Annotated in this window: 107 protein-coding genes and 1 pseudogene (1 of these 108 running past the window's edge); 54 read left to right on the top strand and 54 right to left on the bottom strand. The window is 62.4% G+C overall.

The window, feature by feature from the left end; genetic code table 11:
- Positions 1-176 precede the first annotated feature (176 nt).
- The 5 genes from PQR42_RS08175 (at position 177) to PQR42_RS08155 (ending at position 4,760) form a co-directional block, all read left to right on the top strand.
- On the top strand, positions 177-1,136 hold the full coding sequence (locus PQR42_RS08175) for an MBL fold metallo-hydrolase (protein ID WP_408383064.1): 960 nt from the start codon (positions 177-179) through the stop codon (positions 1,134-1,136).
- Positions 1,137-1,190: 54 nt separating this feature from the next.
- Positions 1,191-2,900, top strand: a complete 1,710-nt coding sequence (locus PQR42_RS08170) for an FAD-dependent oxidoreductase (protein ID WP_408383066.1) — start codon at positions 1,191-1,193, stop codon at positions 2,898-2,900.
- Between the two features lie 37 nt (positions 2,901-2,937).
- Positions 2,938-3,174, top strand: coding sequence for a DUF2783 domain-containing protein (locus PQR42_RS08165; RefSeq protein ID WP_408204360.1), 237 nt, complete (start codon positions 2,938-2,940; stop codon positions 3,172-3,174).
- Positions 3,175-3,495: 321 nt separating this feature from the next.
- Positions 3,496-3,972, top strand: a complete 477-nt coding sequence (locus PQR42_RS08160) for a hypothetical protein (protein ID WP_408493609.1) — start codon at positions 3,496-3,498, stop codon at positions 3,970-3,972.
- 92 nt (positions 3,973-4,064) lie between these two features.
- Positions 4,065-4,760: a 4'-phosphopantetheinyl transferase family protein gene (locus tag PQR42_RS08155; RefSeq protein WP_408383070.1), complete on the top strand. Its 696-nt coding sequence runs from the start codon at positions 4,065-4,067 to the stop codon at positions 4,758-4,760.
- Positions 4,761-4,780: 20 nt separating this feature from the next.
- On the opposite strand, the gene PQR42_RS08150 is transcribed toward PQR42_RS08155, so the two are convergent.
- The 3 genes from PQR42_RS08150 to PQR42_RS08140 all read right to left on the bottom strand — a co-directional run bounded on the left by PQR42_RS08150 (position 4,781) and on the right by PQR42_RS08140 (position 6,945).
- Positions 4,781-5,632 carry a 4'-phosphopantetheinyl transferase family protein gene (locus tag PQR42_RS08150; protein WP_408383071.1) on the bottom strand — a complete coding sequence of 284 codons (852 nt, stop codon included), beginning with the start codon at positions 5,630-5,632 and terminating at the stop codon, positions 4,781-4,783.
- Between the two features lie 12 nt (positions 5,633-5,644).
- Positions 5,645-6,124, bottom strand: a complete 480-nt coding sequence (locus tag PQR42_RS08145) for a hypothetical protein (protein ID WP_408204364.1) — start codon at positions 6,122-6,124, stop codon at positions 5,645-5,647.
- A gap of 155 nt (positions 6,125-6,279) precedes the next feature.
- Positions 6,280-6,945 carry a nitroreductase family protein gene (locus PQR42_RS08140; protein WP_408383073.1) on the bottom strand — a complete coding sequence of 222 codons (666 nt, stop codon included), beginning with the start codon at positions 6,943-6,945 and terminating at the stop codon, positions 6,280-6,282.
- Positions 6,946-7,220: 275 nt separating this feature from the next.
- Here PQR42_RS08140 and PQR42_RS08135 point away from each other — a divergent pair, with 275 nt between their 5' ends.
- Entirely contained in the window at positions 7,221-8,450 is a 1,230-nt protein-coding gene (locus PQR42_RS08135; RefSeq protein ID WP_408383075.1) for a YbfB/YjiJ family MFS transporter, read from the top strand.
- A 40-nt stretch (positions 8,451-8,490) separates the two neighbouring features.
- Here the strand turns inward: PQR42_RS08135 and PQR42_RS08130 are convergent, their stop codons facing one another.
- Complete coding sequence (locus PQR42_RS08130; protein WP_408177297.1) at positions 8,491-8,964, bottom strand: Lrp/AsnC family transcriptional regulator; 474 nt, start codon at positions 8,962-8,964, stop codon at positions 8,491-8,493.
- Positions 8,965-9,357: 393 nt separating this feature from the next.
- On the opposite strand from PQR42_RS08130, the gene PQR42_RS08125 reads away from it, so the two are divergent.
- Positions 9,358-9,978, top strand: coding sequence for a LysE family translocator (locus PQR42_RS08125; protein ID WP_408383077.1), 621 nt, complete (start codon positions 9,358-9,360; stop codon positions 9,976-9,978).
- 75 nt (positions 9,979-10,053) lie between these two features.
- On the opposite strand, the gene PQR42_RS08120 is transcribed toward PQR42_RS08125, so the two are convergent.
- Complete coding sequence (locus PQR42_RS08120) at positions 10,054-10,422, bottom strand: hypothetical protein (RefSeq protein ID WP_408204368.1); 369 nt, start codon at positions 10,420-10,422, stop codon at positions 10,054-10,056.
- A gap of 502 nt (positions 10,423-10,924) precedes the next feature.
- Positions 10,925-11,980, bottom strand: coding sequence for a LacI family DNA-binding transcriptional regulator (locus tag PQR42_RS08115; RefSeq protein WP_408383078.1), 1,056 nt, complete (start codon positions 11,978-11,980; stop codon positions 10,925-10,927).
- A 198-nt stretch (positions 11,981-12,178) separates the two neighbouring features.
- On the opposite strand from PQR42_RS08115, the gene PQR42_RS08110 reads away from it, so the two are divergent.
- The 5 genes from PQR42_RS08110 (at position 12,179) to PQR42_RS08090 (ending at position 18,464) form a co-directional block, all read left to right on the top strand.
- On the top strand, positions 12,179-13,204 hold the full coding sequence (locus PQR42_RS08110; protein WP_408204370.1) for a TRAP transporter substrate-binding protein: 1,026 nt from the start codon (positions 12,179-12,181) through the stop codon (positions 13,202-13,204).
- A gap of 62 nt (positions 13,205-13,266) precedes the next feature.
- The gene (locus PQR42_RS08105) at positions 13,267-15,153 is read left to right on the top strand and encodes a TRAP transporter large permease (protein ID WP_408204371.1); all 1,887 of its coding nucleotides are present in this window, start codon (positions 13,267-13,269) and stop codon (positions 15,151-15,153) included.
- A gap of 103 nt (positions 15,154-15,256) precedes the next feature.
- Positions 15,257-15,796, top strand: coding sequence for a VOC family protein (locus tag PQR42_RS08100; RefSeq protein WP_408204372.1), 540 nt, complete (start codon positions 15,257-15,259; stop codon positions 15,794-15,796).
- Positions 15,793-17,091 (top strand): ribulose-bisphosphate carboxylase large subunit family protein, encoded by a 1,299-nt coding sequence (locus PQR42_RS08095; protein WP_408204373.1) that lies wholly within the window; start codon positions 15,793-15,795, stop codon positions 17,089-17,091. The genes PQR42_RS08100 and PQR42_RS08095 overlap by 4 nt, the downstream gene beginning before the upstream one ends.
- Before the next feature lie 26 nt (positions 17,092-17,117).
- Positions 17,118-18,464 carry a four-carbon acid sugar kinase family protein gene (locus tag PQR42_RS08090; protein ID WP_408383080.1) on the top strand — a complete coding sequence of 449 codons (1,347 nt, stop codon included), beginning with the start codon at positions 17,118-17,120 and terminating at the stop codon, positions 18,462-18,464.
- Between the two features lie 135 nt (positions 18,465-18,599).
- Here PQR42_RS08090 and PQR42_RS08085 read toward each other — a convergent pair whose 3' ends face one another.
- The 12 genes from PQR42_RS08085 to PQR42_RS08030 form a co-directional block, all read right to left on the bottom strand.
- Positions 18,600-18,755, bottom strand: a complete 156-nt coding sequence (locus tag PQR42_RS08085) for a DUF3309 family protein (RefSeq protein ID WP_408204375.1) — start codon at positions 18,753-18,755, stop codon at positions 18,600-18,602.
- A 127-nt stretch (positions 18,756-18,882) separates the two neighbouring features.
- Positions 18,883-20,109 (bottom strand): YbfB/YjiJ family MFS transporter, encoded by a 1,227-nt coding sequence (locus PQR42_RS08080; protein ID WP_408204376.1) that lies wholly within the window; start codon positions 20,107-20,109, stop codon positions 18,883-18,885.
- A gap of 96 nt (positions 20,110-20,205) precedes the next feature.
- The gene (locus PQR42_RS08075) at positions 20,206-20,820 is read right to left on the bottom strand and encodes a TetR/AcrR family transcriptional regulator (RefSeq protein WP_408493608.1); all 615 of its coding nucleotides are present in this window, start codon (positions 20,818-20,820) and stop codon (positions 20,206-20,208) included.
- A gap of 117 nt (positions 20,821-20,937) precedes the next feature.
- Entirely contained in the window at positions 20,938-22,575 is a 1,638-nt protein-coding gene (locus PQR42_RS08070) for an MFS transporter (RefSeq protein ID WP_408383084.1), read from the bottom strand.
- Positions 22,576-22,582: 7 nt separating this feature from the next.
- Complete coding sequence (locus PQR42_RS08065) at positions 22,583-22,870, bottom strand: DUF3303 domain-containing protein (RefSeq protein ID WP_408204379.1); 288 nt, start codon at positions 22,868-22,870, stop codon at positions 22,583-22,585.
- Between the two features lie 399 nt (positions 22,871-23,269).
- The gene (locus PQR42_RS08060; protein ID WP_408204380.1) at positions 23,270-23,479 is read right to left on the bottom strand and encodes a hypothetical protein; all 210 of its coding nucleotides are present in this window, start codon (positions 23,477-23,479) and stop codon (positions 23,270-23,272) included.
- A gap of 183 nt (positions 23,480-23,662) precedes the next feature.
- Positions 23,663-23,947 (bottom strand): hypothetical protein, encoded by a 285-nt coding sequence (locus tag PQR42_RS08055; protein WP_132378884.1) that lies wholly within the window; start codon positions 23,945-23,947, stop codon positions 23,663-23,665.
- A gap of 88 nt (positions 23,948-24,035) precedes the next feature.
- Complete coding sequence (locus tag PQR42_RS08050; protein ID WP_408383085.1) at positions 24,036-24,314, bottom strand: hypothetical protein; 279 nt, start codon at positions 24,312-24,314, stop codon at positions 24,036-24,038.
- 675 nt (positions 24,315-24,989) lie between these two features.
- Positions 24,990-25,196, bottom strand: coding sequence for a hypothetical protein (locus tag PQR42_RS08045; protein ID WP_408383087.1), 207 nt, complete (start codon positions 25,194-25,196; stop codon positions 24,990-24,992).
- Positions 25,197-25,510: 314 nt separating this feature from the next.
- Positions 25,511-25,720 carry a hypothetical protein gene (locus PQR42_RS08040; protein WP_408204380.1) on the bottom strand — a complete coding sequence of 70 codons (210 nt, stop codon included), beginning with the start codon at positions 25,718-25,720 and terminating at the stop codon, positions 25,511-25,513.
- A 183-nt stretch (positions 25,721-25,903) separates the two neighbouring features.
- A complete protein-coding gene (locus tag PQR42_RS08035; protein ID WP_132378884.1) occupies positions 25,904-26,188 on the bottom strand; it encodes a hypothetical protein in 285 nt (94 codons plus the stop codon).
- 88 nt (positions 26,189-26,276) lie between these two features.
- Positions 26,277-26,555 (bottom strand): hypothetical protein, encoded by a 279-nt coding sequence (locus PQR42_RS08030; protein ID WP_408383085.1) that lies wholly within the window; start codon positions 26,553-26,555, stop codon positions 26,277-26,279.
- Positions 26,556-26,970: 415 nt separating this feature from the next.
- Here PQR42_RS08030 and PQR42_RS08025 point away from each other — a divergent pair, with 415 nt between their 5' ends.
- Entirely contained in the window at positions 26,971-29,115 is a 2,145-nt protein-coding gene (locus PQR42_RS08025) for a serine/threonine protein kinase (protein ID WP_408383089.1), read from the top strand.
- Between the two features lie 58 nt (positions 29,116-29,173).
- Here PQR42_RS08025 and PQR42_RS08020 read toward each other — a convergent pair whose 3' ends face one another.
- Entirely contained in the window at positions 29,174-31,150 is a 1,977-nt protein-coding gene (locus PQR42_RS08020; RefSeq protein ID WP_408493607.1) for an SUMF1/EgtB/PvdO family nonheme iron enzyme, read from the bottom strand.
- Positions 31,151-31,517: 367 nt separating this feature from the next.
- On the opposite strand from PQR42_RS08020, the gene PQR42_RS08015 reads away from it, so the two are divergent.
- The 9 genes from PQR42_RS08015 (at position 31,518) to PQR42_RS07975 (ending at position 44,189) form a co-directional block, all read left to right on the top strand.
- On the top strand, positions 31,518-32,021 hold the full coding sequence (locus PQR42_RS08015; protein WP_408204383.1) for a DUF4399 domain-containing protein: 504 nt from the start codon (positions 31,518-31,520) through the stop codon (positions 32,019-32,021).
- Positions 32,022-32,068: 47 nt separating this feature from the next.
- A complete protein-coding gene (locus tag PQR42_RS08010) occupies positions 32,069-32,503 on the top strand; it encodes a DUF4399 domain-containing protein (protein WP_408222963.1) in 435 nt (144 codons plus the stop codon).
- Positions 32,504-32,795: 292 nt separating this feature from the next.
- A complete protein-coding gene (locus tag PQR42_RS08005; RefSeq protein WP_408204385.1) occupies positions 32,796-33,077 on the top strand; it encodes a hypothetical protein in 282 nt (93 codons plus the stop codon).
- Between the two features lie 225 nt (positions 33,078-33,302).
- Complete coding sequence (locus tag PQR42_RS08000) at positions 33,303-34,757, top strand: efflux transporter outer membrane subunit (protein WP_408383091.1); 1,455 nt, start codon at positions 33,303-33,305, stop codon at positions 34,755-34,757.
- Positions 34,758-34,986: 229 nt separating this feature from the next.
- A complete protein-coding gene (locus PQR42_RS07995; RefSeq protein WP_408383094.1) occupies positions 34,987-37,569 on the top strand; it encodes an FHA domain-containing protein in 2,583 nt (860 codons plus the stop codon).
- Positions 37,547-38,920, top strand: coding sequence for a beta-barrel domain-containing protein (locus tag PQR42_RS07990; protein WP_408383095.1), 1,374 nt, complete (start codon positions 37,547-37,549; stop codon positions 38,918-38,920). Before PQR42_RS07995 ends, PQR42_RS07990 begins: the two co-directional genes overlap by 23 nt.
- A gap of 37 nt (positions 38,921-38,957) precedes the next feature.
- Entirely contained in the window at positions 38,958-39,710 is a 753-nt protein-coding gene (locus tag PQR42_RS07985) for a peptidylprolyl isomerase (protein WP_408204389.1), read from the top strand.
- Positions 39,711-39,777: 67 nt separating this feature from the next.
- The gene (locus PQR42_RS07980) at positions 39,778-42,834 is read left to right on the top strand and encodes a peptidase domain-containing ABC transporter (RefSeq protein ID WP_408204390.1); all 3,057 of its coding nucleotides are present in this window, start codon (positions 39,778-39,780) and stop codon (positions 42,832-42,834) included.
- Positions 42,834-44,189, top strand: a complete 1,356-nt coding sequence (locus PQR42_RS07975; RefSeq protein WP_408204391.1) for a sigma-54 interaction domain-containing protein — start codon at positions 42,834-42,836, stop codon at positions 44,187-44,189. Before PQR42_RS07980 ends, PQR42_RS07975 begins: the two co-directional genes overlap by 1 nt.
- 24 nt (positions 44,190-44,213) lie before the next feature.
- On the opposite strand, the gene PQR42_RS07970 is transcribed toward PQR42_RS07975, so the two are convergent.
- Positions 44,214-44,984, bottom strand: coding sequence for a PP2C family protein-serine/threonine phosphatase (locus PQR42_RS07970; RefSeq protein ID WP_408204392.1), 771 nt, complete (start codon positions 44,982-44,984; stop codon positions 44,214-44,216).
- A 5-nt stretch (positions 44,985-44,989) separates the two neighbouring features.
- Positions 44,990-45,277: a hypothetical protein gene (locus PQR42_RS07965; RefSeq protein ID WP_408204393.1), complete on the bottom strand. Its 288-nt coding sequence runs from the start codon at positions 45,275-45,277 to the stop codon at positions 44,990-44,992.
- A 472-nt stretch (positions 45,278-45,749) separates the two neighbouring features.
- Here PQR42_RS07965 and PQR42_RS07960 point away from each other — a divergent pair, with 472 nt between their 5' ends.
- Entirely contained in the window at positions 45,750-46,247 is a 498-nt protein-coding gene (locus PQR42_RS07960) for a lecithin retinol acyltransferase family protein (protein ID WP_408204394.1), read from the top strand.
- Positions 46,248-46,314: 67 nt separating this feature from the next.
- Positions 46,315-46,572, top strand: a complete 258-nt coding sequence (locus PQR42_RS07955) for a hypothetical protein (protein ID WP_310817356.1) — start codon at positions 46,315-46,317, stop codon at positions 46,570-46,572.
- On the opposite strand, the gene PQR42_RS07950 is transcribed toward PQR42_RS07955, so the two are convergent.
- Positions 46,569-47,447, bottom strand: coding sequence for a LysR family transcriptional regulator (locus PQR42_RS07950; RefSeq protein ID WP_408204396.1), 879 nt, complete (start codon positions 47,445-47,447; stop codon positions 46,569-46,571). The genes PQR42_RS07955 and PQR42_RS07950 overlap by 4 nt on opposite strands.
- Positions 47,448-47,547: 100 nt before the next feature.
- On the opposite strand from PQR42_RS07950, the gene bla reads away from it, so the two are divergent.
- Together bla and PQR42_RS07940 are read left to right on the top strand one after the other, a co-directional pair.
- Positions 47,548-48,483: a class A beta-lactamase gene (gene bla / locus PQR42_RS07945; protein WP_408383096.1), complete on the top strand. Its 936-nt coding sequence runs from the start codon at positions 47,548-47,550 to the stop codon at positions 48,481-48,483.
- Positions 48,484-48,710: 227 nt separating this feature from the next.
- Complete coding sequence (locus PQR42_RS07940) at positions 48,711-49,175, top strand: DUF4126 domain-containing protein (protein ID WP_408204398.1); 465 nt, start codon at positions 48,711-48,713, stop codon at positions 49,173-49,175.
- Positions 49,176-49,223: 48 nt separating this feature from the next.
- On the opposite strand, the gene tehA is transcribed toward PQR42_RS07940, so the two are convergent.
- The gene (tehA, locus tag PQR42_RS07935) at positions 49,224-50,240 is read right to left on the bottom strand and encodes a dicarboxylate transporter/tellurite-resistance protein TehA (RefSeq protein ID WP_408383098.1); all 1,017 of its coding nucleotides are present in this window, start codon (positions 50,238-50,240) and stop codon (positions 49,224-49,226) included.
- A gap of 280 nt (positions 50,241-50,520) precedes the next feature.
- Between tehA and PQR42_RS07930 the strand changes: the two genes are divergently transcribed.
- Positions 50,521-51,285 carry an IclR family transcriptional regulator gene (locus tag PQR42_RS07930; RefSeq protein WP_408383100.1) on the top strand — a complete coding sequence of 255 codons (765 nt, stop codon included), beginning with the start codon at positions 50,521-50,523 and terminating at the stop codon, positions 51,283-51,285.
- 15 nt (positions 51,286-51,300) lie between these two features.
- On the opposite strand, the gene PQR42_RS07925 is transcribed toward PQR42_RS07930, so the two are convergent.
- The 9 genes from PQR42_RS07925 to PQR42_RS07885 form a co-directional block, all read right to left on the bottom strand.
- On the bottom strand, positions 51,301-52,125 hold the full coding sequence (locus PQR42_RS07925; RefSeq protein ID WP_408383102.1) for a citryl-CoA lyase: 825 nt from the start codon (positions 52,123-52,125) through the stop codon (positions 51,301-51,303).
- A gap of 2 nt (positions 52,126-52,127) precedes the next feature.
- Positions 52,128-53,327, bottom strand: a complete 1,200-nt coding sequence (locus tag PQR42_RS07920) for a CaiB/BaiF CoA transferase family protein (protein ID WP_408383104.1) — start codon at positions 53,325-53,327, stop codon at positions 52,128-52,130.
- 38 nt (positions 53,328-53,365) lie between these two features.
- Entirely contained in the window at positions 53,366-54,799 is a 1,434-nt protein-coding gene (locus tag PQR42_RS07915; RefSeq protein ID WP_408383106.1) for an MFS transporter, read from the bottom strand.
- 182 nt (positions 54,800-54,981) lie between these two features.
- Entirely contained in the window at positions 54,982-55,332 is a 351-nt protein-coding gene (locus tag PQR42_RS07910; protein WP_408383108.1) for a response regulator, read from the bottom strand.
- A gap of 6 nt (positions 55,333-55,338) precedes the next feature.
- Entirely contained in the window at positions 55,339-56,814 is a 1,476-nt protein-coding gene (locus PQR42_RS07905; protein ID WP_408383110.1) for an ATPase domain-containing protein, read from the bottom strand.
- Between the two features lie 350 nt (positions 56,815-57,164).
- Positions 57,165-58,898 carry a tannase/feruloyl esterase family alpha/beta hydrolase gene (locus PQR42_RS07900; protein WP_408204405.1) on the bottom strand — a complete coding sequence of 578 codons (1,734 nt, stop codon included), beginning with the start codon at positions 58,896-58,898 and terminating at the stop codon, positions 57,165-57,167.
- Positions 58,899-58,908: 10 nt separating this feature from the next.
- A complete protein-coding gene (locus PQR42_RS07895; protein WP_408383112.1) occupies positions 58,909-60,048 on the bottom strand; it encodes a porin in 1,140 nt (379 codons plus the stop codon).
- Between the two features lie 67 nt (positions 60,049-60,115).
- On the bottom strand, positions 60,116-61,345 hold the full coding sequence (gene mhpT / locus PQR42_RS07890; RefSeq protein WP_408204768.1) for a 3-(3-hydroxy-phenyl)propionate transporter MhpT: 1,230 nt from the start codon (positions 61,343-61,345) through the stop codon (positions 60,116-60,118).
- A 348-nt stretch (positions 61,346-61,693) separates the two neighbouring features.
- Complete coding sequence (locus tag PQR42_RS07885) at positions 61,694-62,194, bottom strand: MarR family winged helix-turn-helix transcriptional regulator (RefSeq protein ID WP_408204407.1); 501 nt, start codon at positions 62,192-62,194, stop codon at positions 61,694-61,696.
- Positions 62,195-62,331: 137 nt separating this feature from the next.
- Here PQR42_RS07885 and PQR42_RS07880 point away from each other — a divergent pair, with 137 nt between their 5' ends.
- The 6 genes from PQR42_RS07880 to PQR42_RS07855 all read left to right on the top strand — a co-directional run bounded on the left by PQR42_RS07880 (position 62,332) and on the right by PQR42_RS07855 (position 69,189).
- Positions 62,332-63,159, top strand: coding sequence for a p-hydroxycinnamoyl CoA hydratase/lyase (locus PQR42_RS07880; RefSeq protein ID WP_408204408.1), 828 nt, complete (start codon positions 62,332-62,334; stop codon positions 63,157-63,159).
- An 81-nt stretch (positions 63,160-63,240) separates the two neighbouring features.
- Positions 63,241-64,692, top strand: coding sequence for an aldehyde dehydrogenase (locus PQR42_RS07875; protein WP_408493606.1), 1,452 nt, complete (start codon positions 63,241-63,243; stop codon positions 64,690-64,692).
- Positions 64,693-64,728: 36 nt separating this feature from the next.
- On the top strand, positions 64,729-66,630 hold the full coding sequence (locus PQR42_RS07870) for a feruloyl-CoA synthase (RefSeq protein WP_408383116.1): 1,902 nt from the start codon (positions 64,729-64,731) through the stop codon (positions 66,628-66,630).
- 34 nt (positions 66,631-66,664) lie between these two features.
- Complete coding sequence (locus PQR42_RS07865; protein ID WP_408383118.1) at positions 66,665-67,549, top strand: amidohydrolase family protein; 885 nt, start codon at positions 66,665-66,667, stop codon at positions 67,547-67,549.
- A gap of 146 nt (positions 67,550-67,695) precedes the next feature.
- Positions 67,696-68,742 carry a phytoene/squalene synthase family protein gene (locus tag PQR42_RS07860; RefSeq protein ID WP_408383120.1) on the top strand — a complete coding sequence of 349 codons (1,047 nt, stop codon included), beginning with the start codon at positions 67,696-67,698 and terminating at the stop codon, positions 68,740-68,742.
- A gap of 198 nt (positions 68,743-68,940) precedes the next feature.
- Complete coding sequence (locus PQR42_RS07855) at positions 68,941-69,189, top strand: hypothetical protein (RefSeq protein WP_132378817.1); 249 nt, start codon at positions 68,941-68,943, stop codon at positions 69,187-69,189.
- A 344-nt stretch (positions 69,190-69,533) separates the two neighbouring features.
- Here PQR42_RS07855 and PQR42_RS07850 read toward each other — a convergent pair whose 3' ends face one another.
- From PQR42_RS07850 to PQR42_RS07815, 8 genes are all read right to left on the bottom strand, one after another.
- The gene (locus tag PQR42_RS07850) at positions 69,534-69,851 is read right to left on the bottom strand and encodes a DUF4148 domain-containing protein (RefSeq protein WP_408204414.1); all 318 of its coding nucleotides are present in this window, start codon (positions 69,849-69,851) and stop codon (positions 69,534-69,536) included.
- Between the two features lie 228 nt (positions 69,852-70,079).
- Positions 70,080-70,772: a hypothetical protein gene (locus PQR42_RS07845; RefSeq protein WP_408204769.1), complete on the bottom strand. Its 693-nt coding sequence runs from the start codon at positions 70,770-70,772 to the stop codon at positions 70,080-70,082.
- Positions 70,772-71,254: a glycoside hydrolase family 108 protein gene (locus PQR42_RS07840; RefSeq protein WP_408204415.1), complete on the bottom strand. Its 483-nt coding sequence runs from the start codon at positions 71,252-71,254 to the stop codon at positions 70,772-70,774. Before PQR42_RS07840 ends, PQR42_RS07845 begins: the two co-directional genes overlap by 1 nt.
- Before the next feature lie 98 nt (positions 71,255-71,352).
- Complete coding sequence (locus tag PQR42_RS07835; RefSeq protein ID WP_408383122.1) at positions 71,353-72,786, bottom strand: tetratricopeptide repeat protein; 1,434 nt, start codon at positions 72,784-72,786, stop codon at positions 71,353-71,355.
- A 330-nt stretch (positions 72,787-73,116) separates the two neighbouring features.
- Positions 73,117-73,383: a hypothetical protein gene (locus tag PQR42_RS07830; RefSeq protein ID WP_408204417.1), complete on the bottom strand. Its 267-nt coding sequence runs from the start codon at positions 73,381-73,383 to the stop codon at positions 73,117-73,119.
- A 453-nt stretch (positions 73,384-73,836) separates the two neighbouring features.
- Positions 73,837-74,703, bottom strand: a complete 867-nt coding sequence (locus PQR42_RS07825) for an ABC transporter permease (RefSeq protein WP_408204418.1) — start codon at positions 74,701-74,703, stop codon at positions 73,837-73,839.
- A gap of 16 nt (positions 74,704-74,719) precedes the next feature.
- On the bottom strand, positions 74,720-75,514 hold the full coding sequence (locus tag PQR42_RS07820) for an ABC transporter ATP-binding protein (protein ID WP_168789403.1): 795 nt from the start codon (positions 75,512-75,514) through the stop codon (positions 74,720-74,722).
- 39 nt (positions 75,515-75,553) lie between these two features.
- Positions 75,554-76,573, bottom strand: coding sequence for an ABC transporter substrate-binding protein (locus PQR42_RS07815; protein ID WP_408204420.1), 1,020 nt, complete (start codon positions 76,571-76,573; stop codon positions 75,554-75,556).
- Positions 76,574-76,811: 238 nt separating this feature from the next.
- On the opposite strand from PQR42_RS07815, the gene PQR42_RS07810 reads away from it, so the two are divergent.
- The 8 genes from PQR42_RS07810 (at position 76,812) to PQR42_RS07775 (ending at position 85,011) form a co-directional block, all read left to right on the top strand.
- The gene (locus PQR42_RS07810; RefSeq protein WP_011492737.1) at positions 76,812-77,489 is read left to right on the top strand and encodes a response regulator; all 678 of its coding nucleotides are present in this window, start codon (positions 76,812-76,814) and stop codon (positions 77,487-77,489) included.
- The gene (locus PQR42_RS07805; RefSeq protein ID WP_408204421.1) at positions 77,479-78,879 is read left to right on the top strand and encodes a sensor histidine kinase; all 1,401 of its coding nucleotides are present in this window, start codon (positions 77,479-77,481) and stop codon (positions 78,877-78,879) included. Before PQR42_RS07810 ends, PQR42_RS07805 begins: the two co-directional genes overlap by 11 nt.
- Before the next feature lie 164 nt (positions 78,880-79,043).
- On the top strand, positions 79,044-80,084 hold the full coding sequence (locus PQR42_RS07800) for an ABC transporter substrate-binding protein (RefSeq protein ID WP_408204422.1): 1,041 nt from the start codon (positions 79,044-79,046) through the stop codon (positions 80,082-80,084).
- A 62-nt stretch (positions 80,085-80,146) separates the two neighbouring features.
- Positions 80,147-81,529, top strand: coding sequence for a sensor histidine kinase (locus tag PQR42_RS07795; RefSeq protein WP_408383127.1), 1,383 nt, complete (start codon positions 80,147-80,149; stop codon positions 81,527-81,529).
- A 25-nt stretch (positions 81,530-81,554) separates the two neighbouring features.
- Positions 81,555-82,253 carry a response regulator gene (locus tag PQR42_RS07790; RefSeq protein ID WP_408383129.1) on the top strand — a complete coding sequence of 233 codons (699 nt, stop codon included), beginning with the start codon at positions 81,555-81,557 and terminating at the stop codon, positions 82,251-82,253.
- Positions 82,254-82,435: 182 nt separating this feature from the next.
- Complete coding sequence (locus PQR42_RS07785) at positions 82,436-83,560, top strand: porin (protein WP_408204425.1); 1,125 nt, start codon at positions 82,436-82,438, stop codon at positions 83,558-83,560.
- A gap of 172 nt (positions 83,561-83,732) precedes the next feature.
- Positions 83,733-84,518, top strand: coding sequence for a COG4705 family protein (locus PQR42_RS07780; protein WP_408383131.1), 786 nt, complete (start codon positions 83,733-83,735; stop codon positions 84,516-84,518).
- Between the two features lie 73 nt (positions 84,519-84,591).
- Positions 84,592-85,011, top strand: coding sequence for a histidine kinase (locus PQR42_RS07775; protein ID WP_408383133.1), 420 nt, complete (start codon positions 84,592-84,594; stop codon positions 85,009-85,011).
- Positions 85,012-85,117: 106 nt separating this feature from the next.
- Here the strand turns inward: PQR42_RS07775 and PQR42_RS07770 are convergent, their stop codons facing one another.
- From PQR42_RS07770 to PQR42_RS07730, 9 genes are all read right to left on the bottom strand, one after another.
- Entirely contained in the window at positions 85,118-85,369 is a 252-nt protein-coding gene (locus PQR42_RS07770) for a hypothetical protein (RefSeq protein WP_408204428.1), read from the bottom strand.
- Between the two features lie 448 nt (positions 85,370-85,817).
- Positions 85,818-85,940, bottom strand: coding sequence for a collagen-like triple helix repeat-containing protein (locus PQR42_RS07765; RefSeq protein ID WP_408204429.1), 123 nt, complete (start codon positions 85,938-85,940; stop codon positions 85,818-85,820).
- A gap of 128 nt (positions 85,941-86,068) precedes the next feature.
- Positions 86,069-87,232 carry an iron-containing alcohol dehydrogenase gene (locus PQR42_RS07760; protein ID WP_408204430.1) on the bottom strand — a complete coding sequence of 388 codons (1,164 nt, stop codon included), beginning with the start codon at positions 87,230-87,232 and terminating at the stop codon, positions 86,069-86,071.
- Positions 87,229-87,537, bottom strand: a complete 309-nt coding sequence (locus tag PQR42_RS07755) for a putative quinol monooxygenase (RefSeq protein ID WP_408204431.1) — start codon at positions 87,535-87,537, stop codon at positions 87,229-87,231. The genes PQR42_RS07760 and PQR42_RS07755 overlap by 4 nt, the downstream gene beginning before the upstream one ends.
- 41 nt (positions 87,538-87,578) lie before the next feature.
- The gene (locus PQR42_RS07750) at positions 87,579-88,154 is read right to left on the bottom strand and encodes a glycerol-3-phosphate responsive antiterminator (protein WP_408383135.1); all 576 of its coding nucleotides are present in this window, start codon (positions 88,152-88,154) and stop codon (positions 87,579-87,581) included.
- 4 nt (positions 88,155-88,158) lie between these two features.
- Positions 88,159-89,712 (bottom strand): FAD-binding oxidoreductase, encoded by a 1,554-nt coding sequence (locus PQR42_RS07745; RefSeq protein ID WP_408383136.1) that lies wholly within the window; start codon positions 89,710-89,712, stop codon positions 88,159-88,161.
- Entirely contained in the window at positions 89,709-91,388 is a 1,680-nt protein-coding gene (locus tag PQR42_RS07740; RefSeq protein WP_408383138.1) for a glycerol-3-phosphate dehydrogenase/oxidase, read from the bottom strand. Before PQR42_RS07740 ends, PQR42_RS07745 begins: the two co-directional genes overlap by 4 nt.
- 3 nt (positions 91,389-91,391) lie before the next feature.
- On the bottom strand, positions 91,392-92,927 hold the full coding sequence (locus PQR42_RS07735) for an FGGY family carbohydrate kinase (protein ID WP_408493605.1): 1,536 nt from the start codon (positions 92,925-92,927) through the stop codon (positions 91,392-91,394).
- On the bottom strand, positions 92,924-94,387 hold the full coding sequence (locus PQR42_RS07730; protein WP_408383143.1) for an MFS transporter: 1,464 nt from the start codon (positions 94,385-94,387) through the stop codon (positions 92,924-92,926). The genes PQR42_RS07735 and PQR42_RS07730 overlap by 4 nt, the downstream gene beginning before the upstream one ends.
- A 425-nt stretch (positions 94,388-94,812) precedes the next feature.
- Here PQR42_RS07730 and PQR42_RS07725 point away from each other — a divergent pair, with 425 nt between their 5' ends.
- The 8 genes from PQR42_RS07725 to PQR42_RS07690 all read left to right on the top strand — a co-directional run bounded on the left by PQR42_RS07725 (position 94,813) and on the right by PQR42_RS07690 (position 102,798).
- Complete coding sequence (locus PQR42_RS07725; protein WP_408383145.1) at positions 94,813-95,484, top strand: RNA polymerase factor sigma-70; 672 nt, start codon at positions 94,813-94,815, stop codon at positions 95,482-95,484.
- Positions 95,485-95,618: 134 nt separating this feature from the next.
- Complete coding sequence (locus tag PQR42_RS07720) at positions 95,619-95,858, top strand: MbtH family protein (RefSeq protein ID WP_408383147.1); 240 nt, start codon at positions 95,619-95,621, stop codon at positions 95,856-95,858.
- 89 nt (positions 95,859-95,947) lie between these two features.
- On the top strand, positions 95,948-96,970 hold the full coding sequence (locus PQR42_RS07715) for a TauD/TfdA family dioxygenase (RefSeq protein WP_408383149.1): 1,023 nt from the start codon (positions 95,948-95,950) through the stop codon (positions 96,968-96,970).
- Positions 96,967-97,812 carry an ABC transporter ATP-binding protein gene (locus tag PQR42_RS07710; protein ID WP_408383151.1) on the top strand — a complete coding sequence of 282 codons (846 nt, stop codon included), beginning with the start codon at positions 96,967-96,969 and terminating at the stop codon, positions 97,810-97,812. Before PQR42_RS07715 ends, PQR42_RS07710 begins: the two co-directional genes overlap by 4 nt.
- The gene (gene fhuB / locus PQR42_RS07705) at positions 97,809-99,917 is read left to right on the top strand and encodes a Fe(3+)-hydroxamate ABC transporter permease FhuB (protein ID WP_408383153.1); all 2,109 of its coding nucleotides are present in this window, start codon (positions 97,809-97,811) and stop codon (positions 99,915-99,917) included. The genes PQR42_RS07710 and fhuB overlap by 4 nt, the downstream gene beginning before the upstream one ends.
- Positions 99,917-100,732: a siderophore-iron reductase FhuF gene (fhuF, locus tag PQR42_RS07700; RefSeq protein WP_408383155.1), complete on the top strand. Its 816-nt coding sequence runs from the start codon at positions 99,917-99,919 to the stop codon at positions 100,730-100,732. The genes fhuB and fhuF overlap by 1 nt, the downstream gene beginning before the upstream one ends.
- Before the next feature lie 5 nt (positions 100,733-100,737).
- Complete coding sequence (locus PQR42_RS07695) at positions 100,738-101,856, top strand: ABC transporter substrate-binding protein (RefSeq protein WP_408383157.1); 1,119 nt, start codon at positions 100,738-100,740, stop codon at positions 101,854-101,856.
- An 81-nt stretch (positions 101,857-101,937) separates the two neighbouring features.
- Entirely contained in the window at positions 101,938-102,798 is an 861-nt protein-coding gene (locus PQR42_RS07690; RefSeq protein ID WP_408493604.1) for a PhzF family phenazine biosynthesis protein, read from the top strand.
- A 75-nt stretch (positions 102,799-102,873) separates the two neighbouring features.
- Here the strand turns inward: PQR42_RS07690 and tssE are convergent, their stop codons facing one another.
- The 5 genes from tssE to tssK form a co-directional block, all read right to left on the bottom strand.
- Positions 102,874-103,296, bottom strand: a complete 423-nt coding sequence (tssE, locus tag PQR42_RS07685; protein WP_408383162.1) for a type VI secretion system baseplate subunit TssE — start codon at positions 103,294-103,296, stop codon at positions 102,874-102,876.
- Positions 103,297-103,618: 322 nt separating this feature from the next.
- Complete coding sequence (locus tag PQR42_RS07680) at positions 103,619-104,104, bottom strand: Hcp family type VI secretion system effector (RefSeq protein WP_408204441.1); 486 nt, start codon at positions 104,102-104,104, stop codon at positions 103,619-103,621.
- A gap of 119 nt (positions 104,105-104,223) precedes the next feature.
- A complete protein-coding gene (locus tag PQR42_RS07675; protein ID WP_408383164.1) occupies positions 104,224-105,921 on the bottom strand; it encodes an OmpA family protein in 1,698 nt (565 codons plus the stop codon).
- Complete coding sequence (locus PQR42_RS07670) at positions 105,921-106,655, bottom strand: DotU family type IV/VI secretion system protein (RefSeq protein WP_408383166.1); 735 nt, start codon at positions 106,653-106,655, stop codon at positions 105,921-105,923. The genes PQR42_RS07675 and PQR42_RS07670 overlap by 1 nt, the downstream gene beginning before the upstream one ends.
- Positions 106,652-108,001: a type VI secretion system baseplate subunit TssK gene (tssK, locus tag PQR42_RS07665; RefSeq protein ID WP_408493603.1), complete on the bottom strand. Its 1,350-nt coding sequence runs from the start codon at positions 107,999-108,001 to the stop codon at positions 106,652-106,654. Before tssK ends, PQR42_RS07670 begins: the two co-directional genes overlap by 4 nt.
- Before the next feature lie 557 nt (positions 108,002-108,558).
- On the opposite strand from tssK, the pseudogene PQR42_RS07660 reads away from it, so the two are divergent.
- The 5 genes and pseudogenes from PQR42_RS07660 to PQR42_RS07640 all read left to right on the top strand — a co-directional run.
- Positions 108,559-108,834: pseudogene (locus tag PQR42_RS07660) on the top strand (type VI secretion system contractile sheath small subunit); the annotation flags it as partial.
- A 363-nt stretch (positions 108,835-109,197) separates the two neighbouring features.
- Positions 109,198-109,992, top strand: coding sequence for a hypothetical protein (locus PQR42_RS07655; protein ID WP_408383175.1), 795 nt, complete (start codon positions 109,198-109,200; stop codon positions 109,990-109,992).
- 13 nt (positions 109,993-110,005) lie between these two features.
- Positions 110,006-110,263 carry a PAAR domain-containing protein gene (locus PQR42_RS07650; RefSeq protein ID WP_408383177.1) on the top strand — a complete coding sequence of 86 codons (258 nt, stop codon included), beginning with the start codon at positions 110,006-110,008 and terminating at the stop codon, positions 110,261-110,263.
- Between the two features lie 102 nt (positions 110,264-110,365).
- Positions 110,366-111,502 (top strand): KPHS_23130 family T6SS system protein, encoded by a 1,137-nt coding sequence (locus tag PQR42_RS07645; RefSeq protein WP_408383178.1) that lies wholly within the window; start codon positions 110,366-110,368, stop codon positions 111,500-111,502.
- A 2-nt stretch (positions 111,503-111,504) separates the two neighbouring features.
- Positions 111,505-113,161, top strand: the 5' end (the start) of a protein-coding gene (locus PQR42_RS07640; RefSeq protein WP_408383180.1) for an ImcF-related family protein. 2,225 nt of this gene lie beyond the right edge of the window; only the first 1,657 of its 3,882 coding nucleotides appear in the window; its start codon is at positions 111,505-111,507; the stop codon falls past the right edge of the window.

Genomic DNA, 113,161 nt, shown 5'->3' with positions numbered 1-113,161 from the left:
ATACATTTCGCTATTGACAAATAAACTGGCCCCGTCCTAAGATGCATTCACCCCGATACACCGGCGCAGCCACAGAGTCAAAAACGGGGCGAGACAATCCTCCAATACCGTCAGCCCGCGCGGCATTCGCGCAGCCGGCCGTCTCGCCTCACGTCCAACTTTTGAGGGAGACAAGCATGGCAAAGGCATTCGCATCCCAGGCCGATCTGGAAGTCAAGAAAGTCACGTGGACCAAGCTATCCGAGAACGCCTACGCGTACACCGCTGAGGGCGATCCGAACTCGGGTGTGATCATCGGTGACGACGGCGTGCTGATCGTCGACACCACCGCCACGCCGGCCATGGCGCAAGACCTCATCGCGAAGATTCGCAGCGTCACGGACAAACCGATCAAATACGTCGTGCTGTCGCATTACCACGCGGTGCGCGTGCTCGGCGCATCGGCGTATTTCGAGGAGGGCGCGCAGGAAGTGATCGCGAGCCGCGGCACGTACGAGATGATCGTCGAGCGTGGCGAAGCGGACATGAAGTCGGAAATCGAACGCTTCCCGCGCCTGTTCGCCGGCGTCGAAACGGTGCCGGGTTTGACGTGGCCCACGCTCGTGTTCGAAAAGGAAATGACGCTGTTCCTCGGCAAGCTCGAAGTGCGCATCGCCCATCTCGGCGCGGGTCACACGAAGGGCGATACGGTGGTGTGGCTGCCGTCGCAGAAAGTGTTGTTCTCCGGCGATCTGGTCGAGTACGACGCGGCCTGCTATTGCGGCGACGCGCAGCTCGAACAGTGGCCGACCACGCTCGAGGCATTGCGCGCGCTGAAGGCAGACAAGCTCGTGCCGGGCCGCGGCCCCGCGCTGACCACGCCGGAAGATGTCAACAAGGGCCTGGATTACACGAAAGACTTCGTCATCACGCTGCTGCAACAAGGCCGTGAAGCCGTCGAACAGAAACTCGATCTGAAGGCCGCGATGGCGCACACGCGCAAGGCCATGGACCCGAAGTTCGGCCACGTCTTCATCTATGAGCACTGTCTGCCGTTCGACGTGTCGCGTGCTTTCGACGAAGCGAGCGGCATTACGCATCCGCGTATCTGGACCGCGCAGCGCGACAAGGAAATGTGGGACGCGCTGCAAGCCTGATAAAAACAGACGCACAGCAAGACACAGCAGGGCGGAGAAGGACGGAGACACAAGATGAGCATCAACTACCAGGCGCTGTCGTTCGAATACCAGCCGTGTCGCGAACAGAGCGCGGAGGGCGGCGCGGACCATGCGGTCTACCCGGTGATCGTGGTCGGCGCGGGGCCGGTGGGCCTCGCTACCGCCATCGATCTCGCGCAGCAGGGGGTGCCGGTCGTGCTGGTCGACGACGATTGTTCGTTGTCCACGGGATCACGCGCGATCTGCTTTTCGAAGCGCTCGCTCGATATTTTCGACCGTTTGGGGTGTGGCCAGCGAATGGTGGACAAGGGCATTAGCTGGAATGTCGGCAAGGTGTTCCTGAAAGACGAGTTGGTGTACACGTTCAATCTGCAACCGGAAGCGGGCCACAACCGGCCCGCGTTCATCAACCTGCAGCAGTACTACGTCGAAGGCTTTCTGCTCGAACGCGCGCAGGAGATGCCGAATCTTGAGATCCGCTGGAAAAGCAAAGTGGTCGGCGTGCAGCAACGCAGTGCGCCCGCCACTCACGACGCCAGCGTGACACTAACAGTGGACACACCAGATGGTCAGTACGCGTTGCGCGGTCGCTATGTGGTCGCCGCCGACGGCTCGCGCAGTCCGATCCGCAATCTGATGGGACTCGACAGTAAAGGTGTGACGTTCAAGGATCGTTTTCTAATCGCCGACGTCAAGATGGAAGCGGAGTTTCCCACTGAACGCTGGTTCTGGTTCGATCCGCCGTTTCATCCGAATCAATCGGTACTGCTGCATCGTCAGCCGGATAACGTGTGGCGAATCGATTTCCAGTTAGGGTGGGACGCCGACCCGGTGTTGGAGAAGACACCTGAGCGCGTGATCCCGCGCGTGCGTGCGCTGCTCGGGCCGGACGCGAAATTCGAGCTGGAATGGGTCAGCGTCTACACGTTCTCGTGTTTGCGTATGGACCGCTTCCGGCACGGCAACGTGTTGTTCGCCGGCGACTCCGCGCATGGCGTGTCGCCGTTCGGCGCGCGCGGTGCGAATAGCGGTGTGCAGGACGCGGAAAACCTCGCATGGAAACTGACGATGGTGCTCGAAGGCAAGGCCTCCGATGCCTTGCTCGACACCTATGCAAGCGAACGCGAATTCGCTGCGGACGAAAACATCCGCAACTCCACGCGCTCCACCGATTTCATTACGCCGAAGAGCCCCGTGAGCCGTGTGTTTCGCGATGCCGTGCTGAAGCTCTCGCGTCATCATCCGTTTGCACGGCAATTGGCCAATAGCGGCCGGCTGTCGGTGCCGGCGGTGTTGCGTGATTCTCCGTTGAATACAGCGGACTGTGACCCGTTTGAAGGAGCGATGGTGCCGGGCGCGTCGTGTGTCGATGCGCCGGTTCAGGTCGCGGCACAACCGGCATGGCTGCTGCAGCAACTCGGCCAGCAATTCACCGGCGTGCTGTTCTGCGGCGAACAGGGTGTCGATCAGGCGATTCAGGCCGCGTTGAACACCTTGCGCGCGGGGCCGATTCCGTTGAAGCTCGTCGTGGTGACGCGTGGCGATCCGCAGGCGGTTGTGTCTGCGGGGGCGCAAGTTGCGCACGATATCGAGGGGTTGGCCCACGCACGCTACGACGCGAAGCCGGGAACGTTCTATCTGATTCGGCCGGATCAGCATGTTTGCGCGCGCTGGCGGCAACTCGATGCGAGTGATGTCGAGCATGCGTTGAAACGCGCGTTGTGCGTCGAGGGGACGGCTTGAACGTGCGGCATCAGCAAAAAAATAGCAGGAGACAGACATGGCACTGAACACTCAACCGAATCTCGCCCGCCCCGATGATTTCTACGAGGCGTTGATCGATATGCATCGCGATCTGGACGATGCGCAGAGCCAGTCGGCCAATGCGCAACTGATCCTGCTGCTCGCCAACCATATCGGCGATCACGCCACGCTGCTCGAAGCGCTGCGACATGCCCGTGAAGGCGTGGCCGACGTGTCGGTGCGAAACGGTAAAGCGCATTCGCTAGCTGCTTAAGCGCATAGCGCGACCACGGAGTGACTTTGCGCAAGGCCGATGTCGGAAGGCGTCAATAGTAATGATTTGTTGCGCGTGCTTCCTCGCAAACTCGCAATGGACAACCCGCGATCTCTCTCAATTTGTTCTTTCTGACTATCAGATTCTTCTTAGCAAGGCGGCACATGCGCTGCCTCATACTAGCCGGCTTGTTGAGCGAAGGATGATCCGATCGCATAGGGTGTGATGTTCCGGTGGGCCAGGTTGCTTCGTGCCGGCGCACCATGTCCTCGTGCGTTGCCGGTGGGAAATTTCCCACGTTCGGCTAGAAAGAGACACGAGATGAAACTGTTTTTGATAAGCGACCTTGTCGTTCAAGAGTTGGCGTCGATGAAAGTCGACGGAAAGTGGCTTTCTCCCGCGCAGTTTGCCGAATCGGCGTTGCTCTGGATTAACCATTACGCGCCTGGCCTGGCAGTGCCTGAATCGTTTTTTTTCGAACTCGAGTGCGAAGTGTTGCAAATCGCCACGCAACTCGCGGTCGAAGAATTGGCGTCGGTCGAAGATTCGCCATTAGCGCAGTTGTTTGGCGACTATCCAACGGTGAATTACGCGCATCCGTTGAGCGCGAAAGCGTTGGCCGCGACGCTGACAGCGTGCCGTGAAAAAATCTCCCGTGGCGCTCAGGCAGCAGCGTCGCCCGATGCGAGCTGGTCGCGACAGTTCGCCGCCTATGCGAAGAACGTGCCGCAGTCTCCGGGATGTCATCCCACCCTCTGTCAGTTGATGTGCCACATCGGTGACACGCTGAAGGCCTGATGCGTCGCTAAAGAGGGAAGGCTTCAGACGTTAGATCGGGTAGAGTCGCGGTTATGCGTCCGCGATTGCGCCCATCACGTCCGAACCTTGGCATGTATTCGATCGACTCTGTTCCGCTGCCGCACGATGGCCCGTCCGACCTTGCGTTGTGGCGGATCGACATCGACTTCACTGCGTCGCTCGACGCGCCGGCCTTCGCATCCCTCAGCGACGACGAACGCACGCGAGCCCGCAACTTTCGCCGCCATGAAGACGCGCTGCGTTTCGCCACCGTGCGCGCCGCGCTGCGTGAAGAACTCGCGCGGCGGCTCGACATCGCGGCACAGGCCGTGCGTTTTGCGCTCGACGCCAATCACCGCCCCCATCTCGCGGATTCGGATCGTTTCGATTTCAACGTATCGCATGCGGGCGCGCACGGATTGATCGCGATGTCGCCGGTTCGGCGCGTCGGTGTCGATATCGAGCAGTGCAGCGACAAATTCGATTGGCATTCGATCGCGGCCTTGACGCTCGATCCGGAAGAAGCCGCGTGGATCGAACGCCTCGACGCAGGCCGGCAGAGCGCTGCGTTTTACGATGCGTGGGTCGCCAAGGAAGCGCTCGTCAAAACGACTGGCGCGGGCATCACGCGCGGCTTGCAGCATTTGACGGTGCTGCCGCGTGAGAGCACGCGCGTGACGCTGCGCAAGCAGATTCCCGCCGATATGCGCGAGGTCGCCGCACACTGGCTTGCGGCACCGGACAGCTACGCTGCGTGCGTAGCGTGGTCGGTGACCGCGTTCCGGTAATCGCACACAAACACTGCGCGCTAAGCGTTGGCGTGCCCAAACGTCAAAGCCTTCGGCCAGCCGAACGCATGCACTTGTGTGAGTGGCTGCATGGCCGGCTGCGCAAGCGCGACCGCAGCGTGAATCTTGCCGGCCATCGGTACATCGAGCACATGCCAGCGGCCGTGTTCCGCGAGATCGAACGCGCCGGTTGCGGTGTGGCTGAACAGCAGTTCGACATCGATATCGACGGGCGCGTAACGCAGCGCATTGCAAAGACTGCCATAGCGAGCGCGGCGGCGCGAGGCTTCCGGCGCCTCGTCGGGCGACGCGCCTGGCGAAGGCACGACGACGCTCAATCCTAGCGTCGCCGACGCCACGCCGATCACGATCCAGATGCCACCGTACGCAATATCGATCGTGATGCCGCGGCCGTCGCGAGGATGACGCGCCCGCAGTTTCTCGTTGCCGTCGTCTTGCAGTTCGACGGCTTGCGGCTCGCAGTCGAACAGATTCCCAACGATCCAGCGCGCCACCACGCGTGCACTGATAAAGCGTTTGCGCAACGCGGCGTTCGGATGCAGCCGCGCGCGCTCGCGTTCGCTCTTCGACAGCCAGCTATCGCCTTCCTGCACCGGTACCGGCAGCCATTCGCAGCGGAACCGCCAAAGATGCAACTCGCCTGCGCGCGGCGCGGCGACGTTGTGCGGATAGCTGCGTGTCAGCGGATGGGCTAGGAATGCGGGTGCGGCCGCGACGGCAATAGTGGGTGCGATGCGGACGGGCTGCACGGCATGTTCGCCAGCACTGCGTTCAGCGGCGACTTCGCGCGGCTCGCCGCCGTCGCGCACACGCGAAGTCGCCGGGCAAGCCTGGTCCAGTTCCAAGGGCATAGGCCTGCTTCCTCAATGCATGTACGTGACGCGCCGGGCTTGCACGTCGAGTTCCACACCGGCGTCGAGCAGATCGATGGCGAACCAGCGAATCAGCTTCAGGACGCCACTTACCGCGGGCGCGGGCAGCCATTCGTTCAACATGCGTAACGCGGCACCGCTATGCGTTTTTTGCAGCAGCGCGATGGTCTGCAGGATCACGGCTTCGTCCTTGCCGAGATCGCTGGCGCAGCGGCAGCGCATATCGAGCGGTCGATACGACACGTGCATCAGCGAACGCATCAGCAGATCGAAGTGCTCGATGCCGTCCTGTCGCAGACCGACACCGCTGAGAATGTCGCGCCAGTGCACGCCGCCGCGCGCCGTTTCGCAAGCGGGCCGCAGCCACGTGCGAACGGCGCTCAGGACGGTGCGGTCGGGCGCGTCGGCGGTATCGGTCGGATGATCGTCGATCAGTTCCGGGCGGCTGCTGTGTTGAGAGCGAAAGTTCATCGATGCTCCTGGATGGACACGGTCCAATGAATCGCGCCGGCCGGATGGGACGGGTGCCGCGTCGCAGGCCAGCGCTTGTCGCGTGCGACGGATGGGCGATGACGCAGAGCCTGCGTCGGGTGCTTATGTGTCTGGTGCCGTTACTGGCGCTTGCCTCAGCGTTGAGCCGGCTGCGGCGGCTGCCACTCGCGCACGTGCGCGCCGCGCGCCGGACGCGCCGGTGCTTGCCCCGGCGTTTTCGGCGTGCCGACAAAGAGGAAGCCGAGCAGGCGCTCGTTCGGCGCGAAGCCCAATGCGTCGTGCAGACGCGCTTCATAACTGTCCGGTCCGGTGGACCAGAAGCCGCCATAACCGAGCGCGTGGATCGCGTTGAGCATGTTCATCGCCGCCGCGCCGGCAGCCAGCAATTGCTCGATTTCGGGCACCTTCGGATGCGCCGAAATCGCCGCGCCGAGCGCGATCACCAGCGGCGCGGCGAATGCCTTCTGCCGGCGATGCGCATGTGCCGAACGCGGTTCGTCCGGCGAGCGGGCGCAGGCGAGGTCAACCAGCACGTCGCCGAGTGGGCCGCGCGCGTCGCCGCGAATCGTCACGAAGCGCCAGGGACGCAGATTGCCGTGATCGGGTGCGCGCAAGGCGGCGTCGAAGATCAGGTCGAGTTCGGCATCGGCCGGACCGGGCTCGGTCAGGGGCCATTGCGATTGACGCGACAGCAGGACTTCGAGCGCCGCCGAAGCATTCGGCCCGGCGCCGGTGGCAGGCTTTGCCGCCGCCGGGCGCTGGTTTTCGATTTCGGGGCGGCTGAGGTCTAGCGTCGTCATGATTTCGGGTTCGGCTGATGGTATGAGCTGAATAATGAGCTAATTTGCTAGTAAATGCAAATCATTCGCATTTAGAAAAGATGTTCGTCGATTGGTTAGGCGCCTGCCCGGCGCTCGGCGCGAAGCGCGGGCAGCTTGAGCAGGCGAGGGGTAAGTCATTAACGCAACTAACGGTCAGCCGCGCCCGGCGCCCACGGATATGATGGCGAAGTGCCGAATGTCAGTCTTTCTGGCAAAAGCGTCTTGCAGCCTCCTTGCCCACTTTCGCTTGCCCCATGCCGATAAAAACACTCGACGCCGCATCGACTTCCAAGGCCACCGAAGCGGCGCAACGCCTCCCGACGCTGATGCTCGCCGCGGCCCTGTCGCTGGGTAGCGCGATCGCGCTCGGGCTTGCCCGCTTCGCGTACGCGCTGCTGTTGCCGTCGATGAAACTCGACCTCGGCTGGAGTTTCGCGCAAGCCGGCGCGATGAATACGGCCAACGCGCTGGGCTATCTGCTCGGCGCGCTGGCTTTTCCGCGCCTCGCGCGCCGCTGGCCGGCCGGCGCATTGTTCAGCGGCGGTTGCGTGGCGACCGCGCTACTGATGGCCGTCAGCGGTCTGCTTGCCGACACGGACTCGTTGCTCGTGTTGCGCGTGATCACCGGCGTGAGCAGCGCGGCGGTTTTTATCAGCGGCGGCGTGTTGGCGGCGCGGCTTGCCTCGGCGAGGCCGCACGACGCGGGACTTGTCCTCGGCTTGTATTACGGCGGCACGGGATGGGGCATCGTGGCGTCGTCGGTGCTGGTGCCGCTGACTATCTTCAACGTCCCACACGGCTGGCAGTTTGCGTGGTTCGCCCTCGCGCTCGCTTGCGCGGTACTCGCCGCAGTGGCCATCGGCGCCGCGCGAAAAATCGAGAGCGTGCACGCGACAACGTCGTCGGCCACGCAATCACAAGCCGCCGTCGATGCACCCCGTTGGCCGCGATTCAGTCTCGCGCTGGCCGGCTACGGTTTGTTCGGCGTCGGCTATATCGGCTACATGACGTTCATCGTGGCGTTGCTGCGTAATGCGGGCATGAGCGCGGCTGTCGTCACGTGCTTTTATCTGCTGCTCGGCGTGGCGACCGTGGTCTCGGCGCGTGTGTGGTCGGGGTTGCTCGATCGCATGCGCGGCGGCCAGGCGCTCGCGGTGCTCAACGCTTTGCTCGCGGTCGCGACGCTGCTGCCCGCATTGTTTACGCAACCGTGGGTGGCGTTCGTGTCCGGCGTGCTGTTCGGCGCGACGTTTCTCTCCGCCGTGGCGTCGACCACGGCTTTCGTGCGCCACAATCTGCCCGCGAGTCATTGGGCCAAAGGCATCAGTGCGTTCACGATCGTGTTTGCGTTCGGGCAAATAGTCGGACCGATGGTGATCGGCTGGGTCTCGGACGGCGCGGGTCTCGCGCGCGGGCTCGTGTATTCCGCGCTGCTGCTCGCGGCGGGCGCGGTGCTGGCGGCGTGTCAGAAGGCGTTGCGCTGAATGTGAGTCCGCGCATTCAGGCAAGTGCGCTTCACGCTTCTCACACCTGCACGGACGGGATGCTCTTCATGCAACGCAAGGCGAACATCGAGCGGCTATGCCGGATGCCGGCGATCTTGTAGAGCTTCTCGCGCAGAAACCGCTCGTAGCCCGCCGTGCCGTCGACCGCCACCTTCACCAGATAGTCGTAGTCGCCCGACACGAGATACGCCTCCAGCACTTCGGTCAGCGTCGCCAACTCGGCGCCGAAGCGGGCGAGGGCGTCGTCGTCGTGACGGTCCAGCGTCACTTCGAGCAGGACGATGTCCGCGAAGCCGAGCTTCTGCTGATCGAGCAGCGCGACGTAGCCGCGGATATACCCTTCCGTTTCCAACTGACGCGTGCGATTCCAGCACGCGGTGGTCGACATGCCGACCAGTTCCGCCAGTTCGGCATTGCTCAGCCGCGCGTTCTTTTGCAACTCGCGCATGATCTTGCGATCCTGGTTGTCGAGCGGGCGATTTCGGGTGGTCATGGGCGTCACGGGAAGCTTGTTCTGGAAAATTACATTCTAAAGGAAGATTGTCCTGACATCGCGTGGGAAGCTCATTGCTTTAAGAAGCCTATCCAGCCTGCGTCCCGGTATATTTTCAGGGTGCATTCATGCCCGGGACAACCGTCCGGGCTGCGGGCCTCGCGCCCGCTGCCTAGCGCGGCCACAAGCTGCCATCCGGTGTCTCGCTGTCTTCACAGGAAGGCAGCACGCGGGCGAATTGCGGCGCCACCAGCGCCGTAAGACGCGCTCGCCGGGCATGGACGCATGTTCCTAACCGAATGCTTGCCAGCATGATCGTCCGCCCGACCGGGCTCCTCGACCCGCGCGGATAGCGGCGGCGCGTACAGGCATGCCGCAACCACACGCCCGCCGATGTCGATCCAGTTGTACGTTTCTTTTCTTCTTGCTTCTCTAGTCCTGGTCTATTCTCCCGGTCCCGTCAATGTGCTGACGATGAGTCACTCGCTCAGCGCAGGTTGGCGCGCCGCGCTGCCCTGCGTGTGGGGCGGCACCTGTGCGGTGCTTCTGCAACTGCTCTTTACCGCGTTGTGCCTGAACTCGCTGTTGCTGATCGACGAGCGCGCATTGACCGCGCTGCGCTGGGCAGGCGCGATCTACCTGGTGTATCTCGGTTGCAAGCAATGGCGCAGCGGAAGTCTCCCGACGCCGGCCACCGACGCTCAGCAACGAAGTCTGTTCTGGCGCGGCTTCGCCACCTCGGGACTGAACCCGAAGACGCTGCTGTTTTTTCCATCGTTCTTTCCGCAGTTCATTAGCGCTCCTTCGGATGAGGCGCATTGGTCCGCGAATCAGCAATATGTTTTGTTGGCCGCGACATTTGCATTCGTGTTTGGGTTGGGCGTGGCGTCGACGGCAATTTTCTCGCACCGCTTGCGCACCGTTTTACAACGGCCGAAGCGGCTGCGCGCCGTGAATCGTTTGATGGGTAGTGTGCTGGTCGGCATGGGCGCGCTGATGGCGGCGGTGCGCTGAGCGCGTCAACTGCATCGCGCGGCGAACACCACACCACGCGTCGCCTCGAATTGAAAGCGACGCGTGGCTCCTCGATCAACTTGGTTTGGTAGGCGCTTTGACCGCGCTCTGTACCGCGACATTGCGATAGACGTCGCGGCAAAATTGCATGCCGCTTTGATGCGCACCGTTGACAGCCGCCGCGATGTGTACCGTTCCCTCGACATGCTGAGCCGGCGGATTGACGAGTGCCGCGTCGATCGCGAACGGATCGGCAGGCGACGCGCGCATGATGCCGATGCCCTTGATCGTCACGGCGAGGCAGGGGTCGGGCAGTTGCGGACCGTGGCTGGCGGCGACGTCGAAATTAATGTTCAGCGTCCAGAAACCCTCGTGAATATCCTGATGAATAATGACGGCTTTCACCACGTCCTGGTGTGACAGCGTGTACTCGTTGCTGGCCATCGGTCCCTCCTTGCCTCGCACGCATTCTGAGCGTACGTGTGCAGATATGGCATTTTGCGCGGACTAGGGAAGGTTAGTTTTACGCGCCATTCCTCGCAGCGCAAGCGGAAAGAGAGGTGCGTCGATGCGTCGGCACGCGAGCCTCGAATGGACGCGCGAAAGGCGACGCCCGGACGCTGGCGTCGCCTTTCGCGCTGTAGCCGCGTGGGGCTGCGGCGCAGTACAGCGAACCTCGGATCAACTGTGCAAACCAGCAGGTGTCAACGGATTAATGGAAGATGAGGTACAGGATGACCAGTACGATCAACGGGACGCCAAGCAACCAGCCGAGAAGGTAAGGCATGATGTGATCTCCTTTCGTATAGAGGTTTGAATACGAAAGTGATTCAGCATCCGGCGTGCCTGACGTGTCTTTTCGGGCCAGCGGTGCCTGCGCGATGCTTCCGGGCACCGCACCGACCATCACCCCATGCAAGCCTGGATCGACGCCACGACGGCAATTTCAAGGCAAATTCTCCCGCAGAACGATGCTGAATTGCACTGGCTTCACGTCCCTCATCGCGTCACGCTTCTCGCGCACGTTGCGGAAAATTCGCAGACAATTTCCCACCATGGCTTGCGGCGTTTGCGTGATCAACGCATCCATGGTGCCGTCGATCAGCAACGCTCGCGTATCAGGCGTCAAGCCATGCCCGACGAACAGAATCTTCTGCTCTGAACGCGCCTCGACAATCGCGCGCGCCACGCCATCCGATCCGCCGCCGCTGTTGTAAATGCCGGCAAGATCGGGATGCTGCTCCAACAGCTTGCGCGTCTGCATATAGTTGCGTTCGCTATCGTCGTGTCCCTCGCGCAAGCCGATCACGCGCACTTGTGGAAACGTCGATTCGATCAAATGCAGAAAACCGATCTCGCGTTCCTCATGCCCGCGATAGTTGAGGCTGCCCGCGAGCATGGCGATCTTCCCGCTCGGCCGGGGGCCCATGAAGCGCCCGAGCAGCAACGCCGCCGTGCGTCCCGCCGAACGATTGTCGATACCCACATAAGCCAGCCGCCGCGCATTCGATAAATCCGAAATCAGCGTGATGGCCGGCACGCCCTGGTCCGCCAACGCATTCACGGCGTCGCGCACCACAGGATGTTCGAGCGCCATGAACACCACACCATCCGCGCGCTGGCCGTAATGCAACAGACGGTCGGCCAGTTCCTTGGGGTTGAAACTCTCGACGTAGTGCACGCGGCACTTCATGTCCAACGCGTTCCACTGATCGTGTGCGAAGTCGATGTAGTCGCCGAGCATATGCAAGTAGCGATTGGTGCCGGCGGGCAGCAGGAACGCGATGCGCATCGGCTTCGAGGCGGGCACGACGGGCGCCTCTGGCGTGAGCAGATAGCCGAGTTGGGCGGCCGCTTGCAGCACGCGTTGCGCCGTCACGGCGCGCACGCCCTCGCGGCCATTGAGGACACGATCCACCGTGGCGGTCGAAACACCGGCGGCGCGCGCAATGTCGGGAATGCGAGCGCGCGCGGCGGCGGAGAGGTGAACCGTTTCGGACATGGCAGTCCTTCACAGAAGGGAAGTCCATCAAAAAACATCAAGTTCGCGGTTTGACAGCGCTTACCGCGCACGCCTAGTCTTGCAGCTATCACGCGACGACTCAACACCGGCGACTGGAAATCAAGGCGTAGCGAGCGGGCGATGATGGTTTTTGATGGATTCGATAGTCACATCAATTATAAGCAAGGAGACGCTCAAATGACCAACCTCGCGAGACGCACCGTACTGCGTGCGGCGGCCGCTGTGCCGGTAGCCGGCGCACTGGGCTTTCCGGCGATCGTGCGCGCGGCGTCCGGCCCGGAGTTCGTGTTCAAGTACGGCAACAACCTGCCGCTCACGCATCCGCTGAACGTGCGCTCGCAGGAAGCGGCCAATCAGATCAAAGAGGCGTCGAAAGGGCGCATGGAGATCCGGATATTCCCTAACAACCAGTTGGGCGGCGATACCGACATGCTCGCCCAGGTGCGCAGCGGCGGCATCGAGATGTTCACGCCGTCGGCGCTGGTGGTGTCGACGCTCGCGCCATCGGTCGCGATCAACGCGGTGGGCTTTGCGTTCAGCGACTACAACCAGGTGTGGAGCGCGATGGACGGCAAGCTCGGTGCCTACGTGCGGGCCGCAATGCAGAAGGCCGGCCTCGAATCGTTCGAAAAGATGTGGGACAACGGTTTTCGTCAGACGACGACCAGCACCGGCGCGATCACGAGCGCACAGAACATGCGCGGTCTGAAGATTCGCGTGCCGGTGAGTCCGCTCAGCATCGATATGTTCAAGGGACTCGGCGCTTCGCCGACCAGCCTGCAATTCAGCGAGGTCTATTCGTCGCTGCAAACGCATATCGTCGATGCGCAGGAAAACCCGCTGCCGATCGTGCAGGTCGCGAAGCTCTACGAAGTGCAGAAGTATTGTTCGCTCACCAATCACATGTGGGACGGCTACTGGTTCGTGCTGAACCCGCGCGCGTGGCAGCGCTTGCCGAAGGATCTGCAGGGCATTGCCAGCGATGCATTCAACCAGTCGGCGCTCAAGCAACGTGAAGACGTGCGCAAGCTGAACGACGCGGCGGTCGCGGATCTGCAAAGCAAGGGTCTCTCGATCAACCGTCCCGCGCCGGACACGTTTCGCGCGGCGCTGCGCCAGGCGGGTTTCTACGCCGAATGGAAGAGCAAGTTCGGCAATCAGGCGTGGGACCTGCTCGAACAATCGGTCGGCAAGCTGGCCTGACCGTGCTGCATACGGGTGAGCCTGAGACGAAGCGCGGCGAGCCGCCGCGAGGAGACAGCAGGATGTCGAATCACGCATTGAATCCGGCGGACGCGGGCGTGCCGTTGCATGCAGCGAGCATGCCGCGCCGCTGGCTGAGGAGTTTCGATCGCGGTCTGATCGCGCTCGTCGAAGTGTGCGCGGCGGCGCTGCTCGCCATGGAAATCGTCGTGATGCTCGCGGGCGTGGTGTGCCGCTACGCGCTGCATCAGCCGCTTGTTTGGTCGGATGAACTGGCCGGCATTCTGTTCCTGTGGCTCGCCATGCTCGGCGCGGTGCTCGCGTTGCGGCGCGGTGAACATATGCGGATGACGGCGCTGGTCAGCCGCCTGTCGCCGCAGCGGCGCGCATTCGTCGATACGCTGGCGATCGCTGCGTCGATCGCGTTGCTCGCGCTGCTGATCGCCCCCGCGTACGACTATGCCTCCGGCGAGGCCGCGATCGTGACGCCCGCCCTGCAGATCAGCAACGCGTGGCGCGCGCTCGCCTTGCCGATCGGCGCGGCGCTCATGCTGCTGGTCGGGCTGATCCGTCTTGCCCAGGTGAGCCGCGTGCGCGACGTCGTGATCGTGCTCGCGATTACCGCTGTGCTGGCCGCGATAGCTGTGTACGCCGGACCGTGGTTTCAAACGCTCGGCAAAACCAATCTCGTGATTTTTTTCGTCGGCGTGGTGGCGATCGGGATTTTTTCGGGCGTGCCCATCGGATTTTCATTTGCCCTCGCCACGTTCGGTTATCTGGGCCTCTCGACCTTTACGCCACTCGAAGTCGTGGTCGGTCGTATGGACGAAGGCATGTCGCATCTCGTGCTGCTCGCCGTGCCGCTCTTCGTGTTCCTCGGCTTGCTGATCGAAATGACCGGCATGGCCCGCGCCATGATCGAGTTTCTCGCGAGCCTCGTCGGTCATGTGCATGGCGGGCTGTCGTTCGTATTGATCGGCGCCATGTATCTGGTATCGGGCATCTCCGGTTCGAAAGTGGCGGACATGGCGGCCATCGCGCCAGTGCTTTTTCCGGAGATGAAAAAACGCGGCGCGTCCGAAGGCGATCTGGTGGCGCTGCTCGCCACGACCGGTGCGCAAAGCGAAACCATTCCGCCGAGCATCGTGCTGATCACGATCGGTTCGGTGACGGGTCTGTCGATATCCGCGCTCTTCACCGCAGGCATGCTGCCGGGCGCGGTGCTCGCGCTGATCCTGTGCGTGGTGGTGTGGTGGCGCTATCGCAAGGAAGACCTGAGCGGCGCGCAGCGTTTCAGCAAGCGGCAGATCGGCCGTCTGTTCATTGTGTCGCTGCCGGCGCTGGCGTTGCCGTTCGTGATTCGCATGGCGGTGGTCGAAGGCGTGGCGACAGCGACGGAGGTGTCGACCATCGGCATCGCTTATTCGATGCTGATCGGCCTGCTGGTGTATCGCCGCTTCGAGTGGCGGCGGCTCGGCCGCATGCTGGTGGATGCGGCGACGTTGTCCGGTGCGATTCTTTTCATCATCGGCTGCGCCACGGCGATGGCTTGGGCGCTCACGCAATCCGGCTTTTCGCAGGACCTCGCGCAACTCATGGGCGCGATGCCCGGCGGCGCTTACGGTTTTCTCGCGGTGTCGATCGTCGTGTTCGTGATGCTCGGCAGCGTGCTCGAGGGGATTCCCGCGATTGTTCTGTTCGGGCCGCTGTTGTTTCCCATCGCGCGGCTTGCGGGCGTGCATGAAGTGCATTACGCGATCGTCGTGATTCTTTCGATGGGCGTGGGCCTCTTCTCGCCGCCGTTCGGTGTCGGCTACTACTCGGCGTGCGCGATCAGCAAGGTCAATCCCGACGCGGGCATTCGTCCGATTGTCGGCTACATGGGCGCATTGATCGTCGGTCTGATCGTGGTCGCGGCGATTCCCTGGATTTCGATCGGGTTTCTCTAAGCAGGTCTCTCAAGTTTATTAACAGGTTCGACCTTCGGGCGCTGCGTCTTCGCCGCGCCGGGGCGTCGCTCGTCTTTCAACCCCGCAGCATCGGGAGAGTTTCATGAGTCGTTTCTTTGGCGAAATCCGGCAGGCAGGCTACGTGGTCCAGGACATCGAGGCCGCGATGGACTACTGGAGCCGCGTGCTCGGCGTGGGTCCGTGGTTCTACAACGAACGCGTGCCGATCGAGAACTACACATATCGTGGGCAATCGTATGAGGTACATAACTCGGTGGCGCTGGCGAACTCGGGACCGTTGCAGGTCGAACTGATCCAGACACGCAACGACGCGCCCTCGATGTATCGCGACTTTCTCGCGGCGGGCCATACCGGCTTGCAGCACAACGCGTACTGGACCACTTCGTTCGACGCGGATCTCGCGCGTCTGCAGGAGCAGGGTTTCAAAGTCGCGATGAGCGGCGAAGTGGGGCGCAACGGGCGCTTCGTCTACTTCGATACGGAAAATCATCCCGGTACGGTGATCGAGTTGTCCGAGATTGCCGGGCCGAAAGGCAAACTCTTCGACATGATCTACGCGGCGTCGCGCGATTGGGACGGCCGCGAGCCGGTGCGCCGCTTTCCCGATCTGGGCACGCTATGAGCGAGACGCTGCAACCGCGCGCCGTCGACGACGATACGCTCGAGGCCGACTATCTGATCGAGACGCCGCTCGATCCCGCGCGCGTCGCCGACGTCATGGCCGGCGAGCAGTCGAGCGGGACTTTCGTGCGCGTCGCTAACGAATCCGATGCGCTGCGCGCGCGCAGTCGCGCGAGCGTGCTGCGCGTCGAGGAACTGGAGGCCGCGGCACGGCCCAGCCTGCCGAACGCATGGCTCGAGCGTCAAGGCACACCCGGGCCGTGGCGGCGTGCGCGCATCACGCTGTCGTTTCCGCTCGCCAATATCGACGCGAATCTGCCCACACTGGCTGCGACCGTCGCCGGCAATCTGTACGATCTCGGCGAAGTGACCGGCATGCGGCTGCTGTCGTTACGCTTGCCGGCTTCGTACCGTGCGCGGTTCGAATTACCGCGTCATGGCGTGGCCGGCACGCGCGCGCTGATGGACGTGAAGGATCGGCCGATGATCGGCACCATCATCAAGCCGAACGTCGGCCTGAGCGCGGCGGAAACGGCGGCGCTGGTGCGCGATCTGTGCGAAGCAGGCGTCGATTTCATCAAGGACGACGAGGTGTGCGCGAATCCCGCACATGCGCCGCTGGCGGAGCGTGTGCGGGCGGTGATGGCCGAAGTGCGCCGCTACCGTGAACGCAGTGGTCGTCCTGTGATGGTCGCGTTCAATATCACCGATGATCTCGACGCCATGCGTCGTCACGCGGAACTGGTCGAACGCGAGGGCGGCAGTTGCGTGATGGCGAGTATCAACTGGTGCGGCTTTTCCGCGATCCAGACGCTGCGCCGCGCGACGCCGCTCGTGCTCCACGCGCACCGCAACGGCTACGGCATGATGTCGCGCGATCCGGCGTTGGGCATGTCGTTTCAGGCGTATCAGACGCTCTGGCGTTTGAGCGGGGTCGATCATATGCACGTGCATGGCCTCGCCGGCAAATTCGCGCAGAGCGACGCCGAAGTGATCGAGTCGGCCCGCGATTGCGCGACGCCGCTCGCCGCCGGTTGCGACGATGCCGTACTGCCGGCGTTTTCATCAGGGCAATGGGCCGGCACCGTGCAAGCGACATTCGACGCCGTGCGCTCCACCGACCTGCTGTTCATGTCCGGCGGCGGCATTCTCGCGCATCCGGACGGTCCTGCGGCGGGCGTCACGAGTGTGCGCCAGGCTTGGGCGGCGGTGCAGGCGGGTACGCCGCTGCCGGTGTACGCCAAGCACATGCCGGAACTGCGGCGCGCCTTGGCCTTTTTCGGCAGCCGCACGTGAACGCTTCAGGCGACACGGAACAAAACATGAGCGACGAAACCAACGGCAACGGTCCAGCCTACGCTTTCTACGGCGACGACTTTACCGGCGCAACCGACACGCTGGCCCATCTCGCCCGCGCCAATTTGCGCACCATGCTGTTCTTCGCACCGCCGGATGCCGCGCGTCTTTCGATGCTCGGTCGGCTCGACGCAATCGGCGTGGCAGGCGCCGCGCGAACCATGGCGCCCGCTGCGCAGCGGCAGGAACTCGAGCGTGTTGGCGCCGCGTTCGCCGCGCTCGACGTGCGCGTGATGCACTACAAAGTGTGCTCGACGTTCGATAGCGCACCGGAAACCGGCAGCATCGGCGTGGCGATCCGAACTTTGCGCGCGTACTGCGCGAGCGAACTCGTCGCGGTGGTCGGCGGGCAGCCGAATCTGCGGCGCTATTGCGTGTTCGGTGAACTGTTCGCAGCAGCCGGCGCGGACGATAGCGCGCAGTCGATCTATCGCATCGACCGTCATCCGACGATGAGCCGCCATCCCGTCACGCCGATGAACGAAGCGGACTTGCGTGTCCATTTTCAGTGCCAAGGTGTGAAGAATGTGCAATCGATTGACTGGCGCTGCTACGCGCACGGCGACGCCGAACTTCAAGCGCAAGTGCAGCAACGGCTCGATTCGAAACCCGACGCCGTGTTGTTCGACGTGCTCGACGAATCGCATCTGCAAGCGATTGGCCGCGTGATCGCGCGTCATGCCGCGGCGTCGGCGCCATTGCTCGCGGTCGGTGCGAGCAGCGTCGCGCAGGCTTATGCGTTGGCGCATGACAACCGCGTTAAAGATGCCGCCGGGGAACCGCGAACCACGCCACCGCTGGCTCCGGCGCGTGGCCCGGTATTCGTGCTGGCGGGCAGTCTCTCGCCATTGACCGAGGTGCAGATCGGCGCCGCGCAGTCCTATCTGCGTGTGGAACTGGACCCGCTGAAAATGACTGGCGACGCAGGCTCCGACTACTTGGCGGAACGCGTGGCCGCAATAGCCGGACCCTTGCGCGACGGGCGCAACGTGCTCGCCTTCACGACGCGCCGCGCGTCGAGTGAAGGCGGCGCGCTGCCGCAACTCGCGCACGCCTGTGCGTCACTGTTGCAACAGGTGCTCGGCGCTGTGCGCTTGCATCGTATCGGTATTGCAGGTGGCGACACGTCGAGTTTTGCCGTGCGCGCGCTCGGCGCGTGGGGACTGTCGTATCTCGCGCCATTGTCGGCAGGCGTTACCGTATGTCGTCTCCATGCCGATCCCGCGGAACTCGACGGCATGGAGATCATGCTGAAAGGCGGGCAAATGGGCGATGCGGATTTGTTCGAGCAATTGCTCGAAGGCAACGCTTAACCGTTGTCGGCGAAACCTGGATACAGCCGACCATCGACATAGCAAGGCCGCCGGATATCCATGCAGCGAACTGCACCGATATCCGGCGGCCGACCTGATTTCAACGATCGAACGGGTGCTGCGAGAACGCGGCGTCTATATGACGCCGACGACCAGCAGCACGATCACCACGATCACCACGAGGCCGAGACCGCCGGTAGGACCGTAGCCCCACGAACGGCTGTGCGGCCACGACGGGAGCGCGCCGATTAGCAGAAGAATCAACACAACTAGAAGAATAGTTCCCAACATATGAATGACCTCCGCCTGGTTGATAGGACTTGCCCTCACGACAGCTGCGAAAGGCAGTACCGGTGTTATGGATGAGCAAGCCGCGTGCCCGAGGCGAAAAGCCGAATCTGAAAATGTTTTAGACCAACTAGACAGCGCTGTGGCGTGCGGCGCCGATGCGCGACGCAAGCAGATCAGCGACGAAGGCGATACTCAGCGCCACCGCTCCACAAGTGAAAATCAACGCGTAGTCGTTATGCGTATGCGAGAAAAGGTACGAGTACCCGTAGCCGCCGAGCGCCTGGAAGAGCGCGAAGGCCGTCGTCGCGCGACTCCATGCGGCTCGCTGTTCGGTGTGATCGTGCGGCACGAGTTCATGAATGCGGCCGAGCACGAGCGGCACGATGCCTGGCGTGAAGATGCCGAGAATCACTGTCGAGGCGGCCAGCACGAGCGAGTTGCCCGAAAACGCGAGCATGGCGACGGCGGCCGCTTGCAGAAGCAGTCCGACGCGATACGCCTTGCCGAAGCCGATGCGATCGGCCACGTTGCCGCAGATCACCGGTCCGGCGATCGCAGCGAGGCCGTACAGCACCCAGTAATCCGCGCCGATTGCGGCGCCGCGTCCCAGACCGCGAGCGACATAGTCGACGAGCAGCACCATCGCCGGTACGAGGCCGAGGGCGTTCGCCGCGTATTGCGCGTACAGCACGCGCAGCGTCAAGCCTTGAGGACGCACCGCGTGATGCGCGCCGGACGGCACGACCGGTGCGGGCGGATTCGCCGAAGGCCAGCCGAACCAGCTCACCGCGGTCAGCACCAGCGCCACGACGCCAAGACCGATCCACGTGGTTTGCAAACCATGGTGAAGCAGCTTCGGAATCAACGTGCCGGATGCCGCGATACCCAAGCCGAGTCCAAGAAAGATCATGCCGCTCACGAAGCCACGGCGCGGCGCCGGAATGTGCGGAAGAATCGACGTCGCCACCAGTACCATGATCGCGCCGCCGGAAATGCCCGACAACAAACGCCACGTGAAAAACCAGCTCACCGAAAGCGGATACGCGCAGGCGAAGAAGGCGGCCGTCACCACCGCCATCAGCATGCGCAACGCGCTGCGGTTCGACAGCGCCGCTGCGAGCGGACGGCCGATCAACGCGCCGACCAGATAGCCGGCGAAGTTCGCCGCGCCGAGCGTCACCGCTTGCGACGACGTGAACCAGTGCGCCTGGATCAGCGAGGGAATCAACGGCGTGTACGCGAAGCGGGCGAGGCCGATGGCGACGAGACTGCCGGACAATCCCGCGAGCGTTGCAAAGAGCGCGCGGGCATCGAGTGAGACTGAATTGTCGGACGTTATCGGTGCAGCGGACATGACGGTTCCTTTACCGGTGCGCGCGTTGGTAGCGGCGCTGCCGGATGTCGGTGGGAAAAAGGGAAGCGAAGGAGTGCGCCCTGTCAGGCGCGTGGCTCAAACGTCGCTATCTGCCGCCGGTAGGGCAGGCAAACCGAGCAGCAGCAAAACCGGCGCAATCGCGCCAATGAGCAGCGCCTGTTGCGGATTGACCCGCGCGAGAACGCGAACGCCGATCAACGTGGCCAGCAGATGAGTGGCGGCGTCATCGGCGGAAACGACGGTGGTGATTTCGCCGCTCTCGCTGGCCGCAACCATGCGGCGGTAAAAAAACGCGCGGATTTCGGCGAATTCCGTGGCGACGATTGCACGGAATGCTTCGTCCTCCGATGTGGTTTCCAGCGCCGAGTTCACCAACATGCAGCCGCGCTGCGCGGGATCGGCGAGCGTTCGCTCGAGGATCTCGTGGAAGAACATCGTGATGCCTAGAGTCGGCGATACGGTCCGTTCCAATCGCCTGATCCGTTCGCGCAACGTGTGCTCGAGATAATGCTCGAGCGCGCGCACATACAGCGTGCGCTTGTCGCCGAACGCGTTGTAGAGGCTCGGCTGCGTCAGGCCGGTCGATTTGACCAGATCGCGCGTGGAGGTCGCCTCATAGCCCTTCGTCCAGAAGGCCGCGCTGGCGGCTTCCAGCACCTCGTGTTCATCGAATCCGCGGGGTCTTGCCATGGTGAATGTCCTTCCAGCGTCGCTGACGACGATTGTGTATCAGTCGATATAGAACGCGATTATATATCGACCGATACAGAACGCAAGAAGAAGATTCGAGGACAGACGGCGGCGCGCTTAAAGCGCGCTGCGGTGCGGTGGAAGGGGCTCGGCGGGCGGTTGCCCATCCGGTGCGAGTTCGGCTTCCGGATAGCTGATCCGCACGGGTGGCACGAACCAGGCGAGGCACAGGCCAATCAGCGCGGCGGCGCCGGCCACCAGAATGCCGATGTGAATCGACTGCACCAGCGCCTCGCGCGCGGACCTCATCATGGCGTCGCCTGACTGGCCGGCACTCACCAGACGATTGATCAGCGCGGCCTGTTCCGCGCGATCCACCAGCAGCTCGGGACTGGCGAAGGATTTGAACCACTGCGTCGCCTGATAGGAATCGAGCGAGCGATGCACCCCGCGCGAATAGAGATGGCCGAGCAACGCGCCGGTCATCACCGTGCCGAGCATGCCGCCGAATGTCCGCAGCGATTGCAGCAGCGCGGTGGCCGCGCCGACATGGTCCCGCCCGACGATCTGCTGCGAGCAGACGGTCAGGCTGGTCGCCACCAGGCCGAGGCCGAGTCCGCTGATGCCCATGCACGACGCCCACACCAGATGCGGTTCCGTGCCCCGCAATACGACCACGCTGAGACATGCGAGCGCGGACAGCGCAAAGCCAGCGTACATGATGCCGTTCGCGCGGCGGACCCGTGTGACGATACGATTGTTGAGCACGCTGCCCACGGTCGTGCCGAGCAGCAGCGGCGTGATCAGCATGCCCGAGTCATGCGCGGACATCGCGTAGCCGCCCTGGAACAGCAGCGGCACATAAAACACCAGCGAAAAGAGCGCGAAGCCGCCGAGCACCGACATCGCGAACAGCGCGGAGAGCTTGCGGTCCATGAGCATGTCCACCGGCACGATCGGATAGCCGATGCGCCGCTCCCATAGCCAGAGAATCAGCCCGCAAGTCGCCGCTACGATCGTCAGCACGATGGTCGTCGTGTCGATGCCGCGCCTCGGAAACAGTTCGATCAGGACTTGCAGTGAGCCGAACGTGACCGCGAGCACGAACGCGCCGAGCCAGTCGAGTCGCACGGGACCCTTGCGCCGTAGATGAAGCAGCGGCGGCAGAAAGCGCTGCACGAACAGCAGCGATACGAGTCCGATTGGCACGTTGACGAAAAACACCAGCCGCCAGCCGCCGTACTGCGTCAACATTCCGCCGAGCGTCGGTCCGATCATGTTGGACACGCCGAAGGCGGACGTGACGAACACCAGCCAACGCAGCCGCAGCTTCGGATTGGGAAACAGATCGGCGACGGTGGCGAACACCGTGCCGATCAGAATGCCACCGCCGATCCCTTGCAGGCCGCGCGAAATCACCAGTAACAACATGCTGCTGGCAAAGCCGCACAACACAGAAGCGCCGGTGAACAACAGGATCGCGGCGATCAGAAACCGCTTGCGGCCGAACAGATCGCCCAGCCGCCCGAAGATGGGAATCGTGATGACGGAGGCGAGCATGTACGACGTCGCGACCCACGCGTACAGGTCGAAGCCCTTCAGTTCGGCGACGATGCGCGGCAGCGCGGTGCCGACGATGGTTTGATCCAGCGCCACCAGCATCGCGACGAAAGCGATGCCGAGCATCGCAAGCAGCGATTCGCGAAACGGCAGCAGTTGCCCGCTCGGAAGCGGCGCGGCGAGCCCGGCGCTCATGGCGTGCTTACTTGTTACCCGCCGCGGCATATTTGCCGAGGGCGCCACCGAGTTCTTCGTCGGTCAAGGCCGGGGAGATGTTCATCGTGAGCAGGTCGCCCCATTCGAGCGCCAGCGCCGCCATCGCGCCCGTGTCGTCAGACTCGACGATCGCAACGCCGTGCAAGCCGCCGATAGCGTGCCAGCGTCCCAGCAATTTGACTCCGTCCGGCACCCGGCCGCCGGTCTTCATGAAACGTTCGATGACGGAACTCTCTGCGGTCGGCAGACCGTTCCATAGGACGATAAATTTCATTGCGCGTCTCCAATCGAAATGGCGATGCCGGCTCGTGGCGCGCTGCCATCGTCGCTTATGGGTACGGCGCGTCGCGGATGCGATGCGTCGTGTTCAGTCCTGCGCCAGCAAGCTGTCCGGATAGTGCGTGCTATTGGCGGACAGCGATAAAAAAACCACGTGGCGTCCTAAGCATCATAGGTGAGCGCAGGGCGGGCGGCGTCGCCGCGTGCGGACATTCACCAGGCCAATTGAACAAGCGCTCTTTCATGGCGAAAAAGCGAAGAGCGCTGTTGCCAGTTGGGAATATCTCGTGGGTTGTTCACGTTAACTATTGCGGGGCGCCAGCAACAAAAGCAAACGGCACGCGTATGTGGCGCGTGCCGTTGTGGTGACTGTGCGACGCCGGGGCCAGGCGCGCTACGGTTTGCGCTGCATGGCGGCCCGGGCAATCGTCTGATGCGCCGCGGGGAACCCCGGCGGATATTCGACGACGCGTGCCGAAGCCGGCACCAGTGGCACGGCCGCGTTCAGCCGCGCGCCGATGCGTGCGCCGCCGACGATGGCCGCCATCGCCTGACGATCGAGTTCGACGCTATCGGTGAGGTCCCTGATGATCAGCTTGGTCATGGTGGCTCCAGGAAAGAAATCGAGCGGCGCGCCGGTGCAATGCGCCGGCCGCCGCTCGGGTGTGTCGTGAAATGTGCTGAGGTCTCCTCGCACTATCAGTATAGGAAATCTGTCTGCAGCCCGCTGGCCGGTGACAACCTGCCGGCCGTAATGAGGCCCCCCGGCCCTCGCTACGCCAAGCGGTCACACGTTGGCGTAGTTGGCGCCCCACAGCGACGGGCTGACGTTCAGGTGCAGCGGCACGAAACCCGCGCCGATCACGCCGACGTTGTTGAGCGCGGCGACGTTGACGTACTGCAGCTGGTTGAGGTTCTGGTTGATCGAGACGTTGACGTTGGCAATGCCGCCAAGGCCGGCGACCGAGGGCAGGCCGGGCACGCTGCTGCCGGTGCCGCCGGCCACCGCCGACATGGCGCGGCGGTCGAGCTCGCGGGTGCCGGACAGATCGCGAATCATGAGGGATGACATGGTGCTTCTCCAAAGGTGCGCGGAAGACGGGGGTAATCGTGGGCAGGCGAAGCGGACCGGCGAACCGGGCGCCTCGCCTGGCCGCGTATTACACGTGGATGTTGTTGCTCGTGGAGATGTACGGGTTGACCGTCGAGCTGATGCCGGTGGCGAACGCGACGTTGTTGCCGTTGGCGTTCTGCAGGTTCAGTTCGGTGTTGATCAGCTGGGTGGCGTCGACCTTCTTGCTGTTGTTCGGGGCAAAGACGGGGCTGAAGTTGTAGAACGACGAGGACGGATAGTAGCCGGTGCCGCCGCGCACGGCGCTCATGGCCTTGCTGTCGAGTTGTTCGGTGATGGACAGGTCTTTGATCATCAGCGTGTTCATGGTGAGTCTCCAGAAGGTAAAGGTCAGGGTCTTGCGGTTGGGTGCGAGCAACTTGTCTGCTCGGGTATCACTAATGCACGGGCTGTGCCAGTTATATTCAAGGTTCCTAAGAAAGTTGGCGGAGGCCTGCTGCACAAGGGTTCCGCGTTGCGGTGCCGGGCTCGCACCCGCGCACTGCCGCTCGGAAGTGATGAACGTCTGACGGCATACGCCCGACAGGCCACCGCATGCTGTTGGATCTCACACGACACGGGCAGTGGCGAACGACTTGCTCTGTCCGGGGCGTTCAGACTTCGAGAGGATGCGCAGGGTGTCGATCTGGAATCGAAGACTGCGCGTGCGAGAGATTCGCGGCACAGCGCGCTCGGCTTTTACGCTGTCGCCGGCGCGAGTCGCTTCAACGGTTGACCGATGCTGTCGCAGACTGGATGACTTCGTGCGAGGAATACGATGGATTGGCTGGCCTGGGCGAAGCGGTGGCCGAATAGATGTCGTTCAACGTCGGGGCGTCGAAGTGTGAGCGTCAAGCCGACGATGCTTGAGACGGGTTGCCTGGCGGGAGGTAAGCATCGATGAGAACACGAGACGCGAGACATTCACTCATCAATGAACAGGCCCCCTCCAAGGCGAAGACGTGAAGGAGGCCTGTTTCTAATTACGGACATCTCGCGCGTCCTACAAGTAGGGTCCTTTAATACGCCCTTCGAAGATGGCGGTGTTGATGCCGAAGTCGTCGACCTGGCCGAGAGGGCCATGGTCGACGGTGACAATGACGGAACGGCCGCCGCATAGCGCCTTCATCTGCTCGGCGGTGAGCGTCATTTCGTCGTGTGCGTGATCCGCGGAACGCGGCAGGTCCTTGATGATGAGGGTAGATTTCATGGCTTTACTCCTGAAGGTGGATGGCGAGCACAGTGCGGTGCTCAACCATGGTTCTGCAAGGGTTATGCCAATCTGCGCGCAATGAGTGAGGAAAACGAATGCGAGGCGGCAACGCAAGCCAGCAGGTGACAGACGTCATGCGTTCGCCGAGCGTGACGCTCAGTGAACGCGAGATTCGACGGGACTGTTCGGCGAGGCCCGACCAATTGCGTGCGGAATGTCTGCTTACGGCGCTCCACCAGCAACAAAAGCAAACGGCACGCGTGAGTGACGCGTGCCGTTGCTGTGACTGTGCGACGCCGGGGCGAGGCGCGCTACGGTTTGCGTTGCATGGCGGCCCGGGCAATGGTCTGATGCGCCGCGGGGAACCCCGGCGGATATTCGACCACGCGTGCCGAAGCCGGCACCAGTGGCACGGCCGCGTTCAGCCGCGCGCCGATGCGTGCGCCGCCGACGATGGCCGCCATCGCCTGACGATCGAGTTCGACGCTATCGGTGAGGTCCCTGATGATCAGCTTGGTCATGGTGGCTCCAGGAAAGAAATCGAGCGGCGCGCCGGTGCAATGCGCCGGCCGCCGCTCGGGTGTGTCGTGAAATGTGCTGAGGTCTCCTCGCACTATCAGTATAGGAAATCTGTCTGCAGCCCGCTGGCCGGTGACAACCTGCCGGCCGTAATGAGGCCCCCCGGCCCTCGCTACGCCAAGCGGTCACACGTTGGCGTAGTTGGCGCCCCACAGCGACGGGCTGACGTTCAGGTGCAGCGGCACGAAACCCGCGCCGATCACGCCGACGTTGTTGAGCGCGGCGACGTTGACGTACTGCAGCTGGTTGAGGTTCTGGTTGATCGAGACGTTGACGTTGGCAATGCCGCCAAGGCCGGCGACCGAGGGCAGGCCGGGCACGCTGCTGCCGGTGCCGCCGGCCACCGCCGACATGGCGCGGCGGTCGAGCTCGCGGGTGCCGGACAGATCGCGAATCATGAGGGATGACATGGTGCTTCTCCAAAGGTGCGCGGAAGACGGGGGTAATCGTGGGCAGGCGAAGCGGACCGGCGAACCGGGCGCCTCGCCTGGCCGCGTATTACACGTGGATGTTGTTGCTCGTGGAGATGTACGGGTTGACCGTCGAGCTGATGCCGGTGGCGAACGCGACGTTGTTGCCGTTGGCGTTCTGCAGGTTCAGTTCGGTGTTGATCAGCTGGGTGGCGTCGACCTTCTTGCTGTTGTTCGGGGCAAAGACGGGGCTGAAGTTGTAGAACGACGAGGACGGATAGTAGCCGGTGCCGCCGCGCACGGCGCTCATGGCCTTGCTGTCGAGTTGTTCGGTGATGGACAGGTCTTTGATCATCAGCGTGTTCATGGTGAGTCTCCAGAAGGTAAAGGTCAGGGTCTTGCGGTTGGGTGCGAGCAACTTGTCTGCTCGGGTATCACTAATGCACGGGCTGTGCCAGTTATATTCAAGGTTCCTAAGAAAGTTGGTGGAGGCCTGCTGCACAAGGGTTCCGCGTTGCGGCGCCGGGCTCGCACCCGCGCATTGCCGCACGGAAGCGAAGAACGTCTGACGGCATACGCCCGACAGACCACGGCATGCTGTTGGATATCGCACGACATCGGCTCGCCGCGCAGGCAGCGGGCCAATCCTGGTTTGCGAAAGCACGGAGCGGGAGCTAGTATCGAAGCGGCACATGTAACTGGTTACGAAAGGTTCTCTATCAGCCCGAGAGGCCTGGATCGCATGCGACCCGGCCCAACGGCAGCGGCGGCGCTTCGCACAAATGGCTAGCCTTGCGCGTGTGATTCACGACTTTCAGAACGGCGAGCTGTCCCGTGACGAGTTCGTGGCTCAACTCGACAGCACGCTGACGACCGAGGGACTCGGCCCCACGCAACTGCTGGACATGCTTGGCGCGGCACATCGCAAGGCGCCGCTCCCCGACGATCTCTATGTGGAAGTGCGGCGGCGCATCGAGCAGCTGCGCGTGTCGAACGTAGCGGCGGGCGGCGATGAAACCGGCATCCAGACCACCGTCGAGATTCCGTCGATACGGTCAGCCAGCGCGGGTAGCGCGGGAAGCGCGGCCAATGCAGCGGGCGCCGGCAGTGCCGGGGGACACGACCAGATCAAAGGCACCGGCGATACGCTCAACAACCGTTTCGTGCTCGAGGAATGCCTCGGCGTCGGCGGCATGGGCACGGTGTACAAGGCGCTCGATTTGCGCAAGCTCGAGGCCTCGGATCGCAAGCCGTATCTCGCGATCAAGGTGCTCAACGTCCAGTTCCGCGGCAACCCGAACTCGCTCGTCGCGCTGCAGCGCGAGGCGCGCAAGGCGCAAGTGCTCGCGCATCGCAACATCATTACGGTGTACGACTTCGACCGCGACGGGCCGATCGTCTATCTGACGATGGAGTACCTGTCCGGCAAGCCGCTCAGCCAGTTGCTGCGCACGCCGGGCTACCAGGGCATGCCGGTGCGCGCGGCGCTGCCGATCGTGCGCGGTATGTGCAGCGCACTCGCCTATGCGCACGAACGCGGCTTCGTGCATTGCGACTTCAAGCCTGCCAACGTGTTTCTCACGACGAATGCCGAAGTGAAGGTGATCGACTTCGGCATTGCCCGCGTGTTCCAGCGTCCGGAAGAGGAGAGCGATGCGACCGTCTTCGATCCGGGCAGCCTTGGTGCGTTGACGCCCGCGTATGCCAGCCCGGAAATGATCGAGCATCGCGAGCCCGATCCGCGCGACGATATCTACGCACTCGGCTGCATCACGTATGAGCTGCTGACCGGCCACCATCCGTTCGACCGTTTGTCGGCGACGCAAGCCCGCAATGCCGATTTCAAACCGCAGCGGCCGCCCAATCTCGATTCAAAACAATGGCGCGCGTTGCGTGCCACGCTGTCGTTCGATCGCAATACGCGCATGCCGAGCGTGGTGCGCTTCATCGCCGAGTTCGATAACGAAGCGCGTGCGGAAAAGTCGGGCACGCTGGCGAAGGTGGGTCTCGCGAGTTTCGCGGTAGTGTGCGCGGCGGCGGTCGGCGTGTTCGCGTTCCGCTCGGCGCCGAACCGGCAGAGCGGATCACAGACGCAGGCGGGCGCCTCGCAGGCTTTGGCGGAGCAAACGGCTGCGTCGTCATCGGAAGGGACCGTGTCGGCGCCGGTTGTCGCGCCGCCCGCGGCACCGCCGGCAAGTCCGGTCGCGGCAGCGCCCGCCACGCCACCGGCGGCGCCGGCGCCGAAGGCGGCGCTGACCCTCGCCGCCGTCACGCCGGCTTTGACGCAAGTGCCCTGTTCGGCGCTGTCCGCCTCAGTACAGGACCACTCGCTGACGGTGCGTGGCTATGTCTCGCAACGCTATGGCGCGGCGCATCTGAAGGACACGCTGGCGGCGTTGCCGGGCGTCGATACGCTGACGCTGCAAGTCGAGCCGCTCGCCGACGACAAATGCGACACCATCAAGGCGTTCGCGCCCTACTGGATTCACAACATGCAGGCCGGACACGTCGCGGCCTTGCATGTGCGGCCGCCAGGCGGCCAGTTGAGCGATGGCGACCCACTGGTCGTCGACGTCACCACGCCGGGCTACGACTCGTATGTGAACCTCGACTACTACCAGCTCGACGGCAGCGTCGTGCACATGGTGCCGAGCCCGCGCGCGAAGGACAATCAGGCGCCGCCGCACTACGCCGCCACGGTCGGCAGCGCTGGTGACTGGATCATTTCAAAGCCGTTCGGATCGGAGATGGTCGTGCTGTTGATCACGCCGGCGCCGCTCTTCGACAAGCCGCGCCCGGAGAGCGAATCGCGCGCCGATTATCTGCGCGCACTCGACACACGGCTCGCGCAGATCGGCGGCAAATACGGCCGCGATCACATCGTCGCCGATTTCGCGCCGATCACGACGAAGCCCCGTTCGCCCTGAGCCGGAGTGCGAGCGCGGCTCGTGAGCCGCGCTATGAACCGGCCGCGAGTGCGGCAAGTCACTTGAGATCTTTGACGACCCGGAAGCCATCCTGCGATTGACGCACGCCCGAGCTGTATTTGAAGCGTGTCGCGCTCAGCATGTAGCTGCCGCCTTCGCGCCACGATCCGCCGCGAATCACACGCATGTCGCAGCCGGGGCTGTCCCATGCGTGGCCATCGGCGGGCGCGCCCTGGTAGGAGTTGTGCCAGCAGTCGGCGGTCCATTCCCAGACGCTGCCGTTCATGTCGTACAGGCCGAGCGGATTCGGTGCGAACGAGCCCGCGGCCTCAGGCCCTTCCTTGTGCCACGGGTCGCCGCAGTCCTTGCAATTGGCGTTGCCCTTGCGCATCTGATCGCCCCACCAATAGGCGGTCGTGGTGCCGCCCCGATCCGCGTATTCCCATTCCGCTTCGGTGGGCAGGCGGTACGGTTTGCCGGTGGTCTTGCTCAACCATTTCACGTACTGCTGCGCGTCGTCCCAACTGAGGTCGCGCGCCGGCGCGGCTTTGTTGGTGTTGCTTTCGGGCGTGAGCTTCTGGCAGGCATTGGCGGCGACGCACGCGTTCCACTGGTCGACCGTCACCTCGTACTTGCCGATCGCGAACGGCGCGCCAATGGTCACGTGATGAACGGGCTTTTCGGATGGGTCGTCGGTACTGCTGCCCATCGAGAACGAACCGGCGGGCACGGTGACCATGATCGGACAGGTCGCGCAATCGCGGCTTTCGCCGGCAACCGGCGCATGCGTGACGGGCTTTTGCGCGACCGCCGCCGCAGGTGGCGCAGCAGGCGGGGCGGCGCTTGCAGTGGGCGTGGGTGCTGGGGTGCTAGCCGGCGGCGTCGGCCGCACGGCTTGCGGCGCGGGTGCAACTGAAGGCGCAGCAGGCGTAGCCGCGGACGGCGCATTCGACGTCGCCGCAGCGCGTAAGCGGTCGATGCGCGCATGAGCGAGCGTGGCGAAGCGGCCATTCGGATAGGCCTTCAGATACGCCTCGTAGTCGCCCGGATAGTTGCTGTCCTTGATCGAATTCCAGAACGTGATTTCGTATTGTTCGCTGCTGTCTTTCGGCAGGATGCCTCGACTATGCAGCGTGACCACGGGATTATCCCGCGCTGCGGACGCAGCATCGGCCATCGTCAGCGAGGGCTGAGAAAGTGACGAGGCAAGCCACGGCGTTTGCTCGCCGCCAGTCGCGTCGCGAACCTGCGCTGCAACGCGTTGCAACAGATCCGCCAGCGCTAGCGACGGAGCGCTGTCGAGCGCGTGCAGCCATGCATTCGTATAGACGCCGTGGCGTGCGCCGTCCGCCGCAAAACCGCCAGGCGCGGTTGCGTAGGCAACCACCGTATTGCCGGGAAGCGCTGACGTATCGTCCGTCACGTCCGCCGAGAACGGATTGTTCAGGCACGTATCGAGTATCACGAGATTGAGCCGGCCGTCACGCGGTCCACGCATGGCCTGCAATACGGCGTGCAGATCGACGCCGTTGCTCACGACCGCAGCAGGCGAGCGAGCATCGAGTCCCGCTGGGATGAGCAGTGTTTGCGGGCCGATCCGCATTCCGTGCCCCGCGAAATAAAAGAGGCCGACACCGCCTGCCCGCAAGCGCTGATGGAATTCGCCGATAGCCTCGCGCATTTGCTGCGGCGTCGCATTCGTGCGCATGATGACGTCGAAGCCGAGCGTTTGAAGCCTGTCGCGCATGGCTTCGGCGTCGCGCGGCGCGTTCTCCCGCAGCGCGTCCACTTGCGCGTCATTGCGATCCGCACGATCCGCACCGTCCGCGCCATACGCGCCGTTACCAATCACAAGCGCGATACGTTGAGAAAACCCATTGCCCGGTTGTGGCGAGAACGGAGTGACCAGCGTGAGCGGCAAACTCGCCGCACCCGCAACCCGCTCGGCGCCGTCACGTTGCGGCGCCGCAAAAGCATCGCCCCAATGCGCCTGCATCGCCCCGGCCATGCACACCAGCATGAGTATTCGCCACATCTTCACATCCTGTTTGTTCCGGACAGAACATAGGCAATCGAGGACCGCGCTACTCGCAGCAACTGCTGGAGTGAAGCGCGCGAAACATCGACGCCGCTATCGACCATCCATCTGCAACCTCTTAATAACGATAGCACGCGCTTTGCGCGCCACAACTGTCCGCGTGCCCCGAATGCGTTATACGGTTAACGAGTGTGGCGTATCTTTTTGGCAAGTTACGACCTAAGCTAATTCACAAAGTAGGGCGGCAAGCTCGTTTTAACCAGGTGGCCGTCCAATCGCGCGTGCGCCCGCGACATCCAGCCGGAACGCCCGGCCTGCCTTGTGCAGCCGACCTGGCCATGACCACTCTTCGGGAGAGTGCGCTATGCGAAGAACCGTTACCCCCGTTGTTCTCGACGTGCGTCATGGATCGAACGCGCGTCGCGAGGCGCTGCGCAAAACGTTGCGCGCGACGCTCGTCCTCATGTTCGGCAACATGGTGCCGAGCGTCTTTGCGGCGGCCGAGCATACGGCGTCGCCGCCGGGCGCCGAGGAATACATCATCTGGCCATCGGACGGCACGGTGATTCACGGCGGCAAGTTGTGGGTGCGCATGGGACTGCGGAACATGGGCGTATGCCCGAAGGGCGTCGTGTTCCCGAACACCGGCCATCACCATTTGCTGATCGACACCGACCTGCCGCCGCTCGATCAGGAAATCCCATCGGATCGCAATCACCTGCACTTCGGCGCCGGTGAGACGGACGCGCGTATCGAGTTGCCACCGGGCAAGCACACGCTGCAACTCATTCTCGGCGACCACAACCACGTGCCACATGTGCCGCCTGTGTATTCGAAAAAGATCACCATCACCGTGCTAAAAGACTAGCGCGATCCGTTCGTTCCAAGCGGGTCCGTCAGGACGGAGAGACCTTCATGTACAAGATCATCGCGGTCGCGGCGCTCGTCATGTCGGCGGCATTGGCTTCGCCGAATGTCGCCATTGCAGGTAGCACGCCGGCGCCGGCCGGCGCCTATGCGTATATCGGCTATCCCAACGATGGCCAGGTTGTCCCTGCCAACAAGCCGTTCAAGGTGTGGTTCGGCCTGCGGTACATGGGCGTGGCGCCGAAAGGCGTCAAGTATCCGAATACCGGCCACCATCATCTGCTGATCGACACGGACTTGCCGCCAATGGACCAGGAAATTCCGTCGGATCGCAATCACCTGCATTTTGGCGCGGGTGAAACGGAGACCATGATTCAACTCCCGCCAGGCAAGCACACGCTCCAGCTGCTGATGGGCGACGATATGCATGTGCCGCACAATCCACCGGTGTATTCGAAGAAGATCACCGTCATTGCGCGGTGACGCAGCGCGCGGCGTGGCGCGGCGCGTCGGTTAGCGCCTCGGTGTCACGCCGCAACCAACAATTTCGCACGGGTTGTTGGCCGCGATCCACCATCCTCCGTGCGCCGCTTCACCGCTCTGTGTTACGTCCGCCTCCCGGCCATCCCCGCAACCCTTTATCTACCGCGTTCCGGCACATTTCTTAGGATAGGAAAGCAATCCTGGCACAGCCCATGCATTAGTGACACTCGAGCAGACAAGTTGCTCGAACCCAACCGCAAACTGTGCTGTATTCCCTTCCAGGAGATTTACCATGAACACGCTGATGATCAAAGACCTGTCCATCACCGAACAACTCGACAGCAAGGCCATGAGCGCCGTGCGCGGCGGCACCGGCTACTATCCGTCTTCGTCGTACTTCAACTTCATGCCGGTGTATGCGCCGAACAACAGCAAGACCGTCGACGCCACCCAACTGATCAACACGACGATGAACATCCAGAACGCCAACGGCAACAACGCAGCGTTCGTCTCGGGCATCTCGTCCACGATCGATCCGCATGTGTACGCCAGCAACAACATCAACGTGCACTAAACGGCGCAGGCCGCCGCGGAGGCGCGACAGCCTCCGCGGACTCTTATCGGCCGCTCCTCAAAAAGATTTCGCAGCCAATCGTTCTTTTCACGCCACTCCCATTTCACCGCCCGATTCCCGCGCCGATCTTCTCGCATCGCTTCGATGGTGAAGCCGCGCTGGAGATGCTTTACTTAAAGGGCGCGCTCTACTCGTGCAACGACGTGGGCGTCATCGGAGACCATCGTGTCAGCGTTGCTTTCATCAGCTCGTCAGCGCTTTTTCCGCAGAACGTCTGCGCTGCGCTGCGTTTGCGCGGCAACGGTCTGCGCGCTCTCGCTGTCGGCCTGTGTCGATGTCAGCATGCCCGACTACAAGCGTCCCGACACGCCCGCCAAAGCGTCGTGGTCGGATCAGAAAGGCTCGCCCGTATCGGCCGCCGCGACGATCGAACCCGACTGGTGGAAAGGCTTCCACGATCCCTATCTCGACACGCTGATCGCGAAGGCGATTGCCGGCAACTTCGATATCAAGGTACTGGCCGCGCGTATCGACGTGGCCGGCACGCAGATCGGCGAAGCCAAGGCGGGCGCCTTGCCGACCATGGATCTCGGCGCCGGTGCCGATTTCGAAAAGACCACGCACCAAACCTTCTCCAAGCAGTACAACCTCGCGACGCAGGTGAACTGGGACATCGACATCTGGGGCAAAGTCGAAAAAGGCGTGCAGGCGCAGAAAGCTGAATTCCACGCCAGCGAGGCGGACTGGCGCGCCGGTTATCTGGAACTGGTATCGAACGTGTCCAGCACGTATTTCCAGATTCTGCAATTCGACGACCAGATCGAACAGCAACAGAAAACGCTTGAAACGAATCGGCAGATCCTCGCGATTTACGACGGCCAGCGCCGCAACGGTCTCATCCCGCAAACGCAGGTGTTGCGCCAGCAGGCCGAGATCAACCGCCTGACCAATCAGCTGCTCGAACTGCGCCGTTCTCGCGCGCTGGCTAACAACGCGCTCTGCACGCTGACCGGCGTGCCGGCGGGCGAGTTTCAGATGCCCAAGGGGCATTTGCAGCAGCGCGTGCAGCTGCCGCCGGTGCCGGACGGCTTGCCCGCACAACTGCTGGCGCGCCGTCCCGACGTGGTGGCCGCCGAGTTCAGAGTGCTCGAAGCATACGACCTCGTCGGCCAGGCCAAGCTCGCGCAACTACCGACCATCAGCCTGACCGGGCACGGCGGCACCGCGAGTTTTGCGCTGACCGATCTGCTGAAATCGTTCACGTACGGCTTCATGCCCAGCATCAACATTCCGCTGCTCGACCCGGGCGTGCGGGCACATGTGAAAGTCACGCAAGCGCAATCGACGGTGGCCGAACAGCAGTATCGCGTGGCGGTGATGGGCGCATTCGAGGAGGTGGAAAACGCGCTGGTCAATGTGAATTCGCACAAGGAGCAGCGCGTGGAGTTGCAGCAGGAGGTGTCGCGGCTGCAAATCGTCGCGGACCAGATCCAGTCGCAATTGCGCCTCGGCGTGGTGTCGCAACTGGAGGTTTTCGAAACCGAACGGACCTTGCTGGAGGCGCAGCAGGAACTGCTCGCCAACCATCAACAGATTCTGTCCGACACGGTGCTGCTTTATAAAGCGCTGGGCGGGGGCTGGCCGAGCGTCGACGTGCAGGCTGAAGTAAAGGAACACTGAGCTAATCCGCAATGTGGCGCGCAGCGTGGGTATTTCGGCTGTATCTGACGCACTCGTTGCCTTCATAATTCGACGATCGGAAAATTGACACTCGCCATGTGTGACTTACAATCTTTAAGGAGCCGGCTTTTGCACGGCTCACTCGAACAATACCTTTCCGCCGTAGTCCTTCGTCCCGTTTCCGTTGCGCTCTCGCCGCAACGGGTAAACGCTTAGTGATCCAGATAAAATGGCCGCCGGCGAAGCTCCGATTGCTGAGATGCGCGCGACAGAAGACGCCGCGTTCGACGTGGTGTTGTCGCCGGCTGCGTCCGCGCAACGTCCCGCGCTCGACGCGATCCGGATCGTCGACAACCTGTTTGCAATCGGGCGCAGCGAGGCACCTTTTACCGACTATCCCGCCGAGCGGATTGCGCGCCTGTCGCGCCGTCACGCGCGGGTTTTCACGGAACACGGCGCGGTCTACGTCGCCGACCTCGGCAGCAAGAACGGCACGACGGTGAACGGCGTGGCGGTGCGGCAAACACCGGCCCGTGTGCGTGCCGGCGACGAACTGTGCTTCGGCGGCGAGCTTTGCTACCGGGTGAGCATCGAGCCGCGCGCGCGTATCGTGGCGGCCGCCAGTTCGCCAGCTGCGCCCGGATTGCTGCTGGTGCCGCAGCGCGACGACCTCGGCCTGCAACCCATCGAGGTGCAGGCATTCCCGTTTCTCGTCAGCAAGGCGGATGAAGTCTTCTCGCGCTACAAGGACCGCTATCCGCATCAGGTCAATTACATCTCGCGCCGTCACGCGCACATCTTTCTGAAGGGTGGCGAGCTCTATGTCGAAGATCTCGGCAGCACCAATGGCACATTCGTCGGCGGAAAGCGGCTGGACGAATCCGCGCTGCCACTGGTAGAGGGAGACCTCGTTGCATTTGGCGGAGACCACTTCGTCTACAGGGTGACGCTGCAGAAACCCCCTGAAGTCGAGCCCACCGTGACACAACTATTCCTCAATCCGGCCGCCGACGAAGCAGTCGATCCCGACAAGACCACCTTCGTCGGCGCCGCGCATTCATTCCTCGATATCTTTTGCGTCGACCCCGGCCTTCAGCGTGAAGACGAAGTCAATGAGGCGGCACAGTCCGCGTCCGCGCATGCGAAGCGCGACGCGCCGACGGGCACGGCAAGAGGGGTGACTGGCACGAACGGAACCAACGGTGCGAATGGCGCTGCCAACGCGGCCGCCGCGAAGGGCCGGCCGCGCCGTTGGCGCCTGCTCGCGGGCGAACTCGGCAAGGCGTTTGCAATCGACGATCGCGCGAGCGTGCGGCGCATGGCGACATGGGGCGGCGTAGGCGTCGTGGTGATAGCGGCGATTGGAACGACGCTTTACATGCGCGGTTCGTCGGAACGCGAGTTGAAGAACCTGCTGGCGAACGGCGATTACACGAGCGCGGTCACGGCGGCATCGGGCTATCTGGCGAACCATCCCACGGACACCAAAGTCAGCGCGCTCGCGAGCGAAGCGTTGTTGAAGGCGAAGCTCCCCAGCTGGCTGAATGCGCTGCAAAAGGCCCAGTTCGATCAGGCCGACGCGTTGCTCAAGGAGATGCGTTCGTTGAGCGCAAACAATGCGGACGCCGCGTCGCTGATCGGCGAATTGCAATGGGTGGGCGATCTGGAGCGTTTCGTCGCGGCGCGCGGTGGCATGGACGCACCGATTCGCATGTACACGGACGAGGGCACGATCAACAACCTGCTGCAACGCTGGGAAGACGACGCGAAGAGCCATCAGCGCGCGCTCGATCGCATCGCTTCCTACGTGCCCGTGTTCGCCGATCCCTACGCACAGGCGCTGAGCCATCTGCGCAAACTGGAAAGCGACGACTCGGTGTACCTCGCCGCCATCGACCGTCTGAATGGGACGATCCGCACCGAACTGGCGCGCGACAAACCCGACGCGCTGCCTCCCGTGCTCGACGACTACGCGCAGCGCTACCCGCGTCTCGCCGGCATAGATCGGGTGCGCCAGGATTTGCGCCAATACACTGATTTGCTGAATGCCGCGCTGAGCCGCCAATTGGCACCGTTGCTCGCGATGCTGAAAACGACGCACTTCAGCACGCCGCCTTTTCAGGCGCAGTTTCAACAATTGGCGGCAAGCCGTTTGCCTTCGTCAGACGTGATTGCGCGCCACGACGCGGTAACGGCAGCATGGCGGCGCGGCGACTCGCAACAGGCGCTTGCCGGTTTGCAGGCCATGCCCGCAGGGCCGTGGTCCGACGTGCTCGCGGCGGAACTGGCGCACAAGAAGGCGTTGCTCGATCAGTACGCGCAATTGCAGAAGACGCGCGGCGACAAGGATTACGACCAGCGCCTGCTGTCGTTTTACGCAAGCCTCGATCCGGCAACGGACGTGTGGTTCCTGCAGTCGATCCAGAAAGACGTCGCCGCCTTGCACGACAAGGCGCTGGCCCGCGCGCAAGATCTGCTGTTGCGTGCCCAGAGCCTGTGGAAACAGTATCGCGGGGGTGGCTCGATCGGCGGTACGCAGCGTCTCGAAGCCGGCATTTCGCCGGGATTTCGCAGCGAGGCGCGTCTGCTTTCCGATGCGCAGACGTCGGCGCAACAGGGAATGCGCATTTACACGCAACTGAAGGCCGATCATCCCGCCGACTTCGACCGTCTGCTGGCGGATATCGAAGCCGAAGCCAATTTGCAGCGCCGCTCACTGACGGAGTTGCGCATGGTGCTGGATCCGGGACTTCTGAAAGCGAAGCTGGCGTTGATTGGAGGCGAGCAGAGTGAAACGCGACAGTCACCCTAAGCCGTTGTCGGAGGCGCTGGAGGATCACAGCGTCGAGGGCATCGCGATTCTGATGGCGGAGCCGGTGCGGCTCGCGCGCGCGCTGATCTGGGCGATGGTCGCGCTGGTCGTGGTCGGGCTGTTGTGGTCGTTCGTGGGACGTGCGGACGTGATCGTCAGCGCGCAAGGCACTTTGTCGCCGGAATCGGAGGTGCGCCGGATTTACGCGCCGATCGACGGCGAACTCGCCGATCTGTATATCGCCGAGGGGCAACCGGTGTCGAAAGGCGACGTGCTGGCGCGCCTGAATGCGCGCGGCGCGATCGAGGCCGCCAGCAACGCATTGCAAGCGCAACTCAAACTGGAAGACGCCGAGCGCGACTGGAAGCAGTTCCCCGAGAAGAAGGCGCTGATGGAGCGTAAAGCCGCCGCGCTCAAGACACAGATGGAAGTGGAGGCGCGCCAGCACGAGAATCGCGTCTCCGAAGGCACCACCAAACTCGCGGAAGGGCAGAAGGCCGAACTCGACGAAGCACGCAGCATTCTCGACAATGCGCGGCGCACACGTGAAGCGGCGCGTCAGGAACTGGACCGCTACTCGCGGCTCTTCGCGCAGCCTGGCGGCGGCGGCATTGCCGAATTGCAAGTGGAGCAGAAACGTACCGCGGCGATGGAAGCGGATAACGCGTACCGTGTCGCGCAATCGAAGCTCGCGGAGCTGGATTTCCGTTTGAGCCACGAATATACGCAGGCGCATGCGCAACTGGAAACCAGCGGCCAGCAGACCACCGACTTGCAGCTTCAATACGATTCGGCCGTGCGCGACATTACCGACGCGGAAGACAAATTGCGCCTGCAACTGCAAAGCGCGCGGCTGGTATCCGACGCGGCAGCGCGGATTCGCTTCGAGAACATCGACAAAGATAATTTCCTGCTGATTCTCGCGCCGGTTTCGGGCGTCATCACCGACGTGACGTCGACGCAGCGCGGCGACAAGATTCAGGCGAACGCGCCGCTCGGTGGCATTGCGCCCAAAGACGCACGGCCCGTGCTGAAGATCGAAATTGCTGAACACGATCGCGCGTTTCTGCACGAGGGCCTGCCCGTCAAGCTGAAATTCAACGCCTTTCCGTATCAACGCTATGGGCTGATCAGCGGCACGCTGGCCTATATTTCGCCGGCCACCAAGCCGTCTCTGGCGGACAAGCAGCCGGTCTACGAAGGCCGCGTCACACTCGACAAAAATTACTACCAGATTGCCGACACGCGCTATCCGTTGCGCTACGGCATGACGGCAAGCGCTGAGATCGTGGTGCGCGAGCGGCGCCTGATCGATCTGGGTCTCGATCCGTTCAGGCAGGTCGCGGGTTGACCGCGCGGATCACACGTCAATTAAAGGAGCGGAAGAAATGACCGCGATAGTGCGCATCGATGACGAAGTCGTGGACGTGGCCGAGTTCATTCGTCTTCTGAAATTGACCGGCCAGTTCGAGAGCCTGATCGAGCAGATCGTGCGCGACAAGCTCACGGTCCACGCGGCGAAGAAGCAAGGCATCACTGTCACCGCCGATGAAATCCAGCAACGCGCCGATCAGTTCCGCCGTGTGCGCGGCCTGCATCGCGCGACGGATATGAATCAGTACCTCGACGCGCTCAATGTCAGTCTCGACGAATTCGAGGCCTTCATTACCGACGGCCTGTATCAGGAGAAGATGCTCGACGAGATCGGCAACGAGACCGCGATCAAGGATTACTTCGCGCTGAATTCGCCGAAGTTCGACGCGATCGAAGTGAGCCACATCGTGCTCGACAGCGAAGGCAAGGCGAAGGAAATGATTTCGTATCTGCACGACGATCCCGAGAGTTTCGCCGACATGGCGCGTGAGCACTCGATCGCGGATACGCGCGAGGCGGGTGGCGTGATCGGCAAGGTGCTGCGCGGGTCGTTGAAGCCGGAAATCGAAGCGAAGATTTTCAACGCGGCGGTGGGCGATCTGCTTGGGCCGTTTCCGTCGGCGGACCGCTCGTGCTTCGAGATTTTCGCCGTGACGGCCAAATATCCGGCGACGCTCGACGCTGACGTGGCCTCCGAAGTCCGGCGGCTGCTGCGCGAAGGCTGGCTGATCGCACGCGCTCAGGAGCACGTGATCGAAGCGCGCTAGCCCGTTCGAGGCCCGCACGCCGTATTGAAACAACGCAACGACACGCCGATTCGAGGTCCGCAAGCACATGGATGCACCCCAGACCGCGCCCTCCGCAGCCGAGTTTCTTACCTCGGTGGAAATTCTTTCGCCGTTTTCGCGCGACGAGATCGAGCGTCTTGCCGAATATGCGCAAGCGCGCTTCTATTCGTTTGGCGAAACGGTTTGTTCCGCGGGCGAGACGGCTGACGGGCTGTACGTGATTCGCTCGGGTTCCGTGCGGATCTTCACGGAGGAGCACGGCAAGGAAACCAGCATGGGGGTGCGCAAGTCGGGCGAGATCTTTGCCGATATTGCGATGTTGCGCACCTATGTCCACGAAGCGTCGGTGCGGGCGTCGGCGAAAACCGAACTGCTGTTCATTCCACGTGCCGCGATCGAGCCTGTGATGGCGGGCAATCAGGCCGCGTTGGCGTTCGTTGCCAGCTATGTGGCGATCAATTCGGCGGGCGGTTTCGTCGCGCAGTTATTCGATCTGCGCGGCAAGCTGAACAAAGCGGAACTCGAAGAGTATGTGCGCAGCGTTGGCGTGAAACGGGTGGCCGCGGGCAAGGAAATCCTCAAGCAGGACGGACGCGAGGACCGGCGCCTGTACGTGGTACGCCAGGGCGCAGTGCATATCGTGCGGCACGAGGAGGGGCACGACTACACGCTTGCCACGCTCGGCGAAGGCGAGATATTCGGCGAGAAAGCGTGCTTGATGCGTCAGGAGCAGATGGCGTCGGTGGTCGCGACGACCGATACGCGGCTGCTGGTGATTCCGGAGCGCACGGTCCATTTCATTCTCGAACGCAATCCGAAGCTGCGCGAAGTGCTCGACGAGCGGATTCGTTACGGCGACCGCGAATTGCAGCGGCAAAAGCGGGTCGAACAGCGGCGCAAGTTGCCGCTGATGCTCGATTTGCAGAGCAAGCCCGAGTTCGGCGAGAAAGTCATCAAACGCTTCGCGCTGGTCGAGCAGGCCGAAGAAATGGATTGCGGCGCGGCGTGCCTTGCGATGGTGTGCCGCCACTACAGCATTCCGATGACGCTCGGCAAATTGCGCGAGCTCGCCAACGTCACAACCCAGGGCGCGACGCTCGACAGTCTCGCCCGCGCGGGCGAATCGCTGGGCTTCACGGCGCGCGGCGTGCAATGCACGTTCGATTCGTTGCGTGGCTTCGATCTGCCGTTCATCGTGCACTGGGAGGGCTATCACTACGTCGTGGTGTACGGGCTCTCCAAGGACTATGTGTGGGTGGCGGACCCGGCGGTCGGCTTCAAAAAAATGACCGTGGAGGATTTCGAGCGCGGCTGGAGCGGCACGTGTCTGCTGTTTACCGGTGGACCGCATCTGCTGCAAATGTCCGCCGCGCGTTCGCCGTGGATACGCTTTGTCGGCTACCTCAAGCCGTACAAGAAGATTCTCGGCCACCTGTTTCTCGCCACTTTCGTGATTCAGGTATTGGGCGTGATTCCGCCGCTGATTATCCAGAACATTCTCGACGGCGTGATCGTGCATCAGAATGTCAGCCTGCTGCATCTGCTGATCGGCGGCCTGATCATCGCCAATGTCTTTTCGCAGTTGATGTCGTCGATTCGCGCGTATCTCGCGAATTTCATGGTGCGCAACATGGACTTCGCGATGATGTCGCAGTTTTTCAAGCACACCATGTCGCTGCCGTTTTCGTTTTTCGCCAAGCGCAAGACCGGCGACATTTTCGCGCGCTTCCAGGAGAACCAGACGATCCGCGCGTTCCTCACCGAATCCACCGTTACCACGGCGCTGAATCTGCTGATGGTGTTCATCTACTTCACGATCATGTTCGTCTACAACGTGAAGATGACGCTGGTGCTGATCGCGTTCGTCATTCCGATCATGGCGCTGACCGCGCTCGCCACGCCGAAGATCAAAGGCTATGCGCGCGAAGTGTTCACCGCGTCGACCGAATCGAAGTCGTTTCTGATGGAAGCGCTCGCCGGCGTGGAGACCATCAAGGGCATGGGTATCGAGCGGCCGGTGCGCTTGCGCTGGGAGAAGAAGTACGCGAAGGCACTCGAAGTGCAGTATCGCGCGCACGCGTTCAACATTCTCGTGGGACTCGGCAGTCAGTTGCTGAACGCCGCGACGACGATTGCGATTCTCTGGGTCGGCGCGAATCTCGTGCTCGCGCGTGAAATGACGATTGGTCAGTTGATCGCGTTCAATGCGTTCATGGGTAGCGTGCTCGGGCCGCTCATGGGCCTGGTCGGCTTGTGGAGCATGTTGAACGACGCGGGCGTGGCGATGGAACGGCTCGGCGATGTGCTCGATATCGAGCCCGAGCAAAAGCCGCAGGATTTGCCCTCGCGTGTGATGCTGCCGGAACTGCAAGGCGAAATTAGCCTCAGCGGCGTCTATTTCCGTTACGGCGAAAACGACTCGGCGTACGTGCTCGAAAACATCAGCTTCGATATCAAGCCCGGTGAACTGGTGGCGATTGTCGGGCGCAGCGGGTCGGGCAAGACGACGCTCGCGAAATTGCTGGTCGGTTTCTACGCGCCGAGCGAGGGCAAGATGACGATCGACGGCTACGATCTCGGCGTGGTCGATAAAGCCTATTACCGTGCGCAGATCGGCTATGTGATGCAGAGCAATCTGCTGTTCTCCGGCACGATTTCGGAGAACATCGCGAGCGGCGACGACGCGCCCGATCGGCGCCGCATCGAGGAAGTCGCGAAGATGGCCGACGCGCACGGTTTCATCAGCAAGATGCCGCTCGGGTATGAGCAGATTGTCGGCGAACGCGGAATTGGGTTGTCCGGCGGGCAGATCCAGCGGCTGTGCATTGCACGGGCGCTATATCACGATCCGCGTCTGCTCGTATTCGACGAAGCGACTTCGGCACTGGACTCGCAATCGGAGAGCAATATCCTGGGCAATATGCATGACATTCTGAAGGGCCGCACGGCGGTGATCATCGCGCACCGGCTCAGCACGATCATGCGTGCGGACAAGATTCTCGTGCTGTATGAAGGGGCAATTGTCGAACAGGGCCGCCACGATGAGCTGATCCAGCGTGGCGGCATGTATTACCAGCTGGTCCAGAAACAGTTGAGTGCGTGATGATGAAGATACTCGACCAGGTTGAAGAGGCCAGCCCCGCGATTTCGTACGCGGGGCTGATCGAGCGGATCGAGATTCTGCGCTCGACCTTGCGCTGGTCGTCGCGGCTGGAGCGCGCGGACATCGACAAGCTGCTCCGGCAAGCCACCTCGTTGCGCGACGAGGTGATGCAGCTCTCGCACAAGGAGCGCTTCGTGCAGGCGGCGGTGGCCGCGGAGCCGCAGGAGCGCGGCGATCTATCGCGTGGTGCGCGCCGCAAAGCGTTGCTCGAACGCAGTTTCATTTTCGAAGGGACATTCGGCGACAATCCGCGCCTGCTCGAATCGCTCGAAATCGCCGAGAAAGCGGCGCCGACCGATTTGCCTGTGCTGATCGACGGCGAAAGCGGCACCGGCAAGGAGTTGATGGCGAAAGTTATCCACGCCAACGGCTCACGTCCCGACAAACCATTTATTTCCGTGAACTGCGGCGCGATTCCCGACAATCTGTTGGAGTCGGAACTGTTCGGGCATCGCAAGGGCGCATTCACGGGGGCTTCGAATGATCGCAAGGGGAAATTCGAAAGCGCGCATACAGGTACGATCTTTCTCGACGAAATCGGCGAGTTGCCGCTAGCCGGCCAGGTTAAGCTGCTGCGCGTGCTGGAAGCGCATGAGATCCAGCGCGTCGGGTCCGATGAAACGATTGCGGTGGACACGCGCATCGTCGCGGCGACCAATCGCAATCTGCGGCAGCTCAGCGAAGAGGGCAAGTTCCGCGAGGATCTGTTCTATCGGCTTAGCGTGATTCATGTGACGCTGCCGCCGCTGCGGGAACGTCGCGATGAAATTCCGCTGCTGATCGCGTGGTTCGGCGACGAAGCCGCCGGCACGTTAAAGCGCAGGCCCGTGCGAATGACGCCGCGTCTGCGGGACTTTCTGCTGAACTATGCGTATCCGGGCAATATTCGCGAGTTGCGCAACGTGATGTATCGGGTGTCGTGTCTGGCCGGCGATATGGCCGATGTCGATCATTTGCCAGTGGACATGCGGCCGGCGGCGCCCGGCTCGGCGGTGTCGTCCAACGCCGCGACCGCAACGGGGCAGGAGCCGATCAGCGTGGCGAACCTGATGTCGCTGAGCGACGCAAAGCGCGCCGCCAGCGACGACGCCGAAAAGGCCTTTCTCGAGCGCGGCCTGCGCGAAGTGAGCGGCACGGTCGCGGAACTCGCGCGTCGTATCGACATGAACCGCTCGCATCTGCAGATGCTTCTGAAGAAACACGGCCTGCATTCGAAGGATTTCCGCAACCGCAATCAGCCGGCCGGGAACAAGAACGGCGCTGAAGACCGCGACGATGAGGACAACGAGACCTAAGACCGCGGCGTCACGCCAACAGGTTCATGGCGCCGGGTTAAGCAGCGTTTTGTCTGATGCATTGGGGTCTTCAGCGCGCACCACCACGGCGGTGATATTGTCACGGCCGCCGCGCGCGAGCGCCAGGTCGACGAGTTCTTCAGACGCGTTCGCGCTTGCCGCCTTGCTCAGCACAGCAAGCATGTCTTCTTCGCTGACTTCGTTGCTCAGGCCGTCGCTGCAGAGAAGGAAGACGTCGCCGTCCGCGACCTCGATGGCATCGTCGTCGAGTTCGAGCACATCGGTTGCGCCAACGGCGCGCGTGATCATGTGCTGCGCGGGGTGATGCCGCGCCTCTTCCTCGGTAAGGACGCCAAGCGACTTGAGCGCTTCCACCTGACTGTGATCGCGCGTGAGTTGCCGCAGGCTGCCTTCGCGCAGCAGGTACAGGCGGCTGTCGCCAGCCCATATGTAGCCGCAGAAACGGTCGCAGGCGAGCAGCACGACGACCGTGCTGCCGATACGCTGCACCTGGCGGCGCGCGGCTTCTTCCCGCAGTTGACGATTGGCGGTTTGCAGGCGCGCGCGCGCGTCGGCGACGAAGGACTTCATGCTGAGCGGCGACGTGAGGCGGCCGAGCGCGTCGATCACCAGACGGCTCGCCAGATCGCCGACCGCGTGTCCACCCATGCCGTCGGCGACGGCCCAGCGTCCGAGTGCGGACTGGTCGAGGCAGGCATCTTCGTTGATCTCGCGGACGCGTCCGGCGTCGGAACGCGCGGACGACGTCCAGCGAAATTGGCTCGCACAGGTCACAACGTTCACACCGTATCGTTTCTGCTGCGTGCTTCGGGAGAGACACTGATGTTTGAGTTCGCGCCGGTGTTGCGTACATCGACCGACTGGAACGTGTTGATCATCTGGTTAGCATAGAAGTTGTTGGTCACATCGTACAGGTTCACGACGGGTCCAAAGCTCGGCGTATTGCGTACATAAGGCTGAATCCAGCCATACACCCACGGGGCGCCGCCGCCACCGCGAATCGCCGTCATCGCTTTACGATCTAGCGCGAGGTTCAGCGAGAGGTCGCTTACTGTAATAGAAGCCATGTCGTTTCTCCGGTTGGCCGCGTGTGTAACGCGCGCGGTGACGCGCGGTTAATGAAGTATCTGGCCGTTATAGTGCAAGTGCCATGCCAATTCGCGGGTGATTCGCGCGGTTTGTCGTCATGCCTTGATTGCCGGGCGATTCCGCGCGCTTGCGTCTGCTGCGCACGGAACTCATGAATTCATCGGTCGGCTGGCAGCCAACACGCCCGCATTCGAACCGGTGCGCGACCCAACACATTCTTCGCGCTCGCCGCACCTCTTCAATCGGCGCACTTCCCCTTCCCACGGCAGCGACAGATGAGCGCCGCTCGCCAACACTTCGGCCGAATTTCTGTCGGCCCGCAACACACACTCGTCGCCCGCGGCGCGCCTCGTTTTCCCGCGAAGCCCCATAAACAAAGGCTTTCGCGCGTATGGCCCGGATGATGCAAAAGATCTCGCAACAGTGTTGGAAATCGAAGCGAGGCCAGCCATGAACACGAACCAAACCAGCAGCGAAAACAGCGAAGACCGCTGCGACGCCGCGTCCACCATCGAGCTGCCGATCGGCGCGCATCTCGTCACGCAACGCCGCGGTTACGAACACCACGGCATTTATGTGGGCAATGGCCGCGTGGTTCATTACTCGGGCTTTGCGAGCTCAGCGCATCGCGGCCCGGTTGAGGAAGTGGAACTGGAACGCTTCGCCGCCGGCCATCCGCTGACGATCCGCCCGACCCCGTCCGCCCGCTACGTCGGCGACGAAGCCGTGCGCCGCGCACGCTCCCGTCTCGGCGAAAACCATTATCGCCTGCTGACCAACAACTGCGAGCACTTCTGCGCATGGTGCCTGCTCGGCGAAAGCCGTAGCGAACAAGTGCATTGCTGCCTGCGCCATCCGCGCACCGGCATGCATGCGCTGGTGTGCCTCGTGAAGGCTTTTGTGGAAAGCACCGCGAAGGGCGCTCACGGTTCCGCGCAATGGGCGTGAACCGGCGACACCGAATTTCAGTGACTCATTCAGTGATTCAACCGTTCAAGGATTCAAGGAGAACATCATGGCTGCCGCAGAAAAGACCTTGCATTGGGCCGTAGACAAATGGCTTGCCCCGACCCCGTCGATGCCCGCACGCGTCGTGCAGTTCTGCCACCGTGCGTCGCAACATCAGCGCTATGTGTGCGTGGAAGCCTTGCGGCCGACCGGTCTACTGTCGATCTTCTTCTTCCGTCATGACGACGGCTCGTGGAATGTGTTTCCGCCGCAAGCCGAACGGCCCGCAATGAACGGCCATCGCCGCGCTTTGCTGGCTGCCTAGTTCCGCGCCTGTGCAGACGCTTCCTTGATGATCCACTGATTGAACAGCAGCATCGCCGGCGTCATGGGTTTGCCCTTCAACCATGTCAGCCAATAGCTGCCGGCGTGAACCTCCACTTCGAACGGGCGCACCAGCCGGCCTGTGTTGATCTCGTGATCGAACATCAGCGCGGGCGCGAGCGCGATGCCCGCACCCTGCATCGCCGCTTCCACCATCAGCCGCGATGAATCGAACACCGGCCCGCGAATCGGCCGCGGCGGAATGCCTGCGGCGGTGAACCAGCTCATCCAGTCGTCAGCGCGATAGGAGCGCAGCAAGGTCTCGCCGGCGAGATCCTCCGGGTTCGACAGACGCGCGGCGATCTCCGGCGTGCAAAGCAGCGCAAGCGGCGCGTCGAGGAGGCGGGTCGCGAGCGAACCAGGCCACGTGCCGTCGCCGAACCGGATCGCGAAGTCGAGACCTTCGGTGGCGAGATCGACCAGGTTGTTGTTCGTCAGCAGCCGCAGTTCGACGAACGGATGCGCGTCGCGAAACGACTTGAGGCGCGGCATCAGCCAGCCCACCGCGAATGTGCCCACCACGCCGACCGTCAGCACCTCGTGAAAGTGCCCACCTTCGAACTGTTTGAGCACGGCTTCGATGCGATCGAATGCGTCGGTCAGCACCGGACGCAGCGCAAGGCCTTCGTCGGTCATGGCGAGGCCGCGCGGCAGTCGCTTGAAGAGCGCGGTGCCGAGCCGCTCCTCCAGCGTCCTGACCTGCTGGCTGACAGCGGCCTGAGTGACGTTCAATTCGAGTGCCGCGCGCGTGAAGCTCAGATGCCGGGCGGACGATTCGAAGGCGCGCAGCGCGTTCAATGGAAGGTACGGTCTCATGGCGAAGGCATAAGATTTTCTTGTGAGTTGGCTAACTTATCATCGTTTGTCAGCGGCCGGCGGAAAACCGATAGTTGCGGCTTCACACAAAGGAGCGGCGATGATCACAAGACGGAAGTTCGCGGGCGCGATGCTGGGTGTTTCGATAGCTGGGGTTGCGGTTGGCGGTGCCGGCGCGTTCGGCAAGGTGGCTAAAACGGGCGCGGTGGCGCAAGGGCGCGATCTGGCCAAGGCGGATGCGATCCGTCGGCGGCTCGCTGAAATCGAAGCGGCGAGCGGCGGGCGGCTGGGTGTGTCGATCGTCGATACGATGTCCGGCTTGCACGCCGGCTTGCGGACCGACGAGCGCTTTCCGATGTGCAGTACCTTCAAAGTGCTGGCGGCGGGCGCCGTATTGGCGCGCACGGATCGCGGCGAGGAAGACTTGCAGCGGCGCGTGCTGTTCTCGCAAAGCGACGTGGTGTCGAACTCGCCGGCCACGAGCAAGCACACACGCGAGCTGACCGGTAACGCGGGCATGAGCGTCGCCGAGCTGTGCAAGGCGGCGATCACGCTCAGCGACAACACGGCGGCGAATCTGTTGCTGGCGACCTTCGGCGGGCCGGCCGGGTTGACCGCGTTCGCCCGCGGCCTCGGTGACGGCATCACGCGTCTGGACCGCAACGAGCCGACGCTGAACGAAGCCATTCCCGGCGATCCGCGCGACACCACCACACCCAACGCCATGCTCGGCAATCTGCGCGAGCTGCTGCTCGGCGAGCATTTGTCCTCGTCGTCGCGAGCGCAACTGCTGGCCTGGCTCGCGGCCAACGAGACCGGCGGCGCACGGATTCGCGCGAAGCTGCCGAAGGAGTGGGGCGTGGGCGACAAGACCGGCACCGGCGATCACGGCACCGCCAACGACGTAGCGATTCTGTGGCCGCCCGGACGCGGTCCGGTGCTGGTGACCGTCTACCTGACCGAAACGGCTGGCGACGCGGCGCGCAGCAATGCGGCGATCGCGAATGTGGGCGCGCTGGTGGTGGCGTCTATCTGATCTCGGCGCGGATAGGGCCGCACGCGATGCGATGCGATGGCGCGATGCGCCGATCGAAGTATGCGACACTAGGGCCACACCGAAAGGAGGCACTGCGAATCGGCCTCGATGGATGCGGTGAGAAGTTGACTGTCCATGGAAATGCTCGACACCTTCTGCCGACGTTCGTCCAGGTAAGCCGTCGGCTTGTTCAACCACGCATCGTTGACCTAGATTCGGAGTCCCCTATGTCTGTCTATGTCCTCGCATTGCTGATCGGCGTCGTGGCCGGCCTTCGCGCGATGACCGCGCCCGCCGCGGTCAGTTGGGCGGCGCATCTGGGCTGGTTGCCGCTGCAAGATACCCCGCTGGCATTTCTCGGCTTCACCGCCACGCCGTATATCTTCACGGTGCTGGCCATCGTCGAACTGATCACCGATCAACTGCCGAAAACCCCTAGCCGTACCGTGCCGATGCAATTCGGCGCGCGTCTCGTGCTCGGCGGATTGAGCGGTGCGGCGATCGGTGCGGCGCATGGTGGAGTGGGGAACGGGTTGATCGCGGGATTGATTGGCGCCGTGATCGGCACCGTGGGCGGCGCGAGAGTCCGCGGCGCGATGGCGCGTGCGTTCGGACGGGACCAGCCGGCGGCGTTGATCGAAGACGCGGTGGCGATCGTCGGCGCGGCGTTGATCGTGATGGCGTTGCGTTGATGCGATTCAGCGAGACGCGGGGCGCTTCGCTGAATCGGTTCGGGCAGTCTAGCCGGCGCGTGCGATACGCGAATCGGCGGATGCCTGCGGTGCGGGCAGGGCACCGATAGCGGCGGTGGCGGGAATCAGCTTGCCGCTCACCAGCAAGCCCAAAGTTTTTACCGCCAGAATCGCGATGATCACATTCGCCGCGATGAACAGAACTGGCGCGGCCCATTCAACCGGACCCGTCGCACCTCGTTCGACCATCCGAAGCGCCATCGTCGGCAGGGCGGCGACGCCGAAGCTGAAGGCCCAATAAGCCGGCACGAACGCCTGTTGGCGAATCCACGGCAGCAAACGCAGGAGCAGCAGAGCCTGGTACAAGCCATAACCGAGCAGCACCAGGGCGAACAGGTCAGGCGTGCCGCTGCTCAGGCTCAGATAGGCCACGCCACCCACCACCGGAGGCGCAAGCTGGATGCCGATCACCGGACGCAATGCGTCGGGCAGCGGTTCATGGACGGCGGCGCGGTGCAGGATCAGCGATTCGATCGCGAGCCACGACAGCAACCCCGCTCCGAAAAACAGCCCGCCCAGCTGATGGAAACCGAAGGCGGCCGAAGCCGTGCCGGCTACGAAGCTCGGCGCCACCGTCGGCAGATAAATGGCGGGCGTTACCAGTTCAGGCTTGCGCCCGCCCTGCCAGAGCCGTCCATGCAAATACACGCCGAGCGCCAGTTGCGCGACCACGGCCACGCCGAACAACGAAATTGCCAACGTGTGCGCGTACGGTTGCAGAAGCTGCGCGGCCAGCAGGCTCGAAACGGGGCCGAGCGCCGCAAACGACGATTGCACCGGATGCTGCATTTCCGCGCGTGCTTCGGCGGCATGCGTCAGCCACTTTTGCCCGTATGCCAACAGAATCACAAGCCACACGACGAGCGCGGCCACGGTCATCAAGTCGCCCACGGCGGCAGGAAGGTGCCAGAGTCTGATCGCCACGCGCCACAGATTGGCGAACGCCAGCGCGCCCACTGCGATCCCGAAGAAGGCAACTGGAATCGTCCCACGATTGCTGTTCATCACCGATCCTCCGAAAGTTGCGTCGCGCTCCGCTGTTGCGGCTTCGCGCGATCGATGACGTACTGTAAAAGGCGGCGGCCAAACGCTGAATGCTGGGCGCGCTCAACAAATCGCGCGATCGTCTCAAGATGCAACGTGCCGCATCCGGCGAGCGTTTGCGCCGTGGTTTGCGCTCATACCTCGGATTCCGCGCAGAATCGGCGCCGAAGCGCCCGTGGCGGGTATGACAGCCCGGCGTCATGGCGTAAAATTTCCGCTTCCCTATGAAGTAACGCCATCCATGCCAACGCCTGCGGACAAATCGAACACGAAGGAAAGCGAGGGTGTTGCCGTCATCGATCGTGCTTGCGCCATCCTGTTCGCCTTCCGGCCGGACGATGCCGCGCTCACGCTCGCCGAACTGGCGGCGCGCACGGGGCTTTACAAGAGCACGTTGTTGCGGCTCGCGGGCTCGCTGATCCAGCATCGCCTGCTGCTGCGTCTCGACGACGGCCGCTATCAGCTCGGTTCCGCCACCTTCATGCTGGGCGCGCTGTATCAGCGCAGCCTGAACCTCGGCGACATTCTGGTGCCGCTCATGCGCGAACTCGCGGAAATCAGTGGCGAAAGCGTGTCGTTCTATGTGCGTGACGAAGCGGTGCGGGTGTGTTTGCATCGGGTGGATTCGAAGCATGCGGTGCGCTTTCACGTGCGTGAAGGCGACGTGCTGCCGCTGGAAAGCGGCTCGGGCGGCCATGCGTTGCTCGCCTTCGACGGCATGCCGGGCGCGCCGTACGACAAGATTCGCGAGGACTTCTACTGTGTGTCGATCGGCGAGCGCGACCGGGAGACGGCGGGTGTTTCCATGCCGGTATTCGGCGTGCGCCAAAGCCTGCGTGGCGTGCTGACGCTGGCCGGTCCGAGCTCGCGTATCGATCACGCGTTTCTCGAACGCAATCTCGGCGCGCTGTTCGATTGCGCCACGCGCGCCACCGACGCCTTGGGCGGCGATTCGCGCGCCATGCGCAACGCGCAGCGGCGCGCGGCCGAAGTTCAGGACAAGTAGTTCAGGGCAAACGGCTCAAGGCAAATGCCGTTCGGGCTTGCCGGTGTATGTGTAGGCCATCTGGCGCGGCATCGGACCTTTGTTGCGCTCCTTGCGCCCGCGCTGTTCCCATGCATGCGACAGAATGCCGACCGCGCGTGACAGGCAGAACACGCCGCGCGCCAACTCGGGCGCAAAGCCGAGTTCGGCGTAGATCACGGCGGTGGCGCCGTCGATATTCATCGGCACGGGCTTGCTCTTGCGGCCCATGAGCAGCGCTTCGATGCCGCGTGCGATCGCGGCATAGCGTCCGCTGATGCGCTCCGCGCGGACACTCTCGTCCACCAGCGCGAGAAGCCGTGGCGCCCGCGGATCGACCGGATGAAAGCGATGCCCGAAGCCCGGCAGATATTTGCCGTGCGCCGCAATGAAGGCATCCACACCTTGGTCGACGGCGTCTTCCAACGTGGCGCCCGCCTGCATGCGCGCATCGATCGAGTCGTACAGTTCGACCGCCTGCTGACCCGCACCGCCGTGCACGTCGTCCAGCGCGTTGATCGCCGAGGCCATCGCGCCGTTCAGCGGCAAGCCGCAACTGGTCGCCATCCGCGAGATGGCGATCGACGGCGCATGCGGCCCATGATCCACCGACGACACCAATGCCGCTTCGAACAGACGTGCCTGCTCGGCGTCAGGCAGTTCGCCGCGCAGCATCAGCCAGATCATCTGCGGGAAACTGATATTGCCGATCAACTCCTGAATCGGGAAACCGCGCACGTTGATCGAGCCCGGATGAATGTCGATGATCGACGTGCTCCAATAGTCGGCAGCGAGCTTCGCTGCGTCGAATGCCTGCGTCATGTTCAGATCACTCCTTCGGCGCGTAGTTGGTCGATGTGTGCGTCGTCGTAGCCGAGCGCGGCGAGTTGCTCATGTGTGTGAGCCGATAGCACCGGCGCGGGTGTGCTCGGCGCCGTGTCCGCATCGTGCAGACGAAAACCCGCGCGAGTCACGCGCTGGCGATCCGTGTTGGCATCCGCGGCAAATTCGCGGATGAAGCCGCGCGACTCCAGATGAGGATGCGCAAGAATCTCCGGCACCGACATCACGCGGCCGGCCGGCACGCCTGCTTCGAAGAAACGCGCTTCCCAGTTCGCGGCGCTATCGTGCGCGAGTGCCGTTTCGATCTCCGCTTTCAATGCCGCGCGATTCAGCTTGCGGGCGTTGCGCTCGGAAAAACGCGGATCGTCGAGCAGGTCGGCCCGGCCGATCAACTGACACAAGCTCGCGAACTGTTTGCTCTCGTTGGCGGCGATATTGAGCGGGCCGTCGCCGGTTTTGAAGGTGCCCGAGGGCGCGGCGGTGAAGTTCTCGTTGCCCATCGGCGTGGGCGTGACGCCGGCATTCAGGAAGTTCGAGACGACCCAGCCCATGGTCGCGAGCGTGGCTTCGAGCATCGACACATCGAGCATGCGGCCGTGTCCCGTGGCGCGCGCGTCGAGCAACGCGGCGCAAATGCCGAACGCCGCGGTGAGACCGCCCACCGTGTCCGACACCGGATAGCCGACGCGCAACGGGGCGCTGTCGGCGTCGCCGGTCACGCTCATCACGCCGGAGATGCCCTGAATGATCTGATCGTAAGCAGGCCGCTTTGAAAACTCACCGTCCATGCCGAAGCCGGAGATCGCGCAATACACCAGCTTCGGATTGACCTCGCGCAGCGCCTCGAAATCGAGGCCGAGCCGTGTCATCACGCCGGGCCGGAAATTTTCGACCAGCACGTCCGCGGTTTTGACGAGCTCGCGCAGAATCGCCTTGCCGCGCGGGTCTTTCAGATTGAGCGTAAGCGACTGCTTGCCCGCGTTCACGGCGACGAACGAGGCGCCCATGTTGCGCGCCGACGCGTCCTTATCGGCGCCCAGGCGCCGCGCCAGATCGCCGCCGTCTGGATGCTCGACCTTGATCACTTCGGCGCCGAGCAACGCGAGTTGATACGCGCAAAACGGCCCGGCCAATACATTCGATAAGTCCAGTACGCGGACTCCAGCCAACGGCAGCGTCATGTTTAAAGCCTCTTGTTCAAAATACGATGCAACGCAATTCAATGCGAGATTTCGTCGAGATTGCGATGGTTGGTCCGCGGTCCGAAGATGCCGATCGCGCCCATCACCATCACCATCGACGCGCTGATCAACGCGAACACGCCGCTCACGCCGAAGTGACGCAGCGCGAACGCGATCATGAAGCCGGAGAACATGGCCGACAGACGCGACATCGAATAAACGAAGCCGACGGCGCGCGCCCGCAAACGCGTCGGGAAGAGTTCGGTCTGATACGCGTGATAGCCGACCGAGAGCAGCGTGCCGCTCAGTGTGATCAGCACGCCGAGCGACATCAGCATGACAGGCGAGGTTTGCGTCGCGAACAGGCTGCCGAACACCGCAATGCCGAGCGCCGACAGCACGATCAACGTCTTCCGTTCGATGCGGTCCGCGATCGCCATGCCGATCAGCGGCCCGAACGGATTCGAAACCGCGATCACGAACGAGTACAGCAAACTGTGCGTGATCGTGACGCCTTTGGAGACGAGCAGCGTCGGCACCCACGAGGCGAAGCCGTAGAAGCCGATCGCCTGGAACAGATTGAAGACGAGCATCGTGATCGCGCGTTTGCGATACGGCGGCTGCCAGATTTCGCGGAAGGCGGCCTTGGTGGTCGCCGGTTCGACGGTCGGCACGGCCGGCGGCAGAGGTTTGCCGTATTGCGCGGCGACTTTCGCTTCCAGCGCATGCAGCACCTTCTCCGCCTCGGCGGCGCGGCCTTGTTGCGCGAGCCAGCGCGGACTTTCCGGCACGCGCTGGCGAATCGCCCACACCACCACCGCCCCCAACGCACCGATGATCACGACCCAGCGCCAGCCGTCGAGTCCGAACGGCGTGAGCGGCACCAGCCACCACGCGAGAAACGCGACCGACGGCACCGCGGTGTACTGCACCAGATGAACGAACGCAAAGGCACGGCCGCGCAAATGTTTGGGCACGAGTTCGCTGACGTAAGTATCGATCGTCACCAGCTCGACGCCCACGCCGATGCCGGCGATCAGGCGCCACAGATTGATGGCGGGCGCCGTGCTTTGCAGCGCCATGATCAGCGTCGCGGCGGAGTACCACAGCAGCGAAATGGTAAACACCGTCTTGCGGCCGTAGCGGTCGGCCATGCCCGCCAGAAAGAACGTGCCGATGAAGAGCCCGGCAAACGACGCCGCCACGAACGCGCCAAGACCGGACACGCCGAAGAAGGACGCGGTCGTCGTCGAGTAGACCCCGCTCTTCACGAGGCCGGGGCCGACGTACGCGGTGAAGAACAGGTCGTAGAACTCGAACCAGCCGCCGATGGACAGCAGGAACACCAGCATCCACACCGCGCGCGTCGCGGGCAGGCGGTCGATGCGCGCGTTGACGCCGGGCGTGAGCCCCTGCGCGCCAGCGTCTGAATGGGGCGACGCGCCGGACGTGTCGATTGGCAGGCTTGCCATGAAATCCTCCTTCGGATGTCTCTCGTCAGTGCGTTCTGTTAGATAGAACGACGTTCTGTTTAATGGGTGTGCCGAGAGTAGTCCGTGCGGCCGACGCCAGGAATCCGGGTTTTTACCTAGGGACGAGGAAGGCGCTTGCGCGCAGCGAGCGCGCCGGTCCGCCGCGTGGGCGGTCCGGCCGTTTACGCGCCCATGCGCTCAAGCATGGCCAGCAGTGTGTCGAATGAAAGCGGCTTGCGCGCGTATTCGATGCGGGGATTCGGCTGCACGGGGATATCCGCGACCGCGCTGCACAGAATGATCGGAATGGCGCGCAGATCAGGATCGGCGTTCAGCACCGCGCACAGTTGCATCCCCGACATGACTGGCATCATGCAGTCCGACACGATGATGTCGGGCCGGGTCTTGCGTATCTGTTCGAGCGCGGCGGCCCCGTTCGACGCCGTCAGCACGGTATAGCCGTGCCGCTCCAGCAGCAGCCGCCAGACTGTCAGGATGTCGAACTCGTCGTCCACGACCAGAATGGTTTTCATGGGCGGCTAGGTATTTCGTCGCGCCGGCAACGTGGCCGACAGGCCGCCCGGCGAATGCAGGCTGGCGGGGCTCCCCGAGTTTTCGATCACGTCCAGGCCCTGAGACGAAATCACGAGCTCGCGCAGGGAAGTGTCGTGGGCGCTTTCACGCTGCTTGACCACGGAAATCATGCGTCGCAAACCCGTTTCCGTTTCGGCGTAACGCAGCAGCACAAGGTTCTCAGTCAGTGCCGAAACCCGCACCCTCTTCGCGTGGCCGGGGTCGGCGTAAAGCGGCAGTTCTTCGGTCAGCAGGGTGGTGACGCAGGCTTCGCGAAGCTGGTGCAGCAGCGCATTCAGGAACAGGCCAAAGCGCTCGGTGCGCAACGCGGAATCGCGGAAACCTTCCACACCGTCGATGACGATGCGCGACGCGCCGATCCTCTTGACCGTGGCGAGCGCGGTGGCCGCAAGTTCGTCGACGGCCAGTTCGATGGCCGGTTGCCACTGGATCACGAGCCGGCCGTCCTCATACGCCTCGGTGAGTCCAATCGATACGGCCTCGGCTTTGCCGACCAGCCGTTGCGGTCCTTCGTAAAAGCCGAGGTACACGCAGCGTTCGCCGCGCGCGACGCCGGCCGCGAGAAATTGCAGACAGAGGAGAGTCTTGCCGACGCCCGACGGCCCGATCAGCGTGGTCGTGGAGCCTTGCGCAAAGCCGCCGCCGAGCAGGCCGTCAAGATGCGGCAGGCCGAAGCCGAGACGCGATTTCAGATCCACCGGACCCGGCGGCAGGGCGCCCTGCGCTTCCAGGCGCGGGAACATCAGGAGCCCGCTTTCGGCGATGCGGAAGAAATGCTTGCCCATCAGATGATTGCGCGCGCGCATCTTGTGGACTTCGATTTCGCGCGCGCGACGCATGCCGTCGCTGTATCGGTTCAGCTCGATCAGGCCATCGACCAGCGTGTGTTCCGGATGCGGTTCGTTGCCGGAGAGCGGGGCGAGCAGCAAGGTCGTGCAATCCATCGCCGCGACCAGCGCATTCAACTCGTGGATGAACTTGGACAGCGACAATTCGGTCTCGCTGAATTCACGCGCGCTGCGAAAGCCGTCGATGATCATCAGGCTCGGGCGGTAATCGTAAATGCTCGAGGCGATCAGTTTGAGGAAGCCGTCGAGACCGTCCTGCATCAGCTCGTGATAGCCGGACACGAACAGCATCTGCTGGGCGACCGCCTTCTCATCGAAGAAGCTCAGACCCTTAAGATGCCCCAGCAGCTTGTCGTGCGATTCGGCGATCAAGGTCATGTACAGCACCTTCTCGCCCTGGCTTACACGATGAAAACCAATCTGGCTCGACAGAATCGTCTTGCCGGCGCCGGCCATGCCTTCCAGCAGATACACGCCGCCGCGGACCAGACCTCCGCCCAGGATCTCGTCGAGCCCGGGGACTCCCGTTTCCACATTGGATCGGGAAGATGTCTGAGATTCGTGGTTAGTCATTGTCGAAGTGTCGTTCAAAGTGCGGAGAAGCGACGGTTCGCAACTGAACCGCCTATTGCGCAAACTTACTGATATCAGCAATCCGCGTTCCCGCTCCGGGGCGGCGACGCTACGCGTCGGCATACGATGCGGAGGATTCTACCTGGCGGCGCCGCGCTTGGCGAACGGTACAGAGGCGTGCGAACCGAGGCGATCGGGCGGGCGTTGCCGATCGCCGGCATGACGGCGAACTTTTCAACGCGATGTAAGCAGAGAGAGATTCAGACGACGCCTCGCGCATGCGATCGTGCAAAGGTACACGTCGTGCGCGAGGCGGATACAGCGAGACGGGCCGATGACCCGCTCTTGACTCAGCTACAGGCGAAACTGCTCGCGGCGTTGACGTCGCCGCCCTGATAGCGCGCCACTTTCGGATACGGGCAAAGCGGCCGCGTGCGTCCCGCCCCCCAGGCTGCGGGCACGTCCGTGTTCGGCACGACATTGCCCGCGTCGCGCGCAGTGGCGACCACGCTGTCTGGCGCCTTGCCCTGCTCGACCCATGCGACGAGCGGCGTGAGCATGTCGAACTGATCGGTGCTTGGGCCGCCGCTGCAGTGGTTCATGCCGGCAATCGTGTAAAGACGCGCGAAGTTCGACGCGTCGCCGCCATTGGCCGTCGTGAGCCGCTGATACCAGTCGGTCGTGTCGTTCGATGAAAACACCGGATCGCTCGTGCCGTGATAGACCATCAGCTTCGCCCCGCGCTGCTTCAGTGCGCTCAGATTGGTCTCGTCGGGCGGCGTCATGAATGACCAGGCCGACTCGCTATACGCGCCGCTGGTGGCGAAGATCTTTGGCGCGTCGTTGTCCATGCTGAAGTTCAGCGCGTACGCCGACAAGTGGCTCAACACCGAAGCGTTTTGCGGCGGCGTGGTGAACGTGAAGGCGGCCGCGGCCGGATCGAGCGTGATCGAGTTGGCCTGCTTCCATGCGGACCAGCCGGGGCCAAGACCGGCGTCGTATGGAAAGCTCGCATACAGGGCCGTGCCGGCGCTGTTGCGCGCGCCCGAGAAGACGTTGCCGACAGCGTCCTTCTGCGCGCTCGTCAAACACGTGCCGTCGCGCACGTTGTTCGTGCAGGTCGGGACATCGGTGGCGAGGCTGAAATTTGCCTGGCATGCCTTGATATCCTGAATGAGGCCGTCGCTGGCGCCGTCGAGCGCGTCGCACTTGGCCAGTATTTTCGACGCCACCATTTGACGTTCCGTAGCAGTAAAGCCGGTCGTGATATCGGGCAAACCGTTCGAGGTCGTCGCGGTCGCCACTTTCGCCAGTTGCTGCGCGCTCCACATTTCGCCGACGGCCGCCTTCGGTAGATGAAAACCCGGATCGCCCGCAATGATGCCGTCATATTCCGCCGACGAGCGTGCCGCCGCGACCAGCGCATGACGTCCGCCGTTGGAGCAGCCATCGAAGTAGCTGCGATCCGGCGCCTTGCCGTACGCGAGCTTGATGACCTGCTTGGCCATCGGCGTGAGCGTGGCGACGGCGTTGTAGCCGTAGTCGACGCGCGCTTGCGGGTCGAGACCGAACAGCGGATTTTGCGCCGAGCTATGCCCCGCATCCGAGCTGATGACCGCGAAGCCCATGTTGAGCGCGTCGCTCGTGGGACCGCCGCCGCCGATCTCGCCGGTGGCCGTGACCACATTGCCGTCGAGGCCGCCGTTGGCTTGATAGAAGAAACGCCCGTTCCATGCAAGCGGCAGACGCATTTCGAAGCCGATCGCATAGGTCTTGCCGTCGACGCTACTGACCCGCTGATTCATGCTGCCTTGAATCAGGCAATGTTCGGCGATGGATTTTCCGGCTACTTTCAGCGTGCCTGCCGCGACGTCCGTTACCGTAGTGAAGACCGTGTTGGCGAATGTGAGCTTCGCGGCGAGCGCGGCGCAATTGCCCGCGAGCGTGCCGGGCGTGGCGGCGCTCAGTTGCGGCAACGCGGATGTGTTGGCGCTGGTGCTGGCGGCGCTGCCGAGATCGTTGCCGCCGCACGCAGCCAGTGTGAGCGCGGCGCTCGCCGCAAGCGCGATAGAGGTGCACTTCATGCTGTGTCTCCTAGAACGAATGACGAACGCCGACCATCACGCCGGTCTGGCCGGTGCCTGCCGCGGGCGTCGTGCCGCCACCGCCGGCGCTCACCGAGTAGTGCGCCTTCGCGCTGTTGGCGAGATACGAACCTTGCGCATAGACGGCGGTGCGTTTCGAGAGCAGATAGGTGGTGCGCAGCGTGCCCATCGTGGCGCGCGTGTCGTGCTCGCTATTGGTGATGTGATAGACCTCGCCATCGACGATGAAAGCGGGCGTCACGTTGTACGACGCGGCCACAAAGAACAGATTCGAGCGCACGCTCGCAATCGTGTCCGCGCCCGGTTCGACGCGGCGGTTGAGCCAGCCGACGCCGAGCTTGGCCTTGCCGAGGTTCGCGTAGCCGCTTACATGCGTGCGGATATCCTTGTCAGCGGCACTGGTGAGCGGAGTCGGCGCGATGCCGTCGAAGAAGTTCGCCGCCGCGGTGCTGCCGCCACGCTGCTCTTCATACGATGCCGCGACGCCGAAGAGCGGTGCGTCGTACTTCAGCATCACGGACCATTCGCGGCATTGGGTTGCCTGTCCGGCGACCGAGCCGGTGCACGTGCCCTGGCCCGGCGAGTTGCCGGTGCCGGCGGAATCGCGGCCGAACGAGTAGTTCGCGCCGAGGGTCACGCCCGCATAGCTGCCGAGGTAGACCACCGAGTTGTCGGCGCGGGCGTTGGGCACATAGGCGTCGAGCGAGCCCAGTCCGTAGATGTCCGGGCCGATCAGGTCCGCGCCCATCAGCGCGAGGTACGTCATCGTGTACTGGCGACCGAACGAGACCGTGCCATACGGGCTCTTGATGCCGACGAACGCTTGACGGCCGAACAACCGTCCGCCCTGGCCGAGATCGCCGGCTCGCACGTTGAAGCCGCTTTCCAGCGTGAAGACCGCGCTATAGCCGCCGCCGAGGTCTTCATTGCCGCGCAGACCCCAGCGCGAAGGCAGTTCGCCCGTGACCGACGGCATGCGGAACACGCTCTTGCCTGCGGAGTTCGCGTGCGAAACGTATTCGATGCCGGTATCGACAATGCCGTAGAGCGTCACGCTCGATTGGGCCGCTGCGGCGCCGCTGACAGCGCACAGTGCGCCGCAGAGTAAAAGACGTGCGGATGCTTGCATGAAGGGTGTCTCCGAACCGTTGAATGAATGTGTGTGTTGTTGTTGTTGAGTGTTCTTGTGCGGACGGTCAGTCGTCGGCGCGCGGGCGGCGCAGCAGGAGCAGCGCGGCTGCTGCGGCGATCAACGTGACGGGGATGCTCGCGCCGATCACGGTCGACGAACTGCGGCCCATCGCCAGCAATTGACCGGCGGCCAGCGGCCCAACCACCGAGCCGACGCGGCCCACCGCCACCGCCGCGCCGACGCCGGTGCCGCGCATGGCCGTCGGATAGAACGCTGCGGAAAGCGCATACAGCACCGATTGGCCGCCGATCACGAACATCCCCGCGAAGAAAGCCGAGGCCGCGAGCGCGCCGAAGCCGTGCGCCATCGAAAGCGTTGCGAGCGACGCGATGATCCCGACATACATGCCCGCCACCACCACGCCCGAGCGCATGCGATCCATCAGCATGCCAATGCACAACGCGCCGATACCGCCGCCGATGTTGAAAAAGATCTGCACGTAGCCGACCTGCGCGCGCGTCAGACCGCTTGCGGCCATCAACGAGGGCAGCCAATTGAGCAGGAAGTAGAGGACGATCAGCGTGCAGAAGTAGCTGACCCAGATCTGCACGGTGGAGAGCCCACGCGTGCCGCCGAACAGGATTTCGCCGACCGGCGCGGGTTTGGCCTGGCCATCGCGCGATGCTTTGGTGAACGCCTTCGAATCCGCGAGGAACACGAGCAGCAACGGCACCAGCACCAACGGTCCCGCTCCGCCGACGTAGAAGATGTGACGCCACTCGGTGTCGCCCGCACTCAGCACGCCGATCACTGAAGCGATCACACCACCGAACGGAATGCCGCAATACATCACACTCACGGCCGTGCTGCGCGAACGCGGTTCAACCGCTTCCGATGACAAGGCGATCAGGTTCGGCAATGCGCCGCCGAGTCCAATACCCGTGAGCACTCGCACGATCACGAGCGTGTGAAAGTCGCTCACCAGCGCGGTCATGATCGACAGCAGGCCGAACAGGCAAGCGGATATCACGAGCACGCGCTTGCGGCCGATCCGATCGGCGAGCCGTCCGCCGAACATCGCGCCGGGCAGCAAGCCGAAGGTGCCGGCGCTGAACGCCAGTCCCATCTGCGCGACCGAGAGGCCGAACTCGCGAGCCATGCGCGGCGCCGCGACGCCGACCGACTGCAGGTCGAGCCCTTCGAGCAGGGCGATGGCAAAACACAATCCGAGGGTGACGAAGGCGCCTGTCCGGCTGGACGTCGCCGGTAGCGCGGTGCCTTCGGTCGAATTCAATGTTCCGGCTCTTTTCACGTTAGTGATCCTTATTAAATGGCGTGGTTTTCCGGTTTCGCTGAAGGACAGCAGATGCCGAGTTGCCGCCTTGCATGACAGACGGGTTCGACAAGCGGGCGTCAGATCATCGTCGAGGCCGCGATGAAATGCCCTGCAGCAGCGCAGCGATCACCGCCGCGCGCGGCGCATCGTTTCGATGCGCCAGACGACGGTGCATTTGCTTCGAGGCGATGCGGCGCGTCTCCACACGCTGCATCGTGGACTGGATTTAATATCAGGTAGGCTGATAACACAAGTGCAAATTGTTCGGTGAAAACACCTAGCAATTCTGCGGCGCGGCGGGCGGATCTAGCCGCGCAGATTGCGGACGAAAGTTTCGAGGTGGGTTTGAACTGCACCGGCAGCGTCGAGTTCGATGCCTGCCATCATCTGCTTCTCGATGACCTTGACGGCCTGCTCGCATTCGCGCAACACGGCGCGCCCTTCGTCCGTCAGTTGCAGCAGCACGATGCGGCCGTGCGTCGGGTCTGGTTCGCGGCTCACCCAGTTGCGGCTCGCCATCGCATTCATCACCTCATTGGCCGATTGCGGCGTGATGAAGGAACGCTCGGCGACCTGCGCATTGGACGCTTGTCCTTTGGCTTCGAGCACGGAAAGCGCGGTGAATTGCGCGAGCGTCAGACCCAGCGGCGCGAGCGCTTCGGTCATGCGGCGCCGCAGGATGCGGTCGAGACTGCCGATCACATAGGTCAGACGCAGGCTGGAACGGCGAGTGCGCGTGGCGGCGGGCTCGGCAGGCGTATTTTGATTTTTGCTCATCATGGGCAGGAGGTTCGGTCTATCCCGCATCTTAGCGCGCCTTACCGGGAATTCTGCCGCTAGGGGTTTGCACCGAGCGGGTGATTTTCCACTTTACATATCAGGCAGCCTGATATTAAATGTGCTCATCAGGCCGCTGTCGCGGCCAACGTTCACGGAGAAAGCAGATGAGTTATGAAGGCCGTTGGAAAACCGTCAAGGTCGATGTCGTGGAAGGAATCGCATGGGTGTCGTTCAATCGCCCTGAGAAGCGCAACGCCATGAGTCCGACGCTGAACAAGGAAATGATCGAAGTGCTCGAAGCCGTGGAACTCGACGCGGAAGCGCAGGTTCTAGTGCTGACGGGCGAAGGCGACGCGTGGACTGCCGGCATGGACCTGAAGGAATATTTCCGCGAAGTCGACGCCGGCCCCGAAATCCTGCAGGAAAAGATTCGCCGCGACGCGTGCCGCTGGCAATGGCAACTGCTGCGCATGTACGCGAAGCCGACCATCGCGATGGTCAACGGCTGGTGCTTCGGTGGCGGCTTCTCGCCGCTGGTGGCATGCGACCTCGCGATTGCCGCCGACGAAGCCGTGTTCGGCCTCTCCGAAATCAACTGGGGCATTCCGCCGGGCAACCTGGTGAGCAAAGCGATGGCCGATACTGTGGGGCATCGTCAGGCGCTGTATTACATCATGACGGGCGAGACGTTCACCGGGCAGGAGGCGGCGCAGATGGGCCTCGTCAACAAGAGCGTGCCGCGCGCCGAACTGCGCGAAGTGACGCGTGCGCTCGCCGGCAAACTGCTCGAGAAGAATCCGGTGGTGTTGCGCGCCGCCAAGCATGGTTTCAAGCGTTGCCGCGAACTGACGTGGGATCAGAACGAAGACTATCTGTACGCCAAGCTCGATCAGGCGCAACTGCGCGATCCCGAAGGCGGCCGCGAACAGGGCCTCAAGCAGTTCCTCGACGACAAGGCGATCAAGCCCGGTCTGCAAACGTACAAGCGCTGATCGGTCGCATCGACGTGGACTTCGGTTCACGCAGACTACTGTGAATGATGCAGCGAGAGAGACAGCGAGGAGACGACGGACATGCATGAAGTGACTTTGTTGATTGGCGGCGAAAGCCGTGGCGCAGCGGATGGCAAGACGTTCGAGCGGATCAATCCCGCGAGCGGCCAGGCTGCTTCGCGGGCGGCGGCGGCCACGCTGGCCGACGCCGATGCCGCGGTCGAAGCGGCGGCGCGAGCCTTTCCGGCCTGGTCGGCGCTGGCGCCGACTGAGCGTCGCAAGCGTTTGCTGGCGGCAGCGGATCTGATGGACGCCCGCACCGCGCAGTTCATCGAAACCGGCGTCGCCGAAACCGGCGCGATGCCGAACTGGTACGGCTTCAACGTCATGCTGGCCGCCAACATGCTGCGCGAAGCCGCCGCCATGACCACGCAGATCGACGGCGATGTGATTCCGTCCGACGTGCCGGGCAGTCTCGCGATGGCGGTGCGCCAGCCATGCGGCGTGGTGCTCGGCATGGCGCCGTGGAACGCGCCGGTGATTCTCGGCACGCGGGCCATTGCCATGCCGCTCGCGTGCGGCAACACGGTCGTGCTCAAGGCATCCGAAGGTTGTCCGGGCGTGCATCGGTTGATTGGCAGTGTGCTGCAGGAGGCCGGGCTCGGCGATGGCGTCGTCAATGTGATCACACATTCCGCGGAAGATGCGCCGGCGATTGTCGAACGGCTGATTGCGCATCCGGCGGTACGTCGTGTGAATTTCACTGGGTCGACGCGGGTGGGGCGCATCGTCGCGCAGCATGCGGCGCTGCATCTGAAGCCGGCGTTGCTCGAACTCGGCGGCAGGGCACCCGTGGTGGTGCTCTACGACGCCGATCTGGATGCAGCCGTGGCCGGCATCGCGTTCGGCGCGTTTTTCAACCAGGGGCAGATTTGTATGTCGACGGAGCGCGTGATCGTCGACCGGAAGATTGCGGACGCGCTGGTTGAGAAACTCGCGGCGAAAGCGCGAAGCCTGAAAGCCGGCGACCCGTCCGCTGCGGATTCCGCACTCGGCGTGCTCGAAAGCGCGGCCGCCGCGCAGCGTATCAAGGCGTTGATCGAAGATGCGCACGAGAAGGGCGCGAGTTTGCCGGTCGGCTGCGCAGTTGAAGGCGCCGTGATGCAACCGGTGATCGTCGACGGCATTACGCCTGCTATGAAGCTGTATGCGGAAGAATCGTTCGGGCCGGTGGTGACAGTGCAGCGCGTGGATGGCGATGAAGAAGCGATTCGAATCGCCAACGACAGCGAGTACGGACTCTCGGCAGCGGTATTCAGCCGCGATGTGTCGCGCGCGTTGAACGTGGCGAAGCGTATTGAATCGGGCATCTGCCATATCAACGGGCCAACCGTGCACGACGAAGCGCAGATGCCGTTCGGCGGTGTGAAGAAAAGCGGCTATGGACGATTCGGTAGTAAGGCGTCGATTGCGGAGTTCACGGATCTGCGTTGGATCACGATTCAGACCGGACCTCGGCACTATCCGATCTGATCGTAGCGATCGCGATTTTCACACAGGAGACAGGCTTTGCATTCCGAGCCGATACAACCGAACACCCCCGGCGCGCCGATGCGCTACCGGGCGACGACGATCGGCGCTTCATCGTTGCACACGCAACGGCAGGGCGACACGTGGTATCTGCGCGCGGCAGAACCGCTCGGCGAACATCCGCAGCGGATGACAGAGCGGCTCGCGAGCGGTGCGCAAGCGCATCCCGCCCGATGGCTGGCGGCGCGTCGCGGCAGCGATGGTCAATGGATCGGTCTCAGCTACGCGAAAGCATTACAAAGCGCTCGCGCAATCGGCCAGGCGCTGCTCGCGCGCGATCTTTCCGCTGAACGGCCTGTCGTGATTCTGTCGGGCAACGATCTCGAACATCTGCAACTTGCGCTCGGCGCGATGTGGGCCGGCATTCCCTATGCCGCAATTTCGCCCGCCTATGCGCTTGCTTCCGGCGACTTTGGCAAGCTGCGTCATACGATCGATTTGCTGACACCAGGTCTCGTGTTTGCATGCGGCTACGATACTTTCGCCAAGGCAATCGAGGCGGTCGTGCCCGCCGATATTGAAGTTGTCACCGCTAAGCTGCCACGAGAACAGCCGGCCGCGCGCAACGTGACTTCGTTCGACGTTCTGCTGAACACAACGCCCACTACGGTCGACTCCGTGCACGCCACGGTGAGCCCGGACGCCATCGCCAAATTTCTTTTCACCTCGGGTTCGACCAAGCTGCCGAAGGCGGTGCCGACCACTCACCGCATGCTATGCAGCAACCAGCAGATGCTGCTCGAAACGTTCCCCGAGTTCGCGAACGAGCCGCCGGTGCTGGTCGACTGGCTGCCCTGGAACCACACGTTCGGCGGTAGCCATAACGTGGGTATCGCGCTCTACAACGGCGGCACGCTCTATATCGACGACGGCAAACCGGTCAACGGCAAGTTCGAAGAAACGCTGCGCAATCTGCGCGAGATCGCCCCGACCATCTACTTCAATGTGCCGAAGGGTTGGGAAGAACTGGCGATCGCGCTGGAGCGCGACGCGCAATTGCGTGAGAGCTTCTTCTCGCGCGTGAAGGTGTATTTCTTTTCCGGTGCCGGCCTGTCGCAAGCGGCGTGGGACAAGCTCGAACGCGTCACTGAAACGTATTGCGGCGAGCGGATACGCATCATGGCCGGGCTCGGCATGACGGAGACGTCGCCTTCGTGTCTGTTCACCACGGGACCGATCATGCGTGCGGGCTATGTCGGCCTGCCCGCGCACGGCTGCGAAGTCAAACTCGCGCCGGTCGGCGACAAGCTCGAAGCGCGTTATCGCGGGCCGCATGTCATGGCCGGGTACTGGCGCGCCGACGCGGCCGAGTTGGAGAACGCTTTCGACGAAGAAGGCTACTTCCGCAGTGGCGACGCGCTGCGCTTTGTCGACATGGCGCATCCAGAACTTGGATTGCTGTTCGACGGGCGAATTGCGGAGGACTTCAAGCTGAGTTCTGGCACGTTCGTGAGCGTCGGCCCGATGCGGGCGCGCGTGATTTCTGAAGGCGCACCGTATGTGCAGGACGTGGTGGTCGCCGGCATGAATCGCGACGATGTGGGGCTGCTGGTCTTTCCGCGGCTCGACGATTGCAAACGGCTGGCTCGTTTGCCCGCTTCGGCGAGCGTGCAAGAGGTGGTCGAAGCACCCGCCGTGCGCGCGCATTTCGCCGCGCTGCTCGACACGCTCAATCGCAGTGCCACGGGCGGCGCGACCACCATTGCGCGTTTGCGGCTCATGGACGTCGCGCCGTCGCTCGATCTCGGCGAAATCACCGACAAGGGCTCGATCAATCAACGCGCGGTGTTGACGCATCGCGCAGCGCTCGTCGATGCAATGTATGACGTGACGCAGCGCGACACAGCGGTGATCGTCGCGAGCGCGTGCGGCGCGACGTGACGCGCGCACCGCAGGATCAGACAGGAAAGGGTAGATGAATCTCGACCAACTCGTCGCAATCGACACACACGTGCACGCGGAAGTCTCGTGCTGCCAGCCGCCGGATCTGTTCGGCAAGGAGTTCGACGATGCCGCCGACAAGTACTTCGGCACCGTGCTGAAACTCGGCCGGCGGCCGACGATTCCCGAGACCATCGAACACTACCGCGAGCGCAAGATCGGCTTCGTGATGTTCACCGTGGACTGCGAAGCGAACCTCGGACGACGGCGCATCCCGAACGAGGAGATCGCCGAATTCGCGCAGAAAAACAGCGACATCATGATCGCCTTCGCGAGCATCGATCCGCACAAGGGCAAGATGGGTGTACGCGAAGCGCGCAAGCTGGTCGAGGAATACGGTGTGCGCGGTTTCAAGTTTCATCCCACGATGCAGGCTTTTTTTGCCAACGACCGGCTTGCCTATCCACTCTATGAGCTGATTGCCGAATACAGGTTGACCGCGGTTTTTCATAGCGGTCACTCCGGCATGGGGTCGGGCATGCGAGGCGGCGGCGGGCTGCGCCTGAAATATTCGGAGCCGATTCATCTCGACGACGTCGCGGCGGATTTCCCCGATATGAACATCGTGATCGCGCATCCGTCGTGGCCGTGGCAGGAGCAGGCGTTGTCGATCGCATTGCATAAGCCCAATGTCTATATCGACCTCTCCGGCTGGTCGCCGAAGTATTTCTCGCCCGAGTTGATCCGCCACGCCAATACGGTGTTGAAGCGCAAGATGCTGTTCGGTTCGGATTTTCCGCTGATCCAACCGGACCGTTGGCTGGAGGATTTCAGGCAGGTCGGTTTCAGGGAAGAGGTGCAGCCGTTGATCCTCAAGCAGAACGCGATCGGCTTGCTGGGGCTTCAGAAAGACGCCTGAACGCGAGCGGTGGCGAGAGGGTTATCGGGTAGCAGGGTCGATTCGCGCAGCACGGCAGAGGCGCTTCGCCGTATACAATTCGGCAGCGCCTGATTTTTGCCTGCTTTTTTGCCCGCTTCTTGCACAACTCCGACCTGATCCCGTCCATGCCGAATCCGACCCGGGCCTTCCTTCTTGGCCCGCTCCTGAAAGGCGTTTCACGCTCCTTCTATCTCACCCTGCGTGTGCTGCCCGTCGGCATGCGCGATCCGATCGGACTCGCCTACCTGCTGGCCCGCGCGGCCGATACGATTGCGGACACCTCGCTGATCTCGCCGGAACAACGCCTCGCCTTGCTGTTGTCGCTGCGCGCGCAGGTGAACGGCGCAACCGACGACGGCGCGCTGTTCCAGCGTATGGCCGCCGAAGTGGCGGGGCAGCAGATCCAGTCGGACGAGAAAGTGCTGCTCGAATCGCTCGGCCCCGCGCTCGATGTGTTGTTGCAACTGAGCGAATCGGATCGCAAGGCGGTGCGCGAGATCGTCTCGACGCTCACCGAAGGGATGGAGTTCGATCTTCGCACCTTCCCCGACGAACGTTCCGGCCAGATCGCGGCGCTGCGCGAATACGATGAACTCGACCGTTATACGTATCTGGTGGCGGGCTGCGTCGGCGAATTCTGGACCACGATGACTTACGCGCACATGCCCGGCACGCTGAAGGAGCGGCCTGAGACGATGGCGCGGCGTGGCGTGCGGTTCGGCAAGGCACTGCAGATGACCAACGTGTTGCGCGATTGCGGCAAGGATTTGCGGATCGGCCGCTGTTACCTGCCGCAGACCCTGCTCGACCAATATGGTCTGAGCGCGCAGGACCTGTTGTTGCCGGCGAATTCGGTGCGTGCCCGGCCGTTGATGGTCGAGCTTTTGCGCAAGACACTCGATCATTTCCGCGAAGCCCTCGATTACACGCTGGCGATTCCAGCATTTTCCGTGCGTTTGCGTCTCGCATGTTTGTGGCCGATTCTGATCGGTCTCGAGACGCTGATCCTGCTCGTGGACAACGACGCCTGGCTCGATCCGCAGAAGGTGTCCAAGGTGCGGCGTAATAAGGTGTATCAGATCATCGCGTCGTCGCTGTTGCTGGTGCCTTCGAATGCGCTGGTGCGCAACGCCATCGAACAACGAATCAGGCAGATCGAAGCGCGGCTGTGAAGGGTAACGAAGGCGTTCTATTTCCTCAGCAACTACGGCCACACTGCGGTGATCGTGTTCTTCCAGGCACGTCGCATAAAGGACCGCGCGGCAGCGTGACCTGATTTAATCTGCATCATGGAATAGCCATCGATCGGGAAACCCCTAGGACCGTGTATCCATGGTTCGCGTTAGTCTCTTCCAAAGAGGAGGCGAACCATGAGACAAGCGTTCAATATTGCCGTAGTGCTGTTGCTCGGCTATCTGATGGCAGATAGGGCGCTGATGCGTGCGCAAGCGGGAGAGATGGGGACAATAACGTGTCATCAGGGCGCCGAACTGGTCAAATCGAACGCGCTGAAAAAAGGCTTTGGAGACATCGGGGCCAGCAGCCAGGGCGAGAATTTCCTCTCTAGCTGTCTCGTCACCGGGCGCGGTCAAGTGGGCGATCTCGTTGCACGCGACTGACGCGGGTCGCCGGCCCACTATCTGAAACCGGCGCGTAGTCCGTCATTGCGGGCGCCGTTTCAATACCGACAAAGGCGCCGCCGAACAAGGCGCCAATAAAAAGCGCCCGGACCGTGAAGGGTCCAGGCGAAGCCATCGGGAGCCCGATGACGGAGGTAACCAATACACGACTGGCCCGCGATCGGGGATACTCGGTCGCGGGCCAGTTCGTTTTGAATCATCGCGCACCGGTTACTGGTGCGCCAGGCGGTCAATCGCCGCACAGGACTTGGCGCTTGTGCAGTTCGACTCGCTGAATGGCTGGTTACGGTCGGGTTACTGCCTGATTACCACGCGACTGCCGCTTAATTGCCGAAGTAAATCGACTTCGGGCCGTTCGCTTGAACCTGGCTGCCCGATTGCGACGCGCCACTCACCACACCACCGTAACCACTTTGCGCTGCCTGTGCGGTGCCGTTTTCACGAGCGACGCGAGCTTGTGCGGCCTGAATGTCGGCCGGGTAGTACGGGTCGGCGAGGCCCGGCTGATAGCCTGCCTTTTCGAGTTGAATCAGTTCGGCACGCACTTGAGCGCGGGTCACGGGCTGGTTGGACTGCGCAAACGAAGCAACAGGAGCGGCCAACACAGCGGCAATAACAACAGCTTGAATGAGCGATTTCATGATAACTACCTCCAGATCAGTTTTATCTTGCTACGAACGTTCTTGTTCGTATTCAGTGATTGCATTGTAGTTTTGCGACCTGGAGAGAGTAATCACCGTTTGAGGTAATGTTTGTTGCTAAATTTGAGACAAACAACCGGAATTCAGGGGGCGAGAAACGCGCGACGCTGCACGCGGCGAGCCATTCACTCGTCGCGTGCATCGTCTGGTCCTTGAGCGAATCGCCAATCAACTGCCCGAGAAAATCGGACCCTGTCCACCCGGCGCGAATTGCTGGAATACGTCGCTGTGCGACGGAGCCGGCGCCGCTTGTGGACGTGCTGCCGAAGCCGTTGCGGGCTCGCGAAGCGTGAGGGCACTGTCCGCCGTGATGGGAACGCTGGGTTTGGCGAGCAACTCGGTCTTTCGCATCGATCCCACCGACGTGCCGAAGTAGTAGCCAATGATGCTGATCCACGCCGTACCCAAAGCACCGACGATCACATTGACGAGATCCTTGTTCGCGCCCGGCAACGGCTGGAAGGCCATGAGCAGCAGAATGCCGAAGAAGCCGGCGGTGACCGCCATCGCAAGGACTTTGGGCACCCAGTCCTTATTGCTGATTCCCATCGCGCGTGCGTCGGCCCGATCGGCGGCCTGGATGCGCGCCATATCGCTTTCGTGTGCGAGGCTCGCCTGGGCGGCGCTGACCATCAGTTGTTGCAATTGCAACGAGTTCGCACTTTCGGCTTGCCGGACCTTCTCGAGTGCGCTGGGATCGTTCAACGCGAGTTCCACGACGCCGGGATCGCTCGGCGTGCCGAGCGCATGCGAAATGATCGCGGCGGCGGCCGTCACGCCGACGCCAATGGGACCACCTACGAGACCGGCGAGAAGCGGTGCGCTGCTGCCGATGTTCGACGCTACTTTAGACCAGTCCATCATGCTGCTCCCAGGAGAAGATTAGCGGCCATTCTTTCGGTCCATCCGCGGCTGAAATTGGGCCATGCGTGCAGGTTGCGCAGGTAACGCAAGCGATAAGCGGCGAAGCGCATGACAAACTTCAGCGGGTCCGCGCTTTTGACTGCATCGAGTGTGTCCGGGCCGAACTTGCCGTCTTCTTTCGCGCCGGAAGCTTTTTGCATCCACAAGACCACTAGTCCGCCGTTGTAATTGGCGTCGAAGATCTGGAAGGCCACGCGCGCGTCGAGTTCGTCGAGATGCAGCGGGTCCCAGTACTTCTGTTTGGCGATCTGTCTGGCGGTATCCAGCGGCAGGTCTTTCATGGCGCCGGTATAACCCGCGCTGCGTGCCACGCGCGCCGTGACGCCCCACATCGTTTCACCGCCAGGGTCATGCGGATTGAAGGAGTAACCGCCTTCATTGCCGATCAAAGCCCTGAACGCATCTTCGAAATTGTCCATCGACCATCTCCTCTTCAACTAGGTGTATTACTGCAAGCGTTAGATGCGTCAGGACTGAGCCGTTTGCATCGAGATTCATCCGGTATGACCGGTGTTCGTTATGCGGTTTGCAACGGAAGTGAAGCGGGCGGATTCGAAACAGGTCTGACTCCGCCATTGGGTTTCGACGCATCCGGGCGATTGCCTGCCTGAGCCGCTCTGGCAAGCCGCGCCAGATGGCTTTCGCGCGCCGACAAAGTCCCCGCGTCGAGTTGCAACGCTTGGGCATATTTGCGCGAGGCGCCGGGCAGATCGCCTTTGCGATCCAGTGCCCGGCCCCATTCCGCGTATGAGGGCGCCAGATCGGGGCGCAGTGCGACGGCGCGGGAGAGCTTTTCGATCGCTTCGTCATAGCGGCCGACAGTGACGAGCGCTTCGCCCCAATCGTGCAGGTTGTCGACAGAGTCCGGCTTCATGCTGTCAGCTTGCTTGAATGCATCGAGTGCTTCGGAATAGCGATTCGCATGCAGCAGCACGTCGCCGAGAAGACGCAGATTTTCCGCCGTCTTCGATTTCTCGCTCGCGCCGGCTCGCAAGGCTTCAAGTGCGTCGTCGATGCGATGCTGCTGTTCGAGTGCGATGCCAAGGCTTGCGTGCAGCACCGCCGAATGTTTGTACACGGTCAGCGCTTCGCGAGTCTGCTGTTCGGCCTCTTTGGATAGCCCCTGATTGGCAAGCAGCCACGCTTTGCCGGCGAGCGCCCATTCGCCTTGCTCGGAGGCAGGCAGTGCGAGCACTTCGTCGTAGATCGAAACAATCTCGCCGTAGTCGCATTGCGCGAGCGAACACTTGGTTCTCTGAACTTGCGAATAAAGATGACTGGCGAGAATATTCGGTTCCGCAAGACGCATGGCTTTGACCGCGATGTCGTGCACGAACTTCTCCAGATCGCGTCCTTCGAAAGAGACGATGCTTTCGCGGGAGTCGAAGGGGCCGCCTTCAATCTGCACATGCGCCACGTAGGAGTCCGCGCTGTCGTTGACCTTCGTGATGCCGACATGAACTACGACATCCGTGCGTTTGATGACGCCTTTGATGAAGCGCACGGTGGTCGCATACGACATCTCCTGACCGGGGATCTGAATGTCCGGTTGTGCGTCGTTGTCCGTCATCGTGTCGTGCGGAATCGACTCGGCGTCCTGGCCGATCGCTCGCATCGAAGACATGATGCGTTCCGCGAGGAAGTTCGATGTATAGCCGCGTTCCACCAGCGACTGCGGCGTCTCGACCGGCGGCACCAGCAATTGCCGCGTGAGTACGCCGCGCACGACGAGGCAGAAAAAACCGATGGTGAGCACCGCGAAAACCCACGGCAAAACATACGGCCACAGTTGTTTCGGGCCTCGTCCGATGAAACCTGCGGTCCGCAACCCGAACGGCACAAGTCCGGCTGAAAAGTGGTGATTCCCCGCGCGATGCGTCGAACCGCTTGCCGCGGAAAACGACCGGCTTCGCGAATTCATTGGTCGACGTTGACTCTGCACACTCGACATGACGCACCTCGATTCAACCGATGTTGGTAAGTGCACGACTGGGTGGTGGTTATTACGCATCGACCGTGCCATTGCGCACAGTGCCTTATGCAGCGGGCCTGTACGCTATTGCGGCGACTTGGAGAGCGGAATTGTGTTGCGCGTGGACCGACGAATGCCGATCGCAAGTTTGGTGGCGGGAGACAGGTGGCGGGGGGAAAGGGACGTTTCGATTAGACGCCATATTCGCTTCGTCCCGTCGGGCGACGGGGCGGATACGGCGTCATTGATGCAGCGAAGCCGGGGGAGAGCTATTCATCCGTGCGGCCGGCTCCAATGCCACAGCGCCGTTCAGTTGCCTCCCTTGAACAGCTCTTGAAGACGCGCCGCTTCGCCATTTCTCTGCGATTGAATGAGTTGCTGATAGACATCCGCACGCGTCAGTCCCTGTGCTTTTGCAGGGCCACCGGACATCGAAGTGGTGGCGGGTTGCCCGCCCACCGCGTCGGCTGCTGTCGGTTGAGCTTGCGCTGTATTCTCCGTGCTGGCGTCCTGAGCGTGCGCTTGCCATGCGAACGCGCAAAGCAGTCCGCCTGCGATGATCAGAGCCTTCTTCATGTCCCTCTCCTTCAAAACCCTTGGCGTCGCCCTCGCGACACCTCATTGCGGAAGTTCCGCCGGGATTGCCCGCGACACATGCCGGACAACCTGACGGGACACAGGGCGGAGACGGCCACCGGCTTCCTTGTCGAATTCCGCGCAGCGCACCAGAGAGGTGCGTCAAGTGTTTCGTGCAGCAAGGAAAGGTGCGCGCTGAGGCTTTGTTGTTCGGCGACGGTTCAGAGAGCCGATCTTGCCTCCACCATGTGAAGGAGACGGGTGGGTCGTATGCAAATTCAAGCATTAATCAGCCATCCTGAATGCATATATGGCTCTTTGCTTCAAAAAATCCGACTAGGTTAATTTAGCCTTACTTTCATCTTTCATTTTGCACAAAAGAAAATGCCGTTCAGCCTGCGACCGAACGGCATTTTTTTTAAAGCAGTCTTCTACACGGTTAATATGGTTTGCTTAAACCGCAGCCGGCCTCCACTTCAACAACCGCTGTTCGACCGCAGTCAACAGATAATCCGCTGCCAGTGCGACCACGGCCAACACAATCATCGCGGCGAACACACCGCTTGCGTTGAACGCGCCTTGCGCGGTGGAGATCAACAGTCCGATACCTTGCTTCGAGCCGAGGAACTCGCCGACCACCGCACCAACCAGAGCGAAGCCGAAGCTCACATGCAAGCTCGCAAGAATCCAGCTCAGCGCCGACGGAATCACTACCGAGGTCGTCACTTGACGGCGCGACGCGCCGAGAATCTGCGCATTCGCGATCATGTAGCGATCGGCTTCACGCACGCCCTGGAACGCGTTGGCGAACACGACGAAGAACACCATCACCACGGCCAGCGCCACCTTCGACGCCATACCCAGCCCCAGCGCAATCACGAACACCGAACCGAGCACCACGCGCGGAATCGAGTTGGCAATCTTGATGTAGAGACTGAATACGTCCGAGAGCAGCTTGTTGCGGCCGAGCAGGATGCCGCAGAACACACCGGCCACCGAACCGATAATGAAGCCGAGTCCGGTTTCTTCGAGCGTGACCCACACCTGGGTGAGCAGCGGACCTTGCGAGGTGCCGTTCACGAACCAGTCGATGATCTGTTCGAAAATCGCGCTGGGCATCGAGAAGAAGAACGGGTCGATCCACTTCAGACGCGCGGACAATTCCCATCCGCCGAGTACGACCACCAGCACGACGACACGCAGCGTGATGACCAGCGCGTGACGCTGCCGGATGCGTTTTTGCGCCACCCGTTCGACTTGCGCGAGCGATGCGGCGTCGATGCCCGAACGGGGCATCATCTGTTGAGGGGTAGTAGACATGTTTGCCGTTCCTTGATTAACCGATCTGCACTTCTTCGCGCAGGTCGTGCCAGATGTCGCGCGAGATTTCGATGAAACGCGGGTCGTAGCGCACCTCCGACGTGACGCGCGGACGCGGCAGATCGATTTCGTACACTTTCTTCAGCGTCGCCGGGCGTGCGGTCAGCACGAACACGCGGTCGGCGAGCGCAATCGCTTCTTCCAGATCGTGCGTGACGAACACCACCGAGCCGGCGCCGCCCCACAGTTGCAGCAGTTCGTCCTGCATCAGCGTGCGGGTTTGCATGTCGAGCGCCGAGAACGGCTCGTCCATTAGCAGAATCTCCGGCTTGTTGATAAAGGTCTGCGCAAGCGCCACGCGCTTCCTCATACCGCCGGACAGCTGATGCGGATAATGTTTGCCGAACTTGTCGAGGCCTACGCGGCGCAGCCATTCGTTGGCTTCGTCGTAGGCGGCGGATTTCGAGCGGCCGCGATACAGCGGACCTGCCGCTACGTTGTCGAGCACCGAGCGCCACGGGAATACGGCGTCGGCCTGAAACACGAAACCGATACGCGGATCAATGCCGTCCACCGGCGCGCCCATCACGCGCACTTCGCCCGTGGTGGGCTTCAGCAAGCCGGTAATCATGCTGAGCGTGGTGGACTTGCCGCAACCCGTGGGGCCGACCACCGCGACGAATTCGCCGCGCGCCACCGACATGCTGAAGTCGCGCAACGCGATCGTCGCCTTGCCGTCAGGAGAAATGAAACGGCACGATACGTTGCGCATCTCGATCGCTGGCGTATCGCGTGACAGGGGTTGATTCATCGGCTGGAGCCTCGCTGTTCTCGTGATGTTGAAAGGGCGTTACTTCGCCGCGGTTTTGACCGCTGCCGACACGTAGTCGTTGGTGTAGGTCTTGGCGAGGTCGATATGCTTACCCTTCACCGAAGGATTGAACGCCGACAGGACCTTCAGCACGGTGTCCGGGCCGTCGGCGGGCATCTTGCCGTCCTTCGTGAACATCGGCAGCGACGCCTTGAGCGCGCCGACGTACAGGTCTTTGTTGTTGCCGTAGTAGTCCTTCGGCATCTTCGCGGCGATCTCTTCGGCGCTATGCGTCGCGATGAAGTTCAGCGTCTTCGCGAAAGCGTGCGAGAGTTTTGCGGCGTCGTCCTTGTGCGACTCCGCCCACGCGCGCTGCACGTAAAAGCTCGAAGCCGGATAGGTGCCGCCGAGCGCGGCGCGCGTGCCTTCCAGCGTGCGCATGTCGACCAGCACCTTGGCGTCGCCGGTCTTCAGCAACTGCGAGACGGTCGGCTCCGTCGTCATGCCCGCGTCGATACGGTTTTGCTTGATGGCCGCGATAAAGCTGTTGTCCGCGCCCACCGGCAGCAGCGTGTATTGCGTGGACGGCACGCCCGCACGTTGCGCGAGGTATTGCGTGAGGAAGCTGGTCGACGAGCCGAGCCCGGTGACGCCGAGCGTCTTGCCCTTCGAATCGGCCATGCTCTTGAAGCTGTCCGCGGCCTTGGTGGAGACCATTTCCACTTCACCCGGCACCTGGCCGAAGATCACCAGCGCCTGGATTTCCTTGCCCTTGCTCTGCAGGTCGATGGTGTGGTCGTAGAAGCCCACCACGCCTTGCACCGCGCCCGCCAGCAGTTCGTTTTCCGCGTCGACGCCGGCCGGTTGCGAGAGGATTTCGACGTCGAGGCCTTCGTCCTTGAAGTAGCCGAGTTGCTCCGTGAGCTTGGCGGGCAGATAGATGATCTTGGTGGCGCCGCCGACCATGATCGTGAGCTTTTCCGCGTGAGCGGCGGTCGAAGCGGCGGCAAGGGTGAACGCAACACCTGACACAGCGGCAATCTGGCGCAAGGTACGCATGAAGCAGTCTCCTTAGGTTTGGTCGCCGCTGGGCGTTGCGCGCGGCGCTTTCTGGGTGAATGACGGCGATTATAGAAATTGGAAACCTTCTGGCAGCTTTCGGGCGTGTGAGCAAATCATGGGTGTTAACCCGAAACTGCGCCGCAAACGCCACAACGTATGCCGCAAACCAAATAGGACGCGCGCAAACCCCTTGTTTTACGGCACAATCGACGGCCTGACTTTTGCCGTTCCCGCCATGAAGCTGCTGCTCATCGAAGACAACCCCACACTGGCGCACTGGCTCGCGAAGATGCTGGAGCAGGAGGCGTTCGCGCTCGACGCCGTGCAGGACGGCGACGCGGCCGACCAACTGCTGCGCACCAATCACTACGACGTGATCCTGCTCGACCTGAATCTGCCTAAGCTGTCGGGCAAGAACGTGCTGCGGCGGCTGCGCCAGCGCGGCGACGCGACGCCGGTGCTGATTCTGACGGCGAGCGGTTCGATCGACGAAAAGGTGGAACTGCTCGGCGCCGGCGCGGACGATTACCTGGTCAAGCCGTTCGAAGTGCGCGAGTTGATCGCGCGGATCAAGGTGGCGATCCGTAGGCAGTCGCCCTCGAAGGCGAGCGAAGTGGTGTGCGGCGATCTCGCATTCGACATCGACACGCGCCAGTTCACGCTGAAGGGCGCGCCGCTGAACGTCACGCCACGCGAGCGTTCGGTGCTCGAAACGCTGATCCTGCGACTGGGCAAAACCGTGACGAAGCCAGCGCTGGTCGACGCGATCTTCACGCTCGCCGACGAGCCGAGCGAAGACGCCGTCGAAATCTACATCTCGCGTCTACGCAAGAAACTCGACGGCAGTTCGGCGGCGATCGTTACACTGCGTGGGCTCGGCTATCTGCTGCGCAAGAAAGAAGATGACCAATAGTCTGCGTATGCGTCTGTTGTGGTGGCTGCTGGTGCCACTCGCGCTGTACGTATTCGTGACCGGCAAGGCCGAATACGACAACGCGCGGCGCACGGCGGATCTGGTGCAGGATAATCAGCTGATCTCGTCGGCGCGCATGATCGCGGGCGAAGTGGAATGGGTGGATGGCTTCCTGCGCGTGGATGTGCCGCCCGCCGCGCTCGAAGTATTCGTGTCGCCCTATCGCGATCAGGTGTTCTACAGCGTGAGCGTTGACGACGGACGCCTGCTCGCCGGCACACCCGATTTCCCGACGCGTCCGCCGCAAGCATCGGATACACCGGATCACTACGACACCCATCTGCAAGGCCACACTGTGCGCGCGGTCGGCCTTGTGCGTCTCATGTACGACAACGGCGCGACGCGCCGCGTGCGCGTGACAGTCGGCAAAACCGTGCGTTCACGCGACGCCATGGCTCAGCAGTTGTGGCAACCGCAACTCGTGCGGCAGATCGAGATGATCGTATTGGCAGTCGCGCTGGTATGTATCGGCCTCACTTTCGAGTTGCGTCCGCTGATGAAAGTGAAAGAGGATGTGGCGGACCGTGATCCGATGCAACTCGAGCCGATTCGTGTCGAGCGTCTGCATACCGAGTTGCGGCCGATCGTGGAAGCGATCAATCAGTGCATCGCGCGGCTCGGCGTGCAGGTGGCTGCGCAACGCCGCTTTATCGCCGACGCCGCGCATCAATTGCGCACGCCGCTAACGCTGCTCGGCACGCAGTTGCAGTTCGCGCGTCAACAGGACGGCTTGAATCCCGCGCTCGACGAGGCGCTCGCCGCCATGCATCGTAGCAATCGTTCGATGGTGGGCCTCACGAACAAGCTGCTTCTGCTCGCGCAAGCCGAGGCCGCCGATAACACGCAGTTGGCGGTGGAAACGGTGGACCTGGTGCCGCTCGCAATGGAAGTCGTGGAAGACCTCGCGTTGCTTGCACAGGCCAGAGGCATAGATTTAGGAGCCGAACTGCACGGCGTCGCTCCGGTTGCAGGGCATCGCGGACTGCTTCAGGCGTTGATCGCCAACCTTGTAGAGAATGCGATCCGCTATACGGGCAGCGGCGGTCATGCCACCGTGAGCGTGGGCGCCGACACCGACACCGATACCGTCACCGTGAGCGTGCTGGACGATGGTCCCGGCATTCCGGCTGAGTCGCGCAGCCGGGTGTTCGAGCCGTTCTTCCGGGCGTCGGCGGATACGGAAGGCACGGGATTGGGCCTCGCCATCGTGCGTGAAATCGCGGACGCCCACCACGGCGAGATCACGCTGAAGCCGGGCGATGGCGGCAAGGGCGTGCACATCAGCGTGTCGTTTCCGCGGGCCGCGGCAGAGCGATATAGAGCGAGTTAGAGCGGCATGAAGCCGCCATTTCAGAGCGACTCAGGACAAACCCGCATTCAGGACCGCAATAGCATCGGCGAAAGCTTTGAGAAGGATTCGCGCACCTAGAATTTTTGCAGGCGATCCATCAGGCGCCCGCCGCGGATGCGGAAAAATAACGGAGACACCCCACCATGCCTCATGCCTTGACGCGCCTTGCGCGCGCCGCTCATGCCGCCATCGCGGCCTCGCTCACGATCTTTCTGCTCGCCCAACCGGCGGCGCCCGCGCAGGCGGACGCGCCCGAAAAAATCGTCATCATGGTGGGCGGCATCACCAAGCTTATCTATCTGCCCGCGCGCCTGACTGAACAGCTTGGCTACTTCAAGGCGGAAGGGCTGGACGTCGAACTGCAGTCGCAACCGGCGGGCGTCGACGCGGAAAACGAATTGCTCGCGGGCGGTGTGCAGGCGGTGGTCGGCTTCTACGATCACTCGATCGATCTGCAGGCAAAGGGTAAGGAAGTCAAGGCGATCGTCGTGTTCGGTCAGGTGCCCGGCGAAGTGGAAATGGTCGCGACCAAAGCGGCGGGGTCGATCAAAAGCATGGCCGACGTGAGGGGCAAAACGCTCGGTGTGACGGGGCTCGGTTCTTCGACGAACTTTCTCACGCAGTACCTGGCCAGCCTCAAGGGTGTGCCGAGCTCACAATACACGGTGCTGCCGGTGGGCGCGGACAACAGCTTTATCGCCGCGATCAAACAAGGGCGTATCGACGCGGGCATGACCACCGAGCCCACCGTGTCGCAACTGCTCAAATCCGGCGACGCCAAGGTGCTGGTGGACATGCGCAATGTCGAAGGCACGCGTGCCGCGCTCGGCGGCACGTATCCGGCTTCGAGCCTTTATGTGCAGAGCGCGTGGCTCGACAAGCACCCGCAGGAGGCCGCCAAACTCGCGCGAGCGTTCGTGAAGACGCTGCAATACCTGCATACGCACAGCGCCGAAGACATCGCCGCGCAAATGCCGAAAGACTACATCGGCAACGACAAGGCGCTCTATGTGAGCGCGTTGAAGGCCTCGCTGCCGATGTATACCGTCGATGGCAAGATGCCCGCCGACGGCCCGGAAACTGTGCTCAAGGTCCTGGCGGCTTTCAATCCGTCGGTGAAGGATCGCCATATCGATCTGTCGAGGACCTTCACCAATCAGTTCGTCAATGACTTGAAGCCGTAAAACGGAAACCGGCCGCGCCTCTCGACGAGGCGCGCCGGCATCCTGGAGAGGGGCGACGCATCGTGTTTTCAGGCAGCTTGCGCGGACGCTTGCTGTGGTGGCTCCTGCTACCATTGGCGGCGTTCGTTTCCATTTCCGGCATGATTTCGTACCGCAATGCGCAGACCACTGCGGACCTCGTGCAGGACAATGCGTTGCTTTCGTCGATGCGGATCATCGGCGAGGATATCGATTGGGACAATGGCAGCGTCTCGATCCAGATTCCGCCGGCCGCGCTGGAACTGTTCGAGTCGCCGGAACAGGACAGCGTGTTCTATCGTGTCGAGGCGAGCGGTCACCGCTTGCTGGCGGGCAGTCTCGAGTTGCCGCTGCCGCCGCACGCCGGTGACAGTCCGACGCTCTACGCCACTCGCCTCGAAGATGGCCGCGCCGTTCGCGCGGTCGCTTACGCGCGGCAGCTCTACGACTCGGGCCGCACGGAAGAAGTCGTCGTCGCGGTTGCGAAGACCGAGGGGTCCCGAGATGCAATGGTTTGGCGCCTGCTGCGTCCACAGCTATTCGGCGAAGTGCTCACGCTGGTGCTCGCAATGGTGTTCGTTTACCTCGGATTGACCTTCGAACTGCTTCCCCTGATGAAGGTGAAAGACGATGTCGCCGATCGCAACCCGTCGCAGCTCGAACCGATACGTGTGGCGCGCTTGCATGTCGAACTGAGGCCGATTGTTGAGGCGATCAATCAGTGCATCGCCCGCATGGGCCAGCAGGCCGCGACTCAACGGCAATTCATCTCCGATGCCGCACACCAGATGCGCACGCCGCTCACGCTGCTGGTGGCGCAGATCCAGTTTGCGCGGCAGCGCGAGAACCGCGACGCGCCGCTCGCCGAAGCGCTGGCGGGTATGCACAAGAGCAGCCGCAAGCTGACCACGTTGACCGACAAACTTCTGCTGCTCGCGCAAGCCGAGTCCGCCGCGCCCGCTGGCGCGCGCGAACGCGTCGATCTGAGTGCGTTGATCGCGGGCGTGCTGGAGGAATTGATTGCGTTCGCGCAGTCCCGTGAAATCGACTTGGGCGCGGAGCTGGAAGACGGGTTGATCGTGACCGGCGACGAGGCATTGACCGCGGCGCTCGTCACCAATCTCGTCGACAACGCACTGCGTTATACGCAGGCGGGTGGCTGCGTCACCGTGCAGACCTCGCGCTATAACGACATGGCTGTCGTGCGCGTGATCGACAATGGGCCTGGCATCAAGGCTGAGGTGCGGGCGCGTGTGTTCGAGCGCTTCTATCGCGCGTCGAGTCACGCTGACGGCACCGGCCTAGGCCTGCCGATCGTGCGTGAGATTGCCCATCGCCAGGGCGGCGCCGTCACGCTCGAATCGGGCGAGGATGGTGTCGGTCTGGTCGCCACCGTGGAGATGCGGTTATGGACCGCTGCAACATGATGCGCGGCTGCATGGAGGAAAAACGATGAAACTGCTGCTCGTCGAAGACGACGCCGATCTCGCGCGCTGGGTGATGAACCTGATGCAGGTCGAGCATTTTGTGATTGACTGGGCACAGGACGGCGAGCGGGCCGAGACGCTGCTCGGCTTGCAATGCTACGACGCGGTGTTGCTCGATCTGCGCTTGCCCGGCATCGGCGGGAAGGACGTGCTTGCACGGCTGCGCCGCAAACGCGACAACGTGCCGGTGCTCATGCTCACCGCGAACGGTTCGACCGACGACAAGGTGGCCTGCTTCTCCGCCGGCGCCGACGACTATGTCGTCAAACCCTTCGACGCGCGCGAACTGGTGGCGCGCATCAAGGCGCTGATCCGCCGGCAGGCGGCCGGCGACAAGGGGCAGTCGATAGAGTGCGGCGACTTGCGCTATCTGTTCGACTCGCGGGAATTCATGTTGCAAAGCGAACCGCTGCCGTTGCGCCGCCGCGAACACGCCATCCTCGAGACGTTGATGCTGAAGCAGGGCAAGACAGTCTCCAAAACGACGCTGATGGACAAGGTCTTCACACTCGACGACGAACCCAGCGCCGATGCAATCGATATCTATATCCACCGTCTGCGCAAGCATCTCGCAACGTCGAGTGCGAAGATCATGACCTTGCGCGGGCTCGGCTACATTCTGCGTGAAGAAGAGCCACGCGAAGCGTTTACTGTTGCCTTGTAGCGCCACAAGGGCGAATCGAATCGCCTGGCTGTACATTGTCAATGCCGTTGCGTTTAGTGTTTTCACCGACGTTTACCGCGCTCCCGCGAAAGAGGCGTGAAGGGTTGGTCTGACTATCCTTGGTTCTGCTACTCAAGTGGAAATCAGATCAATTCAACACAGCAGGTTCGGAGGAGACATCGATGAAAAAGACCAGGTTGTTGCTGGTGGCAAGCACCGGCGCATTGGCAATGGGGAGCGCTCATGCGCAATCGAACGTACAGCTTTACGGCTTGATGGATCTGAGCGCGGTGTCGTATCAGACCAATGCGAATGCGGACGGCAAGCATGTGATTTCAATGGGCATCAACGGCGAGCCGTGGTTTAGCGGCAGCCGTTTCGGTATGAAAGGCGCGGAAGACCTGGGCGGCGGCATCAGAGCGATCTTCAAGCTCGAGGCGGAATATCGCGTGAGCGACGGCGCGATGGAAGACCCAGGTCAAATTTTCGACCGCGATGCATGGGTGGGCGTGGAGAGCGACACATTCGGCAAGTTCACGGCCGGGTTCCAGAACACGGTTGCGCGCGACGCGGCGGCGATCTACGGCGACCCCTACACCAGCGCCTCGCTGAACACGGAAGAAGGCGGCTGGACCAACACCAATAACTTCAAGCAGCTGATTTTCTACGCGGGCAGTGCGACCGGCACGCGTTACGAGAACGGCCTTGTCTGGAAGAAACTCTTCAATAACGGCATTTTTGCGGCTGCGGGTTACGCATTCGGCAACAAGACGAGCTTTGGCAACAACGCCACCTACACCGGCGCGCTCGGCTATAACGGCGGCCCGTTCAACGTGTCTGCGTTCTACAACCACGTGAACAACAACGGCTTCACGAACAAGGCGTACTCGATTGGTGGCAATTACACGTACAGCATCTTCCGCGTGAACGCCGGCTATTTCCACTACACGGGCGATCAGGGCGCGCTGGGTGAACGTCGCGACAACGCATGGACGGTGTCGTTCAAGCTGGCGCCGAAGGGCCCGCTCGACTACGAAATCGGTTACCAGCAGATGCACGCCTCGAACGCTGCATTCGACGACAACGGCAGCATCGCCAATGCCAACCTCAGCTTCAATCCCGATACCGGAACCGGCAGCGGTTATAAGGAGACCTTGTACGGGTCGGTGTTCTATCACTTTTCCAAGCGCACGGAAGTGTATGTGGCCGGCGACTACATGAAGCTGCACAAGGGGTATGTGATTGCATCGACGTTCGGTGCAAAGAACCAGTTGGAGCTGACGACGGGCATTCGCACGCGTTTCTAGGTGTTGTTTCAGCGAACCGCCGCCGATGTCGTGCGGCGGCCACGTGTGCGTCGACAACTCACGTAAGGTTTCCTTAAGGTTATCCATTGCATAGTCAGCGCACTGGCTGAGCAGGAGCGTCCCGTTTCGAAGCGTCGAAGCGGGTGCTCAAAAAAAATGGAGAACCAGCGTGATGGAAACGTCGAACTATCGTGTTGTTCTAGCGAACAATAAAGTGCCCGAGGCGACGCTCGTCTTCTGGGCAATCAAGATTCTCGCGACGACGGTCGGCGAGACCGGCGCTGACTATCTGGCCGTTCACGTGGGTCTTGGCACCGCGCTGACGGATGCGATTATGGCTTTGCTATTGCTTGCCGCGCTGACCGTGCAGCTCCGCATGAACAAATACGTGCCGTGGATCTACTGGCTGACTGTGGTTCTGGTCAGCGTGGTCGGCACGCAGATCACCGACGCGCTGACGGACAAGCTCGGCGTCAGTCTATATGCCAGCACGATCGTGTTCGGACTGGCACTCGTTCTCGTGTTCGCGCTCTGGTATCGCAGCGAACGCACACTCTCGATTCACACCATTTATACGACGCGTAGAGAGCTTTTCTATTGGGCCGCGGTGTTGGTCACGTTCGCGTTGGGCACGGCGGCCGGCGATCTCGCGACCGAAGCGCTGGGGCTCGGCTTCGTCATCGGTGTGGTGGCGTTCGGTGCGCTGATCGTTCTGGTGAGTTCGATCTATTACGCCGGCGGCAATCCGGTACTGACTTTCTGGCTGGCCTACATTCTGACGCGGCCACTGGGCGCCTCGCTCGGCGACATGCTTTCGCAGTCGCGCGCGTACGGCGGTTTCGGCCTCGGCACGGTCAACACGAGCGCGCTATTCCTAAGTGCAATTGTCGTGCTGGTGATTGTCGCCAGTTTGGCCGAGCAGCGTACGGTGCGCCCGAGCGCGGCACATGAACCTTGAGCGTGTGCCGCTCGACAAGTTGCCCACGTAGTCCCTTCCAATCCCGTACCGAATCCAATGGAAGATCACCATCATGAATCAACGCACTCTTAGCAAGGCCGTTATCGCTTCGTTTGTCGCACTCTCCGCGATCAGCGTTGGACATTTCGACGCAGGCCGTGTGAGTCTATTGTCAGTCGAAGCCGCGGAGCCGGTCAAAGCGTCGAAGCTCGGCGATCTCGGACCGTTCCGCAAGATCGCGGCGGACACTGCAGCGCTGGTCGAGAAAGGCGACCTGGCGGGCGGCAAGGCGCGCATCAAGGATCTCGAACTCGCATGGGACGACGCCGAGCCGTCGCTGAAGCCGCGCGCCGCCGCGGACTGGCATACGGTCGACAAGTCGATTGATCGCGCGTTGAGCGCCTTGCGCGCCAGCACGCCGAAAGCAGCGGAATGCAAACAGTCGCTCGCCGATTTGGTGGCGGTGATGGATCGTATGAGCGGTAAAGTTTGATGCGAGAACGGCACGCGGTTGTGGAGTTGTTCCGCTAGAAAGCGGATCAATTCCGCATCGTTAGGTGAGGGAGGCGCTAGGTGTGCCCGTCAGCACACGCACTTCATTACCGTGGTATCCAAGGCGCACGAATCTGCGTGCCGATCGGTTTTTTCTTCACACCATTTTTCGCCTCAAACTTATCCAGATCCCTCAGCAAATGCTGAATCTGCGAGGCTTGTGTTTCGGTCAATCGGAATTCGTTCTGTATGCGATGCAGGCGTCTTCGCCAATATGCCGGCTGCAGCACTGGCTCACCGCGAAATGCGCTCAGCGACGGCACCATCACACGCGCCACGTGCGCGATGTCTTCATCCATTGTCATGCCATAACCCCGATGACCTCACCATTTAGTCGTCGCCGTTGTTCTTATGTCGCGCGTGGACTGAGTCTGTCAGGCGGTGTTTGTCCGAAAGCGGCGGTCATCATCCTACAAACTCACAATTCGTGGGTCAAGGTTTCCGACGCGCATCGACGCAAGGATAACCCGGACGCGAGCCGGGTCGTCGCGCGATTTGTTCAGTCTGATGTGCGTTTGTTGCGCTGCATGATTTGCTAGTTTGTCGTCGGTGTCCTGCCGATCGTGTAGTCGCGATCGACCGAGCTCACCGCTCAATCAAACATCCGCGAGAGCTTCGCAATCACGCCATTCCTTACAATCCACTGCGCGTACTCCCTGTACGCCGGATCGTTCATCAAATGCCTTTCTTCAGTCCTGGCCCGTAGGAAATAAAGCAGATTCACCGCGAGCAGTGCGGCATAACGCGTCACAGCGATCCGCCGGTATTGGAAACTAGGCCGGAGGTCGAGGTCAGCGTCGGGCCGAGCGGATTGGTCGTGCTGCCAACGGTGCCGAGGCCGGCGGCGGTGCCGTAGCCCAGTACCTTCACACCGTTGCCGAGGTCAGTGACTGCGGTGCCGAGGCAACAGCGATGGCTGTCCGACCGGCAAATTTCTACATGATGTCCCCGTTGAACGATTATTGGTGGGGACAAGCCCGTGACGCAAAGCCGAAGAATCAAAACGCAGCCGTATAAATCGCCAACGCATCCGCCTCGCTAACCGGCCGTGGGTTATTCACCAGCAACCGCGTCTGCAACATCGCATCGCTCGCCATCCGCTCGAGCCCGCTTCGTTCGATGCCGACATCGCGCAGACGCGCCGGAATCGCCGTCGCGGCAATCATCTGTTCGAGCCGTTCGATCAGCGCTTGCGTCTTGCTTTCATCACTGCCGGTCAAACCCGGCACGACCACCTCGGCGAGTTCCGCGTACAACGGCGCCGCCGCTTCCGCGTTGAAGCGCAACACATGCGGCAACACGAGCGCGTTCGAAAGACCATGCGGCACGTGATAAATGCCGCCGATCGGATACGCGAGCGCGTGCACCGCGGCAACCGGTGAATTCGCAAACGCCTGGCCCGCGAAGGTTGCGCCGAGCAGCATCGCTTCACGCGCGTCGCGGTTCCCGCCGTGTTCGCAAGCCGGCAGCAGATTGCGCGACAACAGTTCGAGCGCCTTGACCGCAAGCATGTCGGAAACCGGATTCTTCAGATGCGCGGACGTGTACGCCTCGATGGCATGCACCATGGCATCGACGCCTGTCGCCGCGGTTGCCGCAACGGGCAGGCCAAGCGTGAGTTCAGCGTCGAGAACTGCCAGATCCGCGATCAGTTGCGGCGCGACCACGCCCATCTTTTTCGCTTCGCCCACCGTCACGATCGACACGGCCGTGACTTCTGAGCCGGTGCCCGCGGTGGTCGGCATCTGCACGAGCGGCAGACGCGCTACCGTGATCTTGTTGACGCCGTACATCTCGCTGAGCGCCTGCTGTTGCTGCGGCGCGAGCACGGCGATCAGCTTCGCCACATCCATCGACGAGCCGCCGCCGAGCCCCAGCACGATTTCCGCGCCGGCAGTCCGTGCACGCGACGTCGCTTCGAGCACGATGTGTTCGGGCGGATCGGCGATCACGTCGTCGATCACCGTGGTGTCCCAACCGTGCGCCGCGAGGTCGGCGAGCGCCGGATTCAGCAATCCGCTCGTGTGCAGAAAACCATCCGTGACGACGCACAGACGCGTCAGCGCGGGAAATTGCGCGCGCAACAAAGCGCCGAGGCGGCGCGCCGCACCGAACTCGACGACGAGCGTCGGCACCGTTTGAAACCGGAATGCGTTCTTCATGGCGCGTCTCCGGGCACCATATGGCTTTCGACTTCGCGCCGGTCGAGCAGCGGAATGATGGTGCCGAAGCCGAGTCGCTGGAAATGCTCGGTTTCGCGATGATCGGCGAGACCGTCGGCGTCGCGGTACTTCTCGAGAATCACGAAGTGGTCCGGTTCGAGCGGCGAGCGGAAGAATTCGTAGTAAAGGTTTTTCGGCTCTTTCCGGGTTGCCGCGGCGAGTTCCGTGAGGTGCTTCACGATCGCGTCGCCGTTGCCGGGTTTGGCGAAATAATGCGCGATCACCTGCAGATAAGCATTGGCCATCAGTCACTCCAACAGGATGGGTACTTCAGCGTTTCAGCGCTTCAACGTTCAGGGTCCAGATTCCACAACTCGCTGTCGCTGGTCGAGACCGCGACGGCGCCGTTCTTCAACGCATCGAACACGTCGCCCTTATTGCAGACGAAACCCGACGTGACGATCGGCGGCAGGGCCTTGCGGTCCTGCTTCGACAGGTGCGAGAGCATGGGCGCCGGCATCAGTTGTACCAGATTCGGATCGCTTTGCTCCAATGCCTTGACGCTGCGCGGCCACGTGGAGCGGTCCGTCACGAAGACTTTCTGCATCGTGACGAGACCGGCCCGATTGCCGCGCTGAATGGTCGCCACCCGGGTCGACACGAGACTGGTCACGCCAATGTCCGCCAGATACTCGACACCGCCTTTGTCCTGCGAAAGCCCGTCGCAACTGTCGATGTTGACGATGACATACTTGCCCGCTTTCGTCAGCGCCGCCACCACCGGGTGCAGTCTGCGCAAATCGACGTTCGCGACGATGGTGATCTCGGCGGCGCTTTCCAGAAACGTGTCGAACTGCTCGACGCCGTACAGCGTCGCGATGACCGGGTGGCGCGTGAGGCGCGCCCCAAGTGACTTGTCCATGTGATTACTGCTTTGCGTCTTGAGCTTGCTCGTCAGTCAGGCCAAGCTTGCCCGGATTGAGAATGTTCTTCGGGTCGAGCGTGCGCTTGACGGCCTGCAGAACGGGAAATGCGCTACCGAGCGATTCGCTCATATACGGCGCGCGCAACAGGCCGACGCCGTGATGGTGGCTCAACGCTGCATTGTATTTGATGAGCACCGCGTTCGCGGCATCCCACGCAGCGCGATACCACTTCGCGCGAGTCTCCACTTCGACTTCGCCGCGTAGCGAGAAGTAGAGACACGCGCCATCCACATAAGCGTGCGACTGGTGCGCTGAACCGGCGAGTGTGCCGGGCACCGCGTTGATCGCATTTACGACATCCGTATAGATGCCCGGCAGGTCTTTCCATGGCCCCGCCATTTCCAGTGTGTCGGCCACGAAGCCGGGGCCGCGCTTGAAACCTTCGGCGCTCTTGCCCGTGAGGTAACGCGTGTCGAGCCACTTCTCGAAGATGACCTTGTCGTCGAGACGCTCGCCCAGCTCCGCGCAGACGCGTTCGCTGATCGTGAGCACGGCTTCGACGATTTCGCGCGGGCCTTCGTCGGCGACCAGCAGCACGTTCGATTCGGGCAGGCCGAACTGCACGCCGCTTTCGAGTTCGTCGTACAGACGCAAGGCGGCCGGATTCGCGCCGCGTTGCATGATCTGGCGACACGCTTCGAGGCCGGTCGCGAACGTCTTGAAGCCATAGGCAATTGCACGGCCGTAATCCGGCAGGCGATGCAGCTTGAAGCGCACGCGCACGATTACACCGAGCGTGCCTTCCGAACCGATGAACAACTGTTGAAGATCCGGCCCGAGCGCCGCGCGCGAATAACCACCCACGCTGATGAGGCTGCCGTCGGCGAGCACCACGTCCATACCGAACACCATGTCTTCGATCTTGCCGTAGCGCGTGGACAGTTGCCCCGCGCCGCGGCACGCCACCCAGCCGCCGACCGTGCTGATCGCGTATGACGACGGCCAGTGGCCCATCGTCATGCCGTAGTCGCGCTGAATCGTTTCTTCGAAGATGTCGCCGAACATGCCCGCTTCCACTTCGACGATCTGGCTTTCCGTATCGAAGCCGATCAGGCGATTCAGTTCGCACACGTCCAGCACGATGCCGCCGCGCACCGGCAGCGCCGCGCCCGTCACGTTGCTGCGACCGGCGGAGACGGTCACCGGAATCGATGCCGAATTTGCGATAAACATGACCGCCTGAATCTGTTCGACCTTCGACACGCGCACGATCACCGCGTGGGGCGTGGCTGGCTTGCCCGCGGTTTCCGTCACCATCGAACCGGCCCACCAGTCGCGCGTCCAGGCCACCACGTCCGGCGCCAGCGTGAGCACGTCATCGGCGACGGCGCGCAGCGCGTCGATCTGCTGCGCGCTCACATTGACTGGATCGCGTTGGAGACCGGCTTCACTGGTGGTGTCCTTGAGCGTTGCAGCATAAGCCGGCGGCGTGTGCGCGCCGACGATATAGTTGCCACGGTTGTAGCCACGCTTGATTGCTTCCTTGCTGATCATTCGGTTTCTCCCATAAGAACAGACTTTTCGTGTTCGACGGCGGCGACGTAATCGCTCACCTGCTTTGCGACGACTGCTCCGGACAAGCCGAGCTCCGTCTGTAAAATTTCGCCGACGCGCGCGGCGGCGCGCGCTGAAGCATCGCGCGCCATCAGGCGTGCGCGGATGCGGCGCGACAGCACGTCGTCGACGCTGCACGCGAGTTCGTGTCTGATGGCGTAAAGGACTTCGGCTTCGGTGTACGGCAGGCCGTCGACGATCGGCTTCAGCAAGCTCGCATCGCTCTCCAGAATGTCGGTGACGAAGCGCGCCTCTGTGCCGTAGCGCTCGCCCAGTTGCGCCGACAAACCGCCCGACGCGACGATTGCCTGCGAGTCGTAACCCGCCGCGCCGAGTAGATACGCGGACTTCGTGCGGCATTTCGCGCGCTTGCCGATTACCTTTTGCGCGGCATCGATGGTCTGTTCGGCCATGTGCCGCGAGGTCGTGAGCTTGCCGCCGACGATCGTCACCAGACCATCCGGCGCGATATGGATTTCATGATTGCGCTTCATTTCCAGCGTCTTTCCGCCGGGCGGTCCGACCAGCGGGCGGCAACCGGCGATGCTGCCCACCGCGTCTTCGGCCCGCAAATCGGTCTTCAAGGCGGAGCGCGCGCCTTCGATCAGGAAGTCGAGTTCCTGACGCGTGCAGCAGACGTCGTCGAGATTGCCGCGATAGTCTTCGTCGGTGGTGCCGAGATACGATACGTTGCCCCACCGCGTGATGGTCGCGCGACGGCTACGGCCCGGCACGGGAATCGTCACCGTGCAGTCGTTGCGAATCTTCAGCCAAGGAATCGCGACGTGCACGCCCTTCGCGGGACGAATCTGCAACGCCGCCGGGTCGTCCTTCTTACGGCCGTTCCAGTCGCGCAGCCACACGCCGGTGGCCATGATCACGACGTCTGCACGCACGCGTATTTCGCGTTCGTCCGCCTGCACGATTACGCCGTCCACACTGCCATGTCCATTGCGCGTGATTTCGACGGCCTTCGCGTGATTCACGACGGACGCCCCATGAAACGCCGCCGTGCGCGCGAGATTCAGCGTGAGGCGCGCGTCGTCCACGCGGGCGTCGAAATACATGAAGCCGCCGGTGAGGTTCTCTTCGTTGAAGGTCGGGCAGTGCGAGAGAACTTCGGCTTTGCTCAGCTTCTGGTGCAAGATGCCTTCGCGCCAGCCGCCGGCGATGTCATAGGTCCACAGCAGACTCTCGAAGGCCTTGGCGAGGCGCTTGTCGAACACGCCGTCTTTCTCCATGACGGGGAACAGAAACGGCAGGCGTTGCACGAGATGTCTCGCATTGCGGCGCAAGCGTTGCCGCTCTAACAAAGAGTGGCGCACGAGACCGAGATTGCCTTGCTCGATATAACGCAAGCCGCCGTGCACCATCTTCGAAGACTTCGACGACGTGCCCGACGCGAAATCGTTCTTTTCCAGCAGCGCGACGCGATAGCCGCGCAGGCTCGCGTCGAGCGCCGCATACGCGCCGGTCACGCCGCCGCCTACGATCACGATATCGAATGCCTCGCTGCCAAGCCGGTCAAGTTGCTCGGTGCGCACCATGCGCAAAGGCTCGGTGCCGGTCATCTCCGAGCGTTCCTTCGAGGCCTTTCTGGATGGAAGAAACAACATGCGTCAGTCCCCACAACCGTTATCGAATGCATTTGCGTGAGCGAGTTCCGCGGCGACTCTTGCGTGCCATGACGCGCGCCGCTTCTCGCGTGCCGCGGAATTTGCCGTCGGTTCGAACACGGCGTCGGTGACGGTGGTGGTACGCGCATCTTGCAGCGAATCCCACAGCAAGCCCGACGATCCAGCGAGAAACGCAGCCCCGCGCAGACTCGCGCGATCGCTCTCATACATGCGCCGCACTGGCATGCCGCTCAGGTCGGCCTGGATTTGCAGCAGCGTGTCGCTGCCGGAGAGTCCGCCGCCGACCACCAGTTCGGAAGCGGTGACATCCGCGATCGCCTGATTCGCGTCGATGCACAACGCGACCGAGTGCGCGATGCCCTCGAGAATCGCGTAGGCGATTTCAGCCTGCGTCGTGGCAATGGAAATGCCGCTCAACGAGGCGCGCGCATTGGGCTGCAGCTGCGGAACGCGCAAGCCGGTCAGAGCGGGCAGAAACGTGACGCCGCGCGACGAATCGACCGTCGCGGCAAGCGCGCTGATTTGCGTGGGATTGTCGAACCAGTGCAGCTTTTCGCAGATCCAGTTCAAAGCGGAACCGGTCGTCGGCACGAAGGTTTCGAGCGAATAGTGCGAGACGTCGTGTTGGCGGCGCGCCGTCATCGTCAAAGTGCCGTCGTGCGAGGTCTCGGTCGCGCGAGGGACTTGCGTGCCGACCAGCATATCGACGAAGCTGCCCGTGCCGTGCACGCACATCGACTGCCCGCGATCCAGGCAGCCGAGGCCGACCGCGCCCGCGAGCTGGTCGCCCGCGCAGGCGAGAATCGGCGCGTCGATGCCGAGCACGTCGGCATGTGTGCGGCCGAATTCATCGGCATCCTGACGAAGCTCCGGAAGCAGCGTCTGCGGAAAGCCGAGCGCGTCGATCCAGTCGAGACAATAGCGATGCTCGTCGAGCAGATACGCGCTCGCGGAGGTTGCGTTGGTCGGCGTCGTCACGCACACGCGTTCGGTGGAGAGATGCCACAGCAGCCAGGTGTCGATGGTGCCGAACGCGAGGCGTCGCTCGCGATTCGCGAGAATCACGGTGGGCGTCGTCTGCAGATGATGGACGGCCCACAGATACGGCGAGCGTACGCCGGCAGGGCGCCCCACTCGTTCGATCAGCGTGCGGTCCCACGTTTCGGCGAGCTGGTTCAGTTCGCCCGCGTGGCGCGTGTCCTGCCAAACCATCGCGGGCACGAGCGCACGGCCGGTGCGGGTGTCCCACAGCACCGCGGTCGCACGTTGCGTCGCGATGCCGAGCGCGACCACATTCAATTGCTCGGCGGCCGCGTGCGCGAGTGTCGCGCGGCACACGGCGATCGTTTTCTCAAGAATGAGGTTCGCGTCCTGCTCGACGACGCCGGGCCTCGGACTGTCGATCTGCAGCGGCTCATACTTGAGGCAGGAGACCTGGCCGTCCGCGGTTACCACTGCCGCGCGCGTGCCGGACGTCCCTTCGTCGATCGCGAGAATAACGTTTCGATTGGTGGTCATCGCTGGGATTTATCGATTGCCGGGTTCATGAATACGGATGCCTCTTCCGCGTCGCTTTTGAATTGCGGCGCGCCGGGTTCGTTGTCGGGCGTGATGGTGGTGCGCGTCGGATCCCACTGGATGATGAAGCAGATCACGCTTGCCACCAGAGGCACGATGGCGAGTATCAGGAAAGTTTTGTCGAGGCCGTAATGCTCGCGAAAGAGCGGAAACACCAGCAGGCCCAAGGCTGCGCCGATCGACCCGAGCGCGCCGATCACACCGTTGGCACCGGCGCGAATCTCGCTGCGAAACGACAGCGAAGAGATACTCTTGCCGTTCGCGCCGGGCCCCGACGAGTGAAAGAGAATAAAGAGCGACGGCACGATCACCGCGAGCCACAGCGGCATTTTCGAGCCGAACAGGCCGAGCACGAGCAGCATCACGAAGACGGCCGCAAAGCCGAATGCGGACGCGCGCCGCAAGCCGAAGCGCTTGCCGATCACCGGCGACATAAAGCCGCCGAAGATGCCGAATACGTTGAACAGTAACGCGCCGAGCGTCGCGTAGATAAAGTCCTTGCCGAACAGCGCGGCGCTGATGAGCGGCAGATACCAGCCGATCGCAAAGTACTGGATGGACTGTCCGACCTGAACGGTCGCCGCGAGAATAGTGCGCGGCAAATAGACGCCGCGAAAAATCAGCACGACGTTAGCGAGTCCGCGCGTGGCCTGATTCAACACCGGCACGCGTTCCGCGATGGGTGCGGCGGCGAAAGGGCGGCCGTAGATGCGGCTCATCGCCGTGGCGGCTTCCACGAGGCGCTCCTTGCGCGCGAGCCAGATCGGGCTCTCGACCAGAAACACCAGTTGCAGCACAAGGATCGCGAGACCGAAGACAGCGGTCGCGGCCACGGAGTAACGCCAGATCGAATCACCGACGTGCCACGAGTTGAACAGCAATGCGAGGAGCAGGTTCGAACAGACGGCGGTGTACCACATGCCTTGCCAGGCATTGAGGCGGCTCTTCAGTTTGACCGGCGTGAACTCGGCGAGCATCGCCATGGCAATCGCGAAGTCGATCCCGTAAGCCATGCCGACGAAGAAGCGCCCCGCCAGAATGACTTCGAAACCCGGCGCGAACACCACCAACACCGCGCCGATCACGGCGAGGAATTTGGCCAGCACTAGAGGACGGATGCGCCCCCATCGGTCGGCCATCCAGCCGCCGATCGGATTGAACGCGATGGCCACCCACGACGCGAACGACGTCATGAGCGCGATTTGAGGCGCGCCGAGATGAAGATCTCGCGTCATGGGCCCGAGGCCCGCGCTCAAAGCGGAATTGGAGAATGCGTCGAGAAACAGGCCACCGAGCGCCAGCCACCAGATAACGCCGGCTCTACCGGGAATGCCTGAACATGAGTCGATGAACGAAATGACATCGTCAATGCCACGAATCTTTAGCGCGACTGTTTGCACAATCGGTCTCCTTTAGTTTTTCTGTAAGAGGCCGGTGCTGTTCGCGATGCAAATCGTTTACGCGCAAGAGACCATCTTACAGATAGTCTCTTATCTAGATCTGCAGGCAGACTTTATGATGCGTCTCGAAAAGTGTCAAGCGTTGTAGCGCCGAGAGTCGATCGTGGTTGCTTCAAGCAAGGGCAGGGATTTCCACTATTGCGCGACGGTTTGAAACGACGCGGTTTGCTGAAGATAGTGCGGATGCCTAACATAAATTTGTGACTGCTTGCCTCACGCGACAAGCGCCGGTCGGTCTACGTTATGCATTTGGAATCATCAGGCAAAGCTATCGAAAATTGTAAGGTTATTCCAAATCTTGATTGAGAATGATTCGCGTTTACGTTAGATTGGCGCCCTGTCCTTTGAGAAAACGGAGCGAATCTATGGCTGAGGTGCTCGTCCGGCGAGAGCCTTCAACGGCGATGCCGATTACGGTTCTCAACGCCACAGGCGCCTGTCCACCCGTTTCGCGGCGGGCGCGCAACGACGCGCGTCCGGTCGATTGGGAGAAGGGCACGCTGCTCGACGTGCTGATCGACAACCGCCCGATGCTCGTCAATCTGGCGCGCGGCTTCGTGGGTTGCGCGAGTCTCGCGGAAGACGTAGTGCACGACGTCTTCATCAAGCTGGTCGACTTTCCCGATCAGGGCGCGGTGCGTCAACCGGTCGCCTACGTGACGCGCATGGTGCGCAACGCGTCGATCGACGCCTTTCGTCGCCAGAGCCTCGAAAACACTTATCACGCCGACGAAGACGACGGCTTGCATGTGCCATCGCCGGAACCTTCGCCGGAAGCGGCGCTGCTCGTGCGCGACACGCTGCGGCACGTCTACAACGCGCTCGAGCAACTGCCGCCGCGCAGCCGCGCCGCCTTCGAAATGGTGCGCCTGCGCGAGGAAACGCTGCAAAGCACCGCGCGCGCCCTCGATGTCTCGCAGACGCTGGTGCATTTCATGGTGCGCGACGCCGAGAAGCATTGCGCCGATTGCCTCGACGCCTGCAATCGCGGCGTGGCAGGCCCAGCGTTCTGTAGCGGCCGTGCGCGCCGGCGGTAAAAAAGCGCGCGCATCAAACGTCAACTGAATAGAAGCGGTGCACGAGCGAGATGCCGGTGCCGCTGGGCCGGGACATGCCAGTGCGCTGTCTGTCCCGGCGCTTCCTGACCTTTTCATCGACTGAGCCTTTCATCATGACGCAAGCACAGCAACCCTCCAGCGCGGCAGCCGGCGACGCGGACGACCTCGTCTACACCGTCGTCATCAACGACGAAGAGCAGTACTCGATCTGGCCGACGTTCCGCGACGTGCCGGCGGGCTGGCGCGAAGTGGGCGTGCGCGGCCCGAAGGCCGAATGTCTCGCGCACATCGAGACCGTGTGGACCGACATGCGTCCAGCCAGCTTGCGCAGACACATGGACGCGGCGGCCTGAAGAACGTGACGGCCTAAAGCACGCGCAGCGCAATCCGGCGGGCCCGGCCATGTGCTCGGCCACGCCGCTTCAGCAAAAGGATTCAGAGTATGACCATGCTTTCGATGCCGCTGCCCACGCTCGCCGATTTGTCGATGGAGCCGGGCTTGCCGACTGTCGTTTCGCCGCGCGCGGGCGCGGAGATTTCATTGGAGGAAGCGGCGCCGCTCTTGCGTGCGATCGTCGACCACACGCTCGAACGCGCGGGCGGCGTGTTGTTCACCGGTTTTCGCGTGGCCTCGATCGACGCGTTTCAAAGTTTCGCGGGCTCGTTCGGGCATCCGCTGATCGGCTATGAGTTCGCGTCGACGCCGCGCAGCCAGGTGGAAGGCGCGGTGTACACGTCGACGGAATATCCGCCGCATCGTTCGATTCCCTTGCATAACGAGCAGTCATATACGCGCGAATGGCCGTTGCGTATCTGGTTCCACTGTGCGCTTGCCGCGCGCGCCGGCGGCGCGACGCCGATCGCCGATAGCCGCGCAATTTATCGAGCGCTCGATCCGGCGCTGGTCGAGCGTTTTACAAAGCGTGAGCTGCTCTACGTGCGCAACTTCGGGCAAGGTCTCGATCTGCCGTGGGAGCAGGCGTTCGGTTCGGACGACCCGCGCACGGTCGAGCAGATTTGCCGCGCGCGCGGCATCGAATGCGAATGGCGCGACAGCGAAGACGGCGAACTGCTGCTGCGCACGCGCGAGCGCTGCCAGGCGGTGGCGCGCCACCCGCGCACCGGCGAGTATGTCTGGTTCAATCAGGCGAACCTGTTCCACCTTTCGTCGCTCGATGAAGACATGCAAGAAGCGCTGATCGATTCGGTCGGCCTCGAAAACGTGCCGCGCAACGTCTATTACGGCGACGGCGAACCGCTCGAAGCGGGCGCGCTCGCGGAAATCCGCGGCGTGCTCGACCAGCAGCGGATTGTGTTCCCGTGGCTGACCGGCGACGTGCTGATGCTCGACAACATGCTGACCGCGCACGCGCGCGATCCGTTCGAAGGGCCACGCAAGGTCGTGGTCGCGATGGCGCGAAGCTACAGCGAGGCCGAAGGCGAAAAACGGACGACCGCGCAATGACGAAATCGCAGGGCGCGGCGCTTGCGGCGCATTCGCTGACGGTCGGCTACCGCGATCACGTCGTGCTCCACGGTCTGAACCTGAACATTGCGGCCGGCCGCGTCACGGCTCTGTGCGGACCGAATGGCTGTGGCAAAAGCACGCTGTTGCGCACGCTAGCGGGCTTGCAACCGGCGCTGTCCGGCAGCGTCGATGTCAACGGCGTGCCGCTCGCTTCACACGGGCGCCGCGTATTGGCGCGCACGCTCACCATGCTCGCGCAGTTCAACCAGATCCCGTCCGGCCTCACCGTGCGGGAACTGGTCGCGTACGGTCGTTACGCGCACGGCGGCTGGCTGCGCGGACTCTCGCGCGCCGACCACGCCGCGATCGACGAAGCGCTCGTCACCAGCGGTCTCGCCGACGACACCGCGCGCGACGTCGCCGCCCTCTCCGGCGGCGAACGGCAACGCGCGTGGATCGCGATGGCGCTCGCGCAACAGGCGCCGATCGTGCTGCTCGACGAACCGACCACGTATCTCGACATCCATCATCAACTGGACATTCTGCGCGAGTTGCGGCGCCTGAATCGCGAGCGCGGCCTCACGATCGTGTGGGTGCTGCACGACCTGAATCAGGCGGCGGCGTACAGCGACGAAATCGTGTTGATGCGCGCCGGCCGCATCGTCGCGCAAGGCTCGCCTGATGCGATGCTCGACCCACGTCATCTGAATGAGACCTTCAGCGTGCCCATGCTCAAGATCGCGCATCCGCAAACGGGCGCGCCGATGTGCGTGCCGGCGTATGAAGGCGACGCGGCTTCGCTTCACGAAGAAGCCATGAGTAAGGACGTCGCCGCATGACGACGCTTGCAGCACGCAAACGCCTGCGTCGTAGCACGCCAATGATGGACAGCTATCGTGCGCCCGTCAAAAGCCGCGTCACGACCATCGGTGCCGCGCTAGTCATGTTGATCGTCGTCGTGGCTGTGATGCGGCTTGCGCCCGGTTTTCGCACATGGCTCGCCGCGCCCGCGGGCACCGATGCCGCGCAACTCGCCAGCATCCTGTTGTTCGACCTGAGCGTGCCGCGCATTCTGGCGGCTTTGGTGGCCGGCGGCTGCCTCGCGGTGGCCGGCACGTTGTTTCAATCGCTCACGCGCAATCCTTTGGCTTCGCCCGATCTGCTCGGCATCACCGGCGGTGCGCAGCTCGGCTTGCTCGCGGCGATGCTGGTGCCGTCGCTGGCCGGCGTGGCGTCCGTGCCGCTGCTGTTCGTGTGCGGTCTCGGCGCCGCCGTGTGCGTGGCCGCGGCGGCAGGTGGCTGGCGCGCGACGCCGTTGCGGCTCGTGCTCGCCGGCAGTGTCTGCATGCTGCTGTTCTCCGCGCTGACTACGCTGATTCTCGCGTTCTTCGAGCAGAGCATCGTCGGCGTGTCGTTGTGGGCGAGCGGCAGTCTGTATCAACCTGGCGCGGCAGGATTGAAGATCGCCGCGTCGTGGCTCGTGCTGCCGTTGATTGCATTGCCCTTCGTGATTCGCCCGCTCGATCCGCTTGCCCTCGGCGACGATGCAGCGGCAGCGGCCGGCGTTCGCGTGGACGCGACGCGGCTCGCGGCGATGGTGGTGGCGGTGGGCTTCGCGAGCGTCGCGGTGAGTGTCGCTGGACCGCTCTCGTATGTCGGCTTGATCGCCCCCAATCTGCTGCGTCAGGTGCGTGGCGCGAAATCGTCACGGCTCGCCGCGCTCGTGCCCTTGTCCGCATTGGTCGGCGGCGCGCTGGTGCTCGTCACCGATAGCGCCGTGCAGGCGCTCGATCTCGACGCGACCCTTTCGACCGGCGTGGCGATCGCCTTCGTCGGCACGCCGTTGATGCTCGCGATGATCCGCAGCGGCGCCGCGTGGTCGGGCGCATTGCATGCCGGTCAGGAGCGCGTCGTCGCGCGAGCGGGTACGCGCTTCGTGCGCGTGATGGATGCGTGGCCGTGGCCGCTGACCGCAAGCGTGTTGGTGCTGCTCGGCATCGTGCTCGTGTGCGCGGGCGCATCGTTCGGTCCCACGACGATCGGCGTGCCGCGCTGGCTCGCCGCGTTCGATCACCGCGACGAGCTCGCAAGGATGTTGCTCGATCTGCGTCTGCCGCGCCTTATCTGCGCGTTGCTGGCGGGCGCGCTGCTCGCCGCAAGCGGGGTGCTGATGCAAAGCATCGTGCGCAATCCGCTCGCCGGACCCGAAGTGCTCGGCGTGACGCAAGGCGCGGGTCTCGCGACGCTCGGGGCGCTCGTGATGTGGCCGCTTGCCGCCCATTCGACGCTGGCCGTCGCCTCGCTCGCGGGTGGCGGCGTCACGCTGGCCTTGACGCTCTTGCTGAATCGCCGGCATCGCTATGCGCCGCTCGCGGTCGCGCTGACGGGCATCGTGATCGGCACGCTATGGACGACGCTGTCGCAATGGCTCATCACGCAGCAAAGCGTGCAGCCGGCGCGCTTCGTCGTGTGGCTGGTCGGCGGCACGTATGGACGCAGTTGGGGCGAAGTGACGACGTTGCTGCCGTGGTGCGTGCTGGCTGTGCCGGTGTTCGCGCTGCTCGCGCGGCCGCTCGATCTGCTTGCACTGGGCGACGACCAGGCCGCTTCGCTGGGGTTGCCGATCGGCGTGCTGCGTCCGCTGGTGCTGACCGTGGCGACGCTCGCTGCGTGCGCGGCGGTGGCTGCGGTGGGGCCGGTGGGCTTTATCGGTTTGATGGCGCCGCATCTGGCGTCGATGCTCGGCGCGCGTGCTCATCGCACGCGCTTGTGGCTGGCGGCGGCGTGCGGGGCGCTGGTGCTGATCGTGGCCGATATCGCGGCGCGCACGCTGCTGGCGCCGCGCGAAATTCCCGCCGGTGTATTGACCGCGCTGATCGGCGCGCCTTATCTGCTTGCGCTGCTGATCGTGGAGGCTCGGCGCGAGAAGCGGGGCAAACGGTGATGCGGAAACCTGGTCACGACGAGCGCGCGCAGTGCTTCGCGGCCTTCGCGCCGGAGTCGATCGCGCATTATCTCGAGCACGTGTGGCTCGGCACGCCGAACGCGATCGAGGAATCCGCACTCGCCGATGACGCAACCGAGTCGCTGAGCGTGATCCCCGTCAGCGAGTTGGCCAATCATCGCGCCGAATTGCTCGATGCGATGGTCACGCTCTACGGCGGCGAGCACGAAACGCATGCACGCGCGTTGTTGTCGCAATGGACCAAGTACTACTTCGGTTTTGCGGCGACGGCCGGATTCGTGTCGGCAGCGTTGCTGCGCCGGCCGCTTGCGATGTCGCCGGATAAAACTTATGTCGTGCTGCGCGACGGCCTGCCTGTTGCCGCGTATTTTGAGTACGACGCTTTGCAGCCGGTTGAGTGCGACCCGGCACGCCGTTACGCGCCGCTCGTCGATCACCTGAATGCGGTGATCGAGACGCTGTGCGCGATGACCAAAATCGCACCGCGCGTTTTGTGGAGCAATGCGGGCAATCTGCTGGACTACCTGTTCGAACAATGCGCGCCGCAATTCGATTTGACCGACGACATCGCGTGGCTCTTCGGTCCGATCGCTGCCGACGGCGAGGCCAATCCGCTGCGTCTGCCCGTGCGCCAGGCAAAGCCGCGCGCCGCGAATTTGCCGAATCCGTTCAGCGCACGGCGCGTGTGCTGCGTACGTTATGAAATTCCTGGAGAGACGCAACTGTGTGGACGCTGCCCCCTGCTGTTGACGATGAGCGATGCGGAGATCGCATTGCAGGCCGCTTCGCATTGACGCCAATGACGCCGACGACGCCATCGGCGCAGTGGTCGCGCCGCACGAAGAAAACCCTCTGGTTCAGGCAGCTTTGCGTGAGTACCGCGGTGGCAGCGACGCTGTTTTTCAACTCGTACGCGTTTGCGCAAGGTAGTAGCAGCGCCGCGCCCGCAGCGGACCCCGGCAATGCGGCTCACGCAAGCATCACGCAAGCGCGGCAGCAAACCTGCACGCCGCTCGCCGACAACCCGATCGTCTCGCAAGCGAGTCCGTCGCTGCCCGCGCACCCGAAGCGCATCGTCGTCCTCGAATTCATGTTCGCCGAAGACCTCGCGGCGATCGGCATCACACCGGTCGGCATGGCCGACCCCGAGTATTACCCGGTGTGGATCGGCTACGACAATGCGCGTCTTGCGTCGGTGCCCGACATCGGCACGAGGCAGGAGCCGAGTCTCGAGGCGATTGCAGCGGCCAAACCGGATCTGATCCTCGGCGTTGGTTTGCGCCATGCCCCGATTTTTGCGGCGCTCGAACGCATCGCGCCAACCGTGCTGTTCAAATACGGCCCGAACTTTAGCGAAGACGGCGCCCGCGTCACGCAGCTCGATTGGGGCCGCAAGATTTTGCGCACCATCGGCTGTCTCACGGGACGCGAGGAGGCGGCGCGCGCGGTCGAGGTCAAGGTCGACGCAGGTTTCGCCCGCGACGCGCAGCGTCTCGCCGACGCAGGCCGTCGTGGCGAACAGGTCGCGTGGTTGCAGGAACTGGGCTTGCCGGACCGTTACTGGGCATTCACTGGCAATAGCACGGCGGCGGGTGTCGCGCATGCGCTCGGGCTCAACTTGTGGCCCGCAGAAGCGACTCGCGAGGGCACGGCGTACGTGAGTTCGGAGGATCTATTGAAGAAGCCGAAGCTGACCGTGCTGTTCGTCAGTGCGACTGAAACGGACGTCCCGCTCGCCACCAAACTCGATTCGCCGATCTGGCGTTTCGTGCCGGCTCGCAGCGCGGGGCGCGTTGGGCTTGTCGAAAGGAATATCTGGGGCTTTGGTGGGCCGATGTCGGCGTTGCGGCTTGCCGATACGATGACTGATACTTTGCTGTCGTTGCCGGCGTCTGGTGTCAAGAATCAGGAACGCTAACTCGACGCAGGTCGCCCAAATAGCTGCTCGGGTATTATGTCTCGACAGCTGTTTGCCAATCTGTCGCCAAGGTACTGTTGAATGAATAACTACGCATTCCGCCTGTTAAACGTGTTTGCCGAATCCACTTTCGGCGGTAATCCGTTGTGCGTATTCGAAGATGCGCGTGGCTTGAATGAGTCGACAATGCTTGCTCTTGCCGCTCAATTCAACCTTTCCGAAACGACGTTTGTTTTACCTTCGGATCGTGCAAGCGCGCAGGTTCGGGTCTTCACACCGGGCTATGAAATGCCATTTGCAGGACATCCCGCGCTGGGTACCGCACACGTGGTGCGAGACGTCTTCCAGACCGGTGACAACCTCACTCTCGAGTTTCAGGCGGGGGTTGTACCCGTAACCGCACGCCAGGACGTGTGGACTTTCGCGGCGCCGCATGCGGGTAAGCCGAAGACTGCAGCCAGTACTCTCACGGATGGAGAAATTGCATCCCTATTAGGCCTGAGTGAAGATGATTTGCTGGCATCGCCAATATGGGTCAATACCGGTTCGGATCAGTTACTGATCGCCGTCAACAGCACGGACGCGGTTCGCCGTGCGCGGCCCGACAGCGCACGTTTGGATATATGGCCGCAAAGCAGTCTCGGCCGAAAGGCTGCGTACGTGTTCGCATTCGATTCCGCCCGGCCGGGAAGCGTGCTATCGCGGTATTTCTTTGCGACGAAGAGTGGCGGCTTTTCGGAAGATCCGGGGACGGGTTCGGCCTGCGCAAACCTGGGCGGCTGGCTGCTCGCCAACGAGACCAAATTGCCGGCGGCGTTTGAGATCGAACAAGGCGAAGCGGTAGGGCGCCCCAATCTGCTGCGTCTATCTGTGACCGAGAGTGGTGAGATTCATGTTGGCGGACGTGTCATCGAGATTGGGCGAGGTGTAATCGCCCTATAGGCGGTGCGCAATCCGATTTGCTCGGATACGAATACACACCACGTGTCGCGCGATAGTTTCACCTGCCACGTCGGCTCAGCGCTCCCCTTGAATCCGCTGCACGCGCATACGACCCGGCGGCTCAAAGTACGTTCCGAACCGCACCAGTCCAGCCTTCTTCAGGTGACACATCATTTCGTAACTCACCGACACACCGGGATCAGGATTGTCGATGTATTCCACCTCGATCGACCGGATGCGCGGTTCGTACACAAGCAGTGTCGCCTCCATCTGCTGCTTGAGCAGATGCGCGGAAGCTGGCAGCGCCTTGTAGATGTTCGTGAGATCCGGTAGTCCGTAATCCGGCAAGTGCTTGAGCGCGCCCGCCCTTGAGTTGAGGATGCGTCGAATATTCTGCTGAACGCTCAGTATCTCGAGTGTCTTGTTATCGTAGGCATCCAGGGGTTCACCGCCGATCTGGCCAAGCAGTTTGTCGTGCAGGGAAGCGCCGACTGGCATCGCGTTCTCCGTCAAGTAGCGGACGCTACGGGATCGCTAGCCGGCACGTAGGCCGGGCAGGGTTTGTCGAAACGGTCGATGAAGTCGATCGCGAGACTTTCGTCCGCGGCCAGCGCGCTCGCAGTGCGGGTTGAGCTTGCGAAGCAGATGCGTGGAGTCCCGCAGCGTCATGATCGTTCGGAAAAAATAGGGCGCCGAAGCGTGACCGGCTGCCGGGCATGAATAAGAACCGCCAGCCCGTGCAAGGCGGCCCGGAGAAAAAGAAGGTGACACACATCCTGATCCGGAGATCAGGTGGCCCTTGCCATCCTCTCTGAGAGTCTTACGAGCGTTCGTTCCAGCTGTCGGCGTGGATGATGTTGCCGTCCTTGTACGACCACGTGATCTTTTCGTAGCGCAGTTCGACGTCTTCGAGGTGGTTGTGCTTCTCGAATGCCGGATTCTTGATGTCGAGCATCTTCGGCTTGACCGCCACGACCTTCACGTTATCGAGCTTCGTGTTGAAGTATTCCTTTTCCTTGCCCGCATCATCGATCTTGTACCATTTGATCTCGATCGACTTCAGCGTCTGGCCGCTTGTCACTGCCTTGTACAGGTACGGCGTCGAGGCGTCGGTTTCCTTCGTGAAGGTGATCGGAGCGTGCACACGCGTGCCCGTCAGCTTGCCCGTATTCGAATCGGTGGGGATGTTGACGCTGTGATCGAGCGCAACCACTTCGACGCTGCCTTCGCGGCCCTGGACCGTGACAGAGCCTTTGACGTCGGCGCCGCCATCGTCCTTGATCCACATGTATGCCGGAATTGCCATTTTTCTTTCTCCTTTTTGTTTTGATTGCAACAATCGTCCGGATTCGATCCCCGGACCGCGAATGTCCCAAAGCCGTGCTCCAGGTCCGAACTGCTTCGAGCGGCGTGCTCGTGTCCTGCTCAGATGCCAGTGGAATCCTCCCGGGGGACTTGCTTCGGGGCGTCCGGCACCAGTGTGATTTCGACGCGCCGGTTCTTCGTACGTCCGGCGTCGGTTTCGTTGTCGGCAATTGGGCGCGTGTCACCGTAGCCCTGGATCGCGAACTGCGTGAACGGAACGCCCGACGCTTCAACCAGCCAGTCGCGCACTGCCCCCGCGCGCGCCATTGACAGCTTCAGATTGTTGCCGGCGTCGCCGACGTTATCGGTATGTCCGGCTACCAGAATCCGCTTGTCCGGATGGGCCTTGATCATTTCCAGCGCGCCGACGATCGCACGGGTTGAGCCTGCTTTGAGTTGTGCTTTCCCGCTGTCGAAGAGCGACATGCTGTCGAGTGTCACCACTGCTGGGGGCGGAGGTGGCGGTTGATACGAGGCGATCGCGGTGTTGAGTACGGGCATGAGAGCCGCCCCGCGATACATGCCGAACGACAGGCGCAGCGGTACGCCCAGGCGCGCGTAGCGGTCGATCTGGTCGCGGTCCGCGACGAGCGCCTGCAACGCATCGCGGCGCGCGGTGTCATGTTCAGTTGGAGTCGTGAAGTATCGGCCAAGATCGGCGTCGACGTGCTTGAGCAAAGCCTGGTTGTTTTTTGCCGAACCCCAGATGGCCAGCGTACCGACGCAGGCGAGCAGAGCGATCGCGTGCGCGAGCGCAGCCAGACGCGGCGACACCCACGGCCGTCTTGGCATGGCTTCGATCAGCGGCTGCGGCAGTGGCCACGGCGCGGGCGAGGCAACCATCGGCGGTGGCAGGATTCGCGAGCGCGTGTGGACGTCGTGCGCCCACGGTGAGCGGGGATCGCTCGCCGGGCCGCAATCGATCCAGCCGGCGCCCAATAGCTGCCAGGCCGCCGCCGGCTGCAGTGCGTCGGTGAGCGGGCCGGTCACGACGCGCTGCGTCCAGCCGATGATCGATGCGAGACCCGCCGCGCGAGCCGCGGGAACAGGATTGCCCCCGGCCTGCTGGACCTGCATTTCGGCAGATCGCAACACCGCATCGAAGCGCCGCGCGTCCGTCAATCTGCTGGCCGACGACACGCCATACCATTGTGGATTCGCTGCAGGCGATGCGGTGAGCCGCTGGTAGATGGCAACGTAGCCGGGTAACCGCGCGCCGAACATTCGTGAAGTGTCGCTTGCTGCCTGACGTGTTACGCGCAGCGCCTGCGTGAGCGCGTCTTCGCTGGCATGCGAGGCAGGTGCGATCGACAGCACGACACCATCCGGTGCGCGGCCATCGCGCCATTGCTTCGCTGCGATCGCGACGCGCGGCAGGTCGCGCGGGTTGTTGACCCGCAGCCAGATCGCTCCGTCGCCGACGTGCGCCAGCCGCTCCTCATGACCCCCGCGGTTGAACAACTCCCGGAGCGCGTCTCCCGTAACCAACACAAGCGGCACACGAGTGCGCAGACTCTGGGGCAGATCGGCAGACGTGGCACCTAACGCGGCAAGCACATGCGCGCTTTGCACGCGGGCCCGGTTGCGTTGCAGCGTACGAAGTACGACTGCGGCGAACGCGACCAGCCCCATGTCCACGCCGACTGTCCAGGCTACGCCGCGGCCGACGGGAAGAGCCAGAAACAGTACCGTAAGCGCCAACACAGCCGCAAAAACGACCATCGCTCGAAACGGATACCCCAGACGCAGTTCGGACATCACGGCTTCATTGCCGGCGCAGACGACACCAGATGGGCGAGTTGCGCATTGAGCGCCTGATCACAGATCAGATAGACGAGGACAGCAACGATACAGCCGAGTGCGGCGATTACCCACGGCGACAGGCGATAGAACCAGTCCGTCATACGTCGTCCAGGGCGATCGGCGAGAAACGTCCGCCTGACGGCGGGCCGCAACTTCTCTAGCCGGGCGTCGAGTGTTGCAATCAACGTCGCGCGTTTCGCTTCCCCTTCACGCGCATAGCGGCCCATGAACCCGAGCCCAAGGACGGCCGCGTAGCATTCGAGCAGATCGACGTTGGGCGATGCCTCACGCAAGCGCTCCGCGAGGCGGTCGAAGACGTGATCGCCGGCGTCGAGCTTGCCGAACCGCTCGACTTGCAATGGATGAGCCTCCCAGCTGGACCTGTCTTCTATCGACGCACAGCGCAGTACCGCTTCGTCGAGCAGCCCGCACTGGGCGTATTGAGCGTCTTCCCGCACGTCGACGGCGAAGCCGCGCTGTTCGAGCGCGGCGGAAAATGCCGCCATCAACTGCACGCAGCGCTGGCGCAACTGGTCCACGGGGTCGGTCGTGCCACCCTGCGTCAGTGTGCTGACGAGCAGTGCCGTGTCGCGTAGCAGATCACGAATGCCGGCACCGGATGTCCGGTCGAGGACCGGCTGGGCATCCATCGATGAGACTTCCTTCAGGTTCCTTGCGAGCGTTCTCATGAGCGCATCACCGCGTAGAGTTCGAGCGATGGATCGGCCACCGTCGTCGGCAGATAGATCTGGCAGGCACGGGCGGCCAGCATCCTGGCGTGCGCTGGATTGCTCGGATCGAGTGCGAAATACAGGTTGTCCAGACGCACCGGAATCGCGGCTGGCACACGCTGGACCGCCTTCAGCGGAATGCCCGCAAGCGCGGAATTGACGATGTGCTCGACGTCGTCCGGCGCGCCGATCTTGCACAGCTTCGGAAACTGCTCGATCAGTTCGAACGGCGCGACCCCTGAGTGGACCGACAGGTAGTAGTCCGCGCCGGCGACGAGGCGTTCGTCCAGAAACTGGCCGGACCACGTGGTGGGACTCTTACGCGTGAGGTTGATCGATATCACGCGGGACGGAATGATCGAGTCGAGCAAATCGCGGACCAGTGCTTCGAGTTTCGCGAAAATCGCATCGGCCCGTGCGTGGTCGTACGCCGGGATCTCGTTCAGTTCAGCGCCTGTCGAAAACGTCATCAGCACGCTGGCCAGTTGGGCGAGCGTCGAATAGAGGCGCTCGGGCGGTTGACTCGGGTGCGTGCCGAAGAACCGGAGCTGTGGCCAGTATGTGTGAATGCAGTGCAGCAGCCAGAACAACGACACGTCGGCGACGCCGTATTCTGCAATGGCCTCCATACGCTCGCTCTTACGAGCACCCAGTGCAACGCTCTTTGCCCGCAGGATGTCGGCAAGACGGTTCGCCCGCTCGACGTGCAGCGGATGACCCGCGAGCGTCAGACACGGTGGCACGTAGCGATGGTCGACATGGAAGTCACCGCCTGTGCCACGCGTAAGACGCGCGATCGCGCAGACCGTGTCATCCGCGTGCTGTTCGAAGTCGAACAGCAATCGCACCGCGTGGCGTTCGGCAGCGATTTCCGCCTCGTCCGTGCCGTTCAGATCGGTGACTTTCACGAATTCGCGGTACGACCGACGTGGCCGCGCGAGTGCCGTCTCATCGAAGCGGCAGTTGCTCCCCGTGGCATTCACGAGCGGCAGGGCCGCCAGCACCACAACGCTTTGCGTATCGGGTGACAGGCCTTGCGTGAGGTCACGTGCGGAAGGCAGTACGTCGCTCACCGAGGTATCGAACAGCGTACCGTCAGGAAAACGAAGTTTCAGGCGCGTGAGCCTGAGCCGTCCATTTGGCAGCGCTTCCTCGTCAATCGCTACCTCGAGCGTACCCCACGGCTCGGCGATCGCAGCGGAGGCGAACTGGCGGTGCACAAAATCCGTCCACCGGTCCTGCTGCTGGAATTGCTGCTGGTTGAGGATCAGGCCTTCGTACCAGAGCGGTTTGTCGATCCGCATGGGTGTGGTCTTCTCTGATTATCTTTGATCTGGATTGCGGATTCTATACGCTATAAATGGCACCGGTAAACTCTTAATCGTTAATCTCAATAACGAAAGTATCGGATTTGCAGGTCAATCGTTTCATTAATAAGAATAAAACCATCGTTATTCTTATAGTTGGAAAAAGTGTTTCGTAATTGGGTAATTGAAATTCAGAGTTTTCGCATGACGTGCGCGCCATATTCAGACAAGTCTTTCGGTGCTGGGAATGAGGTAAGCAAATAATCCTTGTTTTGCTGGATTCATGGTAATTGTGGATTTTTGTTAAACTGAAGATATTCTCATTCGACGATTTACAACAAATCAAGAATCCTTTGACTTGATGGCTTGGTACCGTGTTTAATATCGGTCGAATTAAAAGCAATCGCATAAGTGAGGGCCGCGCTATGGGTGCCTGACAGCGTCATTCGAAAGCGGAATGCAGTTGCCGCCTCGGAGTGACGATGGAGATGCCTCAGCGCATGGAACACGTTTCCGCGATACCACGGTGACCATCCTATTATAAGGACTACATAATGGACAGCTTCCAGCACGAAATCCCGAAGTCTCGCGTCTCAATTACATTGGATCTCCACACGGGCGGCGCCCAGAAGAAAGTCGAGCTGCCCCTCAAGCTGCTTGTCGCCGGGGACTTCAGCGCGGGCAAGGAGCAGGCTCCGCTTGCAGAGCGCCGTAAGACCAATATCGACAAGAACAACTTCGACGCCGTCCTGTCCGACCTGTCTCCGGAGCTCAGGGTTGCGGCCGAGAACACACTCGCCGAGGATGGCTCCGAGCTTCCGGTATCGCTCAACGGCTATGTGCAATATCGATATGGAACGAAATCAAAAATTGACTTTAAATACCCATTGGCTCGCCTGCCACCGCGAGGCAGGATTTCATTGGTTGATGTCTCGCGGCTCGCTGAGGGGATGGGAACTCACTTAAAATTCAAAAATGACGATTATGAATACATCGTTTCGAATGCGCTTGTCCCCGGTGAAGTATATGTTGCGAAAAGCGGTCAAATAGTTTTCGATAAAATTTGCAAAGGTGGTAGCTATATACCTTTTTCAAAGAAATCCAGAGAAGGGTTGCAGTGGGGAGTTTTGGATGTGATTGATGACCATGATGGCCATTAGCGGAAGGTTTTGTATCGATGGAACGATTGACGAATGAACTGGGCGGGGAAAACTGATATGCGAGGGCGCACCTATGAAGCATTGGTTATCGCATGCGTGTCGATTGCGTCGACCTCTGCGCAAGCAAGCGTTGATACAGGCGTCGAGCAGGAAAAAATAAACTTTCGAGGTGGTTCGTCCATAGTTTTCTCTCAGCCATTAAAACATAATGAAGCAAAGAAATTTGGACCCGGATGGAAGAGAGCGGTCTTCCTTGAGACGACTGGAAACCAGATTCCGCTCTTTCAGATGGAATATTTCGCTTCGGCGACGGGCGGGTTGATTTTTGCCGGAAGCCACTCTCTGAGAATTTCTCCATCGGGCAACTACGCAGTTCTGGACGTCGTACGGGGCGGGGTTGTAGATCTTGGCCCTTCGGGAACGCCCGAAGGATCAAGTAGACAATACTGTCCAGTGCTCAATACTGCATCAGGATGCCTTGTTAGCATGCAAACAGGCGAGCTTTGCGGTGGAGATTGGTCCGGAAACGCTGATAAGTGGCTCGTCACTGGGTATGGATACGATGCCACAGAGGCGATGGTTGGATACGGATTTTCTGAAGCAATCGACCTGTGGGGTCAATTTTCAAAGTCCACCATATTGAATGGCACTGCGAAGATCAAGCAGTATCTCGTCGATAATTTGGGCGTGGTCAACATGATGGCATGCGAGCCGCCAACTGCAAGCAACCGGAATTCCTACACTTTAATCGCTCGCCAGCTAATAAGGGAAGGCGATCGTGCCGATGCTGCATACATTCTGAAAAGGCTTGGTGTTGCAGCCAATTGACTCAGGGAGCGTTTTGAAAAATCTAGCGCACGAAGGCGACAGCACAACCCACGGCGGAACGATCCTCAGCGGTTCAAACCGTATCAACATCAAGGGCCGCCGGGCGGCGCGGATTGGCGACATCGTTTCGTGCCCAATCCACGGCGATAACGAAATCATCGAGGGCGGCGCCAGCATGACCGACGCCGGTGTTCCGGTTTCGCGAGATGGCGATCGGACCCAATGCGGCAGTTTCCTCATCGCTACGTCAGATGGCGCGACGGTCCGATAGATGCCAATTGACTTTGCACGGGTCCCGCCGCGGGTCGCAATACCGGAGCCGCCTCGACCGTCGAAACTTCCTTGGGCGGTGCTGCTCGGTGTGGTCATGTGCTTGGGCGCCGCGCTGGCGATTTTTCTTTGGCCCGCAGGAAGGCCGACGAACACCGCCTGGTTCTGGTTCTGCGTGATCGGCTATCCGATGCTCGCGTGTGCGTTTTTTCTGTGTTGCCATCTCGCATATTCGCACGCACGACGCAGCGGAGCCATTGCGAACAATCGAGTCAGCGAGGCTGCGGAACTGAAATGCCATACGCTGGCCAGCGCGCCTCTCGTGGTGCTCGGCCACGCATGGTGCTTTTCCTGCGACGATCTGGAGAACGGCATCGAGGGACTGGTCGACGGCACTGTGACGATAGGCGCCCGATCCAGTCGCGCAGTACCGGGGCTCGATATCAAAGCACGGTGGCTGGAAATTCCTGGAAAGCCGTTCTATGCCGGAAATGAACTGACGGAACACGCGCGTCATCGGGTGCTGTCCGACTGGCTGCTGAACAAGTTAGTTAGCCAAATTAGTAGCGAACTGACTGCGCTACCTGGTGGCACCGCCCTTCAGGTCGATCTGTGCGTGCGGTCGGCATTGGATCTGGAGGACGTGCGCGCCCGCTTGCAGGAATCGATTTCAGCCAGGGCGCCGACTCTGCGGGTGACCATCAACGCAAGTAGCGAACACCTATCGCTCTTACAGACGGACGTGTGGCATGACGACATGAAGCCAGACGGGGCGCATTTGCTGATCGCGATCCAGTTGCGTAACGCGGTCAGTGAACGATTGCAGGACGGCGTCGCCGAGACGGGCGTTGCGCTGCTGCTGGGCCATCCTGGCATCGTCCGAAACATGTCTGCAAATGGGACGTCGCTATGTTTGCATCGCCCGGCTATCGGAGCGTCAGACGCAGTGAGCACGGCACTCGAACTCGCCGCGCGTTGGGGGCGGGCTGCTTCGACTTACCTCCGGACGGTATGGAGTCACGGCCTCGCCAACGAACTCGTGCGTTCGGTTAAATCGACGCCGCAGTTCGGCAAGCAAACTCGATGGGTTGACCTTGGAGCAACGGTTGGAGCGTGTGATGGCGCGGGTGCCTGGCTCGCAACGGTCCTGGCCGCGGAACATGCGTCGCGCACTGGCGATCCGCAACTCGTCATCACCCAGGAGGGCAGCGACATGATTGCCCTCGTGTGCAGAAAGTAAATATGAATGAACAGAAGTCGCCGCCCGTGCCGATCTTCATCGGCATCGCAATTGGCATCGTTTTCGTTGCATTGGGCATTGCCGTCTGGGGCGAGGGGCCCGGTCGCGGATGGTCGCGCGATACACGGATCATCATCGAGTTGAGTTTGTTATCGGGCTTGCTTGTATCAGTCATTCTCGTGAAGTACTTCGAGGCTGTCTTGTTGTGGATCGCATCTATGCGTGCAGCGAGGTGGCTCGCACAGTACGATTGGAAACGGCAAGCTCACGGTAGCGGTGGACAAGCCGCGCCGTCGCAAGAAGGGATGGGGCGATCTGATGCGCTGCGCAATGCGCTTCGCGAGCGTCACGGGTGGCGCTGGCGATACCAGGACCGGTGGGTGGTGGTCGCTGGGGATGAGCCGATCGTCAAGCGCCTCGCACCTGGCCTCGCAAAAAGCGGCTACATCATCTCCGGCGGCACCATCCTGCTTTACGCGAAGCAGATCGGCGACGAGTTGGATACCGCTTGGCTCGACCAGATCCGCCATCTGCGCCAGCGTCGCCCGATCGACGCTATCGTTGGGGTCGTGCGGGCACAAACCTCCGGCAATCTCTCATTCGACACGGAGCGCATGACCCAGCATCTGGTCCGCCACGCCCGCGCGCTGCACTGGGCGGCGCCTACCTATCTATTGAACGCGACAGATTTTGGCATCGACACCAACGGCCCGGACGAAGTGATTGGATGTACATGGTCAAACGCGTGGACCCGCCTGGAAGAAATCAATGGCTCATTGCGTACGCTTTCGACCGAACTGGCCGATGCCGGCGTCGTCCGTCTCACGAAAGATCTGTCAGACCGGTATGCGGGCGAGCTGTCCGAACACATCTCGCGATATGAACGCTCGTTGTCCGAGCTGGCCGTGCAGATTGGCCAGTCGCGTATCTGGCGCAGTGCCGTGCATGGCGTGCTCTTCGCACCCCTGTTCAAGGAGCGCACAGCAACAACTCCTGAAGCTGCGACGGATCAGGATGAAACGGGTGACGATATGACCGCTATCGCCGCACCGGCCCATGTTGAGGGACATGACATAGCCGGTGGCGTCTGGCAGACGATCGCCGAGCATAGCCGCCGCATCCATGGCCGCCGCGTCGGCTTCTGGTTCTCGACAACCGCCGCGTGGACGACGACCGCGCTCGTTGGGCTCTGGATCACGGGCACCATGCTTTCGGGCTTCACGAACCGGTCGACAATCGCGGAGGCCGCCAACGCGGCTTCGAAACTCTCGACCGCACAAGATCCCATCCAGTCCGCCCTAACCCTCGACGCCCTGCAAAAGCAACTCGACACCCTCGAAGTGCGCCAGCAGGACAGCGCCCCTTGGTACAGTCGCTTCGGCCTGAACCGCGACGCCGCACTCTTTGCCGCCCTATGGCCGAGCTACGCAAGCGGTGCCGCTCGAATCGTCGTCGCCCCGATTCGCACGATGCTGGAGGGACGGCTGCGGCAACTCGCATCGCTTTCCGATGCGGAAATCGCGAGCGGCGGGGATGCGGAGATCAAGTCAGCGTACGACACGCTCAAGACATACCTGATGCTTGCCAAGCCTGAACACATGGACGCAAAGTTCCTCACCCCGCAACTCATCGCGACCACGGCCCCAGCGCGACCGGTCA

It is taken from the genome of Paraburkholderia sediminicola, assembly GCF_046027355.1.
GTDB classification, from domain to species: Bacteria; Pseudomonadota; Gammaproteobacteria; order Burkholderiales; family Burkholderiaceae; genus Paraburkholderia; species Paraburkholderia sediminicola_B.
The sequence above is the reverse complement of the archived record's forward strand: the minus strand, read 5'-3'. Positions and strand labels throughout refer to the sequence as shown.

Bases quoted from the DNA above. Each gene is read 5' to 3' on its own strand.
- PQR42_RS08175 (WP_408383064.1), top strand. From the start codon at position 177: ATGGCAAAGGCATTCGCATCCCAGGCCGATCTGGAAGTCAAGAAAGTC.
- PQR42_RS08170 (WP_408383066.1), top strand. From the start codon at position 1,191: ATGAGCATCAACTACCAGGCGCTGTCGTTCGAATACCAGCCGTGTCGC.
- PQR42_RS08165 (WP_408204360.1), top strand. From the start codon at position 2,938: ATGGCACTGAACACTCAACCGAATCTCGCCCGCCCCGATGATTTCTAC.
- PQR42_RS08160 (WP_408493609.1), top strand. From the start codon at position 3,496: ATGAAACTGTTTTTGATAAGCGACCTTGTCGTTCAAGAGTTGGCGTCG.
- PQR42_RS08155 (WP_408383070.1), top strand. From the start codon at position 4,065: ATGTATTCGATCGACTCTGTTCCGCTGCCGCACGATGGCCCGTCCGAC.
- PQR42_RS08150 (WP_408383071.1), bottom strand. From the start codon at position 5,632: ATGCCCTTGGAACTGGACCAGGCTTGCCCGGCGACTTCGCGTGTGCGC.
- PQR42_RS08145 (WP_408204364.1), bottom strand. From the start codon at position 6,124: ATGAACTTTCGCTCTCAACACAGCAGCCGCCCGGAACTGATCGACGAT.
- PQR42_RS08140 (WP_408383073.1), bottom strand. From the start codon at position 6,945: ATGACGACGCTAGACCTCAGCCGCCCCGAAATCGAAAACCAGCGCCCG.
- PQR42_RS08135 (WP_408383075.1), top strand. From the start codon at position 7,221: ATGCCGATAAAAACACTCGACGCCGCATCGACTTCCAAGGCCACCGAA.
- PQR42_RS08130 (WP_408177297.1), bottom strand. From the start codon at position 8,964: ATGACCACCCGAAATCGCCCGCTCGACAACCAGGATCGCAAGATCATG.
- PQR42_RS08125 (WP_408383077.1), top strand. From the start codon at position 9,358: ATGTCGATCCAGTTGTACGTTTCTTTTCTTCTTGCTTCTCTAGTCCTG.
- PQR42_RS08120 (WP_408204368.1), bottom strand. From the start codon at position 10,422: ATGGCCAGCAACGAGTACACGCTGTCACACCAGGACGTGGTGAAAGCC.
- PQR42_RS08115 (WP_408383078.1), bottom strand. From the start codon at position 11,980: ATGTCCGAAACGGTTCACCTCTCCGCCGCCGCGCGCGCTCGCATTCCC.
- PQR42_RS08110 (WP_408204370.1), top strand. From the start codon at position 12,179: ATGACCAACCTCGCGAGACGCACCGTACTGCGTGCGGCGGCCGCTGTG.
- PQR42_RS08105 (WP_408204371.1), top strand. From the start codon at position 13,267: ATGTCGAATCACGCATTGAATCCGGCGGACGCGGGCGTGCCGTTGCAT.
- PQR42_RS08100 (WP_408204372.1), top strand. From the start codon at position 15,257: ATGAGTCGTTTCTTTGGCGAAATCCGGCAGGCAGGCTACGTGGTCCAG.
- PQR42_RS08095 (WP_408204373.1), top strand. From the start codon at position 15,793: ATGAGCGAGACGCTGCAACCGCGCGCCGTCGACGACGATACGCTCGAG.
- PQR42_RS08090 (WP_408383080.1), top strand. From the start codon at position 17,118: ATGAGCGACGAAACCAACGGCAACGGTCCAGCCTACGCTTTCTACGGC.
- PQR42_RS08085 (WP_408204375.1), bottom strand. From the start codon at position 18,755: ATGTTGGGAACTATTCTTCTAGTTGTGTTGATTCTTCTGCTAATCGGC.
- PQR42_RS08080 (WP_408204376.1), bottom strand. From the start codon at position 20,109: ATGTCCGCTGCACCGATAACGTCCGACAATTCAGTCTCACTCGATGCC.
- PQR42_RS08075 (WP_408493608.1), bottom strand. From the start codon at position 20,820: ATGGCAAGACCCCGCGGATTCGATGAACACGAGGTGCTGGAAGCCGCC.
- PQR42_RS08070 (WP_408383084.1), bottom strand. From the start codon at position 22,575: ATGAGCGCCGGGCTCGCCGCGCCGCTTCCGAGCGGGCAACTGCTGCCG.
- PQR42_RS08065 (WP_408204379.1), bottom strand. From the start codon at position 22,870: ATGAAATTTATCGTCCTATGGAACGGTCTGCCGACCGCAGAGAGTTCC.
- PQR42_RS08060 (WP_408204380.1), bottom strand. From the start codon at position 23,479: ATGACCAAGCTGATCATCAGGGACCTCACCGATAGCGTCGAACTCGAT.
- PQR42_RS08055 (WP_132378884.1), bottom strand. From the start codon at position 23,947: ATGTCATCCCTCATGATTCGCGATCTGTCCGGCACCCGCGAGCTCGAC.
- PQR42_RS08050 (WP_408383085.1), bottom strand. From the start codon at position 24,314: ATGAACACGCTGATGATCAAAGACCTGTCCATCACCGAACAACTCGAC.
- PQR42_RS08045 (WP_408383087.1), bottom strand. From the start codon at position 25,196: ATGAAATCTACCCTCATCATCAAGGACCTGCCGCGTTCCGCGGATCAC.
- PQR42_RS08040 (WP_408204380.1), bottom strand. From the start codon at position 25,720: ATGACCAAGCTGATCATCAGGGACCTCACCGATAGCGTCGAACTCGAT.
- PQR42_RS08035 (WP_132378884.1), bottom strand. From the start codon at position 26,188: ATGTCATCCCTCATGATTCGCGATCTGTCCGGCACCCGCGAGCTCGAC.
- PQR42_RS08030 (WP_408383085.1), bottom strand. From the start codon at position 26,555: ATGAACACGCTGATGATCAAAGACCTGTCCATCACCGAACAACTCGAC.
- PQR42_RS08025 (WP_408383089.1), top strand. From the start codon at position 26,971: ATGGCTAGCCTTGCGCGTGTGATTCACGACTTTCAGAACGGCGAGCTG.
- PQR42_RS08020 (WP_408493607.1), bottom strand. From the start codon at position 31,150: ATGTGGCGAATACTCATGCTGGTGTGCATGGCCGGGGCGATGCAGGCG.
- PQR42_RS08015 (WP_408204383.1), top strand. From the start codon at position 31,518: ATGCGAAGAACCGTTACCCCCGTTGTTCTCGACGTGCGTCATGGATCG.
- PQR42_RS08010 (WP_408222963.1), top strand. From the start codon at position 32,069: ATGTACAAGATCATCGCGGTCGCGGCGCTCGTCATGTCGGCGGCATTG.
- PQR42_RS08005 (WP_408204385.1), top strand. From the start codon at position 32,796: ATGAACACGCTGATGATCAAAGACCTGTCCATCACCGAACAACTCGAC.
- PQR42_RS07995 (WP_408383094.1), top strand. From the start codon at position 34,987: ATGGCCGCCGGCGAAGCTCCGATTGCTGAGATGCGCGCGACAGAAGAC.
- PQR42_RS07985 (WP_408204389.1), top strand. From the start codon at position 38,958: ATGACCGCGATAGTGCGCATCGATGACGAAGTCGTGGACGTGGCCGAG.
- PQR42_RS07980 (WP_408204390.1), top strand. From the start codon at position 39,778: ATGGATGCACCCCAGACCGCGCCCTCCGCAGCCGAGTTTCTTACCTCG.
- PQR42_RS07975 (WP_408204391.1), top strand. From the start codon at position 42,834: ATGATGAAGATACTCGACCAGGTTGAAGAGGCCAGCCCCGCGATTTCG.
- PQR42_RS07965 (WP_408204393.1), bottom strand. From the start codon at position 45,277: ATGGCTTCTATTACAGTAAGCGACCTCTCGCTGAACCTCGCGCTAGAT.
- PQR42_RS07960 (WP_408204394.1), top strand. From the start codon at position 45,750: ATGAACACGAACCAAACCAGCAGCGAAAACAGCGAAGACCGCTGCGAC.
- PQR42_RS07955 (WP_310817356.1), top strand. From the start codon at position 46,315: ATGGCTGCCGCAGAAAAGACCTTGCATTGGGCCGTAGACAAATGGCTT.
- PQR42_RS07950 (WP_408204396.1), bottom strand. From the start codon at position 47,447: ATGAGACCGTACCTTCCATTGAACGCGCTGCGCGCCTTCGAATCGTCC.
- bla (WP_408383096.1), top strand. From the start codon at position 47,548: ATGATCACAAGACGGAAGTTCGCGGGCGCGATGCTGGGTGTTTCGATA.
- PQR42_RS07940 (WP_408204398.1), top strand. From the start codon at position 48,711: ATGTCTGTCTATGTCCTCGCATTGCTGATCGGCGTCGTGGCCGGCCTT.
- tehA (WP_408383098.1), bottom strand. From the start codon at position 50,240: ATGAACAGCAATCGTGGGACGATTCCAGTTGCCTTCTTCGGGATCGCA.
- PQR42_RS07930 (WP_408383100.1), top strand. From the start codon at position 50,521: ATGCCAACGCCTGCGGACAAATCGAACACGAAGGAAAGCGAGGGTGTT.
- PQR42_RS07925 (WP_408383102.1), bottom strand. From the start codon at position 52,125: ATGACGCAGGCATTCGACGCAGCGAAGCTCGCTGCCGACTATTGGAGC.
- PQR42_RS07920 (WP_408383104.1), bottom strand. From the start codon at position 53,327: ATGACGCTGCCGTTGGCTGGAGTCCGCGTACTGGACTTATCGAATGTA.
- PQR42_RS07915 (WP_408383106.1), bottom strand. From the start codon at position 54,799: ATGGCAAGCCTGCCAATCGACACGTCCGGCGCGTCGCCCCATTCAGAC.
- PQR42_RS07910 (WP_408383108.1), bottom strand. From the start codon at position 55,332: ATGAAAACCATTCTGGTCGTGGACGACGAGTTCGACATCCTGACAGTC.
- PQR42_RS07905 (WP_408383110.1), bottom strand. From the start codon at position 56,814: ATGACTAACCACGAATCTCAGACATCTTCCCGATCCAATGTGGAAACG.
- PQR42_RS07900 (WP_408204405.1), bottom strand. From the start codon at position 58,898: ATGAAGTGCACCTCTATCGCGCTTGCGGCGAGCGCCGCGCTCACACTG.
- PQR42_RS07895 (WP_408383112.1), bottom strand. From the start codon at position 60,048: ATGCAAGCATCCGCACGTCTTTTACTCTGCGGCGCACTGTGCGCTGTC.
- PQR42_RS07885 (WP_408204407.1), bottom strand. From the start codon at position 62,194: ATGCGGGATAGACCGAACCTCCTGCCCATGATGAGCAAAAATCAAAAT.
- PQR42_RS07880 (WP_408204408.1), top strand. From the start codon at position 62,332: ATGAGTTATGAAGGCCGTTGGAAAACCGTCAAGGTCGATGTCGTGGAA.
- PQR42_RS07875 (WP_408493606.1), top strand. From the start codon at position 63,241: ATGCATGAAGTGACTTTGTTGATTGGCGGCGAAAGCCGTGGCGCAGCG.
- PQR42_RS07865 (WP_408383118.1), top strand. From the start codon at position 66,665: ATGAATCTCGACCAACTCGTCGCAATCGACACACACGTGCACGCGGAA.
- PQR42_RS07860 (WP_408383120.1), top strand. From the start codon at position 67,696: ATGCCGAATCCGACCCGGGCCTTCCTTCTTGGCCCGCTCCTGAAAGGC.
- PQR42_RS07855 (WP_132378817.1), top strand. From the start codon at position 68,941: ATGAGACAAGCGTTCAATATTGCCGTAGTGCTGTTGCTCGGCTATCTG.
- PQR42_RS07850 (WP_408204414.1), bottom strand. From the start codon at position 69,851: ATGAAATCGCTCATTCAAGCTGTTGTTATTGCCGCTGTGTTGGCCGCT.
- PQR42_RS07845 (WP_408204769.1), bottom strand. From the start codon at position 70,772: ATGGACTGGTCTAAAGTAGCGTCGAACATCGGCAGCAGCGCACCGCTT.
- PQR42_RS07840 (WP_408204415.1), bottom strand. From the start codon at position 71,254: ATGGACAATTTCGAAGATGCGTTCAGGGCTTTGATCGGCAATGAAGGC.
- PQR42_RS07835 (WP_408383122.1), bottom strand. From the start codon at position 72,786: ATGTCGAGTGTGCAGAGTCAACGTCGACCAATGAATTCGCGAAGCCGG.
- PQR42_RS07830 (WP_408204417.1), bottom strand. From the start codon at position 73,383: ATGAAGAAGGCTCTGATCATCGCAGGCGGACTGCTTTGCGCGTTCGCA.
- PQR42_RS07825 (WP_408204418.1), bottom strand. From the start codon at position 74,703: ATGTCTACTACCCCTCAACAGATGATGCCCCGTTCGGGCATCGACGCC.
- PQR42_RS07820 (WP_168789403.1), bottom strand. From the start codon at position 75,514: ATGAATCAACCCCTGTCACGCGATACGCCAGCGATCGAGATGCGCAAC.
- PQR42_RS07815 (WP_408204420.1), bottom strand. From the start codon at position 76,573: ATGCGTACCTTGCGCCAGATTGCCGCTGTGTCAGGTGTTGCGTTCACC.
- PQR42_RS07810 (WP_011492737.1), top strand. From the start codon at position 76,812: ATGAAGCTGCTGCTCATCGAAGACAACCCCACACTGGCGCACTGGCTC.
- PQR42_RS07805 (WP_408204421.1), top strand. From the start codon at position 77,479: ATGACCAATAGTCTGCGTATGCGTCTGTTGTGGTGGCTGCTGGTGCCA.
- PQR42_RS07800 (WP_408204422.1), top strand. From the start codon at position 79,044: ATGCCTCATGCCTTGACGCGCCTTGCGCGCGCCGCTCATGCCGCCATC.
- PQR42_RS07790 (WP_408383129.1), top strand. From the start codon at position 81,555: ATGAAACTGCTGCTCGTCGAAGACGACGCCGATCTCGCGCGCTGGGTG.
- PQR42_RS07785 (WP_408204425.1), top strand. From the start codon at position 82,436: ATGAAAAAGACCAGGTTGTTGCTGGTGGCAAGCACCGGCGCATTGGCA.
- PQR42_RS07780 (WP_408383131.1), top strand. From the start codon at position 83,733: ATGGAAACGTCGAACTATCGTGTTGTTCTAGCGAACAATAAAGTGCCC.
- PQR42_RS07775 (WP_408383133.1), top strand. From the start codon at position 84,592: ATGAATCAACGCACTCTTAGCAAGGCCGTTATCGCTTCGTTTGTCGCA.
- PQR42_RS07770 (WP_408204428.1), bottom strand. From the start codon at position 85,369: ATGGATGAAGACATCGCGCACGTGGCGCGTGTGATGGTGCCGTCGCTG.
- PQR42_RS07760 (WP_408204430.1), bottom strand. From the start codon at position 87,232: ATGAAGAACGCATTCCGGTTTCAAACGGTGCCGACGCTCGTCGTCGAG.
- PQR42_RS07755 (WP_408204431.1), bottom strand. From the start codon at position 87,537: ATGGCCAATGCTTATCTGCAGGTGATCGCGCATTATTTCGCCAAACCC.
- PQR42_RS07750 (WP_408383135.1), bottom strand. From the start codon at position 88,154: ATGGACAAGTCACTTGGGGCGCGCCTCACGCGCCACCCGGTCATCGCG.
- PQR42_RS07745 (WP_408383136.1), bottom strand. From the start codon at position 89,712: ATGATCAGCAAGGAAGCAATCAAGCGTGGCTACAACCGTGGCAACTAT.
- PQR42_RS07740 (WP_408383138.1), bottom strand. From the start codon at position 91,388: ATGTTGTTTCTTCCATCCAGAAAGGCCTCGAAGGAACGCTCGGAGATG.
- PQR42_RS07735 (WP_408493605.1), bottom strand. From the start codon at position 92,927: ATGACCACCAATCGAAACGTTATTCTCGCGATCGACGAAGGGACGTCC.
- PQR42_RS07725 (WP_408383145.1), top strand. From the start codon at position 94,813: ATGGCTGAGGTGCTCGTCCGGCGAGAGCCTTCAACGGCGATGCCGATT.
- PQR42_RS07720 (WP_408383147.1), top strand. From the start codon at position 95,619: ATGACGCAAGCACAGCAACCCTCCAGCGCGGCAGCCGGCGACGCGGAC.
- PQR42_RS07715 (WP_408383149.1), top strand. From the start codon at position 95,948: ATGACCATGCTTTCGATGCCGCTGCCCACGCTCGCCGATTTGTCGATG.
- PQR42_RS07710 (WP_408383151.1), top strand. From the start codon at position 96,967: ATGACGAAATCGCAGGGCGCGGCGCTTGCGGCGCATTCGCTGACGGTC.
- fhuB (WP_408383153.1), top strand. From the start codon at position 97,809: ATGACGACGCTTGCAGCACGCAAACGCCTGCGTCGTAGCACGCCAATG.
- fhuF (WP_408383155.1), top strand. From the start codon at position 99,917: ATGCGGAAACCTGGTCACGACGAGCGCGCGCAGTGCTTCGCGGCCTTC.
- PQR42_RS07695 (WP_408383157.1), top strand. From the start codon at position 100,738: ATGACGCCGACGACGCCATCGGCGCAGTGGTCGCGCCGCACGAAGAAA.
- PQR42_RS07690 (WP_408493604.1), top strand. From the start codon at position 101,938: ATGAATAACTACGCATTCCGCCTGTTAAACGTGTTTGCCGAATCCACT.
- tssE (WP_408383162.1), bottom strand. From the start codon at position 103,296: ATGCCAGTCGGCGCTTCCCTGCACGACAAACTGCTTGGCCAGATCGGC.
- PQR42_RS07680 (WP_408204441.1), bottom strand. From the start codon at position 104,104: ATGGCAATTCCGGCATACATGTGGATCAAGGACGATGGCGGCGCCGAC.
- PQR42_RS07675 (WP_408383164.1), bottom strand. From the start codon at position 105,921: ATGTCCGAACTGCGTCTGGGGTATCCGTTTCGAGCGATGGTCGTTTTT.
- PQR42_RS07670 (WP_408383166.1), bottom strand. From the start codon at position 106,655: ATGAGAACGCTCGCAAGGAACCTGAAGGAAGTCTCATCGATGGATGCC.
- tssK (WP_408493603.1), bottom strand. From the start codon at position 108,001: ATGCGGATCGACAAACCGCTCTGGTACGAAGGCCTGATCCTCAACCAG.
- PQR42_RS07655 (WP_408383175.1), top strand. From the start codon at position 109,198: ATGAACTGGGCGGGGAAAACTGATATGCGAGGGCGCACCTATGAAGCA.